The 111,594-nt window shown below is 73.0% G+C and carries 104 protein-coding genes and 8 pseudogenes (1 of these 112 running past the window's edge); 48 read left to right on the top strand and 64 right to left on the bottom strand.

Features of this window, described 5'->3' with window-relative positions; all coding sequences use genetic code 11:
- The 3 genes in view from ACIQTO_RS10850 to ACIQTO_RS10840 are tightly spaced (at most 58 nt apart) and all read right to left on the bottom strand, a layout consistent with a single transcriptional unit that may run on beyond the window.
- Positions 1 to 649: the 5' portion of an ArsO family NAD(P)H-dependent flavin-containing monooxygenase gene (locus ACIQTO_RS10850; RefSeq protein ID WP_402385830.1), read on the bottom strand. The gene continues 407 nt to the left of window position 1, outside the view; 649 of the gene's 1,056 nt are visible here — the first part of the coding sequence; its start codon is at positions 647 to 649; the stop codon falls past the left edge of the window.
- Positions 646 to 1,404 carry an aquaporin gene (locus ACIQTO_RS10845; RefSeq protein WP_402385828.1) on the bottom strand — a complete coding sequence of 253 codons (759 nt, stop codon included), beginning with the start codon at positions 1,402 to 1,404 and terminating at the stop codon, positions 646 to 648. The genes ACIQTO_RS10850 and ACIQTO_RS10845 overlap by 4 nt, the downstream gene beginning before the upstream one ends.
- 58 nt (positions 1,405 to 1,462) lie before the next feature.
- Positions 1,463 to 1,774 carry an ArsR/SmtB family transcription factor gene (locus tag ACIQTO_RS10840; protein ID WP_402385825.1) on the bottom strand — a complete coding sequence of 104 codons (312 nt, stop codon included), beginning with the start codon at positions 1,772 to 1,774 and terminating at the stop codon, positions 1,463 to 1,465.
- Positions 1,775 to 2,038: 264 nt separating this feature from the next.
- Here ACIQTO_RS10840 and ACIQTO_RS10835 point away from each other — a divergent pair, with 264 nt between their 5' ends.
- The 4 genes from ACIQTO_RS10835 to ACIQTO_RS10820 all read left to right on the top strand — a co-directional run bounded on the left by ACIQTO_RS10835 (position 2,039) and on the right by ACIQTO_RS10820 (position 10,647).
- Positions 2,039 to 2,467, top strand: a complete 429-nt coding sequence (locus ACIQTO_RS10835) for an arsenate reductase ArsC (protein WP_402385823.1) — start codon at positions 2,039 to 2,041, stop codon at positions 2,465 to 2,467.
- A gap of 8 nt (positions 2,468 to 2,475) precedes the next feature.
- Positions 2,476 to 3,489, top strand: coding sequence for a thioredoxin-disulfide reductase (gene trxB / locus ACIQTO_RS10830; RefSeq protein WP_402385820.1), 1,014 nt, complete (start codon positions 2,476 to 2,478; stop codon positions 3,487 to 3,489).
- Between the two features lie 1,540 nt (positions 3,490 to 5,029).
- The gene (locus ACIQTO_RS10825) at positions 5,030 to 7,723 is read left to right on the top strand and encodes an Ig-like domain repeat protein (protein ID WP_402385817.1); all 2,694 of its coding nucleotides are present in this window, start codon (positions 5,030 to 5,032) and stop codon (positions 7,721 to 7,723) included.
- 206 nt (positions 7,724 to 7,929) lie between these two features.
- The gene (locus ACIQTO_RS10820; RefSeq protein WP_402385816.1) at positions 7,930 to 10,647 is read left to right on the top strand and encodes a glycosyl hydrolase; all 2,718 of its coding nucleotides are present in this window, start codon (positions 7,930 to 7,932) and stop codon (positions 10,645 to 10,647) included.
- A gap of 1,098 nt (positions 10,648 to 11,745) precedes the next feature.
- On the opposite strand, the gene ACIQTO_RS10815 is transcribed toward ACIQTO_RS10820, so the two are convergent.
- Positions 11,746 to 12,432 (bottom strand): hypothetical protein, encoded by a 687-nt coding sequence (locus ACIQTO_RS10815; RefSeq protein ID WP_402385813.1) that lies wholly within the window; start codon positions 12,430 to 12,432, stop codon positions 11,746 to 11,748.
- 247 nt (positions 12,433 to 12,679) lie between these two features.
- Entirely contained in the window at positions 12,680 to 13,936 is a 1,257-nt protein-coding gene (locus tag ACIQTO_RS10810; RefSeq protein ID WP_402385810.1) for a hypothetical protein, read from the bottom strand.
- Positions 13,937 to 14,019: 83 nt separating this feature from the next.
- Between ACIQTO_RS10810 and ACIQTO_RS10805 the strand changes: the two genes are divergently transcribed.
- The 3 genes from ACIQTO_RS10805 (at position 14,020) to ACIQTO_RS10795 (ending at position 17,035) form a co-directional block, all read left to right on the top strand.
- Entirely contained in the window at positions 14,020 to 14,688 is a 669-nt protein-coding gene (locus tag ACIQTO_RS10805; RefSeq protein ID WP_402385807.1) for a response regulator transcription factor, read from the top strand.
- Positions 14,685 to 16,028: an ATP-binding protein gene (locus tag ACIQTO_RS10800; RefSeq protein WP_402385804.1), complete on the top strand. Its 1,344-nt coding sequence runs from the start codon at positions 14,685 to 14,687 to the stop codon at positions 16,026 to 16,028. Before ACIQTO_RS10805 ends, ACIQTO_RS10800 begins: the two co-directional genes overlap by 4 nt.
- A gap of 257 nt (positions 16,029 to 16,285) precedes the next feature.
- Positions 16,286 to 17,035 carry a response regulator transcription factor gene (locus ACIQTO_RS10795; protein WP_402385801.1) on the top strand — a complete coding sequence of 250 codons (750 nt, stop codon included), beginning with the start codon at positions 16,286 to 16,288 and terminating at the stop codon, positions 17,033 to 17,035.
- Between the two features lie 30 nt (positions 17,036 to 17,065).
- On the opposite strand, the gene ACIQTO_RS10790 is transcribed toward ACIQTO_RS10795, so the two are convergent.
- The 5 genes from ACIQTO_RS10790 to ACIQTO_RS10770 form a co-directional block, all read right to left on the bottom strand.
- Positions 17,066 to 18,112, bottom strand: coding sequence for a hypothetical protein (locus ACIQTO_RS10790; protein WP_402385799.1), 1,047 nt, complete (start codon positions 18,110 to 18,112; stop codon positions 17,066 to 17,068).
- A 137-nt stretch (positions 18,113 to 18,249) separates the two neighbouring features.
- Positions 18,250 to 20,904 carry an FtsX-like permease family protein gene (locus ACIQTO_RS10785; RefSeq protein WP_402385797.1) on the bottom strand — a complete coding sequence of 885 codons (2,655 nt, stop codon included), beginning with the start codon at positions 20,902 to 20,904 and terminating at the stop codon, positions 18,250 to 18,252.
- Positions 20,905 to 20,906: 2 nt separating this feature from the next.
- A complete protein-coding gene (locus ACIQTO_RS10780) occupies positions 20,907 to 21,629 on the bottom strand; it encodes an ABC transporter ATP-binding protein (protein WP_402385794.1) in 723 nt (240 codons plus the stop codon).
- The gene (locus ACIQTO_RS10775; protein WP_402385791.1) at positions 21,626 to 22,324 is read right to left on the bottom strand and encodes an ABC transporter ATP-binding protein; all 699 of its coding nucleotides are present in this window, start codon (positions 22,322 to 22,324) and stop codon (positions 21,626 to 21,628) included. Before ACIQTO_RS10775 ends, ACIQTO_RS10780 begins: the two co-directional genes overlap by 4 nt.
- Positions 22,324 to 22,980, bottom strand: coding sequence for a hypothetical protein (locus tag ACIQTO_RS10770; protein ID WP_402385788.1), 657 nt, complete (start codon positions 22,978 to 22,980; stop codon positions 22,324 to 22,326). Before ACIQTO_RS10770 ends, ACIQTO_RS10775 begins: the two co-directional genes overlap by 1 nt.
- Positions 22,981 to 23,126: 146 nt before the next feature.
- On the opposite strand from ACIQTO_RS10770, the gene ACIQTO_RS10765 reads away from it, so the two are divergent.
- Positions 23,127 to 24,404: a sensor histidine kinase gene (locus ACIQTO_RS10765; RefSeq protein ID WP_402385786.1), complete on the top strand. Its 1,278-nt coding sequence runs from the start codon at positions 23,127 to 23,129 to the stop codon at positions 24,402 to 24,404.
- A gap of 131 nt (positions 24,405 to 24,535) precedes the next feature.
- On the top strand, positions 24,536 to 25,726 hold the full coding sequence (locus tag ACIQTO_RS10760) for an alpha/beta hydrolase (RefSeq protein ID WP_402385784.1): 1,191 nt from the start codon (positions 24,536 to 24,538) through the stop codon (positions 25,724 to 25,726).
- A gap of 6 nt (positions 25,727 to 25,732) precedes the next feature.
- On the opposite strand, the pseudogene ACIQTO_RS10755 reads toward ACIQTO_RS10760, so the two are convergent.
- Positions 25,733 to 25,954, bottom strand: a pseudogene (locus tag ACIQTO_RS10755) (hypothetical protein); the annotation flags it as partial.
- Between the two features lie 310 nt (positions 25,955 to 26,264).
- Here ACIQTO_RS10755 and ACIQTO_RS10750 point away from each other — a divergent pair.
- Together ACIQTO_RS10750 and ACIQTO_RS10745 are read left to right on the top strand one after the other, a co-directional pair.
- Positions 26,265 to 27,659 (top strand): amino acid permease, encoded by a 1,395-nt coding sequence (locus tag ACIQTO_RS10750; protein ID WP_402385781.1) that lies wholly within the window; start codon positions 26,265 to 26,267, stop codon positions 27,657 to 27,659.
- A gap of 541 nt (positions 27,660 to 28,200) precedes the next feature.
- Entirely contained in the window at positions 28,201 to 28,440 is a 240-nt protein-coding gene (locus ACIQTO_RS10745; protein WP_402385779.1) for a DUF6296 family protein, read from the top strand.
- Here ACIQTO_RS10745 and ACIQTO_RS10740 read toward each other — a convergent pair.
- Positions 28,407 to 28,941, bottom strand: a pseudogene (locus ACIQTO_RS10740) (CinA family protein). The gene ACIQTO_RS10745 and the pseudogene ACIQTO_RS10740 overlap by 34 nt on opposite strands.
- Positions 28,942 to 29,088: 147 nt before the next feature.
- On the opposite strand from ACIQTO_RS10740, the gene ACIQTO_RS10735 reads away from it, so the two are divergent.
- A complete protein-coding gene (locus ACIQTO_RS10735) occupies positions 29,089 to 30,195 on the top strand; it encodes a glutamate--cysteine ligase (protein WP_402385776.1) in 1,107 nt (368 codons plus the stop codon).
- 11 nt (positions 30,196 to 30,206) lie between these two features.
- Here the strand turns inward: ACIQTO_RS10735 and ACIQTO_RS10730 are convergent, their stop codons facing one another.
- The 8 genes and pseudogenes from ACIQTO_RS10730 to ACIQTO_RS10695 all read right to left on the bottom strand — a co-directional run bounded on the left by ACIQTO_RS10730 (position 30,207) and on the right by ACIQTO_RS10695 (position 36,078).
- Positions 30,207 to 30,473, bottom strand: a complete 267-nt coding sequence (locus tag ACIQTO_RS10730; RefSeq protein ID WP_402386288.1) for a hypothetical protein — start codon at positions 30,471 to 30,473, stop codon at positions 30,207 to 30,209.
- A 146-nt stretch (positions 30,474 to 30,619) separates the two neighbouring features.
- The gene (locus ACIQTO_RS10725) at positions 30,620 to 31,585 is read right to left on the bottom strand and encodes an SDR family NAD(P)-dependent oxidoreductase (RefSeq protein ID WP_402385774.1); all 966 of its coding nucleotides are present in this window, start codon (positions 31,583 to 31,585) and stop codon (positions 30,620 to 30,622) included.
- 51 nt (positions 31,586 to 31,636) lie between these two features.
- Positions 31,637 to 32,821: an alcohol dehydrogenase catalytic domain-containing protein gene (locus ACIQTO_RS10720; RefSeq protein ID WP_402385771.1), complete on the bottom strand. Its 1,185-nt coding sequence runs from the start codon at positions 32,819 to 32,821 to the stop codon at positions 31,637 to 31,639.
- Between the two features lie 159 nt (positions 32,822 to 32,980).
- Positions 32,981 to 33,187: pseudogene (locus tag ACIQTO_RS10715) on the bottom strand (hypothetical protein); the annotation flags it as partial.
- A 96-nt stretch (positions 33,188 to 33,283) separates the two neighbouring features.
- Positions 33,284 to 33,523 (bottom strand): hypothetical protein, encoded by a 240-nt coding sequence (locus ACIQTO_RS10710; RefSeq protein ID WP_402385768.1) that lies wholly within the window; start codon positions 33,521 to 33,523, stop codon positions 33,284 to 33,286.
- 204 nt (positions 33,524 to 33,727) lie between these two features.
- A complete protein-coding gene (locus ACIQTO_RS10705) occupies positions 33,728 to 33,958 on the bottom strand; it encodes a hypothetical protein (protein WP_402385765.1) in 231 nt (76 codons plus the stop codon).
- Between the two features lie 65 nt (positions 33,959 to 34,023).
- Positions 34,024 to 34,980, bottom strand: coding sequence for a non-homologous end-joining DNA ligase (gene ligD / locus ACIQTO_RS10700; RefSeq protein WP_402385763.1), 957 nt, complete (start codon positions 34,978 to 34,980; stop codon positions 34,024 to 34,026).
- 543 nt (positions 34,981 to 35,523) lie between these two features.
- A complete protein-coding gene (locus ACIQTO_RS10695) occupies positions 35,524 to 36,078 on the bottom strand; it encodes a type 1 glutamine amidotransferase domain-containing protein (protein WP_402385761.1) in 555 nt (184 codons plus the stop codon).
- A gap of 446 nt (positions 36,079 to 36,524) precedes the next feature.
- Here ACIQTO_RS10695 and ACIQTO_RS10690 point away from each other — a divergent pair, with 446 nt between their 5' ends.
- The 10 genes and pseudogenes from ACIQTO_RS10690 (at position 36,525) to ACIQTO_RS10645 (ending at position 49,853) form a co-directional block, all read left to right on the top strand.
- Complete coding sequence (locus ACIQTO_RS10690; protein WP_402385758.1) at positions 36,525 to 38,312, top strand: thiamine pyrophosphate-requiring protein; 1,788 nt, start codon at positions 36,525 to 36,527, stop codon at positions 38,310 to 38,312.
- Positions 38,313 to 38,315: 3 nt separating this feature from the next.
- Entirely contained in the window at positions 38,316 to 41,375 is a 3,060-nt protein-coding gene (locus tag ACIQTO_RS10685) for an FAD-binding and (Fe-S)-binding domain-containing protein (RefSeq protein ID WP_402385757.1), read from the top strand.
- Positions 41,376 to 41,610: 235 nt separating this feature from the next.
- Positions 41,611 to 42,720, top strand: a complete 1,110-nt coding sequence (locus ACIQTO_RS10680; RefSeq protein WP_402385754.1) for an enolase C-terminal domain-like protein — start codon at positions 41,611 to 41,613, stop codon at positions 42,718 to 42,720.
- 83 nt (positions 42,721 to 42,803) lie between these two features.
- Complete coding sequence (locus ACIQTO_RS10675; protein ID WP_402385751.1) at positions 42,804 to 44,564, top strand: glycoside hydrolase family 15 protein; 1,761 nt, start codon at positions 42,804 to 42,806, stop codon at positions 44,562 to 44,564.
- Between the two features lie 233 nt (positions 44,565 to 44,797).
- Positions 44,798 to 44,854 (top strand): annotated as a pseudogene (locus ACIQTO_RS10670) (hypothetical protein); the annotation flags it as partial.
- 67 nt (positions 44,855 to 44,921) lie between these two features.
- Positions 44,922 to 45,116: a DUF1360 domain-containing protein gene (locus ACIQTO_RS10665; RefSeq protein WP_402385748.1), complete on the top strand. Its 195-nt coding sequence runs from the start codon at positions 44,922 to 44,924 to the stop codon at positions 45,114 to 45,116.
- A gap of 37 nt (positions 45,117 to 45,153) precedes the next feature.
- Entirely contained in the window at positions 45,154 to 45,459 is a 306-nt protein-coding gene (locus tag ACIQTO_RS10660) for a WhiB family transcriptional regulator (RefSeq protein WP_402385746.1), read from the top strand.
- Positions 45,460 to 45,564: 105 nt separating this feature from the next.
- Positions 45,565 to 46,026 (top strand): annotated as a pseudogene (locus tag ACIQTO_RS10655) (SRPBCC family protein); the annotation flags it as partial.
- A 500-nt stretch (positions 46,027 to 46,526) separates the two neighbouring features.
- Complete coding sequence (locus ACIQTO_RS10650) at positions 46,527 to 48,695, top strand: catalase (RefSeq protein ID WP_402385743.1); 2,169 nt, start codon at positions 46,527 to 46,529, stop codon at positions 48,693 to 48,695.
- Positions 48,696 to 48,896: 201 nt separating this feature from the next.
- On the top strand, positions 48,897 to 49,853 hold the full coding sequence (locus ACIQTO_RS10645) for a TIGR03557 family F420-dependent LLM class oxidoreductase (RefSeq protein WP_402385740.1): 957 nt from the start codon (positions 48,897 to 48,899) through the stop codon (positions 49,851 to 49,853).
- A gap of 166 nt (positions 49,854 to 50,019) precedes the next feature.
- Here the strand turns inward: ACIQTO_RS10645 and ACIQTO_RS10640 are convergent.
- The 10 genes and pseudogenes from ACIQTO_RS10640 to ACIQTO_RS10595 all read right to left on the bottom strand — a co-directional run bounded on the left by ACIQTO_RS10640 (position 50,020) and on the right by ACIQTO_RS10595 (position 56,802).
- A pseudogene (locus tag ACIQTO_RS10640) lies at positions 50,020 to 50,444 on the bottom strand (CinA family protein).
- A 113-nt stretch (positions 50,445 to 50,557) separates the two neighbouring features.
- The gene (locus ACIQTO_RS10635) at positions 50,558 to 50,740 is read right to left on the bottom strand and encodes a hypothetical protein (protein ID WP_402385737.1); all 183 of its coding nucleotides are present in this window, start codon (positions 50,738 to 50,740) and stop codon (positions 50,558 to 50,560) included.
- Between the two features lie 45 nt (positions 50,741 to 50,785).
- The gene (locus tag ACIQTO_RS10630) at positions 50,786 to 51,046 is read right to left on the bottom strand and encodes a DUF4235 domain-containing protein (protein WP_402385734.1); all 261 of its coding nucleotides are present in this window, start codon (positions 51,044 to 51,046) and stop codon (positions 50,786 to 50,788) included.
- Between the two features lie 99 nt (positions 51,047 to 51,145).
- On the bottom strand, positions 51,146 to 51,622 hold the full coding sequence (locus ACIQTO_RS10625) for a ferritin-like domain-containing protein (protein ID WP_402386286.1): 477 nt from the start codon (positions 51,620 to 51,622) through the stop codon (positions 51,146 to 51,148).
- Between the two features lie 185 nt (positions 51,623 to 51,807).
- Positions 51,808 to 52,728, bottom strand: coding sequence for a Rieske 2Fe-2S domain-containing protein (locus ACIQTO_RS10620; protein WP_402385731.1), 921 nt, complete (start codon positions 52,726 to 52,728; stop codon positions 51,808 to 51,810).
- A 101-nt stretch (positions 52,729 to 52,829) separates the two neighbouring features.
- The gene (locus tag ACIQTO_RS10615; protein WP_402385728.1) at positions 52,830 to 53,546 is read right to left on the bottom strand and encodes a glycosyltransferase; all 717 of its coding nucleotides are present in this window, start codon (positions 53,544 to 53,546) and stop codon (positions 52,830 to 52,832) included.
- Positions 53,543 to 54,136, bottom strand: coding sequence for an SAM-dependent methyltransferase (locus tag ACIQTO_RS10610; protein WP_402385725.1), 594 nt, complete (start codon positions 54,134 to 54,136; stop codon positions 53,543 to 53,545). Before ACIQTO_RS10610 ends, ACIQTO_RS10615 begins: the two co-directional genes overlap by 4 nt.
- A gap of 62 nt (positions 54,137 to 54,198) precedes the next feature.
- Positions 54,199 to 55,011, bottom strand: a complete 813-nt coding sequence (locus ACIQTO_RS10605; protein ID WP_402385723.1) for a PIG-L deacetylase family protein — start codon at positions 55,009 to 55,011, stop codon at positions 54,199 to 54,201.
- Positions 55,008 to 56,069: an acyl-CoA dehydrogenase gene (locus tag ACIQTO_RS10600; protein ID WP_402385721.1), complete on the bottom strand. Its 1,062-nt coding sequence runs from the start codon at positions 56,067 to 56,069 to the stop codon at positions 55,008 to 55,010. The genes ACIQTO_RS10605 and ACIQTO_RS10600 overlap by 4 nt, the downstream gene beginning before the upstream one ends.
- Before the next feature lie 376 nt (positions 56,070 to 56,445).
- Positions 56,446 to 56,802 (bottom strand): hypothetical protein, encoded by a 357-nt coding sequence (locus ACIQTO_RS10595; protein WP_402385718.1) that lies wholly within the window; start codon positions 56,800 to 56,802, stop codon positions 56,446 to 56,448.
- 607 nt (positions 56,803 to 57,409) lie between these two features.
- On the opposite strand from ACIQTO_RS10595, the gene ACIQTO_RS10590 reads away from it, so the two are divergent.
- A complete protein-coding gene (locus tag ACIQTO_RS10590) occupies positions 57,410 to 57,676 on the top strand; it encodes a hypothetical protein (RefSeq protein ID WP_402385715.1) in 267 nt (88 codons plus the stop codon).
- 34 nt (positions 57,677 to 57,710) lie between these two features.
- On the opposite strand, the gene ACIQTO_RS10585 is transcribed toward ACIQTO_RS10590, so the two are convergent.
- A complete protein-coding gene (locus tag ACIQTO_RS10585; protein ID WP_402385713.1) occupies positions 57,711 to 58,049 on the bottom strand; it encodes a DUF6296 family protein in 339 nt (112 codons plus the stop codon).
- 75 nt (positions 58,050 to 58,124) lie between these two features.
- On the opposite strand from ACIQTO_RS10585, the gene ACIQTO_RS10580 reads away from it, so the two are divergent.
- Positions 58,125 to 58,262: a hypothetical protein gene (locus tag ACIQTO_RS10580; protein WP_402385710.1), complete on the top strand. Its 138-nt coding sequence runs from the start codon at positions 58,125 to 58,127 to the stop codon at positions 58,260 to 58,262.
- A gap of 304 nt (positions 58,263 to 58,566) precedes the next feature.
- On the opposite strand, the gene ACIQTO_RS10575 is transcribed toward ACIQTO_RS10580, so the two are convergent.
- Positions 58,567 to 59,253, bottom strand: coding sequence for an HAD family hydrolase (locus ACIQTO_RS10575; protein ID WP_402385707.1), 687 nt, complete (start codon positions 59,251 to 59,253; stop codon positions 58,567 to 58,569).
- Between the two features lie 115 nt (positions 59,254 to 59,368).
- On the opposite strand from ACIQTO_RS10575, the gene ACIQTO_RS10570 reads away from it, so the two are divergent.
- Together ACIQTO_RS10570 and ACIQTO_RS10565 are read left to right on the top strand one after the other, a co-directional pair.
- Positions 59,369 to 60,445, top strand: a complete 1,077-nt coding sequence (locus ACIQTO_RS10570; RefSeq protein ID WP_402385706.1) for an SDR family oxidoreductase — start codon at positions 59,369 to 59,371, stop codon at positions 60,443 to 60,445.
- Position 60,446: 1 nt separating this feature from the next.
- Entirely contained in the window at positions 60,447 to 60,770 is a 324-nt protein-coding gene (locus ACIQTO_RS10565; protein WP_402385703.1) for a plasmid stabilization protein, read from the top strand.
- A gap of 702 nt (positions 60,771 to 61,472) precedes the next feature.
- On the opposite strand, the gene ACIQTO_RS10560 is transcribed toward ACIQTO_RS10565, so the two are convergent.
- The 5 genes from ACIQTO_RS10560 to ACIQTO_RS10540 all read right to left on the bottom strand — a co-directional run bounded on the left by ACIQTO_RS10560 (position 61,473) and on the right by ACIQTO_RS10540 (position 65,695).
- Positions 61,473 to 61,949, bottom strand: coding sequence for a hypothetical protein (locus ACIQTO_RS10560; RefSeq protein ID WP_402385700.1), 477 nt, complete (start codon positions 61,947 to 61,949; stop codon positions 61,473 to 61,475).
- Between the two features lie 13 nt (positions 61,950 to 61,962).
- Positions 61,963 to 62,883, bottom strand: a complete 921-nt coding sequence (locus ACIQTO_RS10555) for an NADP-dependent oxidoreductase (protein WP_402385697.1) — start codon at positions 62,881 to 62,883, stop codon at positions 61,963 to 61,965.
- A 355-nt stretch (positions 62,884 to 63,238) separates the two neighbouring features.
- Positions 63,239 to 63,430 carry an RICIN domain-containing protein gene (locus ACIQTO_RS10550; RefSeq protein ID WP_402385695.1) on the bottom strand — a complete coding sequence of 64 codons (192 nt, stop codon included), beginning with the start codon at positions 63,428 to 63,430 and terminating at the stop codon, positions 63,239 to 63,241.
- 83 nt (positions 63,431 to 63,513) lie between these two features.
- Complete coding sequence (locus tag ACIQTO_RS10545; protein WP_402385692.1) at positions 63,514 to 64,632, bottom strand: fatty acid desaturase family protein; 1,119 nt, start codon at positions 64,630 to 64,632, stop codon at positions 63,514 to 63,516.
- Positions 64,633 to 64,639: 7 nt separating this feature from the next.
- Positions 64,640 to 65,695 carry a ferredoxin reductase gene (locus ACIQTO_RS10540; protein ID WP_402385689.1) on the bottom strand — a complete coding sequence of 352 codons (1,056 nt, stop codon included), beginning with the start codon at positions 65,693 to 65,695 and terminating at the stop codon, positions 64,640 to 64,642.
- 87 nt (positions 65,696 to 65,782) lie between these two features.
- On the opposite strand from ACIQTO_RS10540, the gene ACIQTO_RS10535 reads away from it, so the two are divergent.
- Positions 65,783 to 66,922: a PucR family transcriptional regulator gene (locus tag ACIQTO_RS10535; RefSeq protein ID WP_402385686.1), complete on the top strand. Its 1,140-nt coding sequence runs from the start codon at positions 65,783 to 65,785 to the stop codon at positions 66,920 to 66,922.
- 151 nt (positions 66,923 to 67,073) lie between these two features.
- A pseudogene (locus ACIQTO_RS10530) lies at positions 67,074 to 67,235 on the top strand (winged helix-turn-helix transcriptional regulator); the annotation flags it as partial.
- 110 nt (positions 67,236 to 67,345) lie between these two features.
- Here ACIQTO_RS10530 and ACIQTO_RS10525 read toward each other — a convergent pair.
- From ACIQTO_RS10525 to ACIQTO_RS10515, 3 genes are all read right to left on the bottom strand, one after another.
- A complete protein-coding gene (locus ACIQTO_RS10525) occupies positions 67,346 to 70,117 on the bottom strand; it encodes a M4 family metallopeptidase (protein WP_402385685.1) in 2,772 nt (923 codons plus the stop codon).
- A gap of 281 nt (positions 70,118 to 70,398) precedes the next feature.
- Positions 70,399 to 70,911: a GNAT family N-acetyltransferase gene (locus ACIQTO_RS10520; RefSeq protein ID WP_402385683.1), complete on the bottom strand. Its 513-nt coding sequence runs from the start codon at positions 70,909 to 70,911 to the stop codon at positions 70,399 to 70,401.
- Between the two features lie 171 nt (positions 70,912 to 71,082).
- On the bottom strand, positions 71,083 to 71,811 hold the full coding sequence (locus tag ACIQTO_RS10515) for a FadR/GntR family transcriptional regulator (protein ID WP_402385680.1): 729 nt from the start codon (positions 71,809 to 71,811) through the stop codon (positions 71,083 to 71,085).
- 383 nt (positions 71,812 to 72,194) lie between these two features.
- Here ACIQTO_RS10515 and ACIQTO_RS10510 point away from each other — a divergent pair, with 383 nt between their 5' ends.
- From ACIQTO_RS10510 to ACIQTO_RS10490, 5 genes are read left to right on the top strand one after another with little or no spacing between them, the layout of a single operon-like run.
- Positions 72,195 to 73,661, top strand: a complete 1,467-nt coding sequence (locus ACIQTO_RS10510; protein WP_402386283.1) for an amino acid permease — start codon at positions 72,195 to 72,197, stop codon at positions 73,659 to 73,661.
- Positions 73,658 to 75,016 carry a glutamine synthetase family protein gene (locus ACIQTO_RS10505; protein WP_402385677.1) on the top strand — a complete coding sequence of 453 codons (1,359 nt, stop codon included), beginning with the start codon at positions 73,658 to 73,660 and terminating at the stop codon, positions 75,014 to 75,016. Before ACIQTO_RS10510 ends, ACIQTO_RS10505 begins: the two co-directional genes overlap by 4 nt.
- Complete coding sequence (locus ACIQTO_RS10500) at positions 75,013 to 75,714, top strand: gamma-glutamyl-gamma-aminobutyrate hydrolase family protein (protein ID WP_402385674.1); 702 nt, start codon at positions 75,013 to 75,015, stop codon at positions 75,712 to 75,714. Before ACIQTO_RS10505 ends, ACIQTO_RS10500 begins: the two co-directional genes overlap by 4 nt.
- Positions 75,711 to 77,135 carry an aldehyde dehydrogenase family protein gene (locus ACIQTO_RS10495; protein ID WP_402385671.1) on the top strand — a complete coding sequence of 475 codons (1,425 nt, stop codon included), beginning with the start codon at positions 75,711 to 75,713 and terminating at the stop codon, positions 77,133 to 77,135. The genes ACIQTO_RS10500 and ACIQTO_RS10495 overlap by 4 nt, the downstream gene beginning before the upstream one ends.
- Complete coding sequence (locus ACIQTO_RS10490; RefSeq protein WP_402385668.1) at positions 77,132 to 77,905, top strand: 3-oxoacyl-ACP reductase; 774 nt, start codon at positions 77,132 to 77,134, stop codon at positions 77,903 to 77,905. The genes ACIQTO_RS10495 and ACIQTO_RS10490 overlap by 4 nt, the downstream gene beginning before the upstream one ends.
- Positions 77,906 to 77,982: 77 nt before the next feature.
- Here the strand turns inward: ACIQTO_RS10490 and ACIQTO_RS10485 are convergent, their stop codons facing one another.
- A complete protein-coding gene (locus ACIQTO_RS10485; RefSeq protein ID WP_402385665.1) occupies positions 77,983 to 78,420 on the bottom strand; it encodes a glutaredoxin domain-containing protein in 438 nt (145 codons plus the stop codon).
- 370 nt (positions 78,421 to 78,790) lie between these two features.
- Here ACIQTO_RS10485 and ACIQTO_RS10480 point away from each other — a divergent pair, with 370 nt between their 5' ends.
- Both ACIQTO_RS10480 and ACIQTO_RS10475 read left to right on the top strand, forming a co-directional pair.
- Positions 78,791 to 79,342 (top strand): PQQ-binding-like beta-propeller repeat protein, encoded by a 552-nt coding sequence (locus tag ACIQTO_RS10480; protein ID WP_402385662.1) that lies wholly within the window; start codon positions 78,791 to 78,793, stop codon positions 79,340 to 79,342.
- A 255-nt stretch (positions 79,343 to 79,597) separates the two neighbouring features.
- Entirely contained in the window at positions 79,598 to 79,933 is a 336-nt protein-coding gene (locus ACIQTO_RS10475; RefSeq protein WP_402385660.1) for a hypothetical protein, read from the top strand.
- On the opposite strand, the gene ACIQTO_RS10470 is transcribed toward ACIQTO_RS10475, so the two are convergent.
- From ACIQTO_RS10470 to ACIQTO_RS10460, 3 genes are all read right to left on the bottom strand, one after another.
- A complete protein-coding gene (locus tag ACIQTO_RS10470; RefSeq protein WP_402385658.1) occupies positions 79,920 to 80,198 on the bottom strand; it encodes a hypothetical protein in 279 nt (92 codons plus the stop codon). The two genes, ACIQTO_RS10475 and ACIQTO_RS10470, sit on opposite strands and share 14 nt — an antisense overlap.
- A 211-nt stretch (positions 80,199 to 80,409) precedes the next feature.
- Positions 80,410 to 81,228: a lipase family protein gene (locus ACIQTO_RS10465; RefSeq protein ID WP_402385655.1), complete on the bottom strand. Its 819-nt coding sequence runs from the start codon at positions 81,226 to 81,228 to the stop codon at positions 80,410 to 80,412.
- A 71-nt stretch (positions 81,229 to 81,299) separates the two neighbouring features.
- A complete protein-coding gene (locus ACIQTO_RS10460) occupies positions 81,300 to 81,509 on the bottom strand; it encodes a hypothetical protein (protein WP_402385652.1) in 210 nt (69 codons plus the stop codon).
- 487 nt (positions 81,510 to 81,996) lie between these two features.
- On the opposite strand from ACIQTO_RS10460, the gene ACIQTO_RS10455 reads away from it, so the two are divergent.
- Positions 81,997 to 82,347, top strand: coding sequence for a beta/gamma crystallin domain-containing protein (locus ACIQTO_RS10455; RefSeq protein ID WP_402385649.1), 351 nt, complete (start codon positions 81,997 to 81,999; stop codon positions 82,345 to 82,347).
- Positions 82,348 to 82,428: 81 nt separating this feature from the next.
- Here the strand turns inward: ACIQTO_RS10455 and ACIQTO_RS10450 are convergent, their stop codons facing one another.
- The 4 genes from ACIQTO_RS10450 to ACIQTO_RS10435 form a co-directional block, all read right to left on the bottom strand.
- Entirely contained in the window at positions 82,429 to 82,899 is a 471-nt protein-coding gene (locus tag ACIQTO_RS10450; protein WP_402385647.1) for a hypothetical protein, read from the bottom strand.
- A 29-nt stretch (positions 82,900 to 82,928) separates the two neighbouring features.
- The gene (locus tag ACIQTO_RS10445) at positions 82,929 to 83,363 is read right to left on the bottom strand and encodes a cupredoxin domain-containing protein (protein WP_402385643.1); all 435 of its coding nucleotides are present in this window, start codon (positions 83,361 to 83,363) and stop codon (positions 82,929 to 82,931) included.
- Positions 83,364 to 83,543: 180 nt separating this feature from the next.
- Complete coding sequence (locus ACIQTO_RS10440; protein WP_402385640.1) at positions 83,544 to 84,386, bottom strand: MerR family transcriptional regulator; 843 nt, start codon at positions 84,384 to 84,386, stop codon at positions 83,544 to 83,546.
- A 119-nt stretch (positions 84,387 to 84,505) separates the two neighbouring features.
- Positions 84,506 to 85,150: a dihydrofolate reductase family protein gene (locus ACIQTO_RS10435; protein WP_402385637.1), complete on the bottom strand. Its 645-nt coding sequence runs from the start codon at positions 85,148 to 85,150 to the stop codon at positions 84,506 to 84,508.
- Positions 85,151 to 85,791: 641 nt separating this feature from the next.
- On the opposite strand from ACIQTO_RS10435, the gene ACIQTO_RS10430 reads away from it, so the two are divergent.
- Together ACIQTO_RS10430 and ACIQTO_RS10425 are read left to right on the top strand one after the other, a co-directional pair.
- Positions 85,792 to 86,043, top strand: coding sequence for a hypothetical protein (locus ACIQTO_RS10430; RefSeq protein WP_402385634.1), 252 nt, complete (start codon positions 85,792 to 85,794; stop codon positions 86,041 to 86,043).
- A complete protein-coding gene (locus ACIQTO_RS10425) occupies positions 86,040 to 86,198 on the top strand; it encodes a hypothetical protein (RefSeq protein WP_402385631.1) in 159 nt (52 codons plus the stop codon). Before ACIQTO_RS10430 ends, ACIQTO_RS10425 begins: the two co-directional genes overlap by 4 nt.
- Before the next feature lie 236 nt (positions 86,199 to 86,434).
- Here the strand turns inward: ACIQTO_RS10425 and ACIQTO_RS10420 are convergent, their stop codons facing one another.
- Positions 86,435 to 86,992: a hypothetical protein gene (locus ACIQTO_RS10420; protein WP_402385628.1), complete on the bottom strand. Its 558-nt coding sequence runs from the start codon at positions 86,990 to 86,992 to the stop codon at positions 86,435 to 86,437.
- A gap of 713 nt (positions 86,993 to 87,705) precedes the next feature.
- Between ACIQTO_RS10420 and ACIQTO_RS10415 the strand changes: the two genes are divergently transcribed.
- From ACIQTO_RS10415 to ACIQTO_RS10395, 5 genes are all read left to right on the top strand, one after another.
- The gene (locus ACIQTO_RS10415; protein WP_402385625.1) at positions 87,706 to 87,942 is read left to right on the top strand and encodes an ATP-binding protein; all 237 of its coding nucleotides are present in this window, start codon (positions 87,706 to 87,708) and stop codon (positions 87,940 to 87,942) included.
- 284 nt (positions 87,943 to 88,226) lie between these two features.
- A complete protein-coding gene (sigK, locus tag ACIQTO_RS10410; protein ID WP_402385622.1) occupies positions 88,227 to 88,832 on the top strand; it encodes an ECF RNA polymerase sigma factor SigK in 606 nt (201 codons plus the stop codon).
- Positions 88,833 to 88,937: 105 nt separating this feature from the next.
- Positions 88,938 to 89,393 carry a DUF427 domain-containing protein gene (locus tag ACIQTO_RS10405; protein ID WP_402385619.1) on the top strand — a complete coding sequence of 152 codons (456 nt, stop codon included), beginning with the start codon at positions 88,938 to 88,940 and terminating at the stop codon, positions 89,391 to 89,393.
- A 209-nt stretch (positions 89,394 to 89,602) separates the two neighbouring features.
- Positions 89,603 to 89,824 carry a hypothetical protein gene (locus ACIQTO_RS10400; RefSeq protein ID WP_402385616.1) on the top strand — a complete coding sequence of 74 codons (222 nt, stop codon included), beginning with the start codon at positions 89,603 to 89,605 and terminating at the stop codon, positions 89,822 to 89,824.
- The gene (locus tag ACIQTO_RS10395; RefSeq protein ID WP_402385614.1) at positions 89,818 to 90,882 is read left to right on the top strand and encodes a MerR family transcriptional regulator; all 1,065 of its coding nucleotides are present in this window, start codon (positions 89,818 to 89,820) and stop codon (positions 90,880 to 90,882) included. Before ACIQTO_RS10400 ends, ACIQTO_RS10395 begins: the two co-directional genes overlap by 7 nt.
- Positions 90,883 to 91,504: 622 nt before the next feature.
- Here the strand turns inward: ACIQTO_RS10395 and ACIQTO_RS10390 are convergent.
- The 5 genes from ACIQTO_RS10390 to ACIQTO_RS10370 all read right to left on the bottom strand — a co-directional run bounded on the left by ACIQTO_RS10390 (position 91,505) and on the right by ACIQTO_RS10370 (position 95,917).
- Entirely contained in the window at positions 91,505 to 92,266 is a 762-nt protein-coding gene (locus ACIQTO_RS10390) for a nicotinamide riboside transporter PnuC (protein ID WP_402385611.1), read from the bottom strand.
- Between the two features lie 190 nt (positions 92,267 to 92,456).
- A complete protein-coding gene (locus tag ACIQTO_RS10385) occupies positions 92,457 to 92,891 on the bottom strand; it encodes a riboflavin kinase (RefSeq protein ID WP_402385608.1) in 435 nt (144 codons plus the stop codon).
- On the bottom strand, positions 92,884 to 93,483 hold the full coding sequence (locus tag ACIQTO_RS10380; protein ID WP_402385605.1) for a flavin reductase family protein: 600 nt from the start codon (positions 93,481 to 93,483) through the stop codon (positions 92,884 to 92,886). Before ACIQTO_RS10380 ends, ACIQTO_RS10385 begins: the two co-directional genes overlap by 8 nt.
- Before the next feature lie 36 nt (positions 93,484 to 93,519).
- Positions 93,520 to 94,866 carry an NtaA/DmoA family FMN-dependent monooxygenase gene (locus ACIQTO_RS10375; RefSeq protein WP_402385604.1) on the bottom strand — a complete coding sequence of 449 codons (1,347 nt, stop codon included), beginning with the start codon at positions 94,864 to 94,866 and terminating at the stop codon, positions 93,520 to 93,522.
- 136 nt (positions 94,867 to 95,002) lie between these two features.
- Positions 95,003 to 95,917 carry a ribokinase gene (locus ACIQTO_RS10370; RefSeq protein WP_402385601.1) on the bottom strand — a complete coding sequence of 305 codons (915 nt, stop codon included), beginning with the start codon at positions 95,915 to 95,917 and terminating at the stop codon, positions 95,003 to 95,005.
- A gap of 133 nt (positions 95,918 to 96,050) precedes the next feature.
- Between ACIQTO_RS10370 and ACIQTO_RS10365 the strand changes: the two genes are divergently transcribed.
- Entirely contained in the window at positions 96,051 to 97,049 is a 999-nt protein-coding gene (locus ACIQTO_RS10365; protein ID WP_402385598.1) for a LacI family DNA-binding transcriptional regulator, read from the top strand.
- A gap of 171 nt (positions 97,050 to 97,220) precedes the next feature.
- Complete coding sequence (locus ACIQTO_RS10360) at positions 97,221 to 98,609, top strand: pyridoxal phosphate-dependent decarboxylase family protein (RefSeq protein WP_402385596.1); 1,389 nt, start codon at positions 97,221 to 97,223, stop codon at positions 98,607 to 98,609.
- 125 nt (positions 98,610 to 98,734) lie between these two features.
- On the opposite strand, the gene ACIQTO_RS10355 is transcribed toward ACIQTO_RS10360, so the two are convergent.
- From ACIQTO_RS10355 to ACIQTO_RS10320, 8 genes and pseudogenes are all read right to left on the bottom strand, one after another.
- Positions 98,735 to 99,412 (bottom strand): serine hydrolase domain-containing protein, encoded by a 678-nt coding sequence (locus ACIQTO_RS10355; protein ID WP_402385594.1) that lies wholly within the window; start codon positions 99,410 to 99,412, stop codon positions 98,735 to 98,737.
- Between the two features lie 104 nt (positions 99,413 to 99,516).
- Positions 99,517 to 99,963: pseudogene (locus ACIQTO_RS10350) on the bottom strand (serine hydrolase); the annotation flags it as partial.
- 162 nt (positions 99,964 to 100,125) lie between these two features.
- Positions 100,126 to 100,629: a hypothetical protein gene (locus ACIQTO_RS10345; protein WP_402385591.1), complete on the bottom strand. Its 504-nt coding sequence runs from the start codon at positions 100,627 to 100,629 to the stop codon at positions 100,126 to 100,128.
- Positions 100,630 to 100,802: 173 nt separating this feature from the next.
- Positions 100,803 to 101,948 carry a winged helix DNA-binding domain-containing protein gene (locus tag ACIQTO_RS10340; protein ID WP_402385588.1) on the bottom strand — a complete coding sequence of 382 codons (1,146 nt, stop codon included), beginning with the start codon at positions 101,946 to 101,948 and terminating at the stop codon, positions 100,803 to 100,805.
- A gap of 351 nt (positions 101,949 to 102,299) precedes the next feature.
- Positions 102,300 to 102,902: a hypothetical protein gene (locus ACIQTO_RS10335; protein ID WP_402385585.1), complete on the bottom strand. Its 603-nt coding sequence runs from the start codon at positions 102,900 to 102,902 to the stop codon at positions 102,300 to 102,302.
- Between the two features lie 147 nt (positions 102,903 to 103,049).
- Positions 103,050 to 105,275, bottom strand: a complete 2,226-nt coding sequence (locus tag ACIQTO_RS10330) for a hypothetical protein (protein ID WP_402385582.1) — start codon at positions 105,273 to 105,275, stop codon at positions 103,050 to 103,052.
- A gap of 477 nt (positions 105,276 to 105,752) precedes the next feature.
- Positions 105,753 to 106,193 (bottom strand): NUDIX domain-containing protein, encoded by a 441-nt coding sequence (locus ACIQTO_RS10325; RefSeq protein WP_402385579.1) that lies wholly within the window; start codon positions 106,191 to 106,193, stop codon positions 105,753 to 105,755.
- 123 nt (positions 106,194 to 106,316) lie between these two features.
- Positions 106,317 to 106,709: a hypothetical protein gene (locus ACIQTO_RS10320; protein ID WP_402385576.1), complete on the bottom strand. Its 393-nt coding sequence runs from the start codon at positions 106,707 to 106,709 to the stop codon at positions 106,317 to 106,319.
- 509 nt (positions 106,710 to 107,218) lie between these two features.
- Between ACIQTO_RS10320 and ACIQTO_RS10315 the strand changes: the two genes are divergently transcribed.
- Entirely contained in the window at positions 107,219 to 107,386 is a 168-nt protein-coding gene (locus ACIQTO_RS10315) for a hypothetical protein (RefSeq protein WP_402385573.1), read from the top strand.
- A gap of 139 nt (positions 107,387 to 107,525) precedes the next feature.
- On the opposite strand, the gene ACIQTO_RS10310 is transcribed toward ACIQTO_RS10315, so the two are convergent.
- Complete coding sequence (locus ACIQTO_RS10310; RefSeq protein ID WP_402385571.1) at positions 107,526 to 107,870, bottom strand: hypothetical protein; 345 nt, start codon at positions 107,868 to 107,870, stop codon at positions 107,526 to 107,528.
- A 197-nt stretch (positions 107,871 to 108,067) separates the two neighbouring features.
- A complete protein-coding gene (locus ACIQTO_RS10305; protein ID WP_402385568.1) occupies positions 108,068 to 109,171 on the bottom strand; it encodes an NADH:flavin oxidoreductase/NADH oxidase in 1,104 nt (367 codons plus the stop codon).
- 629 nt (positions 109,172 to 109,800) lie between these two features.
- Here ACIQTO_RS10305 and ACIQTO_RS10300 point away from each other — a divergent pair.
- Positions 109,801 to 110,466, top strand: a complete 666-nt coding sequence (locus ACIQTO_RS10300; RefSeq protein ID WP_402385565.1) for a 1,4-alpha-glucan branching protein — start codon at positions 109,801 to 109,803, stop codon at positions 110,464 to 110,466.
- Between the two features lie 539 nt (positions 110,467 to 111,005).
- Entirely contained in the window at positions 111,006 to 111,482 is a 477-nt protein-coding gene (locus tag ACIQTO_RS10295) for a hypothetical protein (protein WP_402385562.1), read from the top strand.
- Positions 111,483 to 111,594: the final 112 nt, after the last annotated feature.

Genomic DNA, 111,594 nt, shown 5'->3' with positions numbered 1-111,594 from the left:
CGAGGTCGAAGAGCGCGCGGCCGTCGATCTCGTCCGGGAGGAAGCGTGCGGGGCGGCGGGTGACCCACCGTACGGCGGCGGCCTCGCCGATGAGGTCGGCGGCGATCTGTGCGCCGGAGTTGCCGCCGCCGACCACGACGACGCGCTGTCCGGTGAAGGCGGCGGCGCCGCGGTAGCCGTAGGTGTGGAGCTGGCGGCCGGTGTAGTCGTGGCGGCCGGGGACGGCGGGGACGAAGGGCCGCTGCCAGGAGCCGGTGGCCAGGATCAGCGACTGGGTTTGCCAGGTGGCGTCCGCGTCGGTGTGGACGACGAGCCCGGCGGGGCCGCGTTCGACGCCCTCGACCCAGATGGAGCGGTGGACGGGCAGTTCGTAGCGCTTCTCGTACTCGGCGAGGTAGCGCACCACGTGTGCGGCGTCCGGGTACTCCGAGCCTGTCTGGCCGGGCATGGGGCGCCCGGGCAGGGACGAGTAGGCGGGCGGTGAGAACAGCCGCAGAGTGTCCCAGTAGTGCTGCCAGGCGCCGCCCGGGCCGGGGGAGGCGTCGAGGATCGCGAAATCGAGTCCGGCGCGCCGCAGGTAGTACCCGGCGGCGAGGCCGGCCTGGCCGCCCCCGACGACGAGGACCTGGACGCGCCGGACCGTGCTCACTTGGCCGTGGCCTTGCGGCGGTGGGTGAAGACCAGCGCCACCAGGGCCAGGCCCACGACCCCGCCGATCAGCTGCATGCCGATGAAGCCGGGAAGAGACGACGGCGCGATGCCCGCGAAGGTGTCGGTGAACGCCCGGCCGATCGACACCGCGGGGTTGGCGAAGGAGGTGGAGGAGGTGAACCAGTACGCGGCGCCGATGTAGGAGGCGACCGCGACGGGGGCGAAGCGCAGGTGGTCGGTCTTGGCGAGGCCGAAGATCAGCAGGACCAGGCCGGAGGTGGCGACGACCTCGCCGAGCAGCAGGTGCCCGGCCGTGCGGTCGTGGGTCGACCATTCGACCAGCGGCTTGCCGAACATCGCGTCGGCCAGGATCGCGCCGCCGATCGCGCCCACGATCTGGGCCGGGATGTACGCGGCGATCTCACGCGGGCCGAGGCCCTTGGGGTCCTTGCGGCCGGTCCACCACTCGGCGAGCGTGACGACCGGGTTGAAGTGCGCGCCGGAGACCGGGCCGAGCAGCAGGATCAGGATGCCGAGGCCGAAGACGGTCGCCAGGGAGTTGGCGAGCAGTTGCAGGCCGACGTCTCGGCTGAGTTCGGTGGCCTGGATACCGGAGCCGACGACGACCGCGACCAGCGCGGCGGTGCCGACCAGTTCCGCCGCGACCCGGTTCAGCAGCGGGATCGCCGGCGGCTCGGCGGCGAGAGGCTCGGCCTCGGTGGCGTCAGGTCTGGCCTCGTCTATGGCGCTCAACGGGGGAACTCCTCGTGCAGGGAGGCGGGTGTGGGCCGCCGGATGGGGCTGGGCTGGTTCAGCAGGACCGCTTGCGGTTGCCCTCGGCGGCTTCGCGGGCGGTGGCGGCCAGCCCGGCGAACTCCGCCGCCACAGCCTCCAGGGCCTCGGCGCGGAGCTTGTAGTACGTGAAGCGCCCGCACGGCTCGGTGTCGACCAGGCCGGCGTCGCGCAGGATCTTCAGGTGGTTCGACAGGTTCGTCTGTCTGGCGCCGGTCTCCGCGACCAGATGCGTCGTGCACAGCGCCTCCTCGGCGAGGAGCGCGATGATCTGCATCCGGAGCGGGTCGGCCAGGGCCTTCAAGACGTCACTGTCGACTGATGTCACCATGGGCTGATACGTTACCTGTGTCGGGGCCGCGAAGCGAGTCCCCTTCCCTCCGGCCGCCTCCGGAGAACCCGCGTGTCTTCGTCCCACGAACCATCGCCCGCACTCGGGAGGGACGCCCCCATCCCCCGGAGGGCCGGAAACCCGATGAACGAACGCTCGCCGGTGCCGGACCCGGGACTCCCGGCGGGCACCGCCCGCCCTGCTCCAGCCGAAGCAAACCTGCCCACCCACAGCGGGCACCGCACACCCGAAGGACACCCCGCCATGACCGCGCCGACCGCCTCCGTGCTGTTCGTCTGCATCCACAACGCCGGCCGCTCCCAGATGGCCGCCGGCTTCCTGCGCCACCTCGCGGGCGACCGCGTCGAGGTCCGCTCGGCGGGCTCGATCCCGGGCGACCGGATCAACCCCTCCGCCGTCGCGGCGATGGCGGAGCTCGGCATCGACATCTCCGACCAGACGCCGAAGGTGCTGACCACCGAGGCCGTCCAGGCGTCCGACTACGTCATCACCATGGGCTGCGGCGACGCCTGCCCGTACTTCCCCGGCAAGAAGTACCTGGACTGGAAGCTGGAGGACCCGGCCGGCCAGGGCGTCGAGGCCGTGCGCCCCATCCGGGACGAGATCAAGGGCCTCATCGAGGGCCTCATCGCCGAGATCGATGCCAAGGCCGAGCAGGGCAAGGCGAGCTGAGCATCTTCATGAGCGCCAACGCATCGATCACCGGCGACAGCGACGTGCGCGAGGTCGTCATCATCGGCTCCGGCCCCGCCGGATACACCGCCGCCCTCTACACCGCCCGCGCCCAGCTCAAGCCGCTGCTGTTCGGCAGCTCGATCTTCGTCGGCGGCTCGCTCACCACCACCACCGAGGTCGAGAACTTCCCCGGCTTCCCCGAGGGTGTCGACGGGCCCGACCTGATGACCAACATGCGCGCCCAGGCCGAGAGGTTCGGCGCCGAGATGGTCGACGACGACATCGTCGCCGTCGACCTCACCGGCGACGTCAAGCTGCTGACCGACTCCGCCGGCACCGTCCACCGCGCCAAGACCGTGATCGTCGCCACCGGCTCCGGCTACCGCAAGCTCGGCATCACCCGCGAGGACGAACTGTCCGGCCGGGGCGTGTCGTGGTGTGCGACCTGCGACGGCTTCTTCTTCCGGGGCAAGGACGTCATCGTGGTCGGCGGCGGCGACACCGCCCTGGAGGAGGCCACCTTCCTCACCCGCTTCGCCGACTCGGTCACCGTCGTCCACCGCCGCGACAGCCTGCGCGCGTCGAAGGCCATGCAGAACCGCGCGTTCGCCGACCCGAAGATCACCTTCGCCTGGAACCGCGAGATCGCCGCCATCCACGGCGACAAACTGCTCACCGGCGTCACCCTGCGCGACACCGCCACCGGCGAGGAGCGCGAACTCGCCGCCTCCGGCCTGTTCATCGCCATCGGCCATGACCCGCGCACCGAACTGTTCGCCGGACAGCTGGAGTTGGACCACGAGGGCTACCTCAAGGTCGCCTCGCCGTCCACCCGCACCAACCTCCCGGGCGTGTTCGGCGCCGGCGACGTCGTCGACCACACCTACCGCCAGGCCATCACCGCGGCCGGCAGCGGCTGTTCGGCCGCCCTGGACGCCGAGCGCTACCTCGCAGCCCTCGCGGACGTGGCGACCGGTGATCTCGACGAGGAACAGGGCGAACTCGAAGCAGCCGTCTGATCGCCGCACCTGCCGCAGGTCGGGCACGAGCCCGGCCCACGTGACTGGCCCCGTCTCCCCGTCTCCCCGCCTCGCCGCGAGTGGCGCCGGACAGCCGGCGTCCTCGCACCACCTGCGACTCGGACGTGCGACGGTGCGGAGGCATCACATGCCTGGCCACGGTGATCGGCATGCCCTCGCGGCGGGCCGTGGGCTGGTCACTGGCCGAGCACATGCGGGCCGGCCTGGCCCTTCCGTCGGGCGCAGACGTCGGCGGTCGCCCCCGGGCCCGTGTGGTGCGTTGCCTCCTATCATCTCCCCACCGGCTCACCCGGCAGTCCCGGAAAGGCCCACGTCCCCCGGGTCGCCGCCGTGGCGGCTCAGCGCTGGTGGTCATCGCCCGGATGGCCGGTGGCGCCTCTGGTCGGAGTCGAAGGCCTGGGCAGGGCGGGTGGTCGGCCCGCCGCCGATGGCAGCGGTCGCGGCATCCGGTGGAACGGCGGCTCGGTCGGGCGGCGGCTATACCGCGCAAGCCGATGAAGGCTACGGCGGCGGCGACCGGCACGGCCGCCCCGGTCGGGCCGATGGTGCTGCGCCAGTGGACGGCGTCGAAGCGCAGGACCTGGGCGATGAAGGAGAGGGTGAAGAGTTTGCGGTCCACGAGGCGACGTCCGACCAGTGCGGGCGGGGATTTCGTCGCGGCGCGCGCCGGATGCCGAGCATGACCTCGACGAGGTCGGTGAGCTGGTCGGCGTAGCGCTCGGCGCCGTGGTGCCGGGATGTGGCGCCACGGCCGGGGTTCAGCAGGTGTGTTTCTCGGCGCGGCTGGGGGTGGGTCGTCGTGCGTGGGCGTTTTGCCACAAGCGGCCGACGGCTCTGTGTGGTCGATCCGCGAAACGGGCCTCTCGGGTAGAGCGGATCTGGTTCCGGCAGCCGGTAGCGTTGCGTTGCTCCGACATGCACGCTGCGTATCGCTGATTGATCAGTATCCGGGTCCGTTTGCTGCTTCGTGGGGGAGTCGCGTCCAGCCCTGGCCGCCAGCCAGGGGCCCGGTTGTGCTCGTGTGGGAGTCTCAGCCGGACCCGCCAGCGGCGGTGCCGACGGTATGCCCGGACGGACAGGGCGCCGGTCGTGGTACCTGTCCAGTACGGCGGTGGTTCCAGTTGCGTCCGTCCAATGGTCGTCCGCGCGACAGGCTGCCGCAGGCGACCGGCTGTCGGTCGGCCGCCGCACCCTGCGGCCGCCGCCGGATCCGCGGGGCGTCGACCAGGTCTCTTCCCTGTTCTCGCTCAAGCCGGCCCGTCCAAGGCGCACGCCTTCGTGGCCGGCCGTCTGTCGCCATCCAGGCGGACAGGCGGCTCTCGGCCGGTTGACAGGTACGAGCGCTGGCCTCGGGATGCCGGCAGGGTCGCGGCCTCGGGGTGTGAGGTGCGTGGGGTGTGGGCCGACCGGCTTGAGTTTCGGATGCGAATGGATGGTCGCCAGGTGTGCCCCGTGACCATGCCGGCCCTCGTGACCAGAAGCTGTGCTGGCCCTGACAACTTCACGAGAGGAGCGACCTGTGAAACCCGCATCTCGGCGGAGACCGATCCCGCTCAGACGGCCGCTCGGCGCGGCCCTGGCCCTGTCGCTGGCGATCGGTCCGCTGCTGTCCTCCGCCTACGCGTGGGCGGAGGAGAGCCCGACCGTGTCCGCGAGCCGGGGCGCCAGCGACCAGCCGCGCGACCGGACGACCCGGCCGGGGCCTTCGACCCCCAGGATGGTGCGGCCCCATGTCCGGGCGCCCGGCGTGTACGTCGTCGACGCCGACGCCGCCGCGAGCAGCTCGACCACGTTCGGCGAACCGTCCATCGCGGTCAACCCGGCCAACCCCCACCAGATCGCCATCACCCGGTTCGCCTCCGCCGGGTCCGCCTGGAACAACAACGCCGACCTGCTCTACTCCACCGACGGCGGGATCACCTGGACCGACGAGGCGGCCATCCCGGTGCCCCCGGGGGTGGCGAACACCTCCGGCGGTCCGTGCGACCAGACCATCGACTACGGCCGCAACGGCACGCTCTACGGCACCTTCCTCACCTGCCCGCCGGGCAGCGTCCAGGTGGTCTCCGGTTCGACCACCGACCCCACCCAGGCGTCGTCGTGGCGCTGGAACAACCCCACCCCCACCACCACCCAGCTCACCAGCAACACCCGCACCAACACCGACCAGCCCTGGCTGATCGTCAACCGCGACCCGACCACGGCGAGTCAGGACGACGTGTACGTCGGCTTCCAGGACTTCAACGCCACCACGACCCAGCCGCACGACCGGGTGGCCGTCTCGCGCGGCGCCGGCCCGGTCGACTTCCCTGTCGCCAACGACCAGCCGGCGGGCATCGGCGCCCTGCAGGACGGCATCAACGGCGGGCTCCGCCTGGCCGCCGACCCGCGCAACGGCACCATGTACGCGCTCTACCAGGAGGGCGGCAGCAACACGGTCAGCCAGCCCCAGCCCGTCACCATCCGGCTCAACCGGTCGACCGACGGCGGGGCGAACTGGACCCTGGGCGGCAACACCAGCGGCATCACCGTCGCCGCGGTCAGCAGCGACCAGGGCAACCAGGGCTTCAAGTTCGGCGGCGTCAACGCCCTGATCGGCGGGGTCCACCACGCCGCCGTCGACCCGGGCAACGGCGATGTCTTCGTCGCCTACGGCGTGGACGTCTCGGGCACCAACCAGATCCGGATGCGGCGGCTCACCGACAACGGCGCGGGCAGCCTCAACGTCGGTGCCGAAGTCAACGTCTCCACCTCGACCAACGCGGCGCTCCCGTCCATGGCCGTACTCAGCGACGGCACGGTCGGCGTCCTCTACCTGACCTCCGACGGCAACAACACCAGCGGCTTCCCGACCTTCTCCGCACACCTCGCCCGGAGCACCGACCACGGGGTCACCTTCACCGACACCGTGCTGCAGACCTACACCACGCAGACCGGCACCGCCGGCGCTCCCCGCGAGCGGCTGTTCGGCGACTTCCAGCAGCTCAAGGCGGTCGGCAACACCTTCTTCGGCGCGTTCATCGGCAACCTCAACGGCGTGAACCAGACCACCGCGCAGCCGACGGACACGATCTTCTTCAGCGTCCCGCAGGCCACCACGTCGACGTTGGCCTCGTCCGCGAACCCGTCCGTCTACGGGCAGCCGGTCGCGTTCACCGCCACCGTCGTCCCGCCCCCGGACGGCGGCACGGTCACGTTCAAGGTCGACGGCACCCAGCTCGGCAGCCCGGTGGCGGTCGACACCACCAGCGGGGCGGCGACCTCGGCCAGTGACTCCGTCCTGAGCGTCGGGAACCACAACGTCGACGCCGCCTACAACGGTGACGCCAACTACCAGGGCGACACCGCGATGACCCTGGTCCAGACGGTCAACCAGGCATCCGTCACCACGACGCTCACCTCCTCGGCCAACCCGGCGGCCTACGGCCAGCCGGTGACCTTCACCGACACCGTCTGCCCGGCGCCGCCGAGCACCGACCCGACCCTGCCGCCCTCCGGGGCGGTCACCTTCCGCGACGGCAGCACGCTGCTCGGCACCGGCACCCTCGCCCCCGGCGGCGGGGCGCACTGTGCACAGGCCACCCTCACCTGGACCAATCTGCTGCCCGGCAGCCACACGATCACCGCCTCCTACGGCGGTGACGGGAACTACCTGGCCGGCCCGCTGGAGAGCCTCACCCAGACGGTGACCTGCACCCGGACCGTCACCGGCACCGTCGGCCCGGTGTTCGCCACGACCGGCAGCACGTGCGTGCTGAACGCGACGGTCAACGGCCCGGTGTTGGTCCAGCCGGGCGCGGCCCTGTTCGTCTCCAACTCGACGGTCGCGATCGGGATCAACTCGCGCGGGGCGACCCAGTTCGGGGTCTGCGGCAGCCGGATCACCGGGGCGGTCGATGTCGCCGAGACCACCGGCTTCACACTGATCGGGGATCCGGGTGACGACGGCTGCGCGCCGAACCAGATCAGCGGCGGCGTGTCGCTGGCCAACAACCGGGGCGGCGTCGAGCTGGTCTCGAACCGGATCGGCGGGACGGTCTCGGTGAGCGGGAACACCGGCCACGGCCCGTTCCCGGAGGACAACGGCACCGAGCTGGAGGGCAACACCATCGGTGGCACCCTCACCTGCAGCGGCAACAACCCGGCACCCGTCAACGACGGCCACCCGAACACGGTGAGCCACGGCAAGCTGGGGCAGTGCTCCAGCCTGTGACCACCGTCCGATGAAGGGACCTGGAAGGGGCCCGACGCCGTCGGGCCCCTTCCAGGCGTCCCAGTCCGACCGAGCTCATCTCCAACTGACGCCATGGGGAGGAGCTTTAACCATCCATTACACGCAGCCCACTTCCCGCGGTGACATGACAGCCGTCAGGCTTCAGTCTGCTTCGCCGGGGCGCACGACCGCGTGTGACCGGCTCTATGGGGGAGGACCGCATCGTGCCCAACAGGCAACGACGACGGCTGCTGATGTCCGCCGTCACGCTCACCGCGCTCGGACTGACCGCCACGCAGGCCCTGGCCGCACCGGCGCCCGGCGCCAAACCGGTACCCGTCCAGCGCCTGACCGGGATCGGCCATCAGCACGCCCAGAAGGTCCGGGGCGGGGCCGCCGCCGGCCAGGCGTTCTCCGCCAAGGCCGAGGGGGGCGGTGAGGACGAGGGCGACGAGGCCGAGAACGCGGCAGAAGGCACCGCGCAGTACACCGAGGCGCGCACCGCCCCCGGCGTTGTGGCGCCCGGCGCGTACGGCGCCGCGTGGGCCCAGCTCCAGTCGATGCCGCACACTTCCGGCTCCTGGGACCACGTCACCGAGAAGCCGTACAACTCGGACGACCCGCGCTACCGCGACGTCAACTCCAACTCCAGCGGCGGCTCCGGCGCCGTCACCGGCCGGATCACCGGCATCGCCGCCGACGACGACGGCTACGTGTACGCGGGCGGCGCCAACGGTGGGGTGTTCCGCTCCCGGACCGGCGGCGGGCACTGGCAGTCCATCTCCGACACCCTGCCCTCGCTCTCCACCGGCGCGCTCGACCTCGACGGCTCCGGCCGCCTCTGGTACGCCACCGGCGAGTCCAACACCGGCGCCACCTCCTACGTCGGCACCGGCGTCTACGTCCTCGCCGACCCCAGGCACGGCGAGTTCCAGCCCGGCAGCCGGGTGGGCGGGGCCGAACTTGAGTCGACGACGATCCACAGCCTGCGCTTCGCGGGGGACAAGGTCTGGGCGGCCACCAGCCGCGGTGTCTGGAGCCACTCCACGACCACCCTGGCCGGCCCGTGGACGCCGGAGTTCGCCCCCAACCCGGAGTACCTGCCCGGGGGTTCGAAGGCCGCCGACCCCAGCGCGCCGTACAAGAACATCGCCAACGACATCGCGATCGACCCCAAGGACCCGTCCAGGGTCGTCCTGGCGGTCGGCTGGCGCGGCGGCGACACCTACAACGGCTTCTACAGCAAGGCCGCGGACGGCACGTGGCAGCGGCTCACCTCGCTGGGCGAACTGCCGACGGTTGCCGGCGACGTGGGCAACGTGACTTTCGCCCGCTCCGCCGACGGCTCGCGCTACTACGCCATCGACCAGTCTCCGACCAAGCAGGCCACCGACCCCGACAGCGGGCTCCAGGGCATCTACGTCTCCAAGTCCGGCTCCCCGTCCGGCCCGTGGACGCTGATCGCGGACAAGGACAAGCTGAAGAACTCCGGCTCCGCCCTGCAGGGCGAGGGCTACCAGCCGGGCATCCAGTCCTGGTACAACCAGTTTCTCCAGGTCGACCCGAACAATGCCGACCACGTGTACGCGGGCCTGGAAGAGGTCTTCGAGACCAAGGACGGCGGCGCCGCCTGGACGACGCCCGGCCCGTACTGGAACTTCGACTTCCCTTGCTGGAGCATCGATCCGGCCAAGCAGACCGGCGACTGCTCGCCGACCACCCACTCCGACCAGCACGCCGTCGCCGTCGGCAGCTACCACGGCCAGACGTCGGTCTACGTCGGCAATGACGGCGGCATCTACAGCCGTCCGTTGAACGGCCGGCTCGACGCCGGTGGCCACGCCAAGGACTGGAAGTCCCTCAACGACGGCACCATCGACACCCTGCAGTACTACTCGGTCGGCGTCGGCACCGACCCCGCCGACCGCTCCGGCAAGGGCGTCATCGTCAGCGGCGGCCTCCAGGACAACGGCCAGTCGATCCTGCGAGCCCGCGACAAGGTGATGGGCTCCAACTTCGGCGGCGACGGAGCGGACACGATCGTCGACCCGGCCAACGGCTGCAACATCGCCGAGGAATACGTCTACCTCGACATGTGGGTCACCCAGAACTGCGCCGTGAACAAGGGCGACTGGAAGACCGACCCGGCCAAGGCCACCTCCTACGAGATCGCCCCGCCGGACAAGGACCTCGGCGGCGCCGGCGCCCGCTTCATCGCCCCCGTCACCACCGACCCGAAGGACACCAACACCTGGGTGGCCGGCGGCCGTCACGTCTGGGTGCAGAACAAGGGCTTCGCGATCCGCAGCGGCGCCGAGTGGACGGCCGCCTACGACCTCGGCGAGGGCCACGTCGCCACCGCCGTCGCCGCCTCCGGCGGCACCGTCTACGCCGGCTGGTGCGGCCCCTGCAACAACCAGGGCTTCACCCGCGGCATCGCCACCGGCAAGGCCGACGGCACCGGCTGGCACCAGCTCAACCTGCCCGTCGACGGCACCCTGCCCAACCGCTACGTCTCCTCCTTCGCGGTCGACCAGACCGACGCCCAGCACGTCCTCGTCTCCTTCAGCGGCTTCTCCCGCGCCTGGACCGAAGGCCCCGGAGCCGGCATCGGCCACGTCTTCGAGAGCCACGACGGCGGCGCCACCTGGACGGACGTCTCCACCAACCTGCCCGACGTCCCCGCCGACTCGCTGCGCATCCTGCCCGACGGCGGTCTGGCCCTCGGCACCGACCTGGCGGCCTTCTACCGTACGCCCGGCCGGACCCAGTGGAAGGTTCTCGGCAACGGCCTGCCGACCACCTCGGTCCAGCAGCTGAAGACCGGCCCCGACGGCAACCTCTACGCGGCCACCTTCGGCCGCGGCATCTGGTCCTTCGACCTGCGCCGCCTCGGCCACGGCCACTACGGCGAGGACGACTGACCGCAACCCTGAGCAACCGACGGTCTCCGGTCCGCTCACCCCGAGCGGGCCGGACACCAGCGGTCCCGTTCTGCCATGACCCACTCGGCATGCCACCCAGCTCTGGCGACTTCGGACCCAGATAGCCGGCCGGTCGGGGAACCGCGTCAACGCCGGTGCCGTCCAAGGCCCGGACGACGATCAACCAGGGGGAGCCGTTCGGTTGAAGCGTGGCCGTGCAACTGCTGGGGCGGTGCTCCTCACTGGCGCCGCGATCATGACGGCTTGCAGTTCGGGCGGCGCCTCGCGACCGGCGCCGCCGGCCACGACGGTCGACACCCCGACAACGACCGGAGCCTCCACGAGGGCTGCGGCGACGGCCACTGCTCCGACCGTCACCGCCCAGTCCTCCAGCAGCATCACGCCCGTGCCCATCACCAGCCCCGCGCCGACCCTGACCGTCGCCCCTTCCCGCGCTGCCGCACCACCACCGACAGCACCGTCGCCGCCTGCGACCGCCACCTCGGCACCGATCGCCCCCGAGGATCCCGTCGACCTCCAGCACCGCCCCACCGGCCGGCCGACCGACCCCGCCGGATAGGCCGGCAGGGCTCGGGCCAGGCTCGCAATCGGTTCGCCCTGTCGACAAGGTACTGCCCGGCAGCGGCGAGTGGGAACGATCACTTCGCCGACCTTCAACGGCTGCTGGTACTTCCGTGGCCGGTGCGAGGCCAGAGCCCGCGACATCGTTCCTCCGGAGATCCCCAGCTGCCGGGCCACGGCCCGGGCCGACGACCCCTCGGGCCCGCTGCAACCGGCGAATCTCGGCCCAGTCCTCCACGCGGATCACCATCTCTTCCTCCTGACCCCAGAGCAAACAAGTCAGGATCATCAAGGGATGGCAGTTCCGGCTGCGGAGGCTACCGGTCCCGGGTACGGGGTGGCCGGGTGCGACCACCATGCGATCACCAACGCGGATTCGTGGCGCTGACCCGCGGCTCGCGGTGAGAACCCGCTGCTGCGGCCGCTACGTGCGACGCAGCTCGGCTTGAAGCGGTGCCTTTGGAAGCGAACGCTGGTGCTGGCCGGGGAGCACCTCCTTGCTGTCACCAGCGTTCCCTATTCCTTGAACCGGCCGACGGCCGGTGTTCGGCGGATGAGGCGTCGTTCGGGGACCTCTGCCGGACCGGCCGAAGCAGCTGCGGCCTTTCCCGATGGTGCGGCGGGTCGGGGACCGTGGGGTTTGGCCAGCGGGTCCGCCCAGTGTCCGTGGGCCAGGACGCTGAGCAGCACGGTGAAGGCGATCACGGTGACGGCCGGCTGCACTGCGGGTTCATCAAGCTGTTCCAGGGCGAGTAGCCCGAAGACGACGGATGTCAGGCCGCGTGGCCCGAACCGGCCTACGCACAGTAGGGCGGGTCGGCCGAGTCCTGCTCCGGTCAGCACGGGCGCCATCGGCACCATCCGGCTCACCGTCAGGCTGAGTACGGCGTAGAGCGCCGTCTGCCAGGTAAATGCCTCCAGGGCAGGCACCACCGCGACCGCCCCGAAGACCGGCCCAGACCAGCAGCGACAGCAGGGCGCCGGTGTCCTCGACGAAGGGGACCAGTTTCGCCGCCAGGCCGCCCGCGGCGGTGAACGCCGGGCCGCCGGTGCCACCGAGGTGGCGTAGCAGCACAGGGCCAGACCCAGCCCCGCGGCGCCGGCGAAGCCTTCGGCCGCCCAACCGCGGTCGTGGCCCACCTCGGTGCCGCCGCCACCGCCGACAACGGCGCCGATCAGCAGGCCCAGCGCGAGTTCGGTCACGGCCTTCGGGGCCGGTGCCGGGGATGTGTTCGGCGGTGGACGCACTGGCGATGGCGACCAGCACGATCGGCGTGGCGATCCCGCCGTTGAGTCCGCTCTCGACGTTGATCAGCCGCCGGATTCTGGCCGGAACCGCCCGGTTCACCATGACAGCCGCGCCCAAGCGGAGGGCGGTACCCGATCATCCGGTGCCGTCCTCCGTCCTCCGTCGTGCTCGGGCGGGGCGTCGACGCGCTCCTGTGGCCGGTCAGCCGAGGGAGATGAGGAGGGTGTTGAGCGCCTTGACCTCGGTGGTCTTGTCCGGCTTCGAGGCGCGAAGGGCTCTGAGAACCTGGTCGATCTGCCCGTCGAGGAGGGTCCAGGCCTGCTGGTTCTTGGGCTGCAGGGTGGGCTGGTCGTCGTCCCAGGCCTTTTCCAGGTCGCCGATGCGGGTGGTCGCGCCGCCCTGGTCGCCGGACGTGAGCTTGGCCAGGGTGTCGGCGGTGACGGTGCGGAACTTCGCCACCTCGGCGGCGGGGAACGAGGTGGTCGCCTGCTCGGGTGTGAGCGGGGCGGACGCCGCGCCTGCGGTGTCGCCTTCCTCACTGGCCACGGCGGCGTGCGGCTGATGGTGCGCCCAGACGAGGAGCGCCGCGGTGGCGATCGCCACGACGGCGTAGTAGCCGAGCATGATCCGCACACGCGTCGGGTTCCCCGCATCTACGGTTCGGGTCTGGCCGTCGGCCTCGATCACGTCACTGCGGCTGCGGGTGAGGTAGAGGACCGTCGCGAGGATCGGGGCCAGGAAGACCACGCTGGTCACCGCGGTCCCCAAGCCCAGGCCGCCGTCGCTGCTGGGTGAAGCGAACCAGTCACCAAGGTTCGCGCCCAGCGGGCGGGTGAGGATGTAGGCCAGCCAGAACGAGAGCACCGCGCCGGCGCCCAGGCGCCACCCGAGCACGATCGAGGCGATCAGGCCGAGCGGCAGGAGTACCGAGACGCCGGGGGCCCAGCCCGTCAGCTCCAGCGTCCAGTCGCCGGTCGCGGTGCCGAGCGCGAAGGTGACCAGGATCGCGAGCCAGTAGAAGAGCTCACGGGGACGCGTGACGATGCTGTGGATCGACAGGGTCCGCTCACGGGCGAACCAGATCCCGAACACGGCGGCAAGAACGACGGCGAACACGCTGCTGCTCACCGCGAGGGGAACACCCTGGCTGTCGGTGAGGATGTCGGTGTAGAGGGTGCCGGTCACGCTCAGCACCACGACAGTGAGCCAGTAGACGAACGGAACGTAGCGAGGGGTGCGCAGCTGCCAGGTCAGGGCGGCGGCCAGTACGGCGGTGAAGATCAGTGAGGTGTTGATCAGTCCGACGCCGAGGGTCATGTTGACCCAGTCGGCGAAGCTCTCGCCGACCGTGGTGCACAGGATCTTGATGACCCAGAACCAGAGCGTGACCTCGGGAACCTTGTTCAGCAGCCCTTGGACGTCGGGCGTGGCCGTGCGTCGTTCCGTGTTGGTAGCCATGCGGGCGAGGCTTGCACGGCGAACCTGAACGTTACCTGAGCACCGGTCCGGGGTGGTGCGCCGGCTGGGCGATACTGGCCCGCATGACTGCCCACCGGGTGCTGGTCGTCGAGGACGACCACGGACTTCGCGACGTGCTCGCCCGAGGCCTGCGCGAGGAGCACTTCGAGGTGCTCACCGCCGCCGATGGGGCAGGCGCGCTGCGCGCGCTCGACGACCGGGTGGACGCCGTCGTCCTGGATGTCGGCCTGCCCGACTCCGACGGGCGTGACGTCTGCCATGCCATGCGGGCGGCGGGCTTCGACGCGCCCGTGCTCTTCCTCACCGCGCACGACGCGCTGCCCGACCGGCTGTCCGGGTTCTCCGCCGGCGGCGACGACTACCTCGCCAAACCCGTCCACCTGGCCGAGCTCGCCGCCCGGGTGCGCGCGGCGATCCGCCGCAACGGGCGCGAACCCGGCGTGGAGGTCGACGGCCTGAGCCTGGACCCCGTCGCTCACGTGCTGCGATCCACGGCCGCCGAGCCGGTGGCCCTCACCCCGACCGAGTTCCGGCTGCTGGCCTGCCTGATGTCCACCCCCGGCGCAGCCGTCCGCCGACTGGCCCTGGTGCGCGCCGGATGGCCCGAGGGCGCCCAGGTCAGCGACAACACCCTCGACCAGTACCTGCTGCGGCTGCGCCGCAAGCTGCGCGAGGCGGGCAGCGAACGGAGCATCCTGACCGTGCGCGGCGTCGGATACCGCCTCGCATGAGGACCAGTCGAGCCCCCGCCACGCTGCGCGGCCGCCTCGCCCTGCTCGCGCTGGCAACCACGGCCGTCTGGGTCGCCGTGCTCACCGCCGTCTTCAACATCGAGCTCGGGGCGCGCCTGCGCCACCAGGCCGACGACCTGGTGCGCACCCGCGCGACGGCGGTGGCCGCGACCATGGAGGCCCAGCCCGACGGGCGGATCGTCGAGCACGAGCCCGCCGACGACACGGCCCTCGACGTCGGAATATGGATCTACCAAGGCACCACAGCCGTCCAACGCCCCAACGCCCCGGACGCACTCCAGGACCGCGCGGACCAGCTCGCCGGGACCGGAGAATCCTCCACGGACACTTCCGAGCCGCACGCCTTCCGCCTGTACGCTCTGCCGATCACAGCAGGGGACCAACAGGTGGGCACAGTCGTCGCCTCGGTCAGCCTTGACGCCTACCGCTACACCGCCCGCTCCGTCCTCGCCGGCTCGAGCGGCCTCGGCGTCCTGCTGCTCACCGGCATCTACCTCGTCACCCGCACCGTCGTCGGCCGGGCCCTTCGACCGGTGGACGAGATGAGCACCCGCGCCGCCCAGTGGAGCGAGCACGGCACCGCCCACAGATTCGGCACCGGCAGCCACCTCGCCGAACTTGCCGGACTCGCCTGCAACCTCAACCAGCTCCTCGACCGGCAAGCCGCGATGCTGCGCCACGAACAACAGCTGACCGCCGAGCTCTCCCACGAACTGCGCACCCCCCTGGCCAGGATCACCGCCGAAACCGACTGGCTCACCGCCCGTCCCCGGAACCCCGACGACCAGCGCACCTCCCACGAGGCCATCGCCGCCGCCGCGGCCCAGATGCAGCAGATCTGCGAGACGCTGCTCTCCGAGGCCCGCAACCGCAATCACCCGGTGCCCGGCCGCTGCACCGTGGCCGACGTGGCCCGCGCACTGTCCGAGCGCAGTTCCCAGGAGTACCCCGAGGCCCCGGCTGTCACCGTGGTCGGCGACGGCGCGACCGCCGGCGTCTCCGCCGCGCTCATGGAGCGCATCCTGGTGCCGCTGCTCGACAACGCCCGCCGCTACGCGGTGCGCCGGATCACCGTGGAGTGCGAGCGGCAGCCGGGCCGGGTACTGGTCGCGGTGGTCGACGACGGCTGCGGCGTTCCCGAAGACGTGGGCGTGGCCGTATTCGCGGCAGGCCGCCGCGCCCACCCCGGCGACGGCCACGACGGCGCCGGTCTAGGCCTCCCGCTGGCCCGCCGCCTCGCCCGCTCCGCCGGTGGCGACATCATCCTCGCGCCCTCGTCGGAGGGCGCGAGGTTCGTGGTGTCGCTTCCCGCGGGCTGACCGGCGGGATGCGCCGCAGGCTCGACCCTCGGCCGGAGAAGCTCAGCCGGTGCCGAGGCCTGGGCAGGGTAGGTCCACCCGGCGCACCCGTACCCGGACGGGTGCTGGGTAAGGGTGGGTACCGACCGCCCGGTCTCGGCCTGGACGAATTCAAGGTGACCGACCGGCGGGTGCGCCGGGCCTGCCCGTGTCGTCGGTTCAGGCGGCCATCCGGCAAGGAACCGCCCGGTGAGTGGTTTGATCTTTATGATGTGACCGTGCGCACAGCTGCGTCTCGCGAACAGCCCGCCGCTCTCGTGATCGAGGATGACGAGGTGATCGGTGGCCATCTTCACGCCGGGCTGCTCGGCGGTGGCTACACCGTGTTCTGGTGCCGTACCGGCGCGTCGGGGGTCGCCCAGGCCGGGCGGGTGCCGGTCGATGTGGTGTTGCTGGACCTCGGTCTGCCGGACGTCGACGGTGTGGATGTCGCCCGTCGCCTGCGTTGCGAGCACCCGGACCTGCTGATCGTCATTCTCACTGCGCGCAGCGACGACATCGACGTCATCGCGGGACTCGACGCCGGCGCGGACGACTACCTGGTGAAGCCGTTCAGCCTCACGGTGTTGCTGGCCCGTCTGCGGGCGCATCTTCGCAGGTTTCCGCCTGATGCGGGCGCCGGTCCTCCTGTTCGGGTGGGGGATCTCGTCGTGGACACCGCGGCCAGGCGCTGCCTGGTCGGTGGCCGTGAGCTGGCCCTGCGGCCGAAGGAATTCGATCTTCTTGAGGTCCTGGCCCGGTACCCGGAGCGTGCCGTTGCTCGCGAGGAGCTGATGGCGCGGGTCTGGGACGAGAACTGGTTCGGTCCGACGAAGACGCTCGATGTCACCATGGCGTCCCTGCGCCGCCGCCTGCGTGACGCGGTCGACGGCGCTGCGGGCCGGGTGCGCGTCCCCGTGATCGAGACCCTGCGCGGTCACGGCTACCGACTGCACCTGCCCGCGCCCGCTGCGGCGGAGGATTCCTGAGAGCAGCACCGGATGCGTTGCGGGCCGCGGTCACCCGCGGGGCAGGACCGTGGGCAGCACGGTGGTGAGGGAGTACCAGTCGCTGGAGACGAAGCTGGCGTGGGCGGCTGCCAGGTGTGCCAGCCGGTGGGCGGCTTGGGCGGGCGGGGGGTCGGTGCGGGCGATGCGCGGGGCGACGCGGTGCGGGTCGGTGGTGACGACGAGGTAGTGGCGGCGGTCGTACCAGGCGGTGTCGGCCCGGGCCAGGTACGCAGCGGCGTCGACGTCGAAGACGACGAACCAGGGGTGCAGCCCCTGGTCGGGGTAGCGCGTTCGCGGGTCGCCGCGCTGGGCGCCGAGGACGGCAGGGAAGACCTGTGCGGTGCCGATCGCGCCGGTCGAGGCGAGATCGCGCAGGTGGCGGGCGTAAGCGACGTCGGACCATTGGCGGGAAGGGACGGTGTGCCGTTCGGCGGTGCCGGGGATCAGCTCGATGGGTGTCCTGCCGGCGAGCGTGGCGCGGCTGGGCCAGTTGCCCGAGCGGGCGGCGGTGTCCGGATCGGGGAAGGCGGTGCCGGCTGGCCGGTTGAGCAGGTCCGCGGGTCGGTAGACGAGGTTGCCCAGGTGCCGGGTGATGAGGGTGTCGAGGGCTGCGGGTCCCATTCCGGCGGCGGTGTGGAAGCCGTTCTTCAGCTCCAGTTTGATCATGGTCGGGGGGTGTGCGGGGTGGGCGGTGAGCCAGATCCGGATGTCGTCCAGGCAGCTCGCGAGGTCCTGGTTGCTGCCGGTGTAGAGGTCGGCCGTGGTGGCTGCCTGGGTGCAGTTGTTGTCGTTGGCCGCCGGTCGGGTGTGGCTCACGGTCCACCGGCCGGACGGGCCGGTCCAGGTGTCGAGTTCGACGAGCGAGGCGCCCGCGTCGAGGGCTTGGGCGAGGTGGTGGTAGGCGGCGCGGCTGTAGGTGTTGTGGATGCCGGCGGTGGTCGCGGCCGCCAGGTTGAGGCCGCCCGCCGGGCCGCTGGCCGCCCGGGCGTGGTCAGCAGGATCGAGGATGGTGAGCGGCACTGCCGTGATCGCGACCGTCACTGCCGCCAGCAGCATGCGGGCGCGCGACCTTGCCGTGCTGAGGCCGGGTGCCGTCCGGTGTCTGCCCGAGCGCAGGGGGCTTGTCCGCGGGGAGCCGGTTCGGCGTCTGCTGTCGCCTCTCGGTTCTGGCGGTGTGGTGGCCCGGGGCGGGTTCATGGTTGCCGGAGTTCTTCGACGGGCGGGCGGCTGGAGCGGCGTACGGCGCCGAGGGCGGCGGCGGTGATGGCACCGGTCGCGGCGAGGGCGGTCAGGGCGAGGTAGGGCCAGGGGATGGCCAGGGTGGCGGGGGGCGGGTCGAAGACGCCGGTCAGGACGGTGGTGAGCATGTGGGACAGGGCGAGGGAGATGAGGGCGCCGCCGGCGAGGCCGGCCGTGGTCAGGGCCGCGGCTTCGGCGAGGACGAGGCCGCGCAGTTGGCGGCGGGTGGCGCCGAGGACCGAGGCGATGGCGAAGGTGCGGCGCCGCTCGGCGAGGCCGAGGGCCAGGACGATGCCGCCGGCGCCGGCGGCGAGGATGACGGCGAAGGTGAGTTCGATGCGGGTGAGTCCGGCGAGGTCGACGGAGGTGAGGCTGGAGCCGACGGTGGAACGGGCCTGGGTGATGTCGGTGACGGTGGCGCTGGTGCCCAGGTGGTGGCGCAGGCGGTCGGCGACGGCGCTCTGGTGGGTGCCGCCGGTGTCGATGAGGAACGCGCCGACCGCGTTGCTGCCGGTGGCTGCGGCGATGTAGTCGGCGTTGGCGACGAAGAAGCTGTCCTTGGGGGCGGTGGGGAACTCCTTGACGATGCCGGCGTAGTGGAACGTGACGGTGCGGGGGGTGTTGGTGCGGCTGTCGGGCAGACGCAGGTTGACCTGGTCGCCGGGGGCGAGCTGGAAGTCCTTGACTGTTTCGGCGCTGACGAGCAGGGAGTCGGGGCGGGCGCCGAGCTCGGCGAGGAGGGTCTTGGCGCCCGCGCCGGAGAAGTAGGCGTCGGGCAGGGTGGTGGCGGATGCGATGGTGGCGGGCTGGATGCCGAACAGGTCCTGCAGATCGGAGCCGATGTAGGCGAAGCGGTGCTGGAGGGGCTCGACGTGGCGGACCCCGGGGATCTGGGCGAGGGGATGTGCGCCGTCGGGGCCGGTGGTGCTGCCGGGGGGCTGGGTGACGGTGACGTCGGCGCCGTTGGTCAGCTGGGCGTCGGTCTCGGCCTGCTGGCGGTAGGTGGCGTTGAAGACGGCGGTGGAGGCGGCGAAGGACAGGGCGAGGGCGAGCAGGACCATGGAGCGCACCAGGGGGCCGCGCTGGCGGGACATGCCGGCCGCGGTCGTGGTGGCCATGGTGCCGGTGAGCGGGCGCACCAGGCGGGCGATGGGGCGGCGGCCGTGCGTGAGCGCGAGGGCGGCCAGGCGCCACAGCAGCAGGGCGGATCCGGCCCACAGCAGGGCGGGGCCCAGGAATGCCCAGTAGGACACGGAGATCGCTGCTACGCCTTCCGGTGCCAGGACCAGGGCGTAGTTGTTGCCGCTGGAGGCCCGGAAGACCAGCAGGGAGGCGGCCAGCAGGACGAAGTCGAGGCCGTAGCGCATCCACCGGGGGTTTCTCGCACGGCTGACGCTTCGCCGGGCTTGGGCGACAGTGGTGGAGCGCAGGGCGCGCAGAGCGGGTGTGAGGACGGCTGCGGCGGCGATGAGGAGCCCGACGGCGAGGGCGGCGGCGGACCAGGCGGCGGCAGAGCCGGCCGTGGTGCCGAACGAGGCGGTGCCGAAGGCGAGGCACCCGGCGACCGCGGCGATGCCGGTGCCGAGCAGACCGCCCGTCACGCCGACCAGGGCGGCTTCAGCAGCGGCCAGCCCGGCGACCTGGCGCGTACGCAGGCCGCGGGTGCGCAGCAGGGCCTGTTCGTCGCGGCGGCGGCCGGCTCCGGCGCCGGTGACGGCGGCGGTCAGCAGGGCGGCGACGACCGCGCCGGGCAGGCCGAGGAACAGGAAGAGGACCTGGGCGTAGAGGGCGTCCTGGCGGGCGCCGTCGAGGGAGGCGGCGAGGTTGTCGCCGACCTGCCCGGCACCGGCGAGTTTCGCTTCCAACTGGTGGGCGGCGGCGGTGACGGTGCTGTAGGCGGCGGCGGGGTCGTGGGGCAGGGGGGCGTTGCGGCTGACGTGGATCTGGGTGGTGACGGCGCCGGGGTCGGCGGCGCGCAGGGGTGCCGTGGCCGTGGTGAAGTCGGCGGCGGGCAGCAGGATGACGTTGTCGGGCGGTGCGGTGGGCTGGGACTGCGGGGGAGCACCGACCGTCTGGAACAGGGAGTTGGCCTGGGGCAGGTCGACGACGGCGGCGATGGTGACGGCGGCGGGTGGGGCGGCGGGCAGGTTGACGGTGACGGTGTCGCCCGGGGCGACGTGCAGGTTCGCGGCGGTCTGCTGGGCGATCAGCACGCCGGACTGTGTTCCCGCAAGTGTGCGGATCTCGCGCGGGAAGGCGGCCTGGTAGCCGTCGGGAAGTGCGAGGACGACGCCGGGGCCGGTGCTCTGCGTGGTGCCCGCGGTGGTGGCCGTCAGTCCGGTGGTGCGGGCGAACTGCACGCTGTGCGCGGCGCGCACGCCCGGTGTGGCCTTGACGGTGTCGAGGGCCTGAGCGGGGTCGGCCCCGGGTTTGACCTCCACCTGCCAGTCGACGGCGACGGTGGCGGCGGCGCGGGCGGTCATGGTGGCCTTGGAGCCGGTGAGGAACGCGCCGAGCGCCGCGATCAAAGCGACGGCCAGGGCGATGCCCAGGGCGGTGGCCAGCAGCCGCCCGCCGCGGTGGCGGATCAGGCCGCCGACCCAGGACATGATCATGACTCTCGCCCCTGCTCGGCGGCGCGCCGGCCGCGCTCGTTCTGCGCGGTTGGAAGCAGGCGGCCTTCGTGCATCTGCCAGCGCTCACGCAGGCGCGCTGCGACGGCCGGGTCGTGGGTGGAGACCACGAGGGCGGCGCCGGTGCGGTGGGCGGCGCCGAGCAGGACATCGATGACGTGCCGGCCGGTGGCGCCGTCGAGCTGGCCGGTGGGCTCGTCCGCGAGGATCAGCTTCGGGCGAAGGGCCAGGGCCCGGGCCACGGCCACACGCTGGGCCTGGCCGCCGGACAGCTCCTCGGGAAGCTTGCGGGCGAGGCCGAGGACGCCGACCTGCGCGAGGGCGTCCTCGGCGCGCTCGCGTGCCTCCTGCTCGGGCAGCCCGGCCAGGACCAAGGGCAGCTGGGCGTTCTCCGCGGCGTCCAGCGCCGGGACCAGGCTGGGGCTCTGGAAGACGACGCCTACCTCGCGGACGCGGTCGGTGAGGGCCGGCCAGGTGACGTGGCCGGTGGTGGGCTGTTCGAGGCCCGCCATCAGATGGAGCAGGGTGGACTTCCCGGATCCGGACGGCCCGGTGATCGCCACGAGGTCGCCGGCGGCCACCACGCAGTCGGTGCCGTGCACGGCGACCACGGCTGCCGGGCCGCGGCCGAACGTGCGGGCGATGTCCTGGCACCGCACCACCGCCGCAGCGGCAGCCTGTGCGTGAGGGGCGGTGTTCACCGGATCCTCCCGTCGTGCAGGGCGAGGACCCGGTCGGCGATCTTCACGACCTGCGCACTGTGGGTGACCACCAGGACGGCGCCGCCGGCGGCCGCGCGGGCCCGCAGCAGGTCCAGGACCAGTTGCTCGCTCGCTCCGTCGAGTTCGCCGGTCGGCTCGTCGGCGAGCAGGATGTCGGGGTCGTTGGCGACGGCGACGGCCAAGCCCGCGCGGGCGAGTTCGCCGCCGGCGAGCTGGTGCGCCAGAGCGTGCGAGCGGCCGTCCAGTCCGACGCCGGCCAGCAGGTCGCCCGCTCCGGCGCGGCGCTCGGTGCCGGCCGCGAAGCTGGCCAGGCGTATGTTCGCGGTCACGTCCAGGTGCGGGAGCAGGTTGCCGCTCTGCAGCAGCACCCCGATGCGGCGGGCCCGAAGGCGGGCGCGTTCGCTCTCCGGACGGTGACTGATGCGCTCTCCTGCGACCAGGACCGTTCCGCCGTCGGGCTCCTCCAGCCCGGCCAGGCACGCCAGCAGCGTCGACTTCCCCGACCCGGAGGGCCCGACCACCGCGACGACCTCACCCGGACGCACCCGCAGGCTGACCCCGCGCAACGCCAGGGTCTCCTCCTCGCCTGCCCGGAAGAACCGGTACAGCTCCCGGGCCTCCAGCGCGTAGGCCGCATCCAGCACGGCGGTCGGCTCCGGCTTCGGGGTGGCCATCACTGCCACCGGAGGGAGTCGGTGACGGTGCGCCACGGGTCCTTGTTGTCCGCGGCGACGGGCCCGCAGAGCGTGATCACGACCTGTCGGCCGTCCTTGAAGAACGTGTATCGCTCGCACGCGTCACGCACGACCTTGCCCGTCACCGGATCGGGCGCCGAGTCCCCCTGGTAGGTGACCAGGACCGCGGTGCCCGCGGGCCGCGCGACCTCGGAGACCGTGCCCGCGGCGAACTGCGGCACCTGCTGCTGCAGAGCGGGCAGCACCTCGGCCCTCGCCTGCTGGACGGACGGCGCGCTCGCGGCCGCACCCGCGGTGATCTCGATTCGATTCAGCTTGTCACCGAAGGCCACCGTGGTGCCGCTGTCGGTGCGTCCCCACCCCTCCGGGACCTTGAGTGTGAACCCGCCCTGCGCGGGCGCGTACGCGACGTAGGCCTGGCTGTCGGGGATGTCCCCGGCCGGATTGGACTCCGTCGCGCCGGGCGCCGGCTGCGCCGGCGTCGCCGGTGGGCTGCCTCCCGTGGCCGGCTGCGACACGGAACCACCCGGCGTGCCCGTCGGCTGGGATCCACCCGAGCCACCGGAACAGCCCGCCACCAGCGCGGCCACCGCGGCCGCGGCGGCGACGGCTCCTGCCATCCGCTTCCTGGACATCCGATCCTCCGCACCTCGGCGACACCACAGACGCTAGAGAGGCCCGGGCAAACGCCGGCTCCGAAGACCGTTAGACGACGGCAAAACCCGCCACCACCCTGGCGCCGTCCCCGTCCGGCACCAGGCACGGCGGCGATGATGGCGGGATGAGACACCGGGTGGTCCGCGTGGCCGTCATCGCCGTGAGTGTGGCCCTGCTCCTGCTCGCACTGCCGCTCGCCGCCGCGATCCGGCTCGTGCTCGTCAACGACGAACGCAGCGAACTCCAACGCCAGGCCCTGGCCGCGGCCGTCCAAGTCGGCCCCGACTCCGCAGCCGGCGACCCGGTCGAACTGCCCGCCCCCGAACCCGGCACACGCCTGGGCCTGTACGACCGCACGCTGCACCTGAACACCGGAACCGGCCCCGCGGACGCGGACACCGCCACCCGCACAGCCGCCGCCGGCACCGTCGTGCAGGCCACCCACGGCGGCGAACTCATCGCCGCCGTGCCCGTCGCCGTCGGCGAACAGACCATCGGCGTCGTTCGCGCCTCCACCCCCACCAGCCAGGTCTGGAAGCGCATCGTCCTCGCCTGGCTGATCCTGCTGGCCGCCGCCCTCACCGCCCTGACCTGCGCCATCCTGCTCGCACGCCGCCAGTCCCGGGCACTGAGCACCCCCCTGGAAGCACTCTCCGCCCAGGCCCGGGCCGTCGCCGACGGCGACCTCGCCGCCCGGGCCGAAACCTGCGGCATCCCCGAGATCGACCAGGTCGCCCACACACAGAACACCATGGTCAGCCGCCTCGCGAACCTGCTCCGCCACGAACGCGAATTCACCGCCAACGCCTCCCACCAGCTGCGCACCGCGCTCACCGGCCTGCAGCTCGGCCTGGAGGCGGCCCTGGACAACCCGCGCGCTGACCAGACCCCTGCCCTGGAGCAGTCCCTGGAGCGCTCCCGGCACCTGCAGACCACCATCGACGAGGTCCTGCGCCTGTCGAAACCGGACCCCGACGGCACCACGCCCGCCACGGAGGCGGCGGCCGACCTCCTGGCCGCCCTCCAGCGCCGCTGGCACGGTGTTCTCGCCCAAGAAGGGCGCCTCCTGCGCGTGACCACGGCCCCGGAGGCGCGGGATGCGGCACTTCCGGGCCCGACCGCCGCCCAGATCCTCGACATCCTCCTCGACAACGCCCGCCGGCACGGCCTCGGCACCATCGACATCACCCTGAGGGAGGTCGGCGGCGCCATCGCCGTCGACGTCGCCGACGAAGGAACCCTGACCCTCGACCCCCAGACGGCGTTCGACCGGGGCGCCACCACCGGAGGCGGCCAGGGCATCGGCCTGGCCCTGGCCCGCGACCTCGCAGAGTCCGCCGGCGGGCGCCTCCGCGTCACCGCCACGGCGCCGACCGTCCTCACCCTGCTCCTGCCCGCCTGACCACACGCGCCGGCCACCCCCTGCGCACCGCCGCCGGGCGACGGCAGCAGGCGGAGGAGAGCGCCCGATGGAGGGGACGGATGTCCGGTGGGCAGACTGGAAGAGGGGCCCGAACGGTGGTGACGTGACCTGTGGGACTGACCAGTCACAAGCTCCTGGCACTGTGCGCGGTGCTGGCGGTGCTGTCGGTACTCGCAACACTGTGGATCTGGCCGCGGCTGGCGTACCGCAGCTGGCCCGCCCTGTTCAGCCGGCTCGCCACCATCGCCTCCACCCAGGTCCTGCTGCTGTGCACGCTCGGGCTGCTGGCCAACGACTACTTCGTGTTCTACAGCAGCTGGGGCGACCTCCTGGGCCACAACCGCCAGACGGCGACCATCCAGGGCACCGGACACTCTCCCGGCACCGGGACCGGCACCGGGGCGGCCGGCGTGCAGCTCCTCGGGCGCGAGCAGGTACCCGCGACCGGCAGCCTGGGCCAGGACCCGGCACAGGTCGGCAGACTCGACCGGGTGCGCATCCCGGGCGGCTCCACCGGGTTGTCCACCGACGGCTACGTCTACCTTCCGCCGCAGTACTTCCAGGAGCCGTTCAAGGACCAGCGCTTCCCCGCGGTCGTCGTCATGACGGGCTTCCCCGGCGATGCGAAGAACCTGATCACCAAGCTCCGCTACCCGGCGACCGAGCTCCAGCTGATCAGGAGCGGCGCCATGCAGCCCACCATCCAGGTGCTGATGCGGCCGTCGCCTTCGATGCCCCAGGACAGCGAGTGCGAGGACATCCCCGGAGGCCCGCAGGCCCAGACCTACTTCACCACGGACGTGCCGCGGGACCTCAGAGCGTCCTACCGGATCCTCTCCGGCGGCGGCAGCCTCGGGGTGATGGGCGACTCCACCGGCGGGTACTGCGCGCTCAAGCTCGCCATGGAGCACCCCGACGTGTTCGCCGCCGCCGTGTCGCTGTCCGGCTACTTCAAAGCGGCCGAGGACCTCACCACCGGCGACCTGTTCGCGGGCAGCCGGCAGCGCCGCGACCAGGCCGACCTCAACTGGAGACTCGCCCACCTGCCCGCACCCCCGGTCGCTGTCCTGCTCGCCGACAGTAAGGAGGACGGCAGCACCTACGCCGACTCGCGGGCGTTCGCCGCCGCCGCCCGCCCGCCGATGACCGTCACCCAGGCGACCGTCGACGCCGGGGGACACAACTTCACCACCTGGGTCCGTCTGCTCCCCCCGTCCCTCAGCTGGCTCAGCACTCACCTCTCCACCCCCGCACGGCCAGGCGCTTCCCCCTCCGCCGCACCCATTCCTCCCTCGCGCTAGCTAGCCGGCGAACTCGTGCTGCCCCGCCGGCACCGTGCGGCCCGGCTTCAGGACCCAGCGGTAGACCAGCACGCCGCCGGACTCCTGAGCGGTGACGGTGAAGTCGTCGCTCGGCAGGGTCCGCCAGTTGCCGGTGTCCCGTACGTCGCCGGTCTGGGCGATGCGCAGCTCCACAGAGAGTGAGGTGAGCGGCTGGGCGGTCTTGAGGACGAGGTTGTGCTGGGCCCACTGCCCCTTGACACGAGGAGTCGGTTCCGCGCGTTCCTCACAGCCGCACGATCGCCAGCTCGGCCTGACTGCACGGTTCATGCGGGACGAACCGGCGACATATCTCGGTGACGCTGCGTCATATTCGGAGTCATGGCGGTGGACAGAGCGCGTCAAGGTGACGAAGTGCGGGCCTGTGATGGTCGTCGATCCTTAACGGCTTCTTGATGCCTCACTGGCGGGTTCTTGTCGTACCGTTAACGCTCGGTGTGCCGGGAAGCCTGGTCGGCGATTGACGTTTGTCGTTCCTCGACGCGAGAGGCTTCCTGCTGTGGCTGCTCCCAAGCTCGCCGGTCCTGCTGTGACCCCGCCCCCGCCGCTTTCGCGTGGGCCGCGCCGGTCGGTGCTGTTCTTCGCGTTCGCATTCGCGGTGATCGCCGATCCCGTGTCATCCGTCGCGTACGCGATCGAGGCGGCCCTGCACGCTCTGCACGGCGACCTGGCACTGCTGCTGCCGACCATGGCGTTGGTGGTCGGCCTGGTCGTGGTGGTGACCGCGAACTACTGGCAGCTGGTACGGCGCTTCCCGAAGGGAGGCGGCGCGGCCGCGGCGGCCGGGAAGGCGTTCGGCGCGAAATGGACATTCCTGCCGATCGGGGCCCTGGTCGTGGACTTCGTGCTCACCATCGGCATTTCCATCGCGGCTGCCGCGAGCGCGGTGATCGCGCTGTTCCCGGGCCTGGCGCCGATCCGGATCCCGCTGGCGCTGGTGCTTCTGGTCGTCGTGGCCGGGCTGACCTGGTTCGGGCACGGCGGGCGGCTGCTGTTCGCCGCCATGACGGTGGTCTTCGTGTTCGCCGCTGTCACGGTGGTCGTGCTCGGTTTCGCGGCTCCGCACGCCGTCGGCACCGCCCCGGCCCGGACCGACCCGGGCCGTTCGGCGGTGTTGGCGGTGGTGATGGCCTTCCCGGTGGCGATGGCGCTGGCCACCGGTGTCGAGGCGCCGTCGACCGCGATCGCGCAGCTCGGCCAGCTCGACGACACCCACCGCCGGCGCTTCGGCCGCGGCACCCTCGCCCTGCTGCTGGTCATCGTGGGCGGCCTCACGCTGGCCCTGACCGCCCTTTCGGTGAAACTCCACATCGGCCTGCCGGGCGCCGACTCCACGCAGATCGCCGACATTGCTCACGCTGCTGTCGGCCCCGGTTGGCTCTACAGCACGTTCCAGCTCACCAGTTCCCTGCTGCTGCTCGCTGCGGCCAGTTCCTCCTTCCAGGCCGGGCCCGGTCTTCTCAAGGCCCTGGCCGGCAGCGCCGAGCGGCCCGGCGTGCTTCCCGTGATCCTCGGCCGGACCAACCGTCACCACACCCCGTACTGGTCGGTGGTGGTGTATTTGGCCGCCGCAGCCGTGATCATCGTCGCCGCCGCCGGGCAGGAACAGGAGCTGGTGCTGTTCTACGCGGTGTCGGTGTTCGTCAGCTTCCTGGTCGGCCTGCTGGCCATGGCCCGCTTTGCCCGCAGTGAGCGAAAGCCCGCACTGGCTGCGGTCAACGCGCTGGCAGCGGCAGCCGTCGCCTTCACTCTGGTGGTGAACCTGCTGCGTGGCTGGCCGGTGCTCTCCCTGGTCGCCACGGTGTTGATCGGCGGCGGCCTGTTCGTGCGGTGGGTGCGCGCCGGAAGCCCGAGCGGAATCGAGGACATCGAGCGGCAGGCTGAAACCGGCTGACACGGCTCCGCCCGTACGGCTGCCGCGCCTCGCCCGGTCCGGCGACGGCGATTTCCTCGCGGTCCACCTGTCTACCCCCGGGCGACCGGCGGTGACGCGGTCCTGTTCGGTGGGCCGTCGGACCGGACCCAGTACGCGTGAAGGAGCAGCCCGACCACCGGGCCGGCCGCGGCCGACATCAGTGGCCAGCCGGTGCGGGCTTCCCAGCAGCCAGATGCGCGGTCGGTGGCCGATAGGGCGTTGCCGGGGTGCCGGCCGGCCCAGGGCGTGCCGAAGGTCCGCGGACGGAGGCGGCCGCAGTCGTCAGGAGCAGGACGACGGTGAGACCGAGTGCGATCCGGAGCAGGCCGTGGTTGCCTGGGAGTGCGGGCGGAACGGCACATCGGAAGCAGGCTCGTGGGAGTGTTCGCCGTGATCCACCGGCAGGCCGGTGGGCCCAGCGCGATCGCCACGACGCCCACGGTGGCGAGAGCGGAGGTGAACGCGATGCCGCCCAGGCGTGCTCTGCGGGGCAGCGGCCGGACATCGGCCGCAATCTGCCATGCCCACGCCATCACCCGCGCCCCCCGCCGACGGGAAGCCGTCCAACCCGCCGCCGCGTTTTGCTGTCACCCTGCCCGGCGCCCCGGCCACCGGCGAGCGAGTCGCCGACGGCACCCTCGTCTACGCAGACAGCCACGGAACCTTCCGCGTCGGGATCATCGGAGCCACCGCCCGGCTCCTGCCGGAGCCCGGCGGACAGGGCCGTCACACCTGCCTGCACGCGACCCCGCTTCCCTGACCCCGGGGCCGGCGGTGAGGAAGCTGTCGGCTAGCTCGGGGGCCGGAGTTCGTCGCGGAGAAGTTGCAGGGCCGCGAGGAGGGCCGCAGGCTGACTGACGTCCCGATCGGTGCTGGTGGGAGTGGCCGCACAGCCGCGGCCGAGTGCGGGCCAGCGACCGCGACGAACACCGTCCCAACGCCACATCCGTCCTGCGGCGCGGGCCCGGCCACGCAGGTGGTGGCCACACCGTACGTGGCGTGCGCGAGCCGTCGGACACCCTCCGCCTCCCGGGCGGCAACCTGGGGATGACCGCTCCGACCGCGCCAGCAGGTCGCCTTCCACGCCGAGCAGCTCCTCCTTCAGATCGGTCGCATAGGCTACGAGCCCACCACGAAACACGGCCGACGCACCCGGAGCCGCTGCCGGCTGCGCGCACAGCTGCCCGCCGGTCAGTGATTCCGCTCCGGCGACGGTGGGCCCGGCGGCGGCCAGTGCCGCGATGACCTGGCGAACCAGCACTCCGGCCTGGTCCAGGCCTCCTCGTTATGGGCCGGTGCAACCAGGGCCGATCACCTCCCGTCCTGCGTCTGCCCCGCCGGGCTCACCTGATTCCGCCGGCCCCGCCCCTGCCGCGGCCAGCCGCATGCGCGTTCCGCTCCCGGGTACATGCTCAGCATGCTGACCCTCGGCATCGAAGAGGAATACCTCCTGCTCGACCCCGCCACCGGGCTCCCGGTGGCCCGCGCCGCCCAGGTGCGCGAGGCCGCCAGCCTCCAACCGGCTCTGGAGCGCGACGAGGTTCAGCGAGAACTGCTCCAGGCCCAGTTGGAGGTCGCCACCCCCATCTGCCACGACCTGGAGGAAGCCGGCGGGCACCTGCTGCGGATGCGCCTGGCCCTCGGCGAGGCCGCCCGGCAGGAAGGCTGCCGCCTCGCCGCGTGCGGCGCCGCGCCCTTCACCGACCCTCTGCCGGTCCCCGTCACCGACACCGCCCGCTACCGCACCATGCGCTCAGACACCCGGCTGCTCACCGATCAGCAGCTGATCACGGGCATGCACGTCCACCTCGGCATGCCCGACCGCGGCGCGGGCGTCACCGTGATGAACGGACTGCGTCCATGGCTGCCCCTGCTGGTCGCCCTCGCCGCGAACTCGCCGCTGTGGCAGAACACGGACACCGGATTCGCGAGCTGGCGCACCATTGTCTTCGGCCGGTGGCCCGTGAGCGGGCCGCCGCCGCACTTCCCCGACGCCGGCGCCTACGACCGGCGTACCCGGGCCCTGGTGGACGGCGGGCTGATTCGCGACATCAAACAGGTCTACTGGCACATCCGGCTGTCCGAGCGCTTCCCCACCGTCGAGATTCGCACCATGGACGTCCAGCTGCGCCCGGACGAAGCGGTGATGCTCGCCGGCGTCGTACGCGCCCTTGCGACCCGCGCCCTCGGCGACGCGAAGGGCCGGTGCGGCGTCCCGTCCGTCGAGCAGGAGATGCTCGCGGCCGCCGTGTGGCACAGTGCCCGGCACGGCTGCACGAGCACAGTGCTCGACCCGTTCTCCGGCCGGCTGTCCACAGTCGGCGAAGCGGTGGGAGCCCTGCTGGACCACGTCGCCCCGGTGATCGAGGACAGTGCGGACGAGCGGCACATTGTCCCTGTGCTGGAGCGCATGCAGCGGGACGGTAACGGCGCCGTCCGCCAGCTGCGTCAGCTGCGGAAGGCGGGCCGCGACGGACTCGTGGCACTGATCACCGACCAGACCACCGGCGTGTGACCCGTCCGTTCTCACTCCTCGACGGCCACACGCACGCTGTCCAGGCCTGGATCGGCCGCGTCCGGGATCACCACGCCCGCCCGGACTCCGCTGTGCAGGTACTCCAGCACGTCACGGTTGAGGCGCTCGCCCGGCAGCGCAGCGGGGATCCCGGGCGGGTAGGGGGTGAACATCTCCGCCGTGACCCGCCCCAACACATCGGTCCACGGCGGAGGGATGGCCAGCGCCTTCGCCCGGTCCAGCTCCTCGACGGTCACCCGCGCGTCGCGGGACGTCAGGTAGCGACAGCCGCGGCTGGTGCCGCCGGCGCCGGTACCCGGGGCTGTGCGGGTCGCTGGTTCTCAGGCGCATCGGCCAGGGGTTCCGTTCTGGGGTGGCCACATCGGCCCGGTGGGGGTCCAGGTGGCGGGGGGCCGGGGTGCGCTCAGGGGTCGGTACGGGGGCGGGGTTCCGCCAACCGCGCGCCGGCCCGGTCCCCGAGGGCGGTGACCCACGCAGGCAGGCTGGACTGCTTCGCCGCGCGGGCGCCCTGGACGTCGTGGCGTGGCCGGTCACCAGTGGCGGGCAGGGTTCGGGCGACCAGGCCGAGCAGGCGCGCGGTGGTGGCGGGCGCGAGCCCCTGCAACCGGACGCCGACCTTGGCCGCGGGGGTGAGGACCAGTTCGGGGCGGCGACGCTCGGCCGCCCGGACGATCGCGCGGGCGGCGCGTTCGGCGTCCATCGAGAGCAGCGGCATGGAGGCCGCGGCGGCGAACCAGGAGTACTCGGCTCCGGGGCGACCGTGGAAGCGTGCGGCGGTGTGCGATCCGGTGCGCATCAGCCCCGGCAGGACGGTGGTCACGCTCACTCCCATTCCCGCCAGTTCCGCCCGCAGGCCCTGGGAGAACCCGGCGGCGGCGAACTTGGCGGCCACGTAGGGCAGCAGGTGCGGGGCGGGGATCCGGCCGCCGACCGAGGAGACCGTCACCACCGTGCCGGCACTGCTGGCCCGCAGGTCGGTTAGTGCGGCCAGCGTGAGGCGCAGCGGCGCGAAGTACATGGTCTCCATGGCCTGGCGGAAGTCCTCCTCGCGCAGGGCCTCCACGGGGCCGACCTGGATGATGCCTGCGCTGTTGACGAGGATGTCGAGCGGGCCGAAGCGTTCGTGCACTGCGTCCAGGAGCCGGCGGGGGGTCTCGGGGTCGGTGATGTCGCAGCTGAGGGCGACGGCGTCCGCTCCGTCGGCTCGCAGCTGCCGCTCTGCCCGGCCGAGGGCGTCCGCGTCACGGGCGCAGAGCATGACCCGGGCGCCGTGGCGGGCAAGCTCCCGGGCGATGAGCAGGCCGAGCCCGCGGGAGGAACCGGTGACCAGCGCGGTGCGGTTCGCGAAGCGGTGCGGTCGTGCGGTCATGGTGGACTCCCGGGGTTCGGGGGCTCTCGTCGGCAGGGGGCGTGCTGGTGGTCAGGGCTTGAAGAGCACCTTCACGGCGCCGTCCTGCTTCTTCTGGAACATCTCGTACGCCGCGGGGGCCTCGTCGAGCGGGACGTGGTGGGTGGCGAAGGTGTCGACGCCGAGCGGGTCGTCGTCGGTGAGCAGGGGAAGGATGCCGTCGACCCAGCGGTGCACGTTGGCCTGGCCCATGCGGAGTTGGATCTGCTTGTCGAACATGGTGAGCAGGGGCAGCGGGTCGGTCTGGCCGCCGTAGACGCCCGAGAGGGAGATGGTGCCGCCGCGGCGCACGATGTCGATGGCGAGGTAGAGGGCGTGGAGGCGGTCGATGCCGACGTGTTCCATCATCTTGGCGGCCACGGCGCTCGGCAGCAGGTTGGTGGCCTGGGCGGCGAGCTTCGCGCCGGGCGAGCCGTGGGCTTCCATGCCGACGGCGTCGATGACCGCGTCCGGGCCGCGGCCGTCGGTGAGGTCACGGATGACGTCGGAGAGGTCCTTGCCGTGCTCGTGGAGGTCCAGGACGTGCACGCCCCGCCGCCTGGCTCGGGTGAGGCGTTCGCCGACGAGATCGACGCCGATCACCTGGCCTGCGCCGCGGTGCAGGGCGATCCGGCAGCTCATGTCGCCGATCGGCCCCAGGCCCAGGACGACGAGGCTGCCGCCTGCGGGCACATCCGCGTACTCGACGGCCTGCCACGCGGTGGGCAGGACGTCGGAGAGGAAGACGAAACGGTCGTCCTCGGGGCCGTGCGGCACCGTGATCGGCAGGGTGTTCCCGAACGGGACGCGCAGCAGTTCGGCCTGCCCGCCGGGGACCTGTCCGTAGAGCTTGGTGTAGCCGAACAGTGCGGCGCCGCTGCCGTACTCCCGCACCTGGGTGGTCTCGCACTGCGAGTGCAGGCCCTGCCCGCAGGTGTGGCAGGTCCCGCAGGACACGTTGAACGGGATCACCACCCGGTCGCCCGCCGCCACGGCGGTGACCTCGGGCCCGACCTCCTGGACGATGCCCATGGGCTCGTGGCCGAGGATGTCACCGACGTCGAGGAACGGACCGAGGACCTCGTAGAGGTGGAGGTCCGAGCCGCACAGGCCGCTGGTGGTCACCTTGATGATCACATCGGTCGGATCCTTGATCGCCGGATCGGGAACGGTGTCGACACGGACATCCCGCCGGCCGTGCCAGGTCAGGGCCTTCATCGTCACTCCTCACGGGGCCGTACCAACACTCGCTCTTCCGCGTCTGTCCACTTAGCTGCCGCGAAAACGGGCACCCCCACGCAGGCTTGTTGCCGGGCCGAAGCCATCGCTTCGGCCCGGCAACAAGCCTGAACCCCCGCGGCCATGAGGGCGGGAGGTTCAGTTCGCCGTTGCCGGGAAGCGTTCCCAGACCCGGTGCGTGCCGAGCTGCTCCACCAGCGCCGAGACGGCCTGCGCGGCGTCGGTCGCGGTGAACACGCCGGGGGCCTGCGGATCGAGTCTCGCCGCCGCCCACAGGCCGCGGGCGTCCGCGAGGCCGGCGAGAGGCTTGGCGTGCCGGTAGGCCTCGTTGACGAGGAGGACGGCGCGGGAGTCGAGGGCGGGCCGGCCGCCGAGCGACGGCGCTGACTTGGCCTCGCGGGCACCGTGGTGGTCGGCGCCGCGCGCGGACGCGTCCGGCGATCACGTGCTCGCGCTCGACGGGCTCAGGTTCAGCCAGAACTGGCGCGGCCGGCTGAAGTGGTCGGCGAACGAGGCGGGCGCTTCGCGGACCGTGGCTGTGGCCGCGATCGGGACGGGGCGTTCGATGTAGGCGTGTTCCCCGGCGAAGGACGGGCAGCCGCCGTCCAGCGAGTTCGGCTTGTAGCGGGCGACGCCGCTGTGCACGTCGCCGTGGGAGCGCAGCAGGAAGGCGGTCTGCACCCACCGCTCCGCCGCGTCCGTCGCCGTGCCGGGCGTGAGGAAGGAGCGGACCCGGGGGACCGGGGTTCGCTCCTGCCGTACGGGGTGCAGGTGCCGCAGGGGTCCGCGATGCGGTCGCTCCTGATCTCCATGCTCACCTCCGCGATGGATCACGGCCGCAACCGCACCCGGCACTTGACCGGCCACACACGGGGACGGCGTGGTCTATGGCTGCCCGTGCTGCTGCGGCGGCGAGGAGGGAGAAGGGCTCGGTCGGTGGGGCGGCGCCGGCGGCCCCTCCTCGCCGAAGCCGAGCATGTGCCGGGCGGCGGTGCGGTAGTAGCGCGCCAGGTCGGCCTTGGTGATGGCGTCGTCGGGGAAGAACACCTTGTCGGGGCGGCTCAGTTGCACGGTGTGCCGGCCGGCCCGGAGCTCCGCTGTCGCGGTGGGGTTCATCGGGGGCCTCCGAGGGGTTGTTCGCGGACCACCGTGGTGGCGGGCTTGTCGTCGCGCAGCCCCAGTTAGCGGGGGTGGCGCAGCAGGCCGGCGCGGGTCCACTCGGTGAAGCCGATCTGCGTGACGAGTTCCGGGCGGACCCAGTGGAGGGCGCGCTCGCGGGTCTCGTCGGCGAACGGTCGACGGTCCTGCCGGCGGGCGTCGAGGCGTCGGCGAAGGTCCAGGAGGGTGCGGGTGTCGTAGCCGGTGCCGACCTTGCCCGCGTAGCGCAGATCGCCGTCCTGGTAGTAGCCGACCAGGAGCGCACCGAACCCGACCCGGGTGCCGGCGGGCTCGGTGAAGCCGCCGATGACGAGTTCCTGGCCGCAGCCGCAGCCGCACTTGAGCTTGAGCCAGTCGCCGGAGCGCCGGTGGACGTACGCGGAGTCGGCCCGTTTGGCGATCAGGCCCTCCCAGCCGCGGGCGCACTCGTGGTCGAGCAGGTCCTGGTCCCAGGTGTTGCGGTGCGGGGTGAAGCGCAGCGGGTCGTCGAAGTCGAGGGCGTCGCGGAGCAGGGCCTTGCGGGTGCGCAGCGGCAGGGCGGTCGTGTCGCGCCCGTCCGGGCGCAGGAGGTCGAAGAGGTAGTAGAGGACGGGGACGCCGCTGGCGAGGGCGGCGTCGGGGTCGGTCAGGCCGCTGCGTTGCTGCAGCAGCGAGAAGTCGGTTCGTCCGTGGTGGAGGGCGACGATCTCACCGTCCACGGCGAAGTCCCGGCAGTGCTGGGCGCGGAGGGCGTCGACGAGTTCCGGGTAGGTGGCGTTGCGGAGTTGGCCTCGGGAGAGCAGGCGGACCCGGTCGCCGTCGCGGGCGGCCAGGGCGCGTACGCCGTCCAGCTTCCGTTCGAAAAGCCAGGCGTCGTCGAAGGAGCGGCGGTCGGAGAGCAGGGCCGGCATGGGCCGCTGGGCCTCGCCGTCCTCGCGTCGCGGGGCCGGACGAAGGCGGCTGAGCTGGTCGGCGGGCAGCCGGTCGAGCAGCGAGGTCATCACGGATCCCCTGCTGCGGCGTCGGCGGCGACCTGCTTGAGCGTGCGGCCGGTGTGCGCGGAGCGGGCGCATTCAGCTACACCCCGTCCCGGAGAAAAGAGGCTCGGCGGAGAACTCAGGAACGATAGGGACAAGGGGCACGGGTCCGTGCCTCCCTTCGGGCCAGCCGCTTCGCGGCGCGCACGGCCCGGACTTCGACCGCCCGGTGGCACGGCTGATCGAGCAGGTCACCGGACACAACGCCTACGAGGAAGCCCAGCTCCTCCCCGCAGGTCCGTGCGGCGAAAGCCCTCCCGGAGCTGCAGCACCTGGGACACCGGGTCCGGGATCCGAAGGAACTGACCGCCGGCCTTCCCCGGACCGAGGCTTTGTCGGCGCAGCCGGCAGATCCGCTGCCGCCACCGGAGCGCGGTTTGGTGCGGCGATCGCGGGAGTTCTTCACCCCCACCGGCAGCTGGGCCTGACGACACCCAGGAGTGGATGGCCAGTCCGTGCGGGGGAGCACCGCTGCCCACGCATGTCGGTCGGTGTGGTTGCCGGCCGCTAAGCCTTGGCGAAGACGGTCACCAGCGCGTCGCCGAACGCATCCAGGTCGTCCGGCTTGCGGCTGGTGACGAGCACGTTGGGTCCGGCGGTACAGACCTGGACCTGCTCGTCGACCCATCGGGCGCCGGCGTTGACCAGGTCGGTGCGCAGGCTGGGCCACGAGGTGAGAGTGCGCCCACGGACCGTATCGGCCTCGATCAGCGTCCACGGGGCGTGGCAGATGGCGGCGACGGGCTTCCCGGCGTCGAAGAACGCTCTGGCGAAGCCCACTGCGGCGGAGTCGAGCCGCAGCGCGTCCGGGTTGGCGACGCCGCCCGGCAGCACCAGGCCGTCGTACTCGTCGGCCGAGACGTCGGCGACGACGTCGTCCACCTCGAAGGTGTCGCCGCGGTCCAGGTGGTGGAACGCCTGGATCCTGCCGCTCTTCGTGGACACCAGGCGCGCTGTGCCACCGGCCTGGGCGACCGCTTGCCAGGGCTGGGTCAGTTCCACCTGTTCCACGCCTTCGGGCGCGGCGAGGAACGCGACGGTCTTTCCCTGCAACGTGGCCATGAGCAGCGGTCCTTCCCGCATGTGTCGTGTCTGGGCGCCAATGGCCCGGGGACACCGGTTGACAGCGTCAGTGCGCTGCGGTGAGCAGCTTCAAGGCTTCCACACACCCCCGTTTCCTGCCCGCTCGATCACCCGCGTCCACTCACGGCCCATCGCACGTACGAACATCTCTCCACTGGCCGGGAGGCCAAGGCCTGCCGACTTCGAGACCCGAAACCGTCCGGCATCGGCGCGGCCCTCCCGCCACACGGGGCGCCCACACGGGTGCGTCCGGCAGGCCTCCCGGTCGGACGGGCCGGCCGCGGTGACACTGCCCGCAGCTTCGAGCGCCCGCCGTACCGATGCTGCGAAAGCCGGTTTCATCGCGGCACCAGCGGTTAGCCGCGCTCATAGGCCCAACCCGGCGCCCCCACGGTGCCGGGACCGCGCAGTGGAGGAGCTGGGTGATGAAGGTTTCCGATTACATGCTGGAGCGGCTGCGTGACTGGGAGGTGGAGTACGTCTTCGCCTTCCCCGGGGACGGGATCAACGGGCTGCTCGCCGCCTGGGGCCGCGCCGAGAACACGCCGCGGTTCGTGCAGGCGCGGCACGAGGAGATGGCCGCCTTCGAGGCCGTCGGGTACGCGAAGTTCTCCGGTCGCACCGGGGTGTGCGCGGCCACCTCGGGCCCTGGCGCGATCCACCTGCTGAACGGGCTCTACGACGCCAAGCTCGACCACGTGCCGGTCGTCGCGATCGTCGGCCAGACCGACCGCAGCGCGATGGGTGGCTCCTACCAGCAGGAGGTCGACCTGCTCAGCCTGTTCAAGGACGTGGCCTCGGAGTTCTGCGAGATGGTCACCGTCCCAGCCCAGCTGCCCAACGTGCTGGACCGCGCGATGCGCATCGCGGCCACCCGGCGCACGGTCACCGCGGTGATCATCCCGGCCGATGTGCAGGAACTCGACTACGAGCCCCCGGCGCACGCGTTCAAGCAGGTCCCGTCCAGCCTCGGCATCCCCCACTACGCCCCGGTCCCGGCCGACGAGGATCTCGCGAAGGCCGCGGAGATCCTCAACGTGGGCGAGAAGGTGGCGATGCTGATCGGGCAGGGCGCCCGCTCGGCCCGACCCGAGGTGGACCAGGTCGCTGACCGGCTCGGCGCCGGCGTTGCGAAGGCGCTGCTCGGAAAGGACGCGCTTCCCGACACCCTGCCGTACGTCACGGGATCGATCGGCCTGCTCGGCACCCGCCCGTCCTACGAGATGATGCGGGACTGCGACACCCTCCTCGTGGTCGGATCCAGCTTTCCGTACACCCAGTTCCTGCCCGAGTTCGACCAGGCACGAGCCGTGCAGATCGACATCGACCCGTCCATGGTCGGACTGCGCTACCCGTTCGAGGTCAATCTCGTCGGCGACGCCGGCGAGACCCTTCGCCGGCTGATCCCGCTGCTGGAGCCCAAGGCGGACCGCACCTGGCGCAAAACAGTGGAGGACAACGCGGCACGCTGGTGGGAGGTCATGCAGCGCCGCGCCGAGGTGTCCGCGGACCCGGTCAACCCCGAACTCGTCGTCCACGCCCTGGACGCGCTGTTGCCCGACAACGCGATCCTCGCCGCGGACTCTGGGTCCGCGGCGAACTGGTACGCCCGGCACCTGCGGATGCGCGGCGACATGCGCGGATCTCTGTCGGGCACCCTGGCGACCATGGGCCCGGGCGTGCCGTACGTGATCGGCGCGAAGTTCGCGCACCCCGACCGTCCGGCGATCGCGATCGTCGGTGACGGCGCCATGCAGATGAACGGCCTCGCCGAGCTGATCACCGCCGTGAAGTACTACCGGGAGTGGGCCGACCCGCGCATGGTCGTCGCCGTGCTGAACAACCACGACCTGAACCAGGTCACCTGGGAGATGCGCGCGATGCAGGGAGCCCCGCAGTTCGAACCCTCACAGAGCCTGCCCGACGTCCGCTACGCCGACATCGCCAGGACATTCGGCCTTGCCGGGGTGAGGGTGGAGCGGCCCGAGGACGTGGAGTCGGCGTGGCGTCAGGCGCTGGCGGCGGACCGGCCGTTCGTCATCGACTTCCGCACCGATCCGGCGGTGCCGCCGATTCCGCCGCACGCCAGTTGGGACCAGATCAAGGCCGCGGCGCTCTCCGTCCTCAAGGGCGACAGTGACCGGGCATCGGTGGTCCAGCAGGGCGTCAAGGCGAAGATCCAGGAGTTCCTGCCCGGCAACGGACGGAGCTGACCGATGTCCGGCAGCCAGAAGGTCGATCTCGCCGCACTGGAACACGCGCTTCGCGCGGAGGTGGACGGCGAGGTCCGCTTCGACGCGGGCAGCCGCGGGGCGTACGCGACCGACGGCTCCAACTACCGGCAGGTCCCGATCGGCGTGGTCGTACCCCGCACGGTGGAGGCCGGTGCCGCCGCGGTGGCTGTGTGCGCCCGGTTCGGCGCGCCGGTGCTCTCGCGCGGGGGCGGTACCAGCCTCGGGGGGCAGTGCACCAACGAGGCGGTGGTCATCGACTGGACCAAGTACTGCAACCGCCTGCTCTCGGTGGACCCCGAGGCGCGGACCTGTGTGGTCGAGCCGGGCATCGTGCTGGACGAACTCAACCGGCAACTCGCGCCGCACGGGCTGAAGTTCGGGCCGAAGCCGTCCACGCACAGCCACTGTGCGCTGGGCGGCATGATCGGCAACAACAGCTGCGGGGCCTCCGCCCAGGCCTACGGCAAGACCGTCGACAACGTCCACCGCCTGGAAGTGCTCACGTACGAGGGAACCCGATTCTGGGCCGGCCCGACGGACCGGGCGCAGTTCGAGCGGATCATGACCGAAGGCGGCGGGCGCGCCCGGCTGTACCAGGGCCTGAAGGACCTCGCCGACCGCCATCTGGCCGAGATCCGCACGGGCTACCCGAAGATCCCGCGCCGGGTCTCGGGCTACAACCTGGACTCCCTGCTGCCCGAGAACGGCTTCGACATCGCCCGCACGCTGGTCGGCAGCGAGGGCACGCTGGTGACCGTCCTGCGGGCCGAGCTCGAGCTGGTCGAGGTGCCGGCGGCGGAGGCGCTGCTGGTCCTGGGCTTCGACGACATCTACCAGGCCGCCGACGCCGTCCCGGACCTGCTCGAACACAGCCGCCCCACCCAGTTGGAGGCCATCGACGGGCGCATGGCGCAGCTCATGCGCGAGGAGCACGCCTACCTGGACTCGCTGGACAGCCTGCCCGAGGGGGACAGTTGGCTGCTGGTCCAGTTCACCGGCGACACGAGGCAGGAGGCGGACGCGCAGGCGTACGAGCTGCTGCAGGCGCTGGACCGCGAGGAGGACGACCCACGGGTGGCGCTCTCCGATGATCCGGCGCGGGAGCAGGAGATGCTCAGGGCCCGTGAGGCGGGACTCGGCGTCACCGCCCGGCCGCCGGACGGCTCCGAGACCTGGGAGGGCTGGGAGGACTCCGCGGTGGCGCCGGAGAAACTGGGCGACTACCTTCGCGACCTGGAGCGTCTCTTCGACCACTACGGCTACCAGCAGGCCTCCCTGTACGGGCACTTCGGGCAGGGCTGCGTGCACACCCGGATCCCGTTCGAACTACGCGAAGGCAAGGGCATCGAGGACTTCCGCGCCTTCCTGTTCGACGCCGCCGACCTGGTCGCCTCCTACGGCGGGTCGCTGTCGGGCGAGCACGGGGACGGGCAGGCCCGCGGCGAGCTGCTGCCCCGCATGTTCACCCCCGCCCTGATCGAGGCGATGGCCGAGGTCAAGGCGCTGTTCGACCCGGGCAACCGGATGAACCCCGGCAAGGTCGTCCACCCCCACCGCGTGGATACCAACCTGCGCCTCGGCGCCACCTGGAGGCCCGAACCGCTGGAGACGCACTTCGCGTACGCCGAGGACGGCAACGACTTCGGCCGGGCGGTGCTGCGCTGCGTCGGGATCGGCAACTGCCGCACCCACCAGGGCGGCGTGATGTGCCCCTCCTACCGCGCCACCGGAGAGGAGGAGCACTCCACCCGCGGCCGGGCACGCCTTCTGTTCGAAATGCTCGGCGGCCACGACGACTCCCCGATCACCGGCAGCTGGCGCTCCACCGAAGTCCGCGACGCCCTCGACCTCTGCCTGGCCTGCAAGGGCTGCAGGTCCGACTGCCCGGTCGGCGTCGACATGGCCACCTACAAGGCCGAGTTCCTCGCCCACCACTACGAGGGCCGGCTGCGCCCGGCCGCCCACTACGCCATGGGCTGGCTCCCGCTGTGGGCACGGCTGGCCCGTGTCGCACCGGGCCTGGCCAACGCCGCCCTGCACGCCCCTGGTCTCGGGTGGCTGGGTAAGCGGTTGGCAGGGATCGACCCGCGCCGCGCCGCGCCCCTGTTCGCCGCCGAGTCGTTCCAGGAGTCCTGGCACCGACCCGGCAGGCATGAGCCCGACCCGGCTGATCCGCGCACCGTGCTGCTGTGGCCGGACACCTTCACCAACCACTTCCACCCCCACATCGCCGAGGCCGCGGTCCGCGTGCTGGAGGACGCCGGTTTCCGGGTAGCGGTGCCGGACGGGCCGGTGTGTTGCGGCCTGACGTGGATCTCCACCGGCCAACTCGTCACCGCCCGAACAGTCCTGAAGCGCACCACGACAGTGCTGCGGCCGTGGCTGGAGGCCGGGACGCCGATCATCGGTCTCGAACCCTCCTGTACTGCGGTCTTCCGCACCGACGCCCCCGACCTGCTCGCCGGGGACCAGGACATCACCCGCCTCGCGGCGCAGATGCGGACCTTCGCCGAACACCTCGTCAACCACGCGCCCGACGGCTGGCAACCCCAGCGGATCAGCCGGGCGGCGACCGTGCAGACCCACTGCCACCAGCACGCCGTCCTCGGCACCGACCCGGACCGCGAACTGATGCGCCGCGCGGGCCTGGATGCGAACGTGCTCGACGAGGGTTGCTGCGGCCTGGCCGGCAACTTCGGCTTCGAGCAAGGCCATTACGACCTGTCCCGAACCATCGCCGAGCAGGGCGTCCTGCCCGCCGTCCGCGACACCGCGCCCAGCGCCTTCGTCCTGGCCGACGGCTTCAGCTGCCGCACCCAGATCGACCAAGCCGATACCGGCCGCCAGGCGCTGCACCTGGCCGAGGCCCTCGCCCTGGCCATGGACGGACCACCGCCCAGCGACCGCCCCGAGAAGGCGGTCCCGCGCCCCGGGCCGCGCACCGCCGCGACCCGGCTGCTGACAGCAGGCGTGGCGGGAACCGTGACCGGCCTGGCGGCGGGCGCTGTCCTCGCCGCCCGACACCGTGCCAGGAGGAGGTAATTACCGTGGATTCCCTGCACGAGCGGCTCCACCGAGGGACCCGGGCCGCCGGCGTCAACGGCGACCGCCGCCGACGCCCACCGATATCCCGGCCCGAAGGCGCCTGCGGCCCCGCCGGACGGGGGCAGGACCTGTGCCGCGACGCTTCGCGCGAAGCAGTCCGCGAGCCGGTCGGCTTCCGGCTCCGCACCGGCCCCGGGTCCGGCCTCGCCCAGCGACTGGCTGACGCGGCGTCATGACCGCTGCCACCGCCCCGATCGTCGAGGAACTGCAGGTGCAGGTCCTCAACTTCCCCACTGACACCCCGGAGGCCGACGGCACACTCGCCTGGGACTCCACCACCATGGTCCTGGTCCACGCGCGCTGCGGCAGTACCACCGGCGTGGGCTGGACCTACGGCGCACCCGCCACCGCCCACGTGATCACCGGACAACTCCGGGACACGGTTGTCGGCCGCCCGGCGTTCGACGTCCCGGCCGCGAACGAGGCGATGAGCCGCGCGGTGCGCAACGCCGGCCGGCCCGGCCTGGTCGCCGGCGCGATCTCGGCCGTCGACATTGCCCTGTGGGACCTCAAGGGCCGCTTGCTCGACCTCCCGCTCATCGACCTGCTCGGCGCCGCCCGGGGCGAGGTCCCCGTGTACGGCAGCGGCGGCTTCACGACCTACACCGAGCGGCAACTCGCCGAGCAGCTCGAAGGCTGGGCCGAGCAGGGCTTTACCCACTTCAAGATCAAGATCGGTGAGAGCTGGGGCACCGAGGAGCGGCGCGATCTGGAGCGCACCGAGCAGGCCCGCCGTCTGGTCGGCGACGACGCCGAGCTGTACGTCGACGCGAACGGCGCCTACACCCGCAAGCAGGCCGTCCGCGTCGGACGGACGCTGGCCGGCCTGGGTGTGAGCTGGTTCGAGGAGCCAGTCTCCTCCGACGACCTCACCGGCCTCGCCCTCGTCCGCGACGCCCTCACCGCCGACGTCGCGGCCGGCGAGTACGGCTACGACCTGCCCTACCTCGCCCGCATGGCCCCGGCCGTCGACTGCCTGCAGGCAGACGCCACCCGCTGCGGCGGCATCACGGTCTGGCTGCGCGCCGCCGCCCTCGCGCAGGCGCACGGTCTCCAGCTGTCCGGGCACTGCGCCCCGCACATCCACGCCCACGCGGCCGCCGCGATCCCCAACCTGCGCCACCTCGAGTGGTTCCACGACCACGTCCGGATCGAGAACCTCCTGTTCGAGGGAACCCTCAGGCCGGTCGGCGGATCCGTGCGCCCGGGCCGGAGCGGGGAGCCCGGCCTCGGCCTGACGATCCGGTCCGAGGTGGCGGAGCACGTCCGTGTCCACGCCTGAGGAGGGCCGGCCCACCCACGACAGCAACCGCCGGGCGCCATCCCGCCCGCGGACACGTGGCCCCGCATCGAGGAGATGAGACGTTGACCGCCTTCACCGATGACCCGCCCGCCCCCCACGCCCTGCGCGACTACGCCCTGCTCGCGGACGGCGAGCGCGGCGCCCTGGTCGGACCGCGCGGCGACATCGTGTGGATGTGCGCACCCACCTGGGACAGCGACGCCGTATTCTCCGCCCTCATCGGCGGCCCCGGCTGGTACACCGTCACCCCCACCGAACCGTTCGTCTGGGGCGGCTACTACGAGAGCGGCAGCCTCATCTGGCGCAGCCGCTGGACCACCACCGGCGGCCTCGTCGAATGCCGCGAAGCCCTCGCCCACCCCGGCGACCCGCACCGGGCGGCGGTGCTGCGCCGGATCCTGGCCGTCGACGGTGACGCCCACCTCGATGTGGACCTGCGACCGGCAGCAGGCTTCGGCGCCCACCGGCTGTGCCAGGTGCGTCAGGACGGCCAGGGACGGTGGACGGCCCGGGCCGGGGAGCTGTACCTGCGCTGGAGCGGCGCACCGGACGCACGCAGCAGCGACGCGGGGCTGCACACCACCGTGCGGCTGGAATCCGGGGCCGGCCACGACCTGGTCCTGGAGATCTCCGACCGCCCGCTGCCGCGACCGGAGCCGGCCGATGTGCTGTGGCGGAGCACCGAGGCGGCCTGGGAGACGCGTGTGCCCGCCCTCGCGGGAACGATCGGGCAACGGGACGCCCGGCACGCCTACGCGGTCCTGGCCGGCCTGACCGGCCCCGGCGGCGGCACGGTGGCCGCGGCCACCACGAGCCTGCCGGAGCGGGCCGAGCAGGGCCGCGACTACGACTACCGGTACGTGTGGATCCGCGACCAGGCCTACATCGGCCAAGCCGTCGCGGCCGCCGGACCGCACCAGCTGCTGAACGACTCCACACGCTTCGTCACCGCCCGCCTGCTCGAACACGGCCCGGCGCTCGCTCCCGCCTACACCGCCACCGGTGCGCCAGTGCCCGACCGGCGCACCCTCGACCTGCCCGGCTACCCCGGCGGCTTCGACGTGGTCGGCAACCACGTCAACCGCCAGTTCCAGCTGGACGTGTTCGGGGAGAGCCTGCTGCTCCTTGCGGCAGCCGCCCGCCACGACCGCCTCGACGCGGACGGCTGGCAGGCCGCGCTCACCGCCGCCGACGTGATCGCCACCCGGCACCGCGAGCCGGACGCCGGGATCTGGGAACTGCACGACGACCGCTGGGCACACAGCCGTCTCACCTGCGCCGCCGGCCTGCGCGCGATCGCCGCCGCAGCCCCCCGCACCGACACTGGGCGCGCCGGCGGCTGGGAGGCGCTGGCGGACGCGATCGTCGCCGAAACCTCCGCCGACTGCCTGCACCCCACAGGCCGGTGGCAGCGCTCCCCGAACCAGGCGGGGGTGGACGCGGCCCTGTTGCTGCCCGCCATCCGCGGCGCCCTTCCCGCAGAGGATCCCCGCACCACCGCCACCCTGCACGCGGTGCGCGCCGACCTTGCTCGGGACCACTACGTCTACCGGTTCCGCCATGACCAGCGGCCCCTCGAAGCCGCCGAAGGCGCGTTCCTGCTGTGCGGATTCGTGATGGCCCTGGCCGAGCACCAGCAGCACAACGAGGTGGAGGCGGTGCGCTGGTTCGAACGCAACCGCGCCGCCTGCGGACCGCCCGGCCTTTACGCGGAGGAGTTCGACGTCGCCCAGCGCCAGCTGCGCGGCAACCTGCCCCAGGCCTTCGTCCACGCCCTGATGCTCGAAGCCGCCGCCCGGCTGGCGCGGCCTGCCCAGTTCTGAACCGCCGTTCCACCCGCAGAAGGCAGGAGTCGACCGTGAAGCCGACCCGTCCGATCCGCTGGGCCCGGCGCGCAGCCACCGCTCAGCAGGACGCCTACCAGGGCGAGGAGGAGCGGCCACTGGCCGGCTACCTCGCCTTGCTGGGCACGTACACGAGCGTTGTCGCGGGGATCGCTGGGGCTGCGTGCGCCGCCCGGCGCCCGCTGCCGCGCCTGGGGCCCTTCGCGGTCGTGATGCTCGCCGGCGCCACCCACCAACTGGCGCGGATGCTGACCAAGGACCCGGTCACCAGCCCCCTGCGGGCCCCGTTCACCCGCTACCGCGGTACCGCAGGAACCTGCAGAGCTGGAGGAGGACGTGCGCGGCACCGGCATGCGCCACGCCGTGGGCGACCTGGCCACCTGCCCCTACTGCGCCGGCCTGTGGACCGCCACCGCCTTGACCGTGGCCCACTTCTTCGCCCCCGCCGCCGCGCGCGTGATCACTACCGCCCTCAGCGCCGGCGCCGACCTGCTGCAGTTGTGCTGCGGCCGACTCCAGGACGACTCCTGACCGCGAGGCCCCTCCTGCCTATCAAGAGAGGAATCCGATGACCGACATCTCACGCCTGCCCGGCGCCTTCGAACACCACTGGAACTGGCAGCTGCGAGCGGCGTGCCGGCACCTCGGCACCGACCTCTTCTTCCACCCCTCCGGGGAGCGCGGCCAAGCCCACGACAGCCGCGAGGAAGCCGCGAAACAGGTATGTGCTCGCTGCCCGGTGGCCGACGCTTGCCGTGAGCACGCTCTGGAGGTTCGGGAGCCCTACGGGGTGTGGGGCGGCCTCACCGAAGACGAACGCCTCGAACTCCTCGCTCCCGCGCCCTCCCGACCCGCCGCGCGGCACGCAGCCTGACGCGCTGCCCGCGACCCGCTTCGGGCGATTACGACGGGGGACACCGGGAAGGCGCCCGACCGGTGACGAAAATATCCGGACTGAATCCTTCAGGAGGAAATCTCAATGAGCACCGTGAAGGAATCCATTGACGTCGACGTCCCGCTGCACCGCGCCTACAACCAGTGGACGCAGTTCGAGGACTTCCCCCGCTTCATGGCCGGCGTGGAGGAGGTCCGCCAGACCGACGACCGGCACTGCCACTGGACGACCAAGGTGGCCGGCGCCCGCCGCGAGTTCGACACCGAGATCATTGACCAGCTCCCGGACACGCGGATCGCGTGGCGCACCGTGAGCGGCGACGTGCAGCAGAAGGGCGTCGTCAGCTTCGAGTCACTGGACGACGCCCACACCCGCGTCATCCTGGCCATGGAGTTCGATCCCCAAGGCGTGACCGAGAAGGCGGGTGCCATGCTCGGCGTTCTCGACCGGCAGGTGAAGGGTGACCTCAAGCGCTTCAAGGGCTTCATCGAGGAGCGGGGCCAGGAGAGCGGCGCCTGGCGTGGGCGCGTCACCCCGGGCGATGCAGCGGGCCCGGTTACCGGGGACGCCCCCGTGCGGGAGACCCCACAGTCGCGGATGACCGCCGAAGGCGCTCCGCCGCCGCCCGACGACACCCAACTGGGCTCCCAGGGTGATCCGGCCTCCTCGGTCATCGACCCGGACGACATGCGGCACGGCTGACAGCCGGCCGACCGGTGGCCCGCCGATGCTCGACGGCCGCACCGCCCAGGCGGCCCCCGCTCTGGAACGCAGTCCCCGGCAACGTCGAGGTCCACGATGGCCTCGGCGTCGCCGGGGACTGGGCGGCGGGCTGCGGGCGGCCGGTTGGCCAGCGCCCGGCGTCGAACATGCTGAGGTCCGGGGATGTGGGGCTGCGGACGCGCTTTCGGGCTGCGGGCTCGCGGAGGCGCCTCTGGGCTCCGATCCGGGCGAGCCGGTTTCCGATCCCACCCGGTGGGCAGCCGCGACCATACCGCGGGGGCCACGGCCTGCCCGGTACCCCTCGAAGGACGGAGAGCGTGGAGATGACCATCAATCCCGGACCGCCCGAAGGACGCCCCCATGCGCCCCTGGTCACCGAGACACCCGACCCGGGCCCTCCCGCTCGGGACGAGCGCGATGCCAAGGACACCGCACTGGACGCCTTCAGGGCACCCGGCCCGGACGGTCCGCTCACCACCGACCAGGGGGTGCGTGTCGACGACACCGACAACTCCCTGACCACCGGCGAGCGCGGCCCCACGCTGCTGGAGGACTTCCAGCTGCGGGAGAAGCTCACCCGCTTCGACCACGAGCGCATCCCCGAGCGGGTGGTGCACGCCCGCGGCGCGGGCGCGTACGGCTTCTTCGAACCGTACGAGTCGCTGGCCGAGTTCACCTGCGCGGACTTCCTCCAGGAGGCGGGGCACCGAACCCCGGTGTTCGTGCGGTTCTCGACCGTGCAGGGCCCGCGCGGCTCGGCCGACACCGTGCGTGACGTACGCGGATTCGCCACCAAGTTCTACACCCGGCACGGCAACTACGACCTGGTCGGCAACAACATGCCGGTGTTCTTCATCCAGGACGCGATCAAGTTCCCCGACTTCGTGCACGCGGTGAAGATGGAACCTCACAACGAGATCCCCACCGGCGGCTCCGCCCACGACACGTTCTGGGACTTCTGCTCGCTCCAGCCGGAGTCCACCCACATGCTGATGTGGGCGATGTCCGACCGGGCGATCCCGCGCAGCTTCCGGATGATGCAGGGCTTCGGCGTGCACACCTTCCGCCTCGTGAACGCCGACGGGCGCGGAACCTTCGTCAAGTTCCACTGGAAGCCGAAGCTCGGCGTCGCCTGCCAGGTCTGGGACGAGGCCCAGATCACCGCCGGACGCGACCCCGACTTCCACCGCCGCGACCTGTGGGAGGCGATCGAGGCCGGCGAATACCCGGAGTGGGAACTGGGCGTCCAGCTGATCCCGGAGGAAGACGAGTTCGCGTTCCCGTTCGACCTGCTGGACCCGACGAAGCTGGTACCGGAGGAACTCGTGCCGGTGCGGCCGGTGGGGCGGATGGTGCTGAACCGCAACCCGGAGAACTTCTTCGCCGAGACCGAGCAGGTCGCCTTCCACACCGCGAATATCGTCCCGGGTATCGACTTCACCAACGACCCGCTTCTGCAGGGCCGCAACTTCTCCTACCTGGACACCCAGCTGATCCGCCTGGGCGGCCCCAACTTCTCCCAGCTGCCGGTCAACCGGCCCCTCGTCGATGTGCGCAACAACCAGCGCGACGGCTACGGCCAGCAGGTGATCCACTCTGGTACCAGCTACGCGCCCGCTTCGGTCGGCGGCGGCTGCCCGGCCGCCATGGGCGGCGGCCGACTGCCCGAGGGGGTCTTCGAGCACTACCAGGAGCGGATCGACGGCGCGGCGATCCGCCGACGCAGCCCCAGTTTCGCCGACCACTACAGCCAGGCCTCGATGTTCTGGCGCAGCATGGCCGACTGGGAGCAGCAGCACATCGTCGCGGCGTTCGCCTTCGAGCTGGGCAAGGTGGCCGACCAGGAGGTGCGGCAGCGGATGGTGGCCAACCTGGTCCACGTCGATGCCGGCCTGGCCGCGGACGTCGCGCGGCACGTGGGCCTGCCGGAACCGGACGCGGAGCCTGTGGACCCTGGCTCGGGCGAGGACGGAGACGAGGCTGCCGGGCCGCGCCTGTCCCCGGCGCTGAGCCTGGACAACCTGGGTGCCGCCGGTATCCGCACCCGCAAGGTCGCTGTCCTGGCTGGGCCGGGGGCGGACGCCGCTCAGGTGCGCTCCGCCCACGAGCGGTTGGGCGCCGAGGGCGCCACGGTGGAGACCCTGGCAGCACGGGGCGGAGAGCTGGCCACCCGCGATGGCGAGAGTCTGCCGGTGGACCGCGCGTTGCCCACCACCGCCTCGGTGCTCTACGACGCTGTGCTGGTGCCGGACGGCGCCGACCAGGCGCTCGTCACCGACCCGGACGCCGTCCGCTTCGTCACCGAGGCACTGCGGCACGGCAAACCCATGGCCGTGCTCGGCTCCGGCACCGCGCTCCTGCAGGCCGCGGAGGCCGGCGAGCCGGACCGGATCGCCGGAGTCGCCGTCTGCGGCCCGGGGCAGACGGCCGGGACGTCGTTCTGGGACGCCTTCGTCCACCTCGTCGAACAGCACCGGTTCCCCCACCGCTGACTCGCGGGAGCCGAGCCGCCAGGTGCTGTCCTGTCCGCCCGCCGGTCTCCGTCCGCATCACCCGTTCGCGGTGGAGCGCACCGGCGGGCGGCGTTGTCAGGGACCGCTCGATGGATCTTCCGCTTAGCGTGGTGTCCGGCGCTGCCGGGGGTAGTCGCCTGACGAGCGGGGGCAGAACATTATGCGAAGGAGCGGGATCCGATGACCGAGTACGGCTACTTCCTGTCCTGTGAGGAGTTCACCCCGGCGGAGCTGATCGACCAGGCCCGTCGGGCGCAGCAGGCGGGCTTCACCCGCCTGGCCATCTCCGACCACTTCCACCCGTGGAACGAGGCGCAGGGCAACAGCGCGTTCGTGTGGTCGATGATCGGCGCGCTGTCGCAGGCCGTGAGCCTGCCCGTCACCACGCTGGTGACCTGCCCCACGGTACGGCTGCATCCGGCGGTCACCGCGCAGGCCGCAGCGACCTCCAGCGTCCTGCTCGACGGCCGGTTCGCCCTGGGCGTCGGCTCCGGGGAGGCGTTGAACGAGCACATCCACGGCGACCGGTGGCCCTCTTTCGAGGCGCGGGCCGAGATGCTGGAAGAGGCGGTCGAGGTGATGCGGGCGCTGTTCACCGGACAGCAGGTCAGTCACCGCGGCCGGCACTACACCGTCGACAACGCGCGCCTGTACACCGCGCCGGAGCAGCCGCTCCCGATCCTCGTGTCCGGATTCGGCCCGAAGGCCGCGGAGTTGGCCGGGCGGATCGGGGACGGGTTCGTCACCATGACCCCGGACGCGGACCTGGTGACCGCATTCCGGGACGGCGGCGGCGTCGGCAAGAAGGTGGTCGGCGGGGTGAAGGTGTGCTGGAGCAGCAACCGGGACAAGGCCGTCGACGTCGTACACCGCCTGTGGCCCACCGAGCTGCTGCCCGGCGAGCTGGCACAGATCCTGCCGACCCCGGCCCACTTCGAGCAGGCCGGCGAGCTGGTCACCCGCGACATGATCGCCGACGCCGTCACCTGCGGCGACGATGTGGAAGAGCACGTCGAGACGGTGCGCGCCTACGCGCGGGCCGGCTTCGACGAGGTGTACGTCGGACAGGTCGGCCCGGACCAGGAGGTGTTCTTCGACGCCTACCGCGAACTGGTCCTGCCGGCCCTTCAACGCTGACCTGCGGCACAGCAGGTGCGCCGGGGTTCGGTGACGATCCCGGCGCCACACTGATACCTGGTCAGGAGCTGAGCAGCGCGATGACGGCGTGCTCGATCCGCTCGCCGGTCCCGGGTAGCCCCGGCCCCGGGGGATCGGCGCCGGACCCGCTCAGCGAGGGCGTGCGTTACCTGGGTGGGCGTAGTTGGTCGTGCAACAGCTGAAGGGCGGCGAGGACGGCTGCGTGCTGGATCCCGCTGCGGTCGGGGGTGCTCGGGCGGGCGCGGATGGCGGTGGTGGTGTGGGGTGTGGCGACGGCGACGAAGACGGTCCCCACGTCCTGCCCGTCCTGGGGGCGGGCCCCGCGACACCGGTGGTGGCCACGCCGTAGGTCGCCCGGGTGATCGTCCGGATGCCCTGCGCCATCTGGCGGGCGACTTCCGGATGGATCGCGCCGACCCGCTCGAGGAGGGCGCCGTCCACGCCGAGGAGCCGCTCCTTGAGGTCGGTGGAGTAGGCGACGACGCGGCCGACGAACGTGGCGGCGGCGCCGGGTGCGTCGCCCAGTGCCTCGCACAACCCGCCACTGGTGAGAGATTCCGCCGCCGCCACGGTGCGGCCGGCAGCCGCCAGCGCGCGGTTCACCTCACGCGCCGGTCCAGCCGACAGGGAGACCTTCTCCGCCCACCTGGCGGGCGCCGTCCCCTTTTCGGTGGCCACCCGGATCAGTCGGACTGGGACCTCTGCGGCTGCTCGGCGGCACCGTGCGCGGGGTCGTGCTGGCGGATCTCGTCCTCGTGCTGCCTGATACGTTCGATGTGCTCGGTGTTCTTCTCGTCGACGTCGTCCTTGAGATGCGACAGGTTCTTGGACTTCCGTTGGGCCTGGTCACGGTCGAACTCGTTCAATGGGCTGCCTTCCTGTGTCGGCCGCAGGCCGGGCGGGTGGCGAGGTCAGTCGGGCCAGCTGCCGGTCAGGCGGCGCGTGCCGACGGCTCCGCTGCGGTCGACCGCGGCCTTGACGAGGGCGAAGACCGCTCCTTGCAGGGCGGCGGCGGTCAGCACCGCTTTCCAGGTGCGTCCCTGATCGGTGGCCTGGGGCGCGTCGTCCTCGTGCCCGAGCAGGGCCCACAGGCGCTTGAAGACGGCGCCCGCGATCAGGCCGCCGAGGGATCCGAAGAGGAGCCCGAGGGGTTTGTAGAGGATCTTCACCATCTCGGTCTCCTCCTGCGGGTTGCCGTGGCCGGGCGGCTGCTTGTGCGTCTGTCCACTGACCGCCCGGCCAATCCTGCGACGGTGGTCGACCTGTCCGGGTCAGACGGCGAGAAGGTCGGTGAGGTCGTCGGCGTGTTCTTCCTCTTCTTCGAGGATGGACTCGATGAGGCGGCGGGTGGTGGGGTCGTGGTCGCCGAGCCAGCGGGCGATCTCCTGGTAGGTGGAGATGACGATCCGCTCGGCCAGCAGGTTGTGCTCCAGCATCGCCTTCAGATCCTTCTCGTCCGGCGCGGTGTAGTCGGTGTGGGCGCGCCGGGCGAGGGTGGCGGGGTCGAAGTCCGGTTGACCGCCGAGCTGGGCGATCCGCTCGGCAGCCCGCAGGGCGTGCTGCATCTCCTCGGCGGCGTGCTCGGTGAACTCCGCCGCCACCTGAGCACGGTCGATGCCGGTGGCGGAGATCGCGTGCCGGGTGTAGCGCAGCCAGCACACGACCTCCGTGGCGACCACGTCGTTCAGCACAGCGATCACCTTTTCGGTGTCGAGGCCGTAGGTGCTCGTCACGGCGCCTTCGGCCATCTTCTGCCGGGCCTCGTCCCGGATCCGGCTCACGTCGATCACGAAGTCGTCGCCTGCCACGGTGTGCTCCCAAGAGTTGGAGAAAACGGTGCGACACGCCTTCCCGGCACCAGGAGCCGTGACACCGGTATGCGTCCGGCACCACCGGTTAGCACCACAGCCGCCTCGGTGGCGGCCCGGCGCATTCAGCCGGCGTCGGGCAGGCGCACTTGAAGGTTGCCGGCGCTGTCGGTGCGGGTGGCGAAGCACGGTTGCGGGGCGGTCGCCGGCCCTCCGACGTTCCAGCCGTCCGAGAGCCGGAAGACGCTGCCGTGCCAGGGGCACGTCACACAGCCGTCGGCGACCTCGCCCTGTGAGAGGGGGCCGGAGAAGTGGCTGCACCGGTCGGCCAGAACCCGGAACGCGTCGTCGGCCTGCCGCACGACCAGCACCGGCACCTCGCCGACCATCCGGCGCGCCGCCTCGCCGAGCGTGAACTCGTCCGCGCGGCCGAGGTCGTGCCAGCCGGGCTCGACGAGGTGGGGGACGGGTTCTGCCTTGTTCGCGCCGGCGCCCTGCCGGTAGGCGAGGTGGCCGCCGATCGCCGCACCGGTCGCGACCGCGGTCAGTCCGGCGAAGCCGAGCACGCGTCCCAGCCCGTTACGGCCCTGCGAGCGGGCCGCCCACGACGCACCGTACAGACCCACCGCGGCCGCGATCGACACCGCGTGCAGCAGACCGGTACGCATCTGCTGCTCGTGCTGCTCGGCCCAGTCGACCCAGCCCGTCCACGCCGTGGGGGCGGCGGTGACGACGCCGATCGCGACGAGCAGGCGTGCGGCGCGTTCCGAGCCGGGCACCAGGTCGAGGACGCCTGCGGACAGCCAGGCACCGACCGGAACTTGGACCAGCGCGGGGTGCAGCGGGTGCCCCAGGGGGCGGCCGTGCAGCACGCCGCGCAGCCGCCCCAGCGGAAGGCCCTGGACGACACGCTTCAGCGGCTCGGTGACCGCGTCGAGTTCCTCGGCCCCAGCCACGGCGTCGAGCACCTTCAGCGCCCGGACGCCGATACCGTCGTCACCGTCCGACCGTGCGGCGTCGGTGATACGGGTCATGATGGTTCCCATGGGAACCACGCTGCCCGCTGCCCCGCAGCCGCGCTGGCCGGATTGAGCCGGAAGGCGTACCGGTTACCCCGTGCGATCCGCTGTCGACAAACCTGGGGCTGTCAACCGGCCAAGGCGTCGAGATCGCGCAGATAGTCACCGAATCCGCCGCGGGCGCGTGGATCGCGCCGCGCCGAGGTGAGGACGGGGCTGCGGTCGGTGCGCTTGACGTGGTAGCCGCCGGCTTCCAGGGCGGCGACCAGGGCCCGGTCCTCGCCAACGGGCAGCGACTCAAAGCCGCCGGCCGAGCGGTAGGCGTCGGCCCGCACGGCGAGATTCGCGCCGTGGACGTGCCGATGCCCGCCGACGAACCTCTCCTGCTGGTAGTGCCGCCGGAAAGCAGCACCGGTGCCTTCCGGGTGGCCGGTCCAGTCAGCGACGTGGACGGTGCCCACGACGGCGTGCCAACCACCGTCCGCGTCGGCCAGTTGGCGGGCCAGCCAGTCGGCCGGGACGCGGGAATCCGCGTCGGTGTGGGCCAGCCACATGCTGTCGAGGGTGAGGCCCGGGCAGGAGCTGAGGGTGAGGTCCAGGGCGTGGCGGCTGCCGGCCGCACGGGCGGTCCCGACGTTGCCCGCGGTCAGTTCCAGCAGCTCGGCGCCGTGTCGGCGGGCGATGGCCGCGGTGCCGTCCGTGCAGGCGTCGGCCACCACGACCACCCGGCTCGGCAGGTCCCGCACGTGCGGATGCCGGGCCGCCCGGTGCAACGCGTCCAGGCAGCCGGCGAGCAGTTCCTGTTCGTCGCGGGCCGGCACGATCACGGCGAGGGCGTGGATCACGTCAGCCCTTCGGCGGCGGCGACCGACAGGCTTGCCGCCGGGGTGCCGGGCCGCTCGGGGCGGGTGAACACGTCCAGGAGGAAGTCCGGCTCGGTGTGCGAGGCGATCCGTACCAGGGCCGGATGGCCGCCGGCCTGCTGGTGGACGGCCTCGGCACTGCGGGCATGGTCGGCCACCGGGTGGCGCCAGTGGACGAGTTCCAGGGTTCCCCCCGGCTCCAGCGACCGCACCGTGCGGTCCAGCAGGTCGACGGCCTCGACGGCGTCGAAGTAGTACAGGAGTTCCGACAGGACGACGAGGTCGAAGCTCTCCTGCGGCCAGTCGTCGGGCAGCAGGCGGTGCTCGACCCGCACGTGCGGCAGGTGCGCCAGGCGGGCGCGGGCCCGCGCGAGGGGGCGTTCCTCCCGGTCGCAGGAGAGCAGGGCCCGGCAGCGGTCGGCGAGCAGGGAGGACAGGACGCCGACCGAGCAGCCGGGCTCGAAGGCGCTGCGGTAGCCGGCTCTGGGCAGAGCCGCGAGGGTGAGGGCGTACTTGCGCTGCTCGTACCAGCGGTCGGCGAGTCGCCATGGATCGTCGTGGTCGGCGTACATGCGGGCGAAATAGCCCCCTGGCGTGCCCGTCGCCTCGCCCACAGCGCCGGGTCGGGACGCGGTCATCGCCAGATCACCTCGAAGTCCCGCCGGAAATGGGCGAGTTCGTCGGGCGGCAGGATCGCCGCATCCGCCGGCCGGTCGCCGAGCGGCTCTGTCTGACTGCGGAAGCACTCCAGCGCCGCGTGCTTGCGGGCCCGGGCGGTGGGCGGCAGCGGGATGCGGGCCGCGCGGTGCCAGGGCAGTCGCGGATCGCCGGGCGCGGCCCAGTGCCAGGCCCACACCGGGTACTCCCACACCGGCACGCCCCGTGCCGCCCCGGCTGCCAGGGCGGCCCGGCCGGCCGCCTCGTGGTCCGGGTGCAGGTCCCCGCTGAACGGTGCCACGCACAGGTCGCAGTCGCGCAGCAGCTCGGCCAGCTCGCCGGTCAGCTCCTGTTCGTGCCGCACGACCCGGCCGTCGGGCACGCCCAGCGCCACGCTCTGCACGTCGGCGCCCAGCCGGCCCAGCGCCTGACGCAGCTCCCGGGTGCGGACAGCCCCCAGGTCGCGGGCCACCGGAGTGCGGCTGTGCGGGTGTGAAGCCTCCCCGTCGGTGACCGACACCAGGCGCAGCCGGATGTCGCCGGCCGCGAGGGCGGCGATCGTGCCGCCGAAGCCGAGGACCTCGTCGTCGGGATGGGCCGCCACGACCAGGACCCGCGCAGCGCGGCCTCGCGCGGTCGGCAGGCAGGCGAGCGGGTCGATGACGGGAAGGCGGTGAAGCCCGGGCCAGTCCTGCCAGTCCTGTTCGGGGGTACCGGGCACCCGGATCGGGTCGTCCGGGGGCGATTTCGGCTCAACGGTGGAGAGGGGCTGGGCCTGGCGACTTGTCACTTGTCCTCCCAGTCCAGGCGGGTGGCGGAGGCGGCCCTGCCGAGAGCGGCGAGGTCCCGCTCGGCGTGATGCTGGCGCAGATAGACGGTCAGGTCCGCGACGGCGCGCGCATGGACGGCGTCGTGTCCCAGCGGCGCGGCGCCCAGTGCCCGGCCGACCCGGACCAGGACCTCGCCGGCGGCGTCCTCGACGGCGGCACGCATCCGCATCGTGCGCAGGCGCGCCCTGCCGTCCGTGTCGAGGGGGTCGGCGTCCACGGCAGCAGCGGAGCCGTCCAGCAAAGATTCGATGGTGGCCAGACGGGCGTCGACGGCACCGAGGTGCGCCAGCGCGTGCGCGTCCAGGTCCCACGTGCGCGAGGCGGACAGCAGCGTAAGGGCGACCGCGCGCGCACCGCCGTACCAGCACGCGGCGACGCCGATCCCTCCGTGATGGAACCCGGGACGCTCCAGATAGGCACCCGGCTCGCCGACCGGGACGGCCCAGACTCCGTCGAGGTTGACGTCCAGGGTGTCGCTGCCCGACATACCCGGCCCGGGCCAGCTACCCGGCAGCGGTTCGACGCCGGGCTGTGCGACCTCGAGGGCGAACAGGAGCCGCCGATCCCCCTCCCGCGCGGTCACCAGCGCGTGCGTGCACACCCGGGCGCCCGAGCAGAACGGCTTCACCCCGAACAGCCGCCACCCGCCCGGCACCCTGCGGGCCTCCAACGTGTAGCCGGGCGGCTCGGCTGCCCACACCCCCCAACGGGCCCCGTCCCCGCCTGTCGGCAGGTCGTCCGTGCCCTCGGCGACGATCTCGGCGAGAATCGCGACGGCGTCCGCGTGCCCCTCGGCGAGCCGGGCCAGGGACAGATCCCACTGCGCCCACCGGGTCAGTGCCTCCCACCGGGTACGGGTCCGGCCGCCACCGGGCAGCGGCAGGTCCAGCTCGCCGCAGAGCGCCATCCGGGTGAACTCCTCCCCGATGCACCGGCGGTGCTGCTCCGCCTCGGCTCCCAGGTTCGAAGGCTCGCCCAAGCCGCTCAGCGCACCGGCCACCACCTCGTCGGTACTCATCGGCTGTCCTTCCTGTCCGCCCTGCGCGGATCAGGCTGGCGTGGCAGCCGCACAGGCCACGGCGGCAACGTGGACGGTCGGAAGGACGAGCCAGCGGTCACAACGAACTCCTCGACATCGGGCCGGGCGCGGGCAGCGCCGCGCTCGGCATTTGCTCCGACTCTGCACCGCGAGCCGGGTCCCTGCCCGTCCGACGGCGACAGTTCGCGGCGCCGAACGCGGCACTCAGAGCCGGCAGCAGGACAAGAAGAGAGGAACCATCGCCGGTAGCCTCCGCGCGGCCGGACAGCTGATGTCGGAAACGCGTCTGCCCCCGCTACGACAATCCACTCAGCCACCCCACCGCGAAGCGAAACGCCGATCCGGCGGAATCAGCTCACAGGGGCGACGGCGAGCTGCTGCCCCCGCCGGACGTGGTGCCTCTGCCGGTGAGGGCCTCGGCGCTGACCGCCTGGTGCCAGGCGGTCAGCGTGCGTGTTTGCTCAGCCGCACGCCGGATGAGCCGGTCCAGGTCGTCCGGGTCAAGGCGGGGGTCGTTGTCGGCAATGGCGCGCAGCGCCTGCCACTGCGCGGTCTTGCCCTCGACGCCGGTGCGCATCGCTTCCAGCTCGATCAGGTCGCTCAGCGGAGAGCGCCGCGCCAGGGTTCCGTTGGGCTTGAGGCGCGCGATACGTTCACCCGCCAGGCCGAGCCAGGTGCGGTAGTGGCGCACGGGCACCGCGAGGGTGTTCATGATTCGTACGAGGTCGTCGCGGTCCTGCTCCACATCGCGGGCCAGGCGGCGCAGCTCGGTCGCGCGGCGGCTGGCCGAGTCTGGTGGGGTGGCGGCCGGGGAACGAGATCGCCGGGCCGGGCGCCCATAGCGGCCGTGACGCGGCCGCGGCGGACATTGGAGCCGGCAGCGAGTTCCGGGGTCTGCGCGGCGCGCTGACGCTGGCCTTGTCGGAGATCCTTACGGCGTCCGGATACGACGTCACCGGTTACGGTATGGACCCTCTCGTGGCCGCCTCTCGCACGTCAGAGCGCATTCCCTGCCTGCGGCCGCCAGTCCGGCGGCCGCCCGGCGCGGACAGCCCAGCCGGCGTGCGGCGGCGGCCGGCTTGACGTCAAAGCCGGTGACGCGGGACGAGCGCCAGCGACGGTCCGGGTCCTGGTATGTCGGCTGCCCCGGTCAGGCCGAGTAGCCTGCGTACTCGGGGGCTCACCCGTGTGAAGGCACGGGCTACCGTCTGAGCGGTGTTCGGACACGGCAGGCTGCTGGGTTCTGCCCGATCGGCGGGATCGGAAGTGGTCCCTTCGCTGGGTGGCGTGCGGGCGGCGGGGAAGCGAGCATCAAGCCTATGGCCGACCACGGACTTCCCCTGAGTCACGACGCGTTCTATTTGGACGCCACAGCCCGCATGTTCGGGTGGCACGTCGCGCGGGAGACTGACGAGAGCCTCGTGCTGTCGCTGTCCGAGTGGACGCTGCGGGCGCTGTTCTGGCACGACGGTGGTTTTCGCTACGCGCGGGCCAAGGGTCCCGGCGGCGCGGATGTGGAGTTGGCGCTGCGGGAGGTGCTCGACGTGCTGGAGGAGTACGGCAGTGCCAAGCCGCCGACACCGTAGCCCGCCTTGAAGAGAGCCCCCCGGGGGGGACTCATCAGGGCAGCGGCTCGGCATGCAGACACTGCCACGGCACGGCTCCGCCGGCAGGACTGTCCGCTCCCGCGAGCGGCTGCGCGACGCGGTCGTCGCCGATCTGCACACGGAACGCGCCCGATTCGTCCGCGTACACGGGCAGTCCTTCCGCGGTGAGATCGCCGGTCAAGTGCACCACGAGCACGGTGGGCGGCCCGTGGCGGCCGGGGGTGCCAGGAAGCGTGATGCCGTAGCGCCGGATGGGGGGGCCATGAGGGGCACTCTCCTCACCGTTCTTCGCACTCCGGGCGGCCTGTCTCCGGGGTGGGGCACCGCCAATTGCTGCGGAATGCTCGTCCATCGTAGTCGCGTGGCCCGGAGCATAGCCTGGGGCTGGTGGGGCCGGCCATCGCCCTTGGCGGCCGAGGCTGCGACGGTGGGCAAAGACCCGTCCGCCACCATCGTCTGCAAACGCGGCCAGGGCGAAGCCGTCACGGTCGGTGCCGACGAGATCCTTCACACCATGGCCATCCACAACGTCCGCCGAGGCCCGTCATCGACGGCCACCGCCTGATCTGCTCGTCGCCCAGGCCGATGTCGCACGCGCACTGCCCGACGCTCAGGTCGGCCAGCCCAGCGACTGACACCGCAGGCCCCCCGAGCCGGCCACCCGGCCCTCGGCCCAGGAACTGGGGGCTGGTAGCGGAGGCGGCGTGCGGTGAGGAACGGCCGGATCGTGGCGGTGCGCCGCCGGACCGTCGACGGATTCATCCGCGGTGCCTGGGCTCGAAGGCCTGCATCCTGCGTCCGATGGCTTGTACCGTGGAACGGCTTCCGGGCAGGCGTCGAACGACTGGTGGGGCCGCTCCGAGACGGGCCTAGTGGGCCTCGGGCGCGTGGCCTGCCGGGTCTGCGAGGACGCTGCTGTCCAGGCCGGTGAGAAGCTCGGTGACGTCGGCGTGGATCTCCAGCGCCCCGGCCGCGCGAAGGGCGCGCTCGCCGAAGCCGCCGGACAGGACCGCGATGCACGGCACCTCGGCCTGGGCCGCGGCCTGCACGTCCCACGGGGTGTCGCCGATGAATACCGCCTGGTCGGGTCCGACACCGGCCTTGGCCAGGGCGGCATGGACGAGGTCGGGGGCGGGCTTGCTGGCGTCCACGTCGTCGGCGCAGGTAGCGGCGTCGATCGCGTCGTCCGCGTCCAGGGCGCGCCGCATCACCGCGAGGTCCCGGGAGGAGGCGGAGGAGGCAAGAACGACCGTCCAGCCGCGGCGCTTGAGAGCCCGCAGCAAGTCGCCGGCCCCGTCGAAGGCCCGCAGGCCGGGCCAGAACCGGGCGAACAGCGCCTGGTGCGCCGTGCTGATCGCCTCGTCCTGGGCGCGGTCGCGTCCCTCGCCGAGCAAATGGTCCAGGAGCTGGTCGCCGCCCATGCCGATCGCGCCATGGATGCGCGCCATCGCCGGGTTGTGACCGAACTGGGCCAGGGCTTGCGCCCAGGCCACGGTGTGCCAGTAGTTCGTGTCGAGCAGCGTCCCGTCGACGTCGAACAGCGCTGCGGCCGGCATCGTCCGCCTCCTCGCTCGGGTCGTGTTCGCCGGTCTTCGACGCTACGGCCCGCCCGCGCCGACTGCACGGCCGCCACGCCCGTTTCCGGCCGCCGATCGCGGGAACCCGCCCCGTATGACACCTCACCAGCCGACCGTCCGGACCGTGGTGGTCACCGGGGCCAGCGGCGGCATCGGACGCGCCTGCGCAGTAGCGTTCGCCACCCGTGGGGACCGGCTCGCGTTGATCGCCCGCGGCCGTGCCGGCTTGGCGGGGGCGGTGCGCGAGGCGGAGCAGGCCGGTGCCGCGAAGGTGATCGCCATCGAGATGGACGTCGCCGACCCGCAGGCGGTGGAGGTCGCCGCCGAGCGGGTCGAGCAGGAGCTCGGCCCGATCGACGTGTGGGTCAACGACGCGTTCGCCTCCGTCTTCGCTCCCTTTGTCGAAATCACCCCCGAGGAGTTCCGGCGGGTCACCGAGGTCAGCTACCTCGGCTACGTGTACGCCACCGGTGCGGCGCTACGCCGCATGCTGCCGCGCGACGCGGGGGTGATCGTGCAGGTCGGCTCGGCGATCGCCTACCGCGGCATCCCGCTGCAGAGCGCCTACAGCGGCGCCAAGCACGCCATCCAGGGCTTCAACGAGGCGCTGCGCTGCGAACTGCTCGCCTCCGGCACCAAGGTGCGCACCACGATGGTGCAGATGCCGGCCGTGAACACACCGCAGTTCGACTGGGTCCGCTCCCGCCTGCCCCGGCGCGCCCAGCCGGTGCCACCGATCTACCAGCCCGAGGTCGCCGCCCGCGCCGTCCTGTACGCGGCCGACCACCCCGGGCGGCGCGAGTACTGGGTCGGCGCCAGCACGGTGGCCACCCTGATCGCGAACACCCTCGTTCCGGGCCTGCTGGACCGCTACCTGGCCCGCACCGGCTTCGCCTCCCAGCAGACGGGCCGGCGGCGGCGCACCAGCGACCCGGACAACCTCTTCCAACCCGTGGATTCGTGGCGGGACTTCGGAGCCCACGGCCGCTTCGACGACAAGGCGCGAGCTCGCAGCCTCCAACAGGCAGCCGCCCACCGCCTGGGCGCTCTCGCCAGCGGTGCACGGCGGGCGGCCGTACGGGTGAGGTCGGGTTTGCCCCGGGCTCGCGCCGGGTTCGTCCCACCGATGCGGGGCGCAGGCGCCCGCACCCACATGAGGAGGAGTGAGTGACATGCCTCGCAGATCAACTCCCAAGCGGGAACGCCAGTACGAGCACATCAAGGAGAGTGCGCAGGAGCGCGGTGAGAGTGAGAAGCGGGCCAAGGAGATCGCAGCCCGCACGGTGAACAAGGAACGGGCACGGCACGGCGAGTCGAAGACCGCCAGCCGTAGCTCGGTCAAGGACATCTCCTCTTCCCGACGCGGCGGCCTGCGCTCCCACAGCGGATCCCAGGGCCCGACGAAGGAGCAGCTGTACAACGAGGCGAAGAAGCGCAACATCCACGGCCGCTCGAAGATGAACAAGAAGCAGCTCGAGCACGCACTCGGCCGATAGGAGACCGTGATCATGGGATCCGTTCCCATTCCGCCCGACCCGGACGTCACCCCCGTGCCGCCACCCGCACCTCCGTCACCCCCGGGCCCGCCGAAGCCGGTCGAACCGCCACAACCTCCGGACCCGCCGGCACCGCCCGGCCCGCCCACCCCGCCGCCCGAGCGGACCGCCCCACCCCGCCCGGGCGACCCCGCCCCGCAGGAGCCCGGGTCTCGCCCCCAGGAACCGCCCGACTGAACGCAGGTTGCCCGGCGGCGCTGAACCGTACGGGTGGCGCGCCGGGCACGTCTCGCGCAGCACGGCCCGGGTCCGGCCGGACCCGCGGAGGCCGGCGACCCGGTCGCCCTGCTGGCCGAGCGGGCCGGTGCCGGGCACCCGCCGACCCTGGCGGCCCTGGACCGCGCCGGCCGTGTCCTGGGCCTCGCCCTCACCTCCGCCGTCGACCTCATGGGCCCGGACGGCCTCGTCCTCGGCGGCACCTACGCCGAACTGGCCGCGTGGCTGCTGCCGTCCGTCCGTGCCGAACTCACCGACCGGGTCACCGTCCGGCCCTGGGCCCCGGAGGCGCTGCGCTCGTCAGCCCTGGGGCGGCGCGGACCCGTGCTGGGCGCGGCGCAGACCACGATCCGCCGGATCATGGCGGACCCGACCCTGCTGTCCGTCGGCTGGCGGCCCGGGGAGCGTCCCGGGGCCGTCACCGTGTCAGTCGCGCTCGACCACGACCATCGCGTGCCCGTCCGGGGTGGTGACCCGCACGTGGACGTACTCGCCGTCGTGCTGCCAGGCCAGGTCCTGCCGCGCGGGCTGCAGCCGCACCGAGCGCGGCGCGGTGGCGAGCCGGACGGCGACGGGGACGTCGAGCAGCGCGAACGGGTCGTGCACGAGGTCCAGAACCGGGGTCTCACGGGCCGGGACGAAGCTGACCAGGTGCACCACGGTGCCCGTGGCGGTGCGCTGCACGGTGGTCTCCAGGTGGACCGGCCCGCCGGCCCGGACCACCGGGTCCGGGAAGAGCCGGTCCAGTACTGCGCCGAACAGCTGACGGTACGTCTCCAGGCCGTGTTCGTGGAACGCCTCCAGCAGCGGGACGGTCACCGCTGCGACCCCGTCGCCGACGACGACCGCGACCTCGTCGGTCCGGTCGGCGGGAGGAGTGCAGGAGTGGCCGCTCCCGGACACAGGGGGCGGCAGGTCACGGCACGACGACCAGCTTTCCGCGGGTGTGGCCGGTCCGGCTGGCGTCGAAGGCCTCGCCCGTCCCCTCCAGCGGGAAGGTCCGTGCGACTTCGACGGTCAGTGCGCCCCGGTCGACCACCGCCGCCAGTTCGGCGAGCTTGGCGCCGTCCGGGCGGACCCAGATCCAGTGGCCGCCGTGCTGCTCGACGGTCGGATCGGCGATGGAGACGTGGCGCCCGCCGTCGGCGAGCACGGCCAGTGTCGTTTCCAGCTGGCCGCCGACGAAGTCCGCCACGGCCGAGACGCCGTCGGGTGCCAGCGCGCGCACCCGCTCGGCCAGGGTGTCCCGGTAGTCCACCGGTTCGGCACCCAGCTCGCGGACGAAGGCGTGGTTGCGCTCCGAGGCGGTGCCGATCACCCGGGCGCCGCGGTCGCGGCCGAGCTGGACCGCCAGGCTGCCCACGCCGCCCGCGGCGCCGTGCACCAGGAGCACGTCGGCGGGGCCGACCGCGAGCCGGTCGAGGCAACGCAGCGCGGTGAGTCCGGCCAGCGGTAGCCCGGCCGCTTGCGCCCAGTCGAGCGCGGCGGGCTTGCGCGCCACTGACGGTGCGGCGACCGAGACGTACTCGGCGAAGGTACCGGCCTGCACCACGTCCTTGCGGGCGTAGGCCATCACCTCGTCCCCGGGCGCGAACTCAGGGGTGTCGGGTCCGACCGCGGTGACCACGCCGGCCACGTCCCAACCGGGGACCACGGGGAAGACCGTGTCCATCATCCCGTCCAGGCCGCCCGCCATGACCTTCCAGTCGACCGGGTTGACGGAGGCGCCCCGGACTTGGATCAGCACCTGGCCGGGGCCGACCTTCGGGTCGGGCACCTCGCCGTACCGCAGCCGGGAGTTGTCGGGGGCGTACGAGTCGTAGGTCACCGCGCGCATGAACTGACCTCCCAAGAGCCGTGTTGCGGCCCCGCGCACTGCCGGGTGGACGCGGCGCCGCGGGCCACGCTATGCCCGGGGCGAGCGCCCGGCACCCGCGCTGACCCATCGGAGGGTACGGGGCCCGGCCGGTGCGGCGTCCGCACCGCACCGGCACGCAGCCTGAGGCGACGGCCGCCGGGCCATCGACGGTGGTGCAGGCGACGGCGTCGCACGTGCCGGTGGAGGCCGGGGCGCCCACACGATCGCGGCTCGACGAACCCCGGGGTCATGACAGCTGATACCGGCGTGACCGGCTGCGCCTGTCAGGATCCGCACCCGGATCCTGACAGGCGCGGTTCACCGGCGTGCGGGCTCAGCCGATCTCGGTCATGTTCCACTGCTGCGGGGAGCCGATGTCGACGGTCCACGGGATGACCGGGTTGCCGTCCGTGCCGATGTTGGCGTTGTCCAGCGCCTTTCCGCTGTGCCGGTTGGTGAGCCGGTACGCCCCGCAGGCCAGCGCGGTCAACCGCAGGAGGGAGGAGGGCCGGCGCCATCTGGCCACCGCGCTCGACCCCGCCACCCGCGAGGTCGCCCCCCCCGGCACGGATGGAAGAGTGTCCATGCCGCAGGGTGGAACTTCGGACATCAGGAAGCGACGAGCTCCTGCTTGCGGTGCGGCGTCGTGACCCTGGGCTTCCTGGTCGGCAGCGAGAGCCGGAAGACCTTGTGCCACGCGGAGAACACCTGCCTGGGCAGCGACCCGGTGACGTACTCCAGCTCGTACTTTTCGAACAGCGCGCGCACCTTCACCGCGACCTCCGCGTACCGGTTGCTCGGCAGGTCCGGGAACAGGTGGTGCTCGATCTGGTGCGACAGGTTGCCGGTCATGAAGTGCATGGCCCTGCTGCCGCTGATGTTCGCCGAGCCCATCATCTGGCGCAGGTACCACTGGCCGCGCGTCTCGCCCTTGATCGACCGGCGCTCGAAGACCTTGACGCCCTCGGGGAAGTGCCCGCACATGATCACCGAGTGTGACCAGATGTTGCGGACCAGGTTCGCGGTGAACGTGGCGGCGAGTGTGGTGAGGAACGACGGGCCTGACAGCAGTGGGTGGATCACGTAGTCCTTGAGCACCTGCTTGCGGATCTTGCGGCCCACGGCCTTGGCCCGCGCGCGGAACTCCGGGTTCTTGCGGCGGTGCTTGTGCAGGTTCTTGCCGAGCTCCAGGTCGTACGCTGCGATGCCGTACTCGAAGAAGCAGGCGTTGATGAAGTTCCACAGCGGCTGGCCGAGGTGGAACGGGTGCCACTTCTGGTCCTCGTCGACGCGCATGATGCCGTAGCCGAGGTCGTTGTCCTTGCCGATCACATTGGTGTACGTGTGGTGCAGCTCGTTGTGCGAGTGCTTCCACTGCTCTGACGGCGAGACGTGATCCCACTCCCAGGTGGTGGAGTGGATCTTCGGGTCTCGCATCCAGTCCCACTGGCCGTGCAGGACGTTGTGGCCGATCTCCATGTTGTCCATGATCTTCGCCACGGACAGGCCGGCGGTGCCGAGCAGCCACGCGGGCGGGAAGATCGAGAACAGCAGCACGCCCCTGCTGGCCAGCTCTAGCTTGCGCTGCGCCGAGATGACCCTACGGATGTAGGCGGCGTCCTTCTCGCCGCGGTCGGCGATCACCGCGTCGCGGATCGCGTCCAGCTCGCGGCCGAGCTCCTCGATCTGCTCCGCGGTCAGGTGGGCGGTGGGGTCGATGGCGGTCAAGGTGCGCCTACCGTTCGATGTCGCAGGGGCCCGCCGCGGCGGACACGCAGGTTTGAATGAGGACGCCCGGCTCGGCCTCGGTGATCTCGCCGGTGCGCAGGTCGCGGACGGCGCCCGCCTTGAGCGGCGTGACGCAGCCGAAGCAGATGCCCATGCGGCACCCGGAGGGCATGAGCACGCCGGCTTCCTCGCCGATGTCCAGCAACGGCGTGGCGCCGTCCGCGTCGACTGTCGTGCCGGTGGCACTGAACGTGACCTCGCCGCCGTCGCCGGCGACGACGATGCGGGGTCGGAAGCGTTCGGTGTGCAGGCGCTCTCGGACGCCGTGCTCGGTCCAGTGCTCCTCCGCGGCGTCGAGCAGGCCCGCGGGCCCGCAGGCCCAGGTCTCGCGCTCGGCCCAGTCGGGTACGAGTTCGCCGAGACGGGCGATGTCGAGCTTGCCGTCCGTGGCGGTGTGCACCTCGGTGAGGCGCAGCCTCTTGTCCGCGACCAGGCCGTGCAGCTCGTTGCGGAAGATCACGTCTTGGGGCTGCGGCGCACAGTGGACCATGGCGACGTCATCCAACTCGATGTCGCGCAGCATGCCCATCGCCGGCGTGATGCCGCTGCCGGCCGTCAGGTAGAGCACTTTGGCGGGCTTGGCAGGCGGCAGCACGAAGTCGCCGGTGGGCTGGTCGAGCTGGACCAGCGTGCCCGGTGTCGCCCTGCGGACCAGGTGGTTGCTGACCTTGCCGTCCGGGATCGCCTTCACGGTGATCGTGATGCGGCCGTCCTGGCGGTTCGTCGGTGAGGTGATGGAGTAGGCACGCCACAGGCGCCTCCCGTCGACGTCGACCCCGATCCGCACGTACTGACCGGCCGTGTGGCCGCGCCAGCCCCGTCCCGGCCTGATCACGACGGTCGCCGCGTCACCGGTCTCGGGGTGCACGGCCTCGATGCGCCCGCGCAGGTCGGCGCCCGCACGCAGCGGGCTGATCAGGTCGAGGTAGTCCGACGGCAGCAGCGGCGTCGTGACCATCTCCAGCAGTTTCCACGCCCTGCTGCGGAGGGCTGCACTCGTCATGACTCCAGCTTGCTGCGCCTCAGGGTGTAAAGTCCTGACCGTAGGACGTGAATCTGGTCGACCGAATTGTTCGCAGGGAACAAAAGCGTGAGCCAAGCAATCCGGAGGGCCAGCGAGCTGGTCCTGGATGAGACGACGGTCGCCGCGCTTCGGGCCGCGCTGACGGCCACCGCCGACGAGGTCGTCCAGGCGATCATCGACGAGGTCCCTCCCTACGCGAACGCCCTTTCGGGCCGCATGGGCGGCACCATCCGCCGAGCCGTCCGCACCGCCCTGGGGCACTACCTGGACCTCGCGAGCGGGAATGCCACGGGCGGTGACGCCGGTGACGCAGCCTACGAGCTGGGTCGCGGCGAGGTGCGCGACGGCCGTTCGATGGACGCCCTGCTCAGCGCCTACCGCGTCGGCGCCCGGGTGGCCTGGCGATGCCTGGCAGCGGGTGCCGTACCCGTAGGTCTGCCCGCGGCCGAGGTCGCCAAGTTCGCCGAGCTGACCTTCGCCTACATCGACGAGCTCTCCGCCGCGAGCGCCGCGGGCCACGCCGACGAACTGGCGGCCCGGGGCAGGGCCCGCGAACGCCACCTGGAACACCTGGCCCGCGACCTCCTCGCCGACGCGAGCCCGGACGTGCTGCTGGCCTCTGTTCAACGGGCCGGGTGGCAGCCTCCGACTTCGCTGACCGCGGTCCTGCTGCCCGCCGCCCAGGCCCGGCCTGCCTACCGCGCGCTCGACCCGGGCACCCTCGTCCTCGACGATCTGCCGGACGCCACCGGTGTGCTGCTCGTCCCCGATGCCGACCGATCGCATCTCCTGCGGCAGCTGGCCGACCGCACAGCCGTGGTCGGCCCGGCCCGGCCGTGGACTCGTGCCTCCGCCTCGTACGCACGAGCCGTACGCGCGCGCTCCCTCTCCTCCGATATTCGCGACACCGAGGCCCACCTGCCCGAGCTGGTGCTGAGCGCCGACATGGACGCGTTCGCAGACCTGCGTGCCCGAGCCCTCGCACCGTTGCGGGCCTTGCCTGTCGCGACCGCACGGCGGTTGGAGGAGACGTTGCGAGCGTGGCTGCTGCACCAGGGCAGGCGGGACGAGGTGGCGGCGGCGTTGTTCGTTCATCCCCAGACAGTCCGGTACCGGATGTCGCAGCTGCGGGAGCTGTTTCCGGATCTCGCATCGCCACACCGGGTCCTCGAACTGACCCTGGCGGTGGGTCTTCCGGTCGACTGACGCGTACTTCGACCGTCCACGGCCGCGTTCGCGCGCGGGCCAGGAATCAGAAGCGATTCCCAACCCGAAGGTCGGGGCACGTCTTCCCAGGTGAGGTGCGTGCTCGGCCGGTCCCGCGGCACCCGCTTCCACAGCGCCGTGATCTGGTGCAAGCGAGGTGGAGGGCGTCAGCCACAAGATGCTCACCCAGGACCTGCGGATGCTGGAGCGCAACGGCCTGGTCGAACGAACCGTGCACCCCACCGTGCCACCACGCGTCGACTGCACCCTCGCCGAACCGGGCCGGGCCCTGCGGGTGATGGTCTCCGGCCTGCCGGCACTCCGCCGACGGCTGACCCGCCGGCCCGGCCACGCCCCGGGACGCGGCCGGGCCGGGAGCTCACCGCGGCCTGCCGGCCACGCCGTCCTCCCGCCGGGGTCCGGTCAGCAGGAGCCGGCGGGGCGCTCGCGGACCACGAGGTCGGTGCGGCCGATGGTGGCGTCGAGCCAGAGCACCCGGCTGTCGCGGTCGGCGGCCGGCTCGTACTGGCCGCCCCGGTTGCAGGAGACCCGTACGGGCGTGCCGCCGGTGATCGGCAGCTGCCAGAGCTTGGGCAGCGCCGCGTTGGTCCAGCCGCCGGCGGGCTCGCTGCCGGAGGCCTGGAAGGTGATGGTCCGCTCGGAGGCGGTGAGGGTGGCGGTCGCCGGGGCGTCGGGGGAGTCGGCGGGGAGCACGTCGACGGCGGCGGAGCCGTCCGTGGCGCCGGAGCGGATCGCGCTGCGCGCGGCCGGGCCGGCCGGGGTCTCCACCCAGAGCAGCCGTCCGCCCGCGAGCAGGGTGGAGCCGATCGTGCCGCTCGACTCGTACCGTGCGGTCGCCCGGCCGGTGGTGAGCGAGTGGACGGTGGCCGCGGACAGCTGCCGCTTGTCGACGGTCCACCGCTCGCTCCAGCCGAGCAGGCCGTCCCTGAGGGTGAGGCCGGAGGGGTGGTGGCCTTCGGGCAGCGGCAGCTCCACCGGCGCGGCGCCGCCGCGGGAGACCAGGATCCTCGTCCGGCCGGTCTCCTGGTCCTCCGCCAGGAAGGCGATGTCGCCGCCGGAGATCCGGACCTCGCTGAGCTGCTCGGTCCGGGAGGCGAACAGGCCGCGGGCCGGGCCGCCGTCCAGCGGTCGGGTCAGTACCTCCGTGCCGAACCTGCCCTCGGCGTCGGGGCCGACGGCCAGCCAGGCGGCGGACGTGCCGTCGGTGGCGGCCCAGCTGTGCCGGCGGCCGTCCTCCGGGCTGAGCCGGACGGGCGTGCCGGTGCCGGTGGTGGAGCCGGTGTACAGGGCCGGGTTGCCGGTGCCGGTCGAGTTGCTCATCACCCAGCGGCCGCCGGCGACGGCCGGGGCGGGCGTCAAGGTGGGGATGTCGCGCACCAGCGCCCGGCTGTCCACACCGAGCTTGGACTCCCAGCCGGCGCGGATCCCGTGGGCGTCGAACGCCGCAGCGACCGAACGGAGTTGGGCCCGGGTGAGGTTCATCGCGCGGCCGGCGGCGAGGACGGCGTCGCGGCCGTCGACGAAGTCGTCCAGCGGGGTGAGGTACTCGGTGAGCGCGCGGTAGACCAGCCGGTCGGCGGTGAGCGGGTCGAGGGTGCGCCGGATGTCCCACAGGGCGCCGCTGAAGATGGTGGAGTTGAGGTGCACGCCGCCGCCGTCGAGGCCGAGGTCGGTGCCGAGGTAGTCGTCCACGGTGGTGCGGCGGTCGTCCAGCCGGCGCCCCGCGCAGCTCTCCGGGGTGCCGGTGCGGCAGACCGCCTCGCCGAACAGGGCGGCCTTCGGGTCGGTCATCGCCACCCCGTGGGCGGTCACCTCGATGGCGTTGCCGAAGTAGTCGGCCAGCGCCTCGTTCATCGCCCCGGTCTGGCCGGCGTTGACCAGGCCGGCGGTGTGCTCGATGACGCCGTGGGTCATCTCGTGTCCGGCGATGTCCAACGCGACCGCGAACGAGTGGTACTGCGGGCCGCCGCCGCCGTAGGACATCATGGTCCCGTCCCAGGTGGCGTTCATGATCGGTGCGCCGTCGTTGGTCATGGCGACCAGTGAGACGATCGGCGCGCCCTTGCCGTCCAGTCCCTCCCGGCCCAGCCGGTCGCGGTAGAAGTCGTACACGATGCCCGCGTTGAGGTGGGCGTCGGTGGCGCCGTCGGTGCCGGTGGCGGCCGGGAAGTCGGCGGTCGGCGAGGCGGCCGGGCGCAGGTCGGCGGGCAGGCCGCCGATGAAGTCCAGCAGGTCCCGGCCGGCCGCGTCATAGGTGGTGATGGTGGCGCGCCTGGTCAGGTCGACGAGCTGGTGGCTGCCGTCCGGCAGCCGGGTGGTGTTCACCGGCACGCGGCGGCCGTAGGCGTCCGGGGCGGTGCCGGTGGCGGGTTCGAGCCCCGGCACGGCGGCGGCCGGTGCCGCCGGTGCGCTCCCGGCGGCCGCCGTTGCGGCTGTTGCGGCCATTGCCGCCGCTGCCGTCGGTCCGGGGCCGGCCGAGGAGGGGGTGCGGGTGTCGTGGGCGAGGGCGATGGCGCCGACGGTGGCGTCCACGTAGACCTCACGCGTGGTCGTCGGCCCGTCGGCGCCGCCCCGCACGGTGAAGTGCCGGGTCAGCCGCCCGGCCCCGCCGGGCAGCACGACCGGGCCGCGGTCCTCGGCCGTGGCGCCGGAGCGGGCACGCGGGTCGGTGAGCGAGCCGAGCGCGAGGCCGCGCAGCATCGCGCCCGGGACGGCGGCGGTGGTCGGTGCGGTGAGCCCGGTGAAGTACTTGCCGCCGGCCGACTCGACCCGCTGGTCGGCGCCGTCGCCGACCAGGTGGACGAGGTACTGCGCGCCGAGCACCGGCACACCGCCGTGGTACTGCTGGAACCTGACGGTGCGCCGCCCGTCGGCCGCGCGCTCGGTGGCGACCTCGGTGAGCTGCCCCGGGTCGATCCGGTACCGCTCGGGGTGCGCGGCCAGGTGGGCCAGGGCGGCCGCCGCCGGGGCGCCCTCGGCCCGTTCGGCCAGACCGGTGACCAGCTGCGGGGTGGTGGTGTCCCGGCCGGCGACCAGGGCGGGCACCGGGTCGGCGTCGGACGCCTGCGCGGCGAGCGCGGGCGGTGCGGCCAGGGTCAGGCTCAGCGCGGCGGTGACGGCGAGGCCGAGCGCCTTGGGGGTGCGGAGCGGGTGCGGCACTGGGGTGTCCTCCACGGAAGCCGGGGTCGGTGACGAGTCGTCAACCCGATGCTTGATCGCGGAAGTCCGGAAAATCCAGATGTTTGCCGGTACATGCAGAGAATTCCGGCGATGACGTGGTCGTTGACGCAGCGATGGCCCGTCCGAACGGGCAGAACGGCCTGCCGGGGCTCCTCGGGTCGCGGGACCGGGCCGGCCGCGTGCGGCCGGTCGGCGTCCTGCCCGCCGAAGCCTCCGGGCCGGGCTCGCCGCTTCTCAGTCGGCCTCGGCTCACGGTGCGGGCTCCCTGTTCGGGCTCACGCTCCGGGCTCACGGGACATCCGCACGTTGGGCAGCCGGCCCCGCCAGAGTTCGCGCTCACCGGTGGTCCTGAACCCGTACCGCTCGTAGAAGCGGATCGCCCTCTCGTTGTACTCGGTCACCCACAGCCGGATCGGCGCGTCCTGCGCCCACGCCAGGAACTCGTCCATCAGCCGACCCCCGGTGCCCCGGCCTTGGGCTTCGTCCACCAGGTACATCGGCCCGAGCGTGACCACCCCGGCCCGGTGCCCGCACAGGAAGCCGACGATCTCCGCCCCGGAGCGGACGACCCGGCAGAACGACTGGTCCGGCTCCCGCACGGTCTCCTCGATGAACTCCCGCCACTGGGCGATGCCCTCCGCGGTCACGGCGGACCCGCGGTGCTCACGGATCCATGCCTCGTCGATCCCCGCTCCGGTGTCGGGGTAGGTCTGGAGCCAGGCCGTCAACTGCGTCCGGCCCACCCGGGCGGCATCGTCGGGACGGGGCACGTCGATCTGATGGACCATGGGGGTCATTCTTCCCGGCACAGCCGATGGGTCGCACGTGACTTTCGGCCCGGGCCGGCCGTACCGCGGTGACCGGCCGGGTCGCGGTGACCGGCCGCACCGCGTGACCGGGCGGGTCGTGCCCGGCCCGCCGGCGCGTGAGCCCCGTACCGACCCGGGCCTTCGGGCCGTTCAGCCGAGGAAGGCGCGCAGCAGCGCGGCGGTCGCTTCCAGGTGTTCCTCGGTGGCCCGGCGGGCGGCCGAGGGGTCGCCGGCCAGGATGGCGCGGGTCATCGCCCGGTGCTGGTCGGAGGCGTGGTCGATGTTGCGGCCGAGCATCGGGATGGCGTTGAGCAGGTCGTTGAGCCGGATCCGGGCCTCGGCGATGCCGGCGGCGAGCGAGGGGGAGCCGGTGAGTTCGCCGATCGCCAGGTGGAACCGGGAGTCGCACTGCCGGTACTCGTCCGGGCTCGCGTTGTCCGCGTCGGCGAGGCGTTGGCGCAGGTAGGTCCGCTGGTCCTCGGTGAGGTCGCGGCGGGCGGCGAGTTCGGCCGCGCCGGTCTCCAGGACCAGGCGCAGGGTGAGCGCGTCCTCCAGCTCGGCGCCGAGGTCCTGGGCGGCGCGGCGCAGCTCGCCGACGTCGGGCGCGGGGAGCCGGTAGGTGACGAAGGTGCCGCCGTAGCGGCCGCGGCGGGCCTGCACCCAGCCGGCCTGCTGGAGTGAGCGAAGGGCCTCGCGCAGGGTCTCGCGACTGACGTTCAGCCGGGCGGCGAGGTCGCGTTCGGCGGGGAGGCGGTCGCCGTGGCCGACCACGCCGAGCTTGATCGCCTGGAGGATCCGCTCGACGGTCTCCTCGAAGGCGTTGCCGGTGCGGACGGGCCGGAAGACGCTGTCGAACTGCCGATCCACCTGTGCCTCCACGGGGTGATCGTACCCGGGGGCGGGTGGCGGCCGGTCGGGGGAGCGGTCTTGACGCCGGGGCGGCCACGGGTGAACGATGCTGCACACGGCTCCAATGGTCTGCTTTCAGTCCATTGGAGCGCAAGGACGGCGCACCACGACGGCGTGGGCGCGCGTGCCGGTCCCCGCCTCATTCCCCAGGGGTGCGCATGACATCCGAAGAACCGGCCGGGTCCAGCCCGGCCGAGCAGCCTGTCAGACCACTGTTTCCCGCCGATTCCGCGCCCGTTTCCGCAGCGGCCCCCGCCTCCCCGGCAGCCCCCGAGGCCCCGGCGGCACCCGCCCTCTCCGAGGACGAGCAGCGGCTGCGCGAGCTCGGCTACACCCAGGAGCTGGCCCGCTCGATGTCGGGCTTCGCCAACTTCGCGGTGTCCTTCTCCATCGTCTCGATCCTCTCCGGCTGCCTCACCCTCTACGGGACGGGCATGAACACCGGCGGCCCCGCCATGATCACCTGGGGTTGGCCGCTGGTCGGACTGATGACCCTCTGCGTCGGCCTCGCGATGGCGGAGATCTGCTCCAGCTACCCGACCGCGGGCGGGCTCTACTACTGGGCCGCCCGGCTGGCCCGCCGTCAGGGGCCCGCCGCCTCCTGGTTCACCGGCTGGTTCAACTTCCTGGGCCAGGTGGCGGTCACGGCGGGTGTCGACTACGGAGCGGCCTTCTTCACCAACGCCTTCCTCGACCTCCAGTTCGGCTTCGCCGCCACGCCCGGCCACACCGTGGAGATCTTCGCGGTGATCCTGCTGCTGCACGGGCTGCTCAACACCCGGGGCGTCAGGCTGGTGGCCCTGCTCAACACGGTCAGCGTCTGGTGGCACCTGGTCGGCGTGGTGGTGATCGTGGGCGCGCTGGCCCTGCTGCCCAGCCACCACGCCCCGGCGTCCTTCGTGTTCACCGAGTTCGTCAACAACACCGGCTTCCGGAGCAACGTCTACGTCGGCATGCTCGGTCTGCTGCTCGCCCAGTACACCCTGACCGGCTACGACGCCTCCGCGCACATGACCGAGGAGACCCACGACGCCGCCCGGTCCGGCCCGCGCGGCATCGTCAACGCCATCCTCGTCTCGCTGGTGGCCGGCTGGATCCTCCTGCTGGGCATCACCTTCGCGATCCAGGACTACGCGGGGGCGCTCGGCAGCAGCACCGGGGTCCCGCCCGCGCAGATCTTCATCGACGCGATCGGGACGACCGGCGCCAAGCTGCTCCTGCTGATCGTGATCGGTGCCCAGTTCTTCTGCGGGATGGCCTCGGTCACCGCCAACTCCCGGATGATCTACGCCTTCTCGCGGGACGGCGCGCTGCCCGGCTCCCGGATCTGGCACCGGATCGACCCCCGCACCCAGACCCCGACCAACGCCGTCTGGCTGGCCACCGGCGGCGCACTGCTGCTCGGACTGCCGGCCCTGTGGAACACCACCGCCTACACCGCCGTCACCTCGATCTCGGTGATCGGCCTCTACCTCTCCTACGTGATCCCGGTGTTCCTGCGGCTGCGGCAGGGCAGGGCGTTCCCCCGGGGACCGTGGCACCTCGGCCGCTGGAGCACGCTCATCGGCGGTGTCGCGGTCGGGTGGACGGCGTTCATCACCGTGCTGTTCATGCTGCCCACCGTCAGCCCCGTCACCGCCGCCGACTTCAACTACACCCCCGTGGCGGTCGCCGTGGTCCTCGGGTTCGCCGGCCTCTGGTGGCTGGCCTCCGCCCGGCACTGGTTCACCGGCCCCCGCATCCAGGGCGCCCCCGCGCCCGGCAGCCAGGAACTGCCGGGCCGGAAGGGCTCCCCGGCCGACGAAATGGAGTCCCGATGACCGCGTCCCGGCTCACCCTCGACCGGCTGCGGCCGCTGGTCGCCGACGGCAGCGTCGACACCGTCGTGCTGGCCATGACCGACATGCAGGGCCGCCTGCAGGGCAAGCGGATCGCCGCCGAGTACTTCCTCAGCGACGTCGTCCCGAACGCGGCCGAGGGCTGCGGGTACCTGCTCGCCGTCGACATCGACATGAACACCGTGGACGGCTACCGGATCTCGTCCTGGGACAGCGGGTACGGGGACCTCGTCCTCACCCCCGACCTCGACACCCTGCGGGTGGTGCCCTGGCACCCCGCCACCGTCATGGTCCAGTGCGACGTGCACCACCACGACGGCAGTCCGGTCAGTGTCTCGCCGCGGCAGATCCTGCGGCGTCAGCTGGACCGGCTCGCCGAGCACGGCTGGCAGGCCCACGTCGGCACCGAACTGGAGTTCATCGTCTTCCGCGACAGCTACGAGCAGGCCTGGGACAAGGCCTACCACGGGCTCACACCGGTCAACCAGTACAACGTCGACTACTCCATCCTCGGCACCTCGCGGATCGAGCCGCTGCTGCGCCGGCTGCGCAACAGCATGGCGGGTGCCGGGCTCACCGTGGAGTCCGCCAAGGGGGAGTGCAACCCGGGCCAGCACGAGATCGCCTTCAAGTACGGCGAGGCGCTCACCACCTGCGACGACCACGCCGTCTACAAGACCGGTGCCAAGGAGATCGCCGCGCAGGAGGGGGTCAGCCTCACCTTCATGGCCAAGTACAACGAGCGCGAGGGCAACTCCTGCCACATCCACCTCAGTCTGCGCGACGAGCAGGGCCGGCCGGTGATGCCGGGCGACGGCCCGCACGGCTTCTCCCGCACGATGGAGCACTTCCTGGCCGGTCAGCTCGCCTGCCTGGCCGACTTCTCGCTGCTGCTCGCCCCCACCGTGAACGCCTACAAGCGGTACGTGCCGGGCAGCTTCGCCCCGACGGCCATCGCGTGGGGCCGTGACAACCGCACCTGCGCGTTGCGGGTGGTCGGCCACGGACCGTCCTTGCGGTTCGAGAACCGGGTCCCCGGCGGGGACGTGAACCCGTACCTCGCGGTGGCCGCGCTGATCGCGGCGGGCCTGTACGGGATCGAGCACCGGTTGCCGCTGGAGCCGGAGTTCGCCGGCAACGCGTACGCCTCCGACGCGCCCCGGGTGCCGTCCGGGCTGCGCGACGCGGTGGAGGCGTTCGAGCGCAGCGTGCCCGCCGCCGAGGCCTTCGGTGCCGATGTCGTCCAGCACTACGCCCACGCCGGCCGGACCGAACTCGCTGCCTACGCGGCGGCGGTGACCGACTGGGAGCGGCGCCGCGGATTCGAGCGGCTGTGACCGCGCGCCCGCTGATCGGCATCACCAGCTACCTCGACGAGGCGGCCTGGGGCGTCTGGCGCCAGCCGGCCGCCGTCCTGCCCCGGACCTACCTCGACTGCGTCTCCCGGGCCGGAGGCACCCCCGTCCTGCTCCCGCCCCAGGACGGCGGCGTCGAACGCCTGATCGGCGCACTCGACGGCCTGCTGCTCGCGGGCGGCGCCGACCTCGACCCCGCCCTGTACGGAGCCGACCCCCATCCGCGCACCGGGCGCCCCCAACCGCAGCGGGACCGCTGGGAGTCGGAGCTGCTGGCGGCGGCGCTCGACCGCGACCTGCCGGTCCTCGGCGTCTGCCGCGGTCTGCAGCTGCTGAACGTCGCGCTCGGCGGCGACCTGGTCCAGCACCTGCCGGACGAGAGCCACCAGACCCTGCCGGCCGCCTACGTCCGCCAGGAGGTGACGATCCGGCCCGGGAGCCGGCTCGGCGCGGTCCTCGGCGCCTCGGCCCGGGTCAACTGCTACCACCACCAGGCGGTCGGCCGGATCGGCGGCGGCCTGCTGGCCACCGCCCGGAGCGCCGACGGGGGCGTCGAGGCGCTCGAACTGCCCGGCCGGACGTTCACCGTGGCCGTCCAGTGGCACCCAGAGACCGATCCGCGGGACCTTCGACTGTTCGAGGCGTTCACCGCGGCGAGCTGCAAGGAGGCAGCCGGATGACCGGACCCGATCCGCACCGGGCGACCGGAGCCGACCCCGACGAGGCGACCGGCCCCGAGCCCTACCAGGTCGTCAACCCGGCCACCGAGGAGGTGATCACCACCGTCGAACTGGCCTCGCTCGCCGGGACCGACGCCGCGATCGCGCGGGCCGCGGCCGCGTTCGAGACCTGGCGCCGGGTCGCGCCCGCCGACCGGGCCCGGCTGCTGCGCGCCTTCGCCGCCGCCGTCGACGCCGACCGGGAGCACCTGGCCGCCCTCGAAGTCGCCAACGCCGGGCACACCGTGGGCAACGCCCGCTGGGAGGCCGGCAACGCCCGCGACGTGATCGAGTACTACGCGGCCGCCCCCGAGCGGCTGTTCGGCCGGCAGATCCCGGTCGCCGGCGGCGTGGACATCACCTTCCAGGAGCCGCTGGGCGTGGTCGGCGTCATCGTGCCCTGGAACTTCCCGATGCCGATCGCCGCCTGGGCCCTGGCCCCGGCCCTCGCGGCCGGCAACACCGTCATCGTCAAACCGGCCGAACTCACCCCGCTCACCGCGCTGCGGCTGGGCGAACTGGCCCTCCGGGCGGGCCTGCCCGAGGGTGTCCTGCAGATCCTCCCCGGGCGCGGCCCGGTGGTCGGACGGCGCTTCGTCACCCACCCCGCCGTCCGCAAGGTGGTCTTCACCGGCTCCACCGCCGTCGGCCGGGCCGTGATGGCGGGCTGCGCGGCCCAGGTCAAGCCGGTCACCCTCGAACTCGGCGGCAAGAGCGCCAACATCGTCTTCGCCGACGCGGACCTGGCCAGGGCCGCCGCCACCGCGCCGTACGCGGTCTTCGACAACGCCGGACAGGACTGCTGCGCCCGCTCGCGGATCCTGGTCGAGGCCTCCGTGCACGACGAGTTCATGGCGCTGCTGGAGACCGCCGTGCGCGGGGTGCGGGTCGGCGACCCGGCCGACGAGAAGACCGAGATGGGGCCGCTGATCTCGGCCGCCCACCGGGCCCGGGTGGCGTCCTTCGTCCCCGACGACTCGGCGGTCGCGTTCCGCGGCACCGCCCCCGACGGTCCGGGGTTCTGGTACCCGCCGACGGTGCTGGCACCCGTGCGCCACGACGACCGGGCCTTCACCGAGGAGATCTTCGGCCCGGTGGTCGCGGTGGTCCCGTTCCGCGGCGAGGAGGAGGCGGTACGGATCGCCAACTCCACCGAGTACGGCCTGTCCGGATCGATCTGGACCGGCGACATCGGTCGCGCGCTGCGGGTCTCGCGCGCGGTCGAGGCGGGCAACCTGTCCGTCAACTCGCACTCCTCGGTGCGCTACTCGACGCCCTTCGGCGGGTTCAAGCAGTCCGGCCTGGGCCGCGAGCTCGGCCCGGACGCCCTCGACGCCTTCACCCAGACCAAGAACGTCTTCATCTCCACGGAGGAACGATGAGCATCAGCGAACGACTCGACGGCCGGGTGGCGGTCATCACCGGCGCGGGCAGCGGCATCGGCCTCGCGACCGCCCGGCGGTTCGCCGCCGAGGGCGCCAAGGTGGTGTGCGTGGACCTCGACAAGGGGAGCGGGAGCAGGGCGGCCGAGGAGGTCGGCGGCCTGTTCGTGCAGGCCGACGTCACCGACGAGGCCGCGGTGGAGGCCATGTACCAGCAGGCCGTCGACCACTACGGCCGGCTGGACATCGCCTTCAACAACGCCGGGATCTCGCCGCCCGACGACGACTCCATCCTGACCACCGGGCTGGACGCCTGGAGGCGGGTCCAGGACGTCAACCTGACCAGCGTCTACCTGTGCTGCAAGTACGCCATCGGGCACATGCGGCGCCAGGGCAAGGGCTCGATCATCAACACCGCGTCGTTCGTCGCGGTGATGGGCGCGGCGACCTCGCAGATCTCCTACAGCGCCTCCAAGGGCGGAGTGCTGGCGATGTCCCGCGAGCTGGGCGTGCAGTTCGCCCGGGAGGGCATCCGGGTCAACGCGCTGTGCCCGGGGCCGGTCAACACCCCGCTGCTGCGGGAGCTGTTCGCCAAGGACCCGGAGCGGGCCGCCCGCCGGCTGGTGCACATCCCGCTGGGCCGGTTCGCCGAGCCGCAGGAGATCGCGGCCGCCGTCGCCTTCCTGGCCAGCGACGACTCCTCGTTCATGACCGCCAACACCTTCCTGGTGGACGGCGGCATCTCGGGGGCCTACGTCACCCCGGAGTAGCGGCGGCACCCCGGAGTAGCGGCGGCGGACGGGAGCCGTCGCGGCCGGGCACCCCGTACGCGGTGCCCGGCCGGCCGTCACCCGGACCGGTCGAGTTGGGCGCGCACCCAGGCGGGATCGGGGTTGACGTGCGGGCGGCCCGCCACGACGACGGTCGGCACGGTCTCGTCGCCGTTGTTGGCCGCCCGCACGGCCGCGGCCCCGGCCGGGTCGCGCCAGATGTCGACCCAGTGCGCCCGGCGCGCGCCGCGGCCCAGCCGGAACCGCAGACGCAGGCAGTACGTGCAGCCCGCCCGCCAGTAGACGACCGGCCGGCCGTCGAGCGCACTGCGGCGCCGTGCCTCCTCCGCACCGATCGACCGGGGGAACGCCAGCGGCGAGTGCACCCCCGCGAGCAGCACGAACAGCACCAGCAGGGGAGCGGCGGCCGCCGCCGACCCTTGGACGACCAGCAGGGTCGCGAGCAGCGAACCGCAGACCACGAGCACCATCGGGAAGATCCAACCACGCGTCATGAGGAGGGAGGCTATCGCCGACGCCGGCTCGTCGGACCGCCGACCCCGTGCCTGCCGCCCGCCGGGCTGGGGCCGCGCTCTTCCGGGCGGCGGCACGTCCGTCCGGCTGACAGGCCACCCGCCGGCGGGCGGCACTGCCGGGCTGGACACCCGACTTCGCCCGGAGGGCAGCTTCGGTGACCGAGGACGCGCCACCGCTGCGGCTCGGCCGCGCCGACCGGGCCGGTTGGGCGCTGACCGCGCCGCCGGGCAGCCTGGGCCGCCCGGTGGTCGGGGAGGGGCGGGTCCACCTGCTGGTCGGGGAGCGGCCCGCCGCGCGCCCGGCGGGGCGGCGACACCTCGGACGCCCGGGACAGGGACGCCTGGTTCGGTGACCGGGGGGGGATCGCCGCTCCTCGCCGGCCCCCGGCTGGTGCCGGCCACCGCCGCTTCGCGCGACCTCCGCACCCGGCCGCTCCCCTTCAGCGTCCTGGCCGCTGCCACCGGCGAGCACCTGTGGTCCCGCGACGCCGAACCGCTCACCGGCCACGCCGCCGCCGACCGGACGCTGCTGCTGCGGCGCGGCGACGGCGACTACCGCACGCAGCACCTGTCCGCGCTGGACCTGGACACCGGCCGTCGGCTCTGGCGCTGTCAACTGCCGTCCGTCGGCCACGCGGTCCTGGCGGCCGGCCGGGTCGTCGCCCAGGTCGGAGGCGTGGCGGGCGGCCCCGCCGCCGACTTCGGCGTGCGCTGCTTCGACGCCCGGACCGGTGAACTCCTCTGGCGCGGTCCCACGGCGAGGATCCCGGACCGGTCCGGCTGTCGGTCCACCCGCACACCGCCGCCGGCCCCGCGGTCGTCGTCCACCAGGTCCGCGAGCGCCGTCTGGTGCGACTGTGCCTCGACACCGGGGAACACCTGGGCGTCCTGGACTACCTGACCTCCCCGGGCCGGCTGTGTCCGCCGCACGGCGAGGGCACCCGCGACGGCCCGGTCGCCTGGCTGAACCTGTACGGCCGCCAGGTCGGCGTGCTGAACCCGCTCGACGCGCGGGCCCCGGCCCGGACCTTCCGGCTGCGCCCCCCACCCGCTACGGAGACCGGGCCGTCCTCGGGGCCGACGGCCGGCTCTACGCCTTCACCGCCGGCGGCCCTGGGCCGCCGACCTCGGGAGCGGCGGCCGCCGGCTCGCCCGGGTGGGCGGGCCGCCGCTGGAGGGACGCGAGGGCAGGCGGACGGCCCTGCACTTCCTGGCGTCCGGCGGAGCGGACGTCTTCGCCACCGTCGCGGACGAGACCACCACCCGGCCCCTGTTCGCGCTCCGGCACGGGCGGGTGCGGTGGCGACTGCCGTTCCTCGGCCGCCACGTCGTCCGGCTGGGTGACCGCGTGCCGGCCGCCGGCGGCGACCCCGGACGGGACCACCTGGCTCTCTTCGACGCCGAGACCCGGGCCGGTGACCGGCCCGCCCGTGCCCGGCCCTGGGGGCACCCCCCGGGCCGGGCCCCTGGACGCCGGCTCAGCCGGGGATGAGACCGTCGTCGTCGAGCATCTCGCGGACCTCGTCCAGGGAGCTGTCGGGCGCGGGCAGGATCAGTTCCGACGGCTCCAGGGAGTCGTCGGGCAGCGGCGTCCCCAGGCGGCGGATCGCGTCCAGGAGAGCGCCCAGCGTCCTCCTGAACCCTTCCTCGTCACCGGACTCCATCTCCGCGAACAGCTCGTCGTCGAGCGCGTTCAGCTCGGTGAAGTGGGCGTCGGCCAGCTTGACCTGGCCCTCGCCCATGATGCGAACGATCACGGTTCTCCGTTCCTGGGGTGGTGCTCCGGTCTCGGCGGCCGCAGCGCTGCCTCCATCCCACCGCCCTTCCGGCCCACCCGCCCCGCCATCCCCGCCCGAGGCGCCGCCCCATCACCCGGACGGGCCAGCGGAGGGCACGACCGGCCCTCTGGTTCACCGGCTCACGGGCTCACGGGCCCACCGGGACGGTGAGCCGCCCGCCGCTGGTGGATCAGGTGAGGTTCTTCTCCAGGGCGGTGATGTAGTTGCGCAGGAGGTGGTCGCGGATGCCGTCGCTCGCGGGGGCGAAGGGGTCCGCCGTGAGGCCCTTGGCGCGGTCGGTGAAGCCGCCGATCAGGCCGGTGGTGCGGAGTGTGCCGCTGGAGTCGATGTACCGGAGGGTGTCGACGTGGGTGTAGGCGGGCTCGGGCGGTAGCTGGGGGACGATGTCGTTGTTGTTGACGAAGCGGTGGATGCGCTCCTTGAACCCCTTGTTGCAGGCGGTGGCGAGGAGGCGGTCGCAGGTCCGGGGTTGGCCGTAGGTGTAGACGCCGTCGGCGGTCAGGCGGGGTTCCTCCAGGTGGAGGCGGGCTCCGGCGAGCATGGCGAGGGCGCCGCCGAGGCTGTGGCCGGTGAGCCACAGGCTCTGGTCGTCGGTGCGCAGTTCGGTGAGGGTGTCCCGGATGTCGGGGAAGACCGAGGTGAGGGCTTCGGCGAAGCCGTAGTGGACGTATCCGGTACCGGCGGGCCCGGGGCGCGGTGGGGTGGTGGCGTCGGAGAGCCAGTCGCGGATCTGTTGCGGTTCGGTGCCGCGGAACGCGGTGACGATCATGTGATCGCCGGCCATGGTGTAGGCCTGGGTGTCCTGGAGGGGGAAGGGCGGCGTGAAGCGCGTCTCGTGGTGACGGACCGTGTCGAAGCCCCAGGCGCGGGCCTGCCGCTCGATGGTGTCCTGGTCCTTGTAGGCCAGCTCGGAGGCCCGTGCCAGCCAGTAGGCATGGGCGAGGTCGTAGCCCTGGGCGCGGTGGTCGAACGTGGTGGGGACGGGCACGCTTCGGCTCCTTGGATCGTGGGGGCGGTGGGGGAGGTACCGGCGCCCGGGGGCCGGCGGTGGGGGAAGCCCTACGCGGCCGGCGGCGGGACGACCGGGACGAGGATCAGATTGCTGGTGGCGTTCACCGATGCGGTGATCGCGGACAGCTGGAGCGTGTACTTGACGGGGTTCTTCCGCACGTCCCAGAGCAGGGTGGCGTTGATCCAGGCGGTCTCGCGGGCCGTCGCGATACTGAAGCAGGACGTCGATGGTGACGGGGAGTTTTGAGTGGGCATCATGACGCCGTCCATGGGCGGGGATTTCGCGGTCGAACGTCGACCGCGCCCCGATGTCACAGCAGAAGATAGTGTGCGCACGATCCCGGGTGCGGGAGGCTCCACGGGGCGCGCTTCGGCGGGTCCCCGGTTTCCCGGATCGGGTCGGCCGCCGCGCGTCGCGGGCGGTGGGGCGTCGGTCGTGGTCGCACTGCGGGAGTGAGGGTAACTGGCATCCCGAAGCGCCCTGTTGTGCGATCCGAAAAGCGTCGCGAAGGGCGAGGCCGGCGACCGTGGGCGCGTGGACGGGCCGTGTCGCACTCTCGGACCTGCTGCTGCCGGACCGCGCGCCGGGGCCTGGCGAAGCCCCGGAGCGCCGAAGTATTCCGCTCATGGGAAGGGTGTCCGAAAGACGCCACCCTGGGTTGCGGTACGAACTGTTCTTGTTGCTGTTCCTTCGTCAAATCAGTCCGACTCGCATACCTGACCTCACTCACCAGGAGACTGCGCCATGCTGAAGCGACGAGTCGCTGTAGCCGCCGGGTTCGCCGTGATGGCTCTGGCCGGCACCATCGTGCCCGCCCACGCGACCAACGAGATCAACTTCGCTGAATGCCTGTTCGTCGGGGACTACTTCACCATCGGCATCACCGCCGACAACGGGCTCGGTTCCAAGAGGTGCTTCGCGAACGCGGGCGACCTCTGGATCGACCAGAGCCGGGTCACGAGTTTCAGCAGCGGCAACAACGCCGGGTACTTCGAGTACGAGCCCGGTGACGGCTCCCTCTACCGCCACTCCTTCGGCAAGAACGAGAGCCTCACCAAGAACTACGGCACGGTCACGACCCTGCACATCAACTGAGCTCGCCCGGCCGACAGCGCGTTGTCGGCCGGGGAGGAGCAGGGCCCCGGGCGGGGAGGGCACGGCCGCCGCCGCACGGGCTCAGCCGACGCCCGGGGCGTCCTCGCGACCCGCCGGTTGCCCGTGCGATCCGCGGTGACCGACGAGCAGGGCCGCGAGGGCGACCGCCGCGATGCCCTGGGCCCAGGCGGTGAGGGTCTTGTCGGTGAACCAGACGGGTTCGTACATGTCGGGCAGCGGGCCGAGGGCTCCGACGTCGACGTAGCGGTAGAGCAGGAGCAGGGCGAGCCCGCCGGCGGCCACGGCGAAGGCGTAGAGGTCCCCGAGCCGCCGTCGCCACAGCAGGACGAGCAGGACGGCGAGACCGGCGGCGGCGGCCTCGATCCGGAACAGGGTGCCCTGGCTGATGGTGGCGCCGACGGCGTCGTACCGGCCGGCGAGGTGGAGATGGACGACGGCGTCGACCGCGAGACCGGCGGCGGCGATCAGACGCAGCAGGAGCACGGCGATGTGCCGCTGCCGTCGGGCCGGGGGAGGGCTGGGGGTGGCCACGGTGGTGGGGGGCTCCTTCCGGGCCAGGCTCAGGAGACGGTGAGGGTGCCGTGCATGAACGGGTGGATGGTGCAGATGTAGGCGTGCGGGCCGGACTGCTGGGGCGCGGTGATGGTGGCGGTGGCGCCCGGGGCGATCGTGCCGGTGTCGAAGCTCTTGTCGTCGGCCGTGAGGGTGTGGGCGGTGGAGTCCTGGTTGGTGACGGTGAGGGTGGCGCCGGGGCTCAGCGTCAGTGCGGCGGGTTCGAAGAGGAAGTTCCTGATATCGACGTGGGTCGTGCCCTCGGCCGCGCTGGCGGAGGAGCTGCCGGCGGAGGGTGAGGCGGAGGGCGAAGAGGTGCCGACTGTCGCGGACCCCGCGCTCTGGGTCGGCTGCCCGCTGCCGGTCGAGGAGCTGGAGCAGGCGGCGAGCGCCCCGGCGAGCAGCAGGGCGCCGCAGATCCGGGTGAAGGTGGGGACGGTCATGGCGGCGCTCCGTTCGTAGGGAGGGCGCGCGCCCCGGTCGGGGCGGTGGTCGGACGGTGAGCACCCTGCGGCCCGGCCGGATGTCGGGCAATCACCTCCCACCTTCGACACCCGGTGGGGAGCTGTCCGGTGGCACGCTCCCAACGGACGGTGAATTCACCCTCCGGGGTGAGTTTCACGTCAGCCGGTGTGGCTGGTCCGAAAGGGCACCGCGACATCCACCACGTGCTCGTCCGGACCGGCGTCGGACCAGTTCGGGTAGTAGATCTCGCGGGCGGACGCGCTCGGCCGCAGCCCCCGCTCGTCGAGCCAGCCGGCCAGCGCCTCGAAGGCCCCCGCCATCGTCGGGTATCCACTGAGCCCCTTGCTCAGCTCGGTGTACGCCTGCCGGTGCGCGGGCTCCAGGCGTACACCGATGTGCCCGGCGGGCCCGACCGGGGCGTCGGTCGGAGCGCACACCTCGATCGGGCCGTTGCCGTCCTGGTCGACGACTCCGTGGTGGAGCGCGAACACCGGTCCCGACAGAGGTGCGCCGGCCGCGCGGAGGTGGGCGAACAGCTGCTCCACGGCTTCACCGAGAAACGCCGGCAGGCGGTCCGCCGTCACGTGGTGCTGGACGAAGACGACCTGTTGCTGCCGGACGTCTCGTTCGGCGATCGGGTACGGGGCCGGCGTCCCGTTCGCCGGCGTCGTCCCGTTCAGGAGGTTCTGGAGGTGGACGGCGAGCGGCCGGCGGGCGCGATGCTCCCGGTCACAGCCCTGCCAGTAGGCGGCGACGAGGTCGGCGGCCGGTCCGCCCTTCGCGTCGAGGACCGGCCCGATCAGGCGCAGTGGCATCCCGATGGCCCGCAGCAGGGTGATCAGCCGGGCCTTCTCCACCTGCTCGGGCCGGTAGTAACGCACCCGGGTACGGGGGTCGACATGGGCCGGCTCCAACAGGCTCCGGTCCGCGTAGAGCCGGAGCGCCTTGTGACTCAGCCGGCTGCGGGCGGCGAACTCCCCGATGACCATCAGATCTCGCATGCGCCGATCCTCGGCCCTGCCCCGGGGGGAGGCGCAAGCGCGGTGGCGCGGCTCGGGCCCGGACCGGGTCGGCCGGGGGGAGACGCCCGCCGCCCGCCCGACCCGGGCCCGAGCAGTGGTCACTTCCGCCAGAACAGGTGGTGCGTCACCCCGCTCGGGCTGGGCACGACGTCCAGGTGGAACCGGTCGAGCAGTTCGTCGGGGGACTCCCAGAGCCGTACGCCGGACCCGAGCTTCACCGGCGAGACCGCCACGTGCAGGGTGTCGACGAGGTCGGCGTCGAGGAACTCCCGAATGGTGCTGGCACCGCCGCCCAGCCGCACGTCCTTGCCCTGCGCCGCCTCCCGGGCCTGCGCGAGAACGGTGGCCGGGTCGCCGTCGACGAAGTGGAACGTGGTGTCGGAGAGCGTGAACGAAGGCCGCGCGTGGTGGGTCAGGACGAACACCGGTGTGTGGAACGGGGGCTCTTCGCCCCACCAGCCGCGCCACTCGTGGTCGCGCCAGGGCCCGCGCTGGGGCCCGAACTTGTTGCGGCCCATGATCTCGGCGCCGATGTTGTGGTCGAAGTCCCGCGTGAGGTAGTCGTCCAGGCCCCGGCTCCCTCCGGGCTCGGTGCGCCTGGGCCAGCTCGCCGTGGCGCCGGCCCAGGCGAACAGCCGCTCGGGATCGACATGACCGAAGGGCCGTTCGAGGGTCTGGTCCTCGCCGGCACCGATGCCGTCACTGGAGACGTTGAAGTTCTGGACTTTCAACAGCTGTGTCACATGGTCCTCCTGTGCTGATCCTCGGGGAGTTCGGGGAGGTCCGCTGGGCCCCCGCGGCCGGCGGGCGGGCGCCTGGGCACCACCACGCCACCGGGCCGACGTCCCGTCATCCTCTCGACCTCTCCGCGTGGTTGCTGATCCACCACCGTCTCATCCGGCACTGACAATCGGCGTCCGGCCGGGCCGTGGGGTCGTCACCGGCCGCGTCACCGGCCTCGCCGCCGGTGCCGGTGACACCGACGCGACCGGTGACGGTGGGTGCTGGACGGCCTCCCGGACCTCGCCTGTGCTGGCCGATCAGACCGGTCTCGCGGCTTCGGCGAGGGCACGGACACGGGAGGTGGCATGCTCGCCGGGCCGGATCAACCCCCGTGCGAGGGGCGGCGCGTCGGTGGGGAGGACGTAGGCGACACCGGGGCGCGGGTCGTGGCGCCGGGCGTGGGTGCCGACGACGAGGGCTCCCTGACCGGCCGCGACGAGGGTGAGTGCCTCCTCGACGCTCGCGGCCGTCGGGCCGGGCGCGACCGGTCGGACTCCACCTCGTGCCGCTCGATCACGTGCCTCCCGTCGTCAGATCGGAGCGAACGATCTTTGCGGAGACGGCCGTTGTGCGGCAGCTGTCGCTGCCGCAGAGCGGGGCGATGTCACGCCGAGCGTCTTCCACGGGGGACACCACGACCGGCCGCACCCTGCCGGCTCTGACCGCGCTGCCCGGCGACACCGCCGCCGTGATCACCGAACCACGCGATCGTGCCGAGAGCGCCGACGCCGTCTACCGGTTCGCCCTCGGCCAGGACCTGAAGGACCGTGAGCTCCTCGCCTCGGCCTTCGCCGTGGACGCGGAGCCGGCCTTTCGCCAGGTGGCCGCGCACTGGGCCGGCCGCCGGCGATGACCGGCCGCGACGCCCTCGTCGATGCCATCCTCGCGATGTTCGGCGGCGGGGGCACCACCCACCAGGTCACCGACCCGCGGATCACCCTCGTCGGCGGCACCACCCGGATGACCGCGCCGGTCGACGCGCAGCACCCGCTGACCGCTGACCGCTGACCGCCGACCCGGGCACGGGTCGGGCGGGGCGGCGGCGTTCCCGCAGGTGACAGCCGGTTCGTCCGGAGTGTGGCGGTGACGGGCGCCCTGCGGATTCCTCCCCCACGCTCGATCGGGCCCGGAGCCCTCCGGAGGGGAAGAACGCTGCGCTGGGGGCGGCCGTCCGGGGGAGCGGGCCGGCGCCGTGGTGGTGGCGCCGGCCCCGCCCGCGGTCAGGCGGTCACGGCTCCGGGCGGTCAGCCGAGGGTGAGGCCGCGCTCCTGGGCCAGGGCCTCCAAGCCGTACCGGGCCACGTGTTCCGCGTTGCCGAGGTCGATCGTGCGGACGCCCTCGGTGGCCAGCCGCTCGTTGATCTCGTCCAGGTGCTGCCGGACGACCTGCTTCTCGGCGTCGGTGGTGCGGCCCTTGTGCGGCCTGCCGGCGTGCTCCGGGCTCGCGTAGTTGACCCGCTCCCTGGCCCCGGCCGGCGTCTGCGACTGGCTGGGGACGGCCGGGGCCACCCGCTTGGCACCGCGCAGCACCTCGGTCATCGGGGTGGCGGAGGCCAACTGGTTGAACGCCTCGGCCTCCATGACGACCGTCTCCGGTTCGTCGGTGTCCGGGTAGTGGAGCTCTATCGTCACCAGGTCGAGCGCGAGTTCCTCCACCGCGGCGAGCTCGCTGCCGAGTGCCTCGATCTCGACCGGACCGTCCGCCAGGTCGGGGTGCTGGCGGACCACGATGCGCACCAGGTCGTCGTCGTTCTCCACGTGTGTGCCGGTCAGGTCCGAGAACCGGATGATCTTCTGGCCCATCTCTACCTCTCTTGACGGCTGTAATCAGGCGAGAGCCTACGCCTGGGGTGACCAGCGCCGGACCGGTGCCGGACCCGCCGCCGGAGCGGCCGACCACGTCGACGAGCCGGCGGTCGTTCCTCGGAGGGTGCGGCGGTTGCGGCGGGGGTCGGTTCTCGGGGCGCCCGACGCCCTCGGACCTGTTCTTACCCGCCTTTGCCGCTGCTCTGTCGAACGGCTGACCCGCGCCGTGCAGTGTCGTCCTCGCCACCGACCGCCGAACAGGCGGACACGGTGGCCCGCGGACACCAAGAACGACTACGCCCGCGCCTGGGACCACGACGCCCCGCTGCCGCAGTGCCGTCGCCAGTACCAGCGTGCCCTGGCCGCCGCGGACCCCGCGGACTTCGGCGCGTTCAGCGTCAAGGGCTACACCGAGGGGCAGACCGACGGCGCCGACGCCTGCCTGACCTGGCCGCGCCGGGGCACCGCCCGGCCCCAGGATGTCGCCTTGACCTGCCCGACGTCCCCGACCTGGTGCTCTCCGGCGACCGCGACACCAACACCCCGGCCGTCAACTCCCGCCTGGGGCGGTGTTCCGCGACAGCGTCTTCGTGTCCGTGCCCAACACCGGCCACACCCTGAGCCGGACTCCACCGGCTGCGCGGTCACCGTCGCCACCGCCTTCCTCCGCACCGGGGAGCCCGGCGACACCGGGCGGCGGGGGAGCGGTGATGGTCGGTCAGACCTACGCCGGGGCCGAGCGGGTCGACGACGCGCAGGCCGTCTTCGCACGCTTCCACCGCGCCGCCGGTACCCGGTCGACGCCCGGCTCCGGGCTCGGCCTGGCCATCGTCCACGACCTCGTCACCGCCGACGGGGGCGAGGTCTTCACGGCCTCGGCCCCGGGTGGCGGCGCCGAGGTGGGCTTCCACCTGCCGCCCGTCCCGGCCGGTGCCACGACGGTCTGACGGAGCCGGGCCGGTGGGGCCGGGCGCGGGTCAGGGCGGGGACCGGCCGCGGGCCGTGCGGCGGCCAGGCCGTCGGGCAGGCTGTCGAGGCGCCGCGGTCCGGCGACGGCCCGGGCGGTCCGGTGATCGGCGGCGAGCAGCCCCTGGTCGTGGTGGAGGCGAGCGCGCGGAACCAGCCGGGGAGCCTGCTCCCGCGCCTGCTCCCGCGCCTTCCCGTGCCCGCCGAAACGGTGCGGAAGCGCTGCGAGTCGCCCGAACGGACCAGGGTCGCGCACGGTGACCGCATGACGCTCCAGACAGGGCCGCGACTCCTCGACCGGCCACCCGCACGGCCGCAGGTGTCGGCCGGTGAACTGGCCGACCTGGTGACCTCCGTGGCCCGCGGTGACCAGGACTCCTTCGCCCGGCTCTACGACGCGCTGGCAGGGCCGGTCCACGGCATCGCGCTGCGCACGCTGCGCAGTCCGTCCCATGCCGAGGAGGTCGCCCAGGAGGTGCTGATCGAGGTGTGGCGCACCGCCGCCTCGTACCGGCCCGAGCGGGGATCGGTCCTGGCGTGGGTGCTGACGATCGCGCACCGCCGGGCGGTCGACCGGGTGAGGTCGGTGCGTGCGGCGGCCGAGCGGGACCAGCGGGTGACCAACTGGGAACCGGCCGGCCACCCTTCCGTTGTCGACGAGGTGGAGCGGATGCTGGAAGGGGCGCGGGTGCGGACGGCGCTGGCCGGTTTGAGCGGTGCCCAGCGCGAGTCGGTCGTCCTCGCGTACTACGGCGGCTATTCACAGCGGCAGATCGCCCGGATCGTGGGCGTCCCGCTCGGAACGGTCAAGACCCGGATCCGCGACGGCCTGATCAGGCTCCGGGCCGCGTACGGGAGCGAGGCCGGCTGAGCGGTCACCACGGCGATGGAGGCTGCCGAAGGAAAGCGGACGAGGGAGAGCGACCGATGAGAGGGCGAGGCCGGCATGGCGGCGACGCGACGCAGTAGTGAGTCCGTGTGGGACTACCCGCGGCCGCCGGCGGTCGAACCGGTGCCCGGGCGACTGGTCGAGGTCCGGTTCGCCGGGATGCTCGTCGCGTCGAGCAGCCGGGCGCTTCGGGTGCTGGAGACGAGTCACCCGCCGGTGTACTACCTGCCGCCCGCCGACGTGGCCACCGGTCTGCTCACCGAGGGCCGGGGCGCGAGCGTCTGCGAGTGGAAGGGGCGGGCCCGGTACTGGGACCTGCGGGTGGGTGCCCGGCAGGCGCCGTCCGCGGCCTGGAGCTATCCGGATCCGCTGCCCGGCTACCGGGAACTCCGCGACTTCCTGGCCTTCTATCCGGGCCGGGCGGACGACTGCACCGTGGACGGCGAAGCGGTGCTCGCCCAGGACGGGGACTTCTACGGAGGCTGGATCACCAGCGAGATCACCGGCCCGTTCAAGGGCGGCGCGGGGACCGCGGGCTGGTGAGGCGCCCACGACCGGACTCGGAGCGCACCGGTGGCGGGGAACCGGTGCGGGAACGCTGCGACTGGTCCGGCGGCAGGGTGGTGCGGAATCATCGACGTGTGGATCGGACGTACCGGTCGATCACCGGTGCGGCCCGTCCCGCCGTCGGCTCCGGAACGTGGGTTTCCACGGCCGGGACGCCGCGACCGTTCCGTAGGTGGGAGGACATCATGGCTCTGACCGATCACGTGGAGGCCGCTGAACACCGCCCGGTGCCGGTCACGGCTCCCGCCGAGACACCCGAGTGCGAGGGCTCCACCTGCGCGGGTATCTCGACCCCCGAGTCGCTCGAACTGCGCACGGCGTGGCCCGGCTGGATACCGCTGCTGGTCATCGCCGCCCTGGTGGTCAGCTGCGTGGGCTTCGCGGTGGGGCGGATCGCTGGATGGTGACGGTACGCGGCCCCCGGGATCCGGTGCGCCCCGAGCATGTGCCCACCGACGCGCCCGGGGCGCACGGGCCCACCGACGCGGACGCGGGGGAGTCCACCGGGGCGGTGGCCCGTCGCCTCGGCGTGTCCCCCACGACGATCCGTTCGTGGGAGCGTCGCTACGGCATCGGACCGTCACACCGCGCACCGGGGCACCACCGGCGGTGGAGGCCCCGGGACATCGCGGTCCTGGAGGCCATGTGCCGTCTCACCGCGCGCGGAATCCCCCCGGGCGAAGCCGCCCGGACCGTCCTGGCCGGCGATGCCGGGGCACCGGAGCGGCCGAGTCCGACGGCCGCGGCCGAGGAGCCGTGCGAGGGTCCCGCGGAAGCCTCGGCGGCCGGGCGCGGCCCGGGCGGCAGCCGGGCACTGCGCCTCGGGGCGGTCAGCCCGCTGTGCCGGGGACTGGCCCGGGCGGCCGTCCGGCTGGACGCGCCCGAGGTGTCCCGGGTCCTGCGCGAGGCGATGGACGCGCTCGGCGCGGTGGACGCCTGGACGGAGGTCATGATGCCCGCGCTGCGCGCGGCCGGACGCAAGTGGGCCGTGGACGGCGAGCAGTACATCGAGGTCGAACACCTCCTGTCCTGGCACGTGTCCACCGTGCTGCGCGACGCGGCGGTGCGGCCGGCGGCGCTCCGGCCGGTCCCCCCGGTGATCCTGGCGGCGATGCCGACCGAGCTGCACACCCTGCCGCTCGACGCCACGGCGGCCGGCCTCGCCGAGAACGGTCTGCCGTTCCGGATGCTGAGCGCCGCCGTTCCGCCGCAGGCGCTGCTGGAAGCCGTGCGCCGCACCGGCCCGGGGGCGGTCATGCTCTGGTCGCAGGACCGCACCACCGCTGACCGGAGACTGCTGCTCAGCGCCGCGGAGCGCGCCTGGGGCCCCAGCGGTTCACGCGTGCGGGCACTGGTCGTCGCCGCCGGGCCGGGGTGGGACCGCGCCCGGCTCCCCGCCGGTGTCGCGTGCCCGAGGAGTCTCGCGGGCGCGCTCGACCTCCTGGAGCAGGCCGCCTCCAGGTGACCCCGGTCGGCGGACCGGAGTCGAACCGATCCGCGCGCCGGACGGTGACGAACACCCGGAGCACCCCCGGTCCGCCGCGAGTCCGAGCGCCTCGCCGACCGGTGGACGCCCTGATCCGCGACGGTACCGCCGAGCTGATCGCGGCCTTCCGGCGCCTGCCGACGGCAAAGGTCTCCTTCGCGACCGAGTTCGTCAACCCGGGCCCGCCGGCGTACGGCGCCCGGGGCGACCCGGTTCTCCCTCATGCCCCCGGAGGACTCGCGGCCGCTGGACGTGCGCACCAGCCCGGTGGCGGAGCGGATCGTCCGGTCGCGCGGCGGTCGACGGCGGGGAGGGCGGGCCCCGGGCCGTCGCCGGGGGGATGGCGACGGCCCGGGGGACCGCACGGGGGTCGCGCGCGGATCCCGGTCGGCCGGGGGGAGGGCCTCCTCGGGGGGCGCGACGCCCTGCCGTCCTTCTGACCGCGATCCGGCGCGGCAAACCTCGCGCCGCGTGCGAGGTTTGCCGCGCCGGTCGCCGCGCCGGTCGCCGCGCCGGTCGCCGCGCCGGTCGCCGCGCCGGTCGCCGCGCCGGTCGCCGCGCCGGTCGCCGCGCCGGTCGCCGCGCCGGCCGGCCGCCGCCGTCAGCGGCTGCCGCTCACCTCGCCGGAGCCGTCCTGGGCGCGCACGCGGGACGGCGTGCCGGAGTCACCGGCCGGGCGGGTGTCGTCCCGGCCCTCGACCACCACGGCGGACTCCAGCGGCGAGGCGATCTCCTGCGGCGTGCTCCGGGCGGCCCAGTCGCGGATGCCGAGCAGCACCATGACGAAGAAGATCCCGTAGACGATGCCGGAGAAGTAGAGCTCGGAGTGGACGGCGAGCGGCACACCGACCAGGTCGACGGCCAGCCAGACGAACCAGAACTCCACGTAGCGCCGCGCCTGGCTGTACATGGCGAGGATCGAGCCTATGAAGATCCAGGCGTCGGCGAGGACCATCCACCACGGCGCCCCGGGGTAGAACGAGGCGTCCGTGCCCTTCAGCACCAGGCCGAACGCGGCCGTGCCCAGGACCATCGCGGCCGCCAGCACGGTGCGTTCGCGCCAGGAGGCCCAGCGGACGTTGATCGTGCCCTCCTGCTCGCGGCTGCGCTTCCAGGTGGCCCAGCCCCAGGAGGCGGAGACGATGATCACGATCTGCCGGGCGGCGTTGCCGCCGAGGTGCACGTTCAGGCTGGCGATCAGGAGCAGGACCGAGCCGAGGATCTGCACCGGCCAGGCCACCAGCGAGCGTCGCAGGGCCAGCCAGACGGTGGCGAGCGCCAGGATGTTGCCCAGGAAGTCGGACCAGTAGACGGGGAGACCGAAGAAGTCGAACTGCTCGTTCAACCACTGGAATGCGCTCATGACTCACACCTTTGTTCGTGCGGAGCGAGGTGGGGGAGGGGCGGTCGGCCCCGCCGAAGCGGGGGAGCGGGGCCGACCGGGCGCGTGGGCGCGGGGCACGGTCGCGAGAGCGGGGACGCGCGCCGAGCGGGGTGGGGCGGTGGGGCGGTGAAGCTGCGGGGCGGTGAAGCGGTGGGGTGCTGAGGGGGGATCAGGAGAGGAGGGCGAGGACGCGCCGCCCGTGCTCGGAGTCCAGTAGCGCCTCCGAGCGGCGGATGTCCTCCCGGGCGGCGAGCACCAGCTCGGCGACGGAGGCGAAGGTCTCCGTCTCCCGGATGCGGGCGACGAACCAGACCTCGACGCGCTCGCCGTACAGGTCGCCCACCTCGTCGGACGGGTCGTGGCAGTACACCTCGGTGTGGACCTCGGTGGTGTCGCAGAAGGTCGGGTTGGTGCCGACGCTGATCGTCGCGCGGTGCACGCCGCCGGTGGCGCGGCGGACCAGCCAGCCGCTGTGGATGCCGGCCGGCGGGGCGGGGGTGCCGGGGTCGGGGGAGACGTTGGCGGTGGGGAAGCCCAGGCCCCGCCCCCGGCCGGCGCCGTGCACCACGGTGCCGGCCAGCGGGGGCGTCGGAGCGTCAGCCATGGGGGGTGAGCTCGCGGAACTGGCTGGTGTGGAAGACCAGCGGCTCCACCCCGGGGAACAGTTCGGCGGTGAGCAGCCGCATCAGGACGATCTCGTGGTCGCCGCCGTCGTACACCGCGCTCACCCGGGCGGTCAGCCACAGTGCCGCGTCGTGCACGAGTACCGCGCCGTCCGGGGTGGCCTGCCAGGCGGTGCCGTCGAAGCGGTCTCCCGCGCGGGAGGCGAGCCGCCGGCAGAGCGCGCCCTGGTCGTGGCTGAGCACGCTCAGCCCGAGGACCGGCGCCTGCGCCAGCCTCGGCCAGGTGGTCGAGGTGCGGGCCACGCTGATCGAGACCATCGGCGGTTCGAGCGAGATCGACACGAAGGAGCTCACCGCGAGTCCGACCGGTTCGCCGTCGCGCAGCGCGCTCATCGCGACCACGCCGGTGGGGTAGGCCCCGAACGCCTGGCGCAGGGCCCCCGCGTTCAGCTCCGTCGACGCGGTCCCGGACGCGGACGCGGGTGAGGTCCCGGACGCGGGTGCCGGCGCGGCGGTCGGTGGGGGACCGGACGCGGTGGGCGGGGTCGGGTGGTGATGGGCGGGAGTGGCCATGGTCCTCTGCCGTCCTCTCGTCGCGAGTGGGGTGGTTCAGTGACGGTGACGCGCGGCCGGGTGGCTGGCCGGGAGGGCCCGGTCGGACGCGCCGGTCAGCCGCTCGCGCAGCGACTCGCCGTCCGTGTACTCGCCCCGGAAGACCCCTCGGGCGCGCAGGATCGGCAGCACCGACTCGACGAACTCGACGGTCGAGGCCGGCTGGACGGTCGGCGAGAGCAGGAAGCCGTCCAGGTCGGCACCCTCCGCCAGCGCGCAGATCTCGTCGGCGATCTCCTCGGCGGTGCCGACCACCGGGCGGGCCCCGACGCCGTGGGTGTGCCAGTCGGCGAGCACGTCACCGACGGTCTGGTCGGCGAACCGGGCGACCTGGGTCTGCGACAGCTCGGTCGACAGCGCCGACATCGGGGTGTCCGGGGCGTAGGAGGACAGGTCGAGGCCGGTGAACATGGCGTAGCTGGCGACGGTGACCTCCGGGCGCTGGGCGTCCAGGACGCGCTGCCAGCGGCGCTCGGCGTCCGAGGTGGTGGCGCCGAGCACACAGGAGAACGCCGACATCACCTTGACCTCGTCGGCGCGGCGGCCCGCCTTCACCGCCTCCTCGCGGATCGCCGCGGTGTGCCCGGCGAGCTGGCGCACCGAGCCGCTGCCGACGAACATGCACTCGCCGTGCCGCCCGCCGACCCGGCGCCCGGCCGGGGAGGCGCCGGCCTGGAACAGGACCGGTGTGCCCTGCGGGGAGCGGGCGGTGTTGCCGTAGCCGTGCGAGCGGAAGTACGGGCCCTCGTGCTCGACCAGGTGCACCTTCGCCGGGTCGGCGAACCGGCCGTCCTTGTCCTTCTCCAGCGCGTCCGGCTCCCAGGCGCCCTCCCAGTACTTGTAGACCAGGTCGAGGAAGTCCTCGGCCATCTCGTACCGGTCGTCGTGCGCCACCATGTCCATACCGAACGCCTTGACCGCGGTGTCGGCGGTGCCGGTGGTCACCACGTTCCAGCCGAGCCGCCCGCCGGACAGCTGGTCCAGGGTGGCCAGCCGGCGGGCGAACGCGTACGGCGGCTCCACCAGCACGGAACCGGTCACCACCAGGCCCAGGTCGGTGGTGCTCGCCAGCAGCGCCGAGGCGATCACGAACGGGTCCAGGCGCGGCAGGTCCAGGGTCTCCTCGGTGGCGATCGGCGGGCGCGTCCCGTCGATCTCCGACCAGCCCCAGGCGTCGGCCAGGAAGAGGAAGTCCAGCTTGGCGTCCTCGCAGATCCGCGCGATGTCGCGCCAGTACCCGAAGGTGTCGAACAGGTGCCGGCGGCTGTCGGGGTGGCGCCAGGTGGCAGTGCCGCTCGCGTTGGTCTGGGCGTTCTCGAACAGTCCGAGCTTGAGGTTGCGCATGGGGTGTTCTCCGTTGAACGTGAACCGGGTGGTGGTGCCGAGGGTGGTGGTGCCGAGGGTGGCGCCGAGGGCGGGGAGCCGCCGCGGTGGGGGAGCCGCGGCGGTGCGGGGACGGGACAGGTGGTCCGGCGGTCCGTCAGGAGCCGGTGGCGCGGGGCGGGTCGAGCTGCGCGGCGGACGGCATGGCGGACTGGGCGCCGCGGCCGGTGACGGCCAGCGAGGCCGCGCGGACGGCGCGCTCGGCGGCGGTGAGCAGGTCGGTGCCGCGGGCCAGGGCGTCGGCGAGGGCCCCGCAGAAGGTGTCGCCGGCGCCGACGGTGTCGACGGCCTCCACGGCGGGCGCCGGCAGGTGCGCGGCGGGGCGGCCCGGCTGTTTGACCAGCGCTCCGTCCGCGCCGAGCGTCACCACGACCGCCCGGCAGGGCAGCGCGGCCCGTTCCAGCAGCGCGCGCGCCCCGTCCAGGGTGTCGGGCCGCTCCGCGCCGAGCAGGGTGGCGAGTTCGCCGAGGTTGGGGACGAGGACGTCGACCGCGGCCAGCACCTCCGGGGCGACCGGCCGGGCCGGGGCCGGGTTGAGGACGACGGTGCCGTCCTGCTCCCGGGCCCGCAGCACGGCGGCGGCGACCACCTCGGCCGGGATCTCGTGCTGGACCAGGACCACCTCGCCGGCCGACCGGGACAGCCGGGCCGGCAGGTCCGCGACCGACAGCGCGGCGTTCGCGCCCGGGTTGACCACGATGGTGTTCTCGCCGGCGCCGTCGACCACCACCGAGGCGATCCCGGTGGTGGCCCCCGGAGCCGGGCGGACCGCCTCGATGTCCACCCCCTCGGCGGCGAGTGCCCGCAGGATGGCGTCGGCGTCGGCGCCGACCCGCGCCACCAGGCGCACGCTCGACCCGAGCCGGGCCGCCGCGACGGCCTGGTTGGCGCCCTTGCCGCCGACGCCCTCCACGAAGTCCCGGGCGAGGACGGTCTCGCCGGGGCGCGGCAGCTCCTCGACGGTCAGGACGAGATCGCGGTTGACCGAACCGACGACGGTGATGGGCGGCATCTGCACTCCTTGGGAGATCGATCTCCCACACTCTGGACCAGCACCCGGAAGCCGTCAAGTACCCTCAAGCTGCGTATTCCAGCGGCTCGGATCCGCTGGGTCCGAACCGACCCCGACCTCCAAGGATCCCCACGTGACAGCGCCCCGACTCCTCGACGTGGCAGCGGCCGCCGGCGTCTCCCGCGCGACCGCCTCGCGGGTCCTGGCAGGTACCCCGCGCAACGTGGACCCCGAACTCGTCCGCCGCGTCGAGGAGGCCGCCCAGCACCTCGGCTACCGCACCAACCACTCCGCCCGGGCGCTGCGCACCGGCACCACGGGCACCATCGGCGTGGTCGTCCCCTCGCTGGCCAACCCGTACTTCGTCCAGCTCGTCGACGCCATCGCGCAGCAGGTCCGGGCCGCGGGCGGCCAGTTGGTGGTCTCGGACGCCGCCAACGACGCCGCCATCGAGGCCGAGCAGATAGAGACCCTGCTCGGCGGGCGGGTCGACGGCCTGCTCGTCGTCCCGGTGTCCGCCGGGGCGTCCGGCCCGGCGGTCCGGGCCGCCGCCGGACGCGCCCCCGTCGTCCTCTTCGACCGCTGGGCCACCGGCTCGGGCACCGTCGCGGTCGCCCTCGACAACGCCGCCGCGATGCGCCTGCTGCTCGATCACCTCGAAGGGCTCGGCCGGCGCCGGATCGCGCTGGTGGCGGCGGACCAGGCCTCCTCCTCCGGTGCGGAACGCCTCGCCGCCTTCACCGAGGCCCGCGGCGCCGACGCGACCACCGTCCTGCTGCCCAGCTTCACCACCGACGCCGGCCGCACCGCGGGCCGCCGGATCGCCGAACGGCACGCGCTGGTCGACGCCGTCGTCTGCGGCGCCGACGTCCTGGCGGTGGGGCTGGTCAGTACCCTGCAGCGCGCGGCGATCTCCGTCCCGGGGCAGATCGCCGTCACCGGCTTCGACGACACCGAACTCCTGGAGCTCCTCGACCCGCCCATCACCTCGATCCGCCACCCGCTCGCGGCGATGGCCGAGCGCGCCCTGACGCTGCTTCAAGCGCCCGCCCGGGAACGGGCGGAGAGCGTGGAGCGCTTCGCCCCGCAGCTGGTCGTGCGCTCCTCGACGGACGCGAACGCGCACGCCTGACGGTGAGGGCGGCGGGGGCCTCGGACGTTGCCGCGCCGATCCCTGACGAGGGATCAGAAAGCCCTGTCCGAGGGCGCGTCGGGCGGTCCTGGGCGGGCGGGCCGTCGCGGTGGGTGCCGGTCCCACGGCACCGGAGTCGGCTCCGGCCGGGCCCGAGCCTAGGCTGTCGGTATGCATCCTCGACTCGGCGAAGACCTCGCCCGACTGCCCGAACTCCTCGACGCGGTGCGGGACCACGCCGCGCACGCGCTCGCCGGCCTGGCGGACCGGCCGGTGGCGTGGCCCGGCGAGCCGGGGCCGGCGCTGCCGCTCCCGGCGGAGGGCAGCGGCGCCGACGGGGCGTTGAAGCTGTTCGCCGAACGCTGGGAGCCGGGGTTCAGCGGCAGCGCCGGCCCCCGCTACCTCGGGTTCGTCACGGGCGGGGCGACCCCGGCCGCACTCGCCGGCGACTGGCTGACGGCCACCTTCGACCAGAACGTCAGCAACCGCACCGGCTCGGCCGCGGCGGACCTGGAACAGGAGACGGTCGGCTGGCTGCGGAGCCTCTTCGGGCTCGGCGAGGCCCACACGGGGGTCTTCGTCAGCGGCGCCACCACCTCGAACCTCGTCGGCCTCGCCGTCGCCCGCGAGTGGGTGGGGGAGCGGCGCGGTGTCAGCGTCAGCCACGACGGCCTCGCCGCCCTCGGGCCGGTCGACGTCCTGTCCGGCGCCGCGCATTCGAGCATCGGGAAGGCGCTGTCCGTGCTCGGCCTCGGCCGGAGCGCACTGCGGCAGGTGCGGACGCTGGAGGGGCGCGAGGCGGTCGACGTGGCCGCGCTCGCCCAGGAGTTGGCGGCGCTGGACGGGCGCCCGGCCGTGGTCGTCGCCAACGCGGGCACGGTCAACACCGTCGACTTCGACGATCTGCGGGCGATCGCCGCGCTGCGCGAGCGGTACCCGTTCTGGCTGCACGTCGACGCCGCGTTCGGCGCCTTCGCGGCGCTCTCCCCGGACCGCGCGCACCTCGTGGCCGGCCTCGACGAGGCCGACTCGGTCTGCGTCGACCTGCACAAGTGGTTGAACGTCCCGTACGACGCGGCCGTGCAGTTCACCCGCCGCCGGGACTTGCAGGTGGCCGCCTTCCACAACGCCTCGCCGTACCTCGGCGCCCCGACCGGGAACCCGGACCCCGTCCACCTGGCACCGGAGAACTCCCGGCGGCTGCGGGCCCTGCCGGCCTGGTTCGCGCTGACCGCCTACGGCCGTGACGGCCACCGGGAGGTCGTGGAGCGCAACTGCGCGGAGGCGGCCCGGCTGGGCGCGGGCCTCGCCGCGGACCCGGCCTTCCGGCTGCTGGCGCCGGTACGCCTCAACGTCGTCTGCTTCACCCTCGCGGGGCGCCCCGCGCAGGAGGACGTCGACGCGCTGCTGCGCCGTGTCGCGGCCTCCGGCGAGGCGTTCCTGACGCCGACGGTGCTCGGCGGGGTGCCCGCCGTTCGCGCGGCGTTCAGCAACTGGCGCACCACCGGCTCGGACACCGACCGCGTCCTGGCGGCGTTGCGCGCGGCGGCCGCCGGGTGATGACGGACGGGTGATGACGGACAGGCGGTGACGGCCGGGCGGGCCCTGTGCCGGTGCGGCCGGGCCGGCTGAGTGACGCCCGCCCGCGCGGCCGGCCGCGCGGGTGTCACTCAGCGGGGCGTCACTCAGCCGAAGTCCGGGATGGGGTGGTCCGGGGCGAGCGCGGCGGCGATCCGCTGGGCGATGGTGTGGGCGCTGTGGCCGCCGGGAGCGGTCGGGCCGTCGGTGGTGGAGACGGCGATGGCCAGGTGCTCGCACGGCAGGTAGTCCTGTGACGCCGAGTAGCCGAAGAACAGCGGGTGTTGGGAGATCCAGTCGTTCAGGACGAGCACGCCCGTGCCGTAGTGGGTGGCCTCGGTCTGCGCGATGCAGATCGTCGCGGGGCACTTCGGGGTCGGCGTGCCCAGGCCCACCGTCCCCGGGTTCAGCAGTTCCCGGTAGGAGGACGGGGAGAGCAGTTCGCCCGAGCCGATGCCGACGGCGGAGCGGGCCAGGTCGCAGATGTCGGTGGTCTCCACCGCGCCGGGGGCGGTGGTCCACGAGGGGTTCCAGAAGGTGGACTCCTCGTACTTGCCGCGTTCGGAGGTGAAGGCGTGCAGGACGGGCGTCGGGATGTCGGGGGTGAAGCTGTTGCGGGTCTCGTGCAGTCCGAGCGGGCCGGTGACCTCCTGCTGGAGCAGGTGGTCCAGCCGGGTCCCGGTGATCTTCTCCAGGGCCGCGCCGAGCAGGACGAAGTTGGCGTGCGAGTAGCTCCAGTTGGTGCCCGGCTCGTACCAGAGGTCCTGGCCGGTGGAGATGCCCACCAGTTCCTCGGGCGTCCACTGGCGGAACGGTCCGCGTAGACGGACTCGCCGAAGCCGGGGCTGGTGACGTAGTCGGCGAGCCCGGTGGTGGAGGCGGCGAGCATGCGCAGGGTCATCCGCCGGCCGTAGTCGTGCGGCAGGTCGGGCAGCCAGCGGCCGACCGGGTCGTCGAGGCCCACCCTGCCCTGGTCGACCAGCCGCAGGAGCGCCGTACCGAGGTAGCTGATCGCGATGTTGCCGTTGCGGAAGTGCATCGCGGGCTCGGCCGGGACCCCGGTCATCGACTCGCCGAGCGCGCTCGTGACGAGTTCGCGGCCGTCGACGGTGACCCGCAGGATCACGGACTTGAGGTCCAGCTCCGTCCTGGCCTGCTCGGCGATCCGCAGCACGTCCAGCGCCGGGCCGCTCGCGGGTGGTGGGGAGCTGACGCAGGGTCCGCGGCGGGCGGCGTCCGGTGTCGCACCACCGGCGGTGGTGACCGGGGCGCCGAGGGCGATGAGCGCGGTGGCTGCGGCGAGGCACAGCAGGGAGGAGCGGCGGGAGGGTCTCATGCCCGCAGTATCGGCACGGGAGCCCGCGCGACCCGCCCCACCGGCCGCCGACCCGCGCGGGTGTCACCCGTCGGGCCCGCCGGGCCGCGCCCCGCCGTCCCGGCCCGGGGGATGCCGGTCCCGCCGGCCCGGTCCGGCGCGGCGGGACCGGCGCGGACCGGATCAGTTCAGCGTGGCGGTGAGAACGGAGTCGTCCCGGCTGAGGTGGTCGATCGTGAGCTCTCCGGAGGCGCCGTTGTAGGCGCCGGTCCCGCCGGTGACCGCGAAGGTGTGGGACCACGGCTGGTAGCCCACCACCACTTCGGTCACCGCCGGCAGCGGTCGCTCGAAGGCGCCGGCGCCGGTGAGCGTGCCGTCGGTGAGGCGCAGCACCACGGTGGCCAGGACCAGCGACGTGTCCGGCCCGACGGTGATGGGCAGGCTGTGCGCGCTCTCGGTGCCGACCGGGCGGTCGGCGGTGTCCCGGAGTTCGTAGTGGACGAAGTACGGCGCGCCGGCTGTCAGGACACCGGGGATGTCGGCCGAGGCCCGCCTGCCCTTCAGGTTCAGGGTCGAGGCACGCCGGGCCGCGCGGGCGGTCCCGGTCAGGCCGAGGGTCGCGCCGGTGCCGACCGCTGTCGCGGATGCCAGGCGCAGGGCGTTCCTGCGGTCGATGTTCGTCATCATGTTCCCGATGTCTGGTGCGGTGGCGCGCGGGCGGACGAGCGGTGCGCCCGCGCCCCGGTGGACAGGCGGCTGCCTTCCCCGCACCGGGCGCCTCCTACCGCGGTCGGCCCGGGAACCCTCCGAACGGAGTACCGGGGGGCGGCTGCCGCCGCCCCCGGTGGTCGTCCCCCGGTTCACCCGGTGAGCAGGCGGGTTTCGGCGGCCGGCAGGCCCTTGGCCCACCAGTGGTCGTAGCGCCGGTAGACCAGCGGGTCGCGGTCGGCGAGGAACGCGATGAGGGAGCCGGCCTCCGCCGCCAACGTCTCCCAGACCTCGTCCGGGAGGGGGTGGAAGGCGGCGGCCTCGATCCCGCTGTCGACGGTCCGCCAGACGCCGGCGACCAAGCCGTCCACCAGCAGGGTGGGCAGCACGTCCCCGTTCACGCGGATCACCGCCTTGCGGTAGGCGGGCGGCAGGACGCGGCCGCGGTCGGCGTAGACCAGCAGGGTGCTGTCCCACATCGGCAGGAACCTGGCCGGTGCGGGGGTGTCCTCGGCCGGCCGGGGCGCGCCGGGGAGGTCGTACAGCACCGCGCCGTCGGGGCCCTCCAGGTGGTCGAGTTCGCCGGCGAGCGCCTGGACCGTCGTTCTGACGCGGGCCCGCTGGATCAGGGCGAACTGTGCCATGTCCGCCACCGACGCCGGGCCGAACCCCTCCAGGTAGCGGCGGATCAGGGGCTTCGTGCTCTCGACGACGGTCTCCGGGTCCGTCAGTACCGGCCGGGTGCCCGCGGCGACGAACGACTGCCGGGTGCCGAACGACCAGGGGCCTCCGGCGGGGGCGTGCCACAGCGGCGCGTACTGTCGCAGCATCCGCCCGGCGGCCGGCTCCACCGGCGCGCCCCGTCGCTCCCCGAGCCAGCCCTGGACCTCGGCGCCGGTTCGCGGCCGGTCGGCGAAGTCCAGCAGCCCGGGCAGCAGGGCGTCCGCGTCGGCGGCGGTCAGCCCGGACGCCGTGAAACGCCTGTCGCCGAGCCTGGAGGCGCGCAGCGTCGGCTCCATGGCCTGGCGGAACGTCCGGTAGTCCGCGGTGTGGACCAGGTGCAGCGTGATCCGCATCAGGGTCGACCTCACCACCCGGAGGTCGGTCACGGCGGTGTCGAGTCCGGCCGGGTCGAACCCGGCGAGCCGGGTCCACAGCGCGAGGTAGGGCGAGGCGGGCTCCTGCGCCTGGAGCGCGACCACCCGTCGCACCGCGGCGGCGGCGTCGAGCGGCTCCCGGGCGAGCAACAACTGCCGGGCGAGCGTCGAGCGGTTGAGGGCGCGCGCGGTGATCACCATGCCCGCATTCTGTCGCTCCGTCCCGCCCCGCGACACCCGTTCGGACCGCGTCGGCGGGCCGCGCGATCCCGGTGTTCGGGACGTGCGCGAGCGGATCCCGGCCCCCGCGGACCCCGCGACCCCGCTGAGCCGCGACAGCCTCGGCGCGTGCCACTTCCGGGCCCGCGCGCGACTTCCGGGCCGGGGAGGCCGTCCGCGCCGTCCCGTCGTTCCAGTCCGCGCACGGCCGGCTCATCGCGGTGGCCGGCTCCGGCGAGCCGCTGACCGTGGCGGTCGGCGGCCACCTGGCCGGGGCCGGCCGCGGGCGGTGCCGCGGGGGCCTGAGCCGGACGGCGGCGGCCGCGGCCGCCCTCAGTGGCAGATCTGCCGGCGTTGCTGCGCCAGGACGGTGGTGACCAGGTCGCCGAGGGCGAGGCGGGTGGGCGTCTGGTCCTCGGCGGGCCCGGGCCAGATGGTGGGGTCCGTGGTGACGGTGGCGACGGCGGCGAGGGTCTGGGTGTCGGGGCAGTAGTCGGTGAGGGTGGCGGCGCCGGGGCCGGTGGTGACGCCCTGGCCGATCCGGCTGCGGGCGGTGGCGCTGATGCCGGTGCCGGTCGGGCGGTCCGGGTCCACGGCGAAGAGCAGGACGCGGACGACCTCGTGGCCGTCCACGGAGATGACGCAGGTGAGCTTTCCGTGCCCGCCGAGCGAGTCGTCGGAGAGCGTGCGGGACTCGACGCCGGGGCGGTCCTTCGGAAGGACGAAGCCGAGCGGGGTGTCGTCCGCCCGCGTGAGTCCGCAGAGGTTCTGCTCGAGTTCGGCGTCCCAGAGGCCGGCGGCGAACGTGGCGCCGGCGGAAGCCGCCGCGACGACCACGGCCGCGGGCGCGAGCAGCCACCGGCGGGAGCGCCGCGGCCCGGTCCGCCGTGCGGCGGCGTCGGTTGACGGCTCGTCGAGCGGAGCGTGCGTGGTCATCTGCGCGGTTTCCCCCGGTGTGTTCGTACGGTCGGCGCGAATTCTAGCGTTCCCCCGCGCTCGCCCTCCCGGACGGCGGAGGGCCCCTGCCGGTGCGCCGCACCGGCAGGGGCCCTTGTCAGTCGATCTGCCGAGAAGGCGGAGTCCCTAGTGTCGGCGGCTCCGGGTGAACAGGGCGACCAGGCCGATCAGGACGAGGCCGAGGGCGGCGAAGGCGAGCAGCGGGAGCGGGCCGGCGCCGGTGCCCGGGAGCTGCCCACCGGGGTTGGCGTCGTCCGAGTGGGAGGGCCGGGGGCTGTGCGGCCAGGTCGGGGACGGCGAACCCGTCGGGTTGGGCGACGCGGTCGGGGACGGCGAGGCCGTCGGGCTGGGCGACGCGGTCGGGGACGGCGAGGGCGAGGGGACGGTCACCGTGACGGCGGCGCGGCAGTGGGCGTCGCCGTCGCCGGGCCGGCAGTTGTTGCGGTAGGTGTCGGAGACCACGGTGTTGGTGAGTGAGGTGTCGGCGGTGAGCGAGGAGTGGACGGTCACCGAGTAGGTGACGGTGGCACTCGCGCCGACCGGCAGGTCTCCGGTCCAGCGCAGAGCGGCGCCGGTGACGGTGACGGAGCCGAGGTCGGTCGCGGCGTCGTTGTTGTAGTCGGCGTGCTTGAGCACGTCGGTGAGGTCGTCGTCGAGGGTGACGCCGGTGGCGGGGACGCGACCGGTGTTGGTGACCTTGATCTGGTAGCCGACGGTACGGCCGGGGGTGCTGGACGTCGGGTCGGCGGTCTTCTCGATCCGGTAGACGGGGGTGTCGACCACGGTGTTGCGGACGGTGTTGCTGGTGCGGGTCTGGGTGCGCCGGGTCTGGACGCCCTGGAAGTCGAGGGTCGCGGTGTCGTCCAGGACGGTGCCGCTGGTGGCTGTCGGATCGACGGTGGCCTGGAAGGAGACGGTGCTGGTGGCGCCCGGGGCGAGGTCGGCGACCTGACAGGTGACGGTCTGTCCACTGGCGGTGCAGGCGGGGTTGGAGCCGGCGGTGAAGGTGGTGCCGGCGGGCAGCCGGTCCGTGACGGTGATGCCGGTGGCGGTGTCCAGGCCCTCCGTGCTGCCGTCGGGGTGGCGGTTGGCGACGGTGAAGGCGTAGGTGACGGGGTCGCCGGGGGAGACGTTGCCGGGCGGGTTGTTGTCGGTGGTGCCGGCGGGGGTGTTGGCCTTGGTGATCTGCAGGTCCGGTTCGAGGGCGTCGACGGCCAGCCAGACCGCCTGCGGGTGCAGCGCGTCGCCCGAGCCGTTGATCTGGAGCACGGCCTGGGTGCTGCCGGCGGGGATCTTGCCGGTGACGTCGATCATTCGGGCGTCGTAGCCGTAGTTGTTGACCGGTGCCGGGTCGCGGGTCGTGATGTTGGTGCCGCTGCCGTCGGCGGCGACCCGGTCGATCCGGCTGGTGAAGGCGTTCTCGGTCGAGATGCCGGTGGGGCCGGGCATCGGCACCAGCGTGAGGTTGTCGGCGGCGGAGCCGACCAGCAGTTGGTCACCCGAGATCGGCACATCGCCGTCGCCGACGGTCACGCCCATGGTGGCCGGGGCGGGGGTGGCCGCGGTCCGGATGCCGCTGAGGGTGAGCGTCGCCAGGTTGTCGGGGGACCGCAGCAGCTGGAAGCCGTCCCAGACCTGGAGGTAGCGCAGCGGTTCGGCCTGGTCCTGGTACGCCACGACCAGTGACCAGCCGCCCCAGCAGCCCACGTTGTTCCCGCCGAAGTTCTGCGCCGAGGAGCGTCCGGCGCAGGCCTGGATGTCCGCGACGGTGTAGCTGCCCGCGCCGGCGGCCTTCACCTGGGCGGTGACGTCCTTCACGCCCGCCCCGGCGAGCAGCGGCTCCGGCGGGTTGCCGCCGACCTGCTGATCGAACCAGTCGTAGGTGTCGGCGGTGAGCTGCTGGTACGAGGAGGCGCCCGGGACCTTCCAGGACACCAGGTTGCCCGTGTTGATGTCCCCCGAGGTGCCGCCCGCGGTGCTGGTGTTGGTCGGGTTGAACTGCCAGTAGAGGCGCGCCGAGAGCACCTCCGACCCGGCCGGGATCACCAGCTGCGCGGAGGACGCGTTGTTGCCGGGCGCGGCCGGGTCCGTCTTCACGTACATGGTGCGGCCGTTGTTGGTGCCCTCGGTGTCCGAACAGACGGAGCCGTCGCTGGGGTCACACGTCAGCACCGAGTTCGACGCCATCGTCAGGTTGCCGTGTGCCAGCAGGTCGACGACGGGGGCCGGGCCGATCGGCCGCTGGGTGCCGGCGCCGCGGACCGCCGCCTGGCGCTGTGACAGGTCCGGTGTCGCGAACGCCTGGTCCGCGGCGACCGGAGCGACCACCGAGGCGGCCAGTGGGACGGCCACGCACAGCGCACGCAACAGTCTCAGGTGCGGGGATCGGCGATGTAGCACGGGTGACCTCATAACGGGAGTAACGGGAGAAAAGGGATCTGGCGGAGTCCAGCGTCACCCGGCACCCGCGCCGTTTCGTGCTGGACACGCCGGAGTGATCAACTAGTCTCCGCGTTCCGTCCCGGGACGATCGGCCGGGGCGGAGACGACGGCCGCCCTCCGACCCCCCTCGGGCAGCGGGCCGCCGAAGGGGTGAATCCGGCGACGGTCGCAACCTGCGCGACCCCTCACCCGCGACGGTGCCCGCGGGCGCCCCGGCCCGAGCCGGGGCGGCTCTGACCGGGCGGCCGCACGCGCACGGCTCCGCCGGCCGGCCGGCCGCTCTCGGCGGTCAGGTGGGGCCCGTGGCCACGCCCACCGCGGTGCCCGACCGTCCTCCTCCGACCCGGGCTCGCCGGGAGGTCGTTCCCTTGGGTCCGCCTCGCGCGATCAGCGGGTGACGAGTGCTCGGACGGCGTCGCTGACGGCGGGGATCCCGCCGGGTCCGGCCCACTCGTGCGCGTCATGCTCGGTGAGGGTGACCGGGCCGGTCCGGGCGACGGTGACCTCGAAGGTCAGCTGCCGGGTGAGGGCGCCGCTGCCGGAGGTGTGGTCGAAGTGCCCGAGGTACTTCTCGACCACGTCGATCCGCAGGCCGGTCTCCTCGTCGACCTCCCTCAGCAGGGCCCGCTCGATGCCCTCGCCCTTCTCGACCTTGCCCGACGGCAGCTCCCACAGGCCCGCCAGGAACTCGCCGGCCGGGCGCCGCAGGAACAGCGTGCGGTCGCCGTCGGTGATGACGGCGGCCACGACGAACCGTTCCACCCCGTCCGTCTCGGCGGCGGCGCGGATCGTGCCCTCGAACGTGGGGTCGGCGAAGGGAAGGGTCACAGCGGCTCCTTGTGGTGGGCACTCACCTTGACGGCCGCGCGGATGTCCTGCTCGGCCGGCGGACGATCCTGTCCACGATGCCAGACCGGGAGTGCGCGTGGGCGCGCTCGGCGGGTGGCCCGCTCAGGCGGGCAGCCAGGACGGCCACCACGGCGGGATGTTGTCGGCCGGGCAGAGTCCCGAGTCACCGTGGTACCCGTTCGGCGTGCCCAGCAGCGCGAAGCAACCGACCGCCAGCACCGCGAGCGTGAGCAGCACCAGGCCCGCCGGCACGATCCCCCGCCAGGCGAGGGGCAGCCCGGCCGTCAGCCGCCTCGCGCCCGCCCACACCGCCACCGCCGCGACCAGACAGAGCAGTTCCATGCCCGGCCACTCGACGAACGTGAACGCGAACCGGTGCTGCGGCTCCCACGCCGCGTCACAGTAGCTCCGTGCGGACGCCACCAGGTAGGCGGCCCCGAATCCACCGGCCGGCCCCAGGATCCCGACCCCGACCCCGGCGGCCCCGCGCAGCACGGCCGGTCCCCGAACTCCGGCCGGCTGACCGGACCTTGCATCGACAGGCATACTCATGTCTCTCCGGACGCACGCGTCACGGCGATGGTTCTCCACGGCCGGGGCCCGGCCCGCGCCCGGACGAGGCGACCGCGTCGCAGGCGGCCGGTGGAGCGCCGCCCGCCCCACTCGGGGCCGCTCGACGTCCGACGCCGGACCGGACACGGCCACGCCTCGCGCCGACGGCTTCCCGGTCGACCGTCCCGGCGCGGGCCGACGGGTCGTGCCGCGTACCGTCCGAGGGTCCGGTCGCGCCGGGCACGCGGTGGTCACCGTCACGGGAGGAGTGGTCCGATGCCAGGGCCGGTCGAGCACGTCCGCAACAGCGTGTCCGGCAGCGAGGTGGCCGGGCTGACGGTGCAGGCCGGAACGGTCAACATGACCTTCTCCGCGCCGAGTTCGGGGCCGGAAGCGAGCCGGTTCGAGGATGACCCGACGGTCGCCCTGCCCGATCTGCGACGCCCGTCCCAGTGTGCCTTCTGCGCTTCAGCGGCAGGCTCCACACCCGGGGCTTCGCCCTCCACCTCGCCGGCACCGGCACATACGAGGACAACGTCCTCCCCTCGGGGCTGCCCGCCGGCAGCCCCGAGGACCGCCTCACCCGCGCCGGAGGCCGCTACCTCGACACCCCGGCCTGACCAGCCCAACACCCCCCCCACGAACTCTTGCGGAGCATCAGTAGGGTCCGCGGGCCCGTGGTGGCGTGGACGCCGGGTGGGTCGGCCGGCACCGCCTCCGGTCCGGGGTACGGCCGGCCGGTCGCCGGGCAGCCCGTCGTCACAGAGGGGTGAGGATGTCCTGGTGCGCGCCGTCGAGGACGAAGCCGTTGTCCAGCCGGACCCGGACGGTCACCTGCTCGCCCCGTTCCAGGTACGCGGCCCAGTGCGGTTCCAGCGCGGCGATCTCTGCCTCCAGCCGGGTCCGGCTCGCCTCCGGCATGGTGTGCCCGAAGTCCTCGAACAGCGCCTTGAGCCGCTGGTACTCGCCGGCCTCCTGGCTCTGCGGGAGTTCCCCGTCCACCCGCTCGACGGTGCCCTCGATCCCGGCTCCCAGGGAGAGGAAGCCGATGACGGCCCCGGCCTCCCCGGCGACCGCGTCACCGATCCCGAGGTCCTCGGCCAATCTGACGCGCCGTCCTTCCGCCAGGGTCATTCGTCCACTGCCTCTCCATCGCTCGGTGCCGCCGACGCCGCCGGCCCGCGGCGTCGACCATTATCCCCGGGCCCGTGCCGCTGCCGGACCTCGGCGAGGGGGTCGCCGGTGACCGCCACCCCTGCCGCCGAGGGCGCCCGCGAACCCGGGGGGCCGCCGGCCGCCGGCTACGCCCGGTGGTACTGCACCGGGGCGGCGACCTCGCCGCCGAGGGCGGTGGCGGCGTGGCGGGCCCAGTACGGGTCGCGCAGCAGCTCGCGGCCGACCAGTACGGCGTCGGCCCTGCCGTCGGCGAGGATCCGCTGGGCCTGGGCGGGGTCGGTGATCAGGCCGACGGCGGCCACGGGCATCCCGGTCGCGTCGCGCACCGCCTCCGCGAACGGGACCTGGAAGCCCGGGCCGGCCTCGATCCGGGCGTCCGGCACGAGGCCGCCGGTGGAGACGTCGAGCAGGTCCACACCGTGGGCGTGCAGTTCCTTGGCCAGCCGGACGGTGTCCTCCGAAGTCCAGCCGTCGCGCTCGTCCTCGGGGTTCTCGGTGAGCCAGTCGGTGGCGGAGACCCGGAAGAAGATCGGCAGCTCCTCGGGCCACACCGCGCGGACGGCGTCGACGACCTCCAGCGCGAACCGGATCCGGCCCTCGAAGGACCCGCCGTACGCGTCGGTGCGGCGGTTGGTGTGGGGGGAGAGGAACTCGTGGATCAGGTAGCCGTGGGCGCCGTGGATCTCGACCACCTGGAAGCCGGCGTCGAGCGCGCGCCGGGCGGCGTCCGCGAACTGCCGGACGACCTCGCCGATCTGCTCCGTGCTGAGCTCCTCCGGAGCGACCCGGTCCGGCTCGAAGGGGAGGGCGCTGGGGGCGACGGGCCGCCAGCCGTGGGTCTCCTCCGGCGCCAGCGCCCGGCCGCGGTCGACCCAGGTGCGCTCGGTGGACGCCTTGCGGCCGGCGTGGGCGAGCTGGATGGCCGGGACGGTGCCGTGCGCCGTGAGGAAGGCGGTGATCCGGCGGAAGGCCTGGGTCTGGGTGTCGTTCCACAGGCCGAGGTCGTAGGGGGAGATCCGGCCCTCGGGGCTGACGGCCGTGGCCTCGGCGATGATCAGCCCGGTGCCGCCGGCGGCGCGGGCCGCCAGGTGGGAGAAGTGCCAGTCGGTCGGGGCGCCCGCCTCCGCGCCGTCCGGTGCGGCGCTGTACTGGCACATCGGCGGCATCCAGACCCGGTTGGGCACGGTCAGTGACCGCAGGGTGTAGGGGGTGAAGAGGGTGGTGCTCATAGCGGACTCCCGGTCGGGTCGGCGGGCGGAGAGGAGGCGGACCGCAGGTGATTGCAGAAGCAATCTATGCCGGAACAATAGTTGCGTGCGCGGCATAAGTGCAAGTGTCGTTCCCGCTCCGAGGTCCGCCGCACGGTGCCGGGCCCGGTGGCGCCGGTCCGATGTCGCGAGGAGACGGACCCGGCCGCCGGTCGGGTCCGTCGTGGCCCGGTGCCGGGCGCCCGCCGGGCGGCGGCGATCAGCGTGCGGCGGCGATCGGGACGCGGCGGCAATCAGGACAGTGGTGCCCGTAGGAGCGGTGGCCGGCCGGCCGGTGCGCGCCGTGGCGCCGGCGGCTGCGCGGACGCCTGCGGCCCGGTCGGGCCGGTGCGGGCGGAGGGGAGCCGTCCCCCTCCGGGGGTGCGGTGGGGCGCGGTTGCTCGGCCGTCGGAGGCATAGATCATCAGGCTCACCGGGGGAGGGGGCGGTTGTCACACCGGGGTGTGACGGCAGCGCCCGCCGGGGACCGGTTTCGGCCCCCGCGCGACCGGTCCGACGCAGCGCTGTCCGGCCGCCCCGCGCCGCCGGCGCACCCCGGGGATGGGAGGGTAGGAGGGCCCGCGTGTGATCAACGGAGGAGATCGTTCGGCATGGCCGTCATCCATCAGACCGTCCTGAAACCGACCAAGCTGGAGCTGCTCACCGCCTGGCTCCCCACTCGCCCGTGGTACGGCGGCGGCGCGGGCGGACCGGAGTTGGTCAAATCCGGCGGCTTCCGGCTGGACGACCCGCAGGGCGAGGTGGGGATCGAGTTCATGGTGGTCACCGACACCTCGGGCCCGCACCCGACCGCGTACCTGGTGCCGCTCACCTATCGCGGCGCTCCGCTCGACGGGGCCGAGCACGCCCTCGTCGGCACCATGGAGCACGGGGTGCTGGGGCGGCGCTGGGCCTACGACGGTTACCACGACCCGGTGCTGGTCGCCCAGTTGCTCGCCCTGATCGAGGGCCGGGTCCGGGCCCAGGACCAGAACGCGAGTGACACCCCCGACCTGGACGTCACCGCTTCCCGCACCGGAGAGGGCTCGATCTCCGGGGAGTCCCCGGTGACTGCCGCCGACGACCGCGAGGGCACCGCGCTGGTCCTCCCGGGTGGCGCCGCCCTCCGCCTGCGGCGGGCCCTGCGGCCCGCCGAGGACGGCTCGCCGCTTCCGCCGCAGGGGGCGGCCGGCTACCTGGCCGGGGTCTGGAGCACGCCGGACGGTGTCCGGGTCCGGGGGCTGTTCGCCGTCCTGCGGCCGGCCTCCGGGGCCTGACGCGGGACGCGGCCGGCCGGGGTGCCGGCCGGCCGTGCCCCGTCCTCCGGTCCCCCGGAGCCGGTCGGGCGGGGGCGGCGGACGCCCACGCTTGTCGGATACATGACCGTCACGCGAAATTCACGGCCCGGGGTCTACTCGCATAGAGAGCGGCGGGCCATTCTGGTGTCGCGCCGCTACCCGCGCGGTTCCGCACCCGCACGGCACCACCGTTCTCCGCGTCAGCAGGGCCCGTCCGGACCGGTATCCGTCTTTCTCCCCGTCACCGTCCCCGGTCGGAAGGACTCCTGGCGCAGGCCCTGGAGCACGGTGAACCCGATCGGTCCCGTGCACCCCCGCGCGCTGAAGCGTCGCCGCGTCTCCGAACCGCCCCACCCCCACCGCAGCGCCGCACGGCACGTCGTACGGCCCCCCTCCGGCCGGCCCCGCCCGGCCGGCCCTCGACCGTCCACCGGGCGGGTCGAGGCCGGCCCCGCCCGGCCGGCGACGAGCCGGGGGTGCCCCCAGCCCGAGGTCCACCACCCTCACCGGGAGAGCAGATGAAGCTCCGCACCGTACCCACCGTCGTCGCCCTGGCCATGGCCGGGCTCGCCCTCGCGGCGCCCACGGCCGGCGCCAGTGGTACCAAGGTCTCGCAGGCGACGGCCGCCGCCCAGTTCAGGAACGCGGGTATCACCTGGAGTTCCAGTGGCGGCTGCACCACCCGGTCCAACTCGACCTGCACCTCGTTCGAGCAGATCAACTCCGGCACGGTGAGCACGATCATCACCCTCAAGCAGTCCAGCGGCTGTGCCATCAACATCACGGGAGGCACCGAGGTGGGCCACGCCTCCGGGACCTACAGCCACTACAACGGCTACAAGGTCGACATCTCGCGCAACTCCTGCATCGACGGCTACATCCAGAACAGCTTCACCTACATCGGCTACCGGGGTGACGGTTACCCGCAGTGGAAGGCCGCCTCGGGCAACCTGTACTGCAACGAGGGCAGCCACTGGGACATCCTGGCCTACTGACACCGGCCGCACACCGGCCTCCGGGGGCGGGCCTCGGGCCGGCCCGGCCCCGGAGGGAACGTCACGGCGGGCCGACGCGCGCCGGTCGCGGTTCTGTCGGACGGTCGCCTGT

The sequence above is a fragment of the Kitasatospora sp. NPDC091207 genome (assembly GCF_044768625.1).
GTDB lineage: Bacteria > Actinomycetota > Actinomycetes > Streptomycetales > Streptomycetaceae > Kitasatospora.
The sequence above is the reverse complement of the archived record's forward strand: the minus strand, read 5'-3'. Positions and strand labels throughout refer to the sequence as shown.

What these genes read in the sequence shown, in the direction of transcription:
- ACIQTO_RS10300 (WP_402385565.1), top strand. Translation starts at nt 109,801, where the DNA reads ATGGCCGTCATCCATCAGACCGTCCTGAAACCGACCAAGCTGGAGCTG.
- ACIQTO_RS10660 (WP_402385746.1), top strand. Translation starts at nt 45,154, where the DNA reads ATGACCGACATCTCACGCCTGCCCGGCGCCTTCGAACACCACTGGAAC.
- ACIQTO_RS10380 (WP_402385605.1), bottom strand. Translation starts at nt 93,483, where the DNA reads ATGGCCACTCCCGCCCATCACCACCCGACCCCGCCCACCGCGTCCGGT.
- ACIQTO_RS10590 (WP_402385715.1), top strand. Translation starts at nt 57,410, where the DNA reads ATGGCCGACCACGGACTTCCCCTGAGTCACGACGCGTTCTATTTGGAC.
- ACIQTO_RS10625 (WP_402386286.1), bottom strand. Translation starts at nt 51,622, where the DNA reads ATGGCCGAAGGCGCCGTGACGAGCACCTACGGCCTCGACACCGAAAAG.
- ACIQTO_RS10645 (WP_402385740.1), top strand. Translation starts at nt 48,897, where the DNA reads ATGACCGAGTACGGCTACTTCCTGTCCTGTGAGGAGTTCACCCCGGCG.
- ACIQTO_RS10575 (WP_402385707.1), bottom strand. Translation starts at nt 59,253, where the DNA reads ATGCCGGCCGCAGCGCTGTTCGACGTCGACGGGACGCTGCTCGACACG.
- ACIQTO_RS10610 (WP_402385725.1), bottom strand. Translation starts at nt 54,136, where the DNA reads ATGTACGCCGACCACGACGATCCATGGCGACTCGCCGACCGCTGGTAC.
- ACIQTO_RS10720 (WP_402385771.1), bottom strand. Translation starts at nt 32,821, where the DNA reads ATGAAGGCCCTGACCTGGCACGGCCGGCGGGATGTCCGTGTCGACACC.
- ACIQTO_RS10800 (WP_402385804.1), top strand. Translation starts at nt 14,685, where the DNA reads ATGAGGACCAGTCGAGCCCCCGCCACGCTGCGCGGCCGCCTCGCCCTG.
- ACIQTO_RS10335 (WP_402385585.1), bottom strand. Translation starts at nt 102,902, where the DNA reads ATGACCACGCACGCTCCGCTCGACGAGCCGTCAACCGACGCCGCCGCA.
- ACIQTO_RS10400 (WP_402385616.1), top strand. Translation starts at nt 89,603, where the DNA reads ATGGCTCTGACCGATCACGTGGAGGCCGCTGAACACCGCCCGGTGCCG.
- ACIQTO_RS10630 (WP_402385734.1), bottom strand. Translation starts at nt 51,046, where the DNA reads ATGGTGAAGATCCTCTACAAACCCCTCGGGCTCCTCTTCGGATCCCTC.
- ACIQTO_RS10360 (WP_402385596.1), top strand. Translation starts at nt 97,221, where the DNA reads ATGCATCCTCGACTCGGCGAAGACCTCGCCCGACTGCCCGAACTCCTC.
- ACIQTO_RS10770 (WP_402385788.1), bottom strand. Translation starts at nt 22,980, where the DNA reads ATGTCCAGGAAGCGGATGGCAGGAGCCGTCGCCGCCGCGGCCGCGGTG.
- ACIQTO_RS10650 (WP_402385743.1), top strand. Translation starts at nt 46,527, where the DNA reads ATGACCATCAATCCCGGACCGCCCGAAGGACGCCCCCATGCGCCCCTG.
- ACIQTO_RS10765 (WP_402385786.1), top strand. Translation starts at nt 23,127, where the DNA reads ATGAGACACCGGGTGGTCCGCGTGGCCGTCATCGCCGTGAGTGTGGCC.
- ACIQTO_RS10375 (WP_402385604.1), bottom strand. Translation starts at nt 94,866, where the DNA reads ATGCGCAACCTCAAGCTCGGACTGTTCGAGAACGCCCAGACCAACGCG.
- ACIQTO_RS10540 (WP_402385689.1), bottom strand. Translation starts at nt 65,695, where the DNA reads ATGACGAGTGCAGCCCTCCGCAGCAGGGCGTGGAAACTGCTGGAGATG.
- ACIQTO_RS10725 (WP_402385774.1), bottom strand. Translation starts at nt 31,585, where the DNA reads ATGACCGCACGACCGCACCGCTTCGCGAACCGCACCGCGCTGGTCACC.
- ACIQTO_RS10805 (WP_402385807.1), top strand. Translation starts at nt 14,020, where the DNA reads ATGACTGCCCACCGGGTGCTGGTCGTCGAGGACGACCACGGACTTCGC.
- ACIQTO_RS10620 (WP_402385731.1), bottom strand. Translation starts at nt 52,728, where the DNA reads ATGGGAACCATCATGACCCGTATCACCGACGCCGCACGGTCGGACGGT.
- ACIQTO_RS10595 (WP_402385718.1), bottom strand. Translation starts at nt 56,802, where the DNA reads ATGAACACCCTCGCGGTGCCCGTGCGCCACTACCGCACCTGGCTCGGC.
- ACIQTO_RS10785 (WP_402385797.1), bottom strand. Translation starts at nt 20,904, where the DNA reads ATGTCCTGGGTCGGCGGCCTGATCCGCCACCGCGGCGGGCGGCTGCTG.
- ACIQTO_RS10585 (WP_402385713.1), bottom strand. Translation starts at nt 58,049, where the DNA reads ATGGACGAGCATTCCGCAGCAATTGGCGGTGCCCCACCCCGGAGACAG.
- ACIQTO_RS10775 (WP_402385791.1), bottom strand. Translation starts at nt 22,324, where the DNA reads ATGGCCACCCCGAAGCCGGAGCCGACCGCCGTGCTGGATGCGGCCTAC.
- ACIQTO_RS10570 (WP_402385706.1), top strand. Translation starts at nt 59,369, where the DNA reads ATGACACCTCACCAGCCGACCGTCCGGACCGTGGTGGTCACCGGGGCC.
- ACIQTO_RS10385 (WP_402385608.1), bottom strand. Translation starts at nt 92,891, where the DNA reads ATGGCTGACGCTCCGACGCCCCCGCTGGCCGGCACCGTGGTGCACGGC.
- ACIQTO_RS10745 (WP_402385779.1), top strand. Translation starts at nt 28,201, where the DNA reads ATGCCCACGCCATCACCCGCGCCCCCCGCCGACGGGAAGCCGTCCAAC.
- ACIQTO_RS10680 (WP_402385754.1), top strand. Translation starts at nt 41,611, where the DNA reads ATGACCGCTGCCACCGCCCCGATCGTCGAGGAACTGCAGGTGCAGGTC.
- ligD (WP_402385763.1), bottom strand. Translation starts at nt 34,980, where the DNA reads ATGACCTCGCTGCTCGACCGGCTGCCCGCCGACCAGCTCAGCCGCCTT.
- ACIQTO_RS10565 (WP_402385703.1), top strand. Translation starts at nt 60,447, where the DNA reads ATGCCTCGCAGATCAACTCCCAAGCGGGAACGCCAGTACGAGCACATC.
- ACIQTO_RS10820 (WP_402385816.1), top strand. Translation starts at nt 7,930, where the DNA reads ATGGGGGAGGACCGCATCGTGCCCAACAGGCAACGACGACGGCTGCTG.
- ACIQTO_RS10555 (WP_402385697.1), bottom strand. Translation starts at nt 62,883, where the DNA reads ATGCGCGCGGTGACCTACGACTCGTACGCCCCCGACAACTCCCGGCTG.
- ACIQTO_RS10685 (WP_402385757.1), top strand. Translation starts at nt 38,316, where the DNA reads ATGTCCGGCAGCCAGAAGGTCGATCTCGCCGCACTGGAACACGCGCTT.
- ACIQTO_RS10810 (WP_402385810.1), bottom strand. Translation starts at nt 13,936, where the DNA reads ATGGCTACCAACACGGAACGACGCACGGCCACGCCCGACGTCCAAGGG.
- ACIQTO_RS10790 (WP_402385799.1), bottom strand. Translation starts at nt 18,112, where the DNA reads ATGCTGCTGGCGGCAGTGACGGTCGCGATCACGGCAGTGCCGCTCACC.
- ACIQTO_RS10690 (WP_402385758.1), top strand. Translation starts at nt 36,525, where the DNA reads ATGAAGGTTTCCGATTACATGCTGGAGCGGCTGCGTGACTGGGAGGTG.
- trxB (WP_402385820.1), top strand. Translation starts at nt 2,476, where the DNA reads ATGAGCGCCAACGCATCGATCACCGGCGACAGCGACGTGCGCGAGGTC.
- ACIQTO_RS10340 (WP_402385588.1), bottom strand. Translation starts at nt 101,948, where the DNA reads ATGGTGATCACCGCGCGCGCCCTCAACCGCTCGACGCTCGCCCGGCAG.
- ACIQTO_RS10430 (WP_402385634.1), top strand. Translation starts at nt 85,792, where the DNA reads ATGTCACGCCGAGCGTCTTCCACGGGGGACACCACGACCGGCCGCACC.
- ACIQTO_RS10395 (WP_402385614.1), top strand. Translation starts at nt 89,818, where the DNA reads ATGGTGACGGTACGCGGCCCCCGGGATCCGGTGCGCCCCGAGCATGTG.
- ACIQTO_RS10345 (WP_402385591.1), bottom strand. Translation starts at nt 100,629, where the DNA reads ATGATGACGAACATCGACCGCAGGAACGCCCTGCGCCTGGCATCCGCG.
- ACIQTO_RS10490 (WP_402385668.1), top strand. Translation starts at nt 77,132, where the DNA reads ATGAGCATCAGCGAACGACTCGACGGCCGGGTGGCGGTCATCACCGGC.
- ACIQTO_RS10505 (WP_402385677.1), top strand. Translation starts at nt 73,658, where the DNA reads ATGACCGCGTCCCGGCTCACCCTCGACCGGCTGCGGCCGCTGGTCGCC.
- ACIQTO_RS10415 (WP_402385625.1), top strand. Translation starts at nt 87,706, where the DNA reads ATGGTCGGTCAGACCTACGCCGGGGCCGAGCGGGTCGACGACGCGCAG.
- ACIQTO_RS10445 (WP_402385643.1), bottom strand. Translation starts at nt 83,363, where the DNA reads ATGACCGTCCCCACCTTCACCCGGATCTGCGGCGCCCTGCTGCTCGCC.
- ACIQTO_RS10440 (WP_402385640.1), bottom strand. Translation starts at nt 84,386, where the DNA reads ATGCGAGATCTGATGGTCATCGGGGAGTTCGCCGCCCGCAGCCGGCTG.
- ACIQTO_RS10835 (WP_402385823.1), top strand. Translation starts at nt 2,039, where the DNA reads ATGACCGCGCCGACCGCCTCCGTGCTGTTCGTCTGCATCCACAACGCC.
- ACIQTO_RS10695 (WP_402385761.1), bottom strand. Translation starts at nt 36,078, where the DNA reads ATGGCCACGTTGCAGGGAAAGACCGTCGCGTTCCTCGCCGCGCCCGAA.
- ACIQTO_RS10600 (WP_402385721.1), bottom strand. Translation starts at nt 56,069, where the DNA reads ATGAGTACCGACGAGGTGGTGGCCGGTGCGCTGAGCGGCTTGGGCGAG.
- ACIQTO_RS10305 (WP_402385568.1), bottom strand. Translation starts at nt 109,171, where the DNA reads ATGAGCACCACCCTCTTCACCCCCTACACCCTGCGGTCACTGACCGTG.
- ACIQTO_RS10455 (WP_402385649.1), top strand. Translation starts at nt 81,997, where the DNA reads ATGCTGAAGCGACGAGTCGCTGTAGCCGCCGGGTTCGCCGTGATGGCT.
- sigK (WP_402385622.1), top strand. Translation starts at nt 88,227, where the DNA reads ATGACGCTCCAGACAGGGCCGCGACTCCTCGACCGGCCACCCGCACGG.
- ACIQTO_RS10485 (WP_402385665.1), bottom strand. Translation starts at nt 78,420, where the DNA reads ATGACGCGTGGTTGGATCTTCCCGATGGTGCTCGTGGTCTGCGGTTCG.
- ACIQTO_RS10295 (WP_402385562.1), top strand. Translation starts at nt 111,006, where the DNA reads ATGAAGCTCCGCACCGTACCCACCGTCGTCGCCCTGGCCATGGCCGGG.
- ACIQTO_RS10425 (WP_402385631.1), top strand. Translation starts at nt 86,040, where the DNA reads ATGACCGGCCGCGACGCCCTCGTCGATGCCATCCTCGCGATGTTCGGC.
- ACIQTO_RS10460 (WP_402385652.1), bottom strand. Translation starts at nt 81,509, where the DNA reads ATGATGCCCACTCAAAACTCCCCGTCACCATCGACGTCCTGCTTCAGT.
- ACIQTO_RS10370 (WP_402385601.1), bottom strand. Translation starts at nt 95,917, where the DNA reads ATGCCGCCCATCACCGTCGTCGGTTCGGTCAACCGCGATCTCGTCCTG.
- ACIQTO_RS10840 (WP_402385825.1), bottom strand. Translation starts at nt 1,774, where the DNA reads ATGGTGACATCAGTCGACAGTGACGTCTTGAAGGCCCTGGCCGACCCG.
- ACIQTO_RS10420 (WP_402385628.1), bottom strand. Translation starts at nt 86,992, where the DNA reads ATGGGCCAGAAGATCATCCGGTTCTCGGACCTGACCGGCACACACGTG.
- ACIQTO_RS10390 (WP_402385611.1), bottom strand. Translation starts at nt 92,266, where the DNA reads ATGAGCGCATTCCAGTGGTTGAACGAGCAGTTCGACTTCTTCGGTCTC.
- ACIQTO_RS10705 (WP_402385765.1), bottom strand. Translation starts at nt 33,958, where the DNA reads ATGAACCCCACCGCGACAGCGGAGCTCCGGGCCGGCCGGCACACCGTG.
- ACIQTO_RS10510 (WP_402386283.1), top strand. Translation starts at nt 72,195, where the DNA reads ATGTCGGGCTTCGCCAACTTCGCGGTGTCCTTCTCCATCGTCTCGATC.
- ACIQTO_RS10520 (WP_402385683.1), bottom strand. Translation starts at nt 70,911, where the DNA reads ATGGTCCATCAGATCGACGTGCCCCGTCCCGACGATGCCGCCCGGGTG.
- ACIQTO_RS10495 (WP_402385671.1), top strand. Translation starts at nt 75,711, where the DNA reads ATGACCGGACCCGATCCGCACCGGGCGACCGGAGCCGACCCCGACGAG.
- ACIQTO_RS10735 (WP_402385776.1), top strand. Translation starts at nt 29,089, where the DNA reads ATGCTCAGCATGCTGACCCTCGGCATCGAAGAGGAATACCTCCTGCTC.